We start from the raw sequence: 86,318 nt of genomic DNA, 5'->3' as shown, positions 1-86,318 counted from the left end.
GGTCCCGGGCCTTCTGCATGCCCGCCGTCAGGCGTGCAGCGCGGAGTTGAGCGTGACGCCCACGCCCTTGCGACGGCGCGCCTCGATCGAGCCCGTGAGCGAGTTGCGGAGGAAGAGCAGCCCGCTCGCCCCGTGCAGCTCTGCCGCCTTAACGACGCGGGGACGGCCGTCGGCCGTCGGCGCCTCGTCGACGAGGGCGACCTTCGTGCCCGCCGTGAGGTAGAGGCCGGCCTCCACGACGCAGTCGTCGCCGAGCGAGATGCCGATTCCCGCGTTGGCCCCGAGGAGCGTGCGCTCGCCGATCGAGACGCGGTGGGTGCCGCCGCCCGAGAGCGTACCCATGATCGACGAGCCTCCGCCGATGTCGCTTCCCTCGCCCACGACGACGCCCTGCGAGATGCGCCCCTCCACCATGGAGGCGCCGAGCGTCCCGGCGTTGAAGTTGACGAAGCCCTCGTGCATGACCGTGGTGCCGGGGGAGAGGTGGGCGCCCAGGCGCACGCGCGACGCGTCGGCGATGCGTACGCCGGCCGGCAGTACGTAGTCGGTGAGGCGGGGGAACTTGTCGAGACCCTGCACCTGGATGCCGGCGCGCTGCAGCACGGGCCGCAGCCGTGCGAGGTCGTCGGGGTGGACGGGCCCCGCGTTCGTCCAGGCGACGTTGGGCAGGTGGCCGAAGATCCCGTCCAGGTTGAGGCCGTTCGGCGCCACGAGCCGGTGCGAGAGCGCGTGGAGGCGCAGATACGCGTCGGAGGTGGTCGCGGGGGCGGCATCGAGGTCGATCTCGACGTGCACGGCCGAGACCACCACGGCGCGCCGCTCGTCCGGCCCCGCCTGCGCCCCGAGCTCCTCGAGGGCGGAGGCGACGGCCGCGTCGTCGCCTCGGCCCGTGCCGAGGTCGCGGTACCACGTGTCCAGCACGGTGCCGTCGGAGGCCGTCGTCGCGAGGCCGACGCCCCACACGGTTCGTTCATCGCTCATGCCCTCCAGGGTATCGGGACGGCCGGGGGCGCCCCGCCCGCCGTCGATAGACTCGAGGTCATGCCGACGCTCGACCTGTCCCTCTCCGCCGCCGACCTCACCCGGGCGATCTGCGACATCCCGAGCGTCTCCGACGACGAGACCGCGCTCGCCGACGCGATCGAGGGGGCCATCCGCCCCTTCCGGCACCTCGAGGTGCACCGCGACGGCGACACGATCGTCGCCCGCACGCGGCTGGGGCGCGCGCAGCGCGTCATCATCGCCGGCCACATCGACACCGTTCCCGTCAACGGGAACCTCCCCACGCGCGACGTCGAGGTCGACGGCGCCACCATGATCTGGGGGCGCGGGACGGTCGACATGAAGGCCGGCACGGCCGTGCAGCTGAAGCTCGCCGCCGAGCTCGTCGACCCCGCCTACGACATCACCTGGATCTGGTACGACCACGAGGAGGTGGCCGCCGAGCGCAGCGGCCTGACCCGCCTGGAGCGCTCGCTGCCCGAGGCGTTCGAGGGCGATTTCGCGATCCTCGGCGAGCCGTCGAACGGACAGGTCGAGGGCGGCTGCAACGGCACGCTCCGCGTCGTGGCGCGCACGCACGGCCGGCGCTCCCACTCGGCGCGCGCCTGGATGGGCGAGAACGCCATCCATGCCGCCGCGCCCATCCTGGAACGGCTCGCCGCGTACCGTCCGCAGGAGATCGTCGTGGACGGCCTCGCCTACCGGGAGGGACTCAACGCCGTGCGCGTCTCCGGCGGCGTCGCCGGCAACGTCATCCCCGACCTGTGCGAGGTCGAGGTGAACTTCCGCTTCGCCCCCAGCCGCACGGGCGAGCAGGCGGTCGCCCATGTGCGCGAGGTCCTGGACGGGTTCGAGGTCGAGGTCTCCGACCTCGCGGAGGGCGCGCGCCCCGGACTCGACTCGGCGATCGCACGGGGTTTCGTCGCGGCCGTGGGCGCCGAGCCGCGGCCGAAGTACGGGTGGACGGATGTCGCGCGCTTCTCCGCGCGCGGCGTGCCCGCCGTGAACTACGGTCCCGGGGACCCGAGCCTCGCCCACCACGACGAGGAGCGCGTCGCCGTCGCGCAGATCGAGGACGTCGAGCGGGGTCTGCGGGCATGGCTCACGGCCGCGTGAGCGCGGTCGCGACGCGCGTCGGCGCCCTGCCGACATGGGCGCGCGTCGCGCTCGTGTACGGCGCGGCGCGGATCGTGACGACGGGCCTCATGCTCCTCGCCGCCGCGATGTCGCCGGACGGCTCGCGGCACGGGCCCGACCCGTCGCTCATCGACTACGTGCTCGGCTGGGATGCGCAGTGGTACTGGACCGTCGCGGTCTCGGGCTATCCCGACGAGCTGCCGCTCACGGAGACGGGCGACGTCGCGCAGAACGCCTGGGCGTTCATGCCCGTGTACGCGCACCTCGCCCAGCTCGCGGGCAATGTGCTCGGGGCGGGGCAGTGGTGGGTCGGCGCCCTCGTCGTCACGCTCGTCGCGGGCTACCTCGCGTGCCTCGCGCTCCACGCGCTCCTGCGTGAGCGGCTCGACGACGGCCAGGCCCTGTGGGGGGTGGTCCTGCTCGCCGCCGGTCCTCTCGGCGCGCTCTTCCAGGTCGGGTACGCGGAGGCGCTCTTCCTCCTCCTGCTCCTCCTCTCCCTGCTGTGCGTCGTGCGGCGGCAGTACCGCCCGCTCTACCTCCTCGTCCCGCTCATGGGCTACACGCGCCCCGGAGTGCTGGCCTTCGCGCTCTTCCTGGGCCTCTACGGGCTGTGGCGTCTCGCCCCCGCACGCCGGCGGGCGTTCGGCGGGCCGACGGCGTGGGAGTGCGTGCACATCGTCGCCCTCGGCGCCCTCGCCACCGTCGTCGGCTTCTCCTGGCAGTACATCGCGGGCGCCGTCACGGGCGATCCCGGAGCCTACCTCGCCACCGAGCTCTCGTGGCGGCGGTCGTGGACGGGAGGGGGCGAGGCGGGATTCGTGCCGTTCGAGGGCTGGATCCAGGCCGCGGGCGTGTGGTCCGGGATCTGGGGCATCCCGTCGTGGCTCGGCTATGCCGCCCTCGCGCTGCTCGTCGCAGCGGCGTTCGCGGCCGTCCTGCTCCTCCCGCAGGCGCGCCGCGGCGGAGGCGAGCTGCAGCTGTGGTCGATCGCGTACCTCGTCTACCTCCTCGCGGTGTTCTTCCCGCAGTCGAGCGTCTTCCGCCTCCTCCTCCCTCTCGCGCCGCTCGCGTGCCTCGTGCTCGCCGTGCCGCGGAGCGCGCGCGTGCGCGTGACGACGCTGGCCCTGTGCCTCGTCGGGCAGTGGGGGTGGATCTACGGCATGTACGGCCTCGGGAACACGTTCTGGCTCATCCCCTGACGGGTCATGCGAGGACATGCGCCGCTCCCGTGCGCGGATCGACGGCGCGTGCCCGATAAACTGGGAGCCTGACCACAACGGAAAGGATGCCGCGATGGCAGCGATGAAGCCGAGAACCGGAGACGGACCCATGGAGGCCGTGAAGGAGGGGCGCCTCATCATCGTGCGCGTGCCGCTCGAGGGGGGCGGGCGCCTGGTCGTCTCCGTCAACGACGAAGAGGCCCGGGAGCTGTACGGCGTCCTGGGCGGCGTCGTGAACGCCTAGTACACGACGTCACCGGAGGGGCGGTCGGATCTGCGGATCCGGCCGCCCTCTTCTATGGCCGGGGGACGACGTTGAGCTGCAGCAGACCCTCGCCGACCGTCGAGAGCGCCGCGATCACGGCGGGGGACGACTGCGTCTCCTGCAGCAGGGACCGGTAGCCGCGCGTGATGTCGTCGCGCTGCACGGGGTCGGCGACGCGGCCTCCGTGCAGGACGCGCGGCACGAGCACGGTCCCTCCGGGACGGGCGAGCCGCAGCCCGTGCGCGACGTAGTCGATGACGCGTCCCGGGTCGGCGTCGATGAGCACGACGTCGTATGCCGCATCGTTCATGCGGGGGAGGACGTCGGCAGCGCGTCCCGTGATGAAGCGCGTGCGCGCAGCGGGAACGCGTGCGGCCTGGAAGGCCTCGCGAGCCGCCGACAGGTGCTCCGGCTCGCTGTCGATCGTCGTGAGCACGGCATCCGGAGCGCCGTGGAGGAGCCACAAGCCGGAGACGCCGGCGCCCGTGCCGATCTCGATGATCGTGCGCGCCGCCGCGGCGGCCGCGACGACCGCGCTCTGCGCGCCGACACCGGGGCTGACGGGTGCCGCACCCAGCTCGAGCGCATGCTGGCGGGCGCGGGCGATGTGATCGGGCTCGACGACCGTTTCGCGGGCGAAGCGCGCGACGGCGTCCAGTTCGCTCATGGGTTCCTCCTGACGATCCCTCCAGCCTACGGCCCCGGCGGGGGCGGGCCCGTGCGGCGCGGCCCGGTACGCTGAGATCATGTTCTTCGGCCTCACCATCGAGAAGGTGCTGCTGATCGCGTTCATCGCGGCGCTCATCATCGGGCCGGAGCGGCTGCCGCGCTATGCCGAGAACCTCGCCCATTTCACGCGTCGCGCGCGCGAGTGGGTGCAGGGCGCGCGCACGCGCGTCAAGGACGAGATGGGCGAGGACTTCGACGAGGTCGACTGGCGCAAGCTCGATCCGCGCCAGTACGACCCACGCCGGATCATCCGCGAGGCTCTCCTCGACGACGCCCCCGTCGCGGCGCCGACCGCCGTGAAGCCGGCCGTGCGCACGCCGCGGACGACGCCGCTCGCGCGGCGCACGTTCACGGCGGAGGAGCCGCCGCCCTTCGACTCCGAGGCGACCTGATCCGGATCAGACCGGAGCGACGGGCAGCTTCCTCCCCGCGAGGCGCCGCGGCTCCGCCGCGATCCGCGACGCGAGGGCCGAGATGGCCGCCGCAGCCGGATCCTCCGGGTGGGTCGAGACGACGGGCGCCCCGGCATCGCCGCCCGCGCGCAGGGCAGGGCTGAGCGGCACGGACGCGAGGAGGGGGGCGTCGAGCGCCGACGCGACCGCCTCGCCGCCGCCGGCCCCGAACAGGTCGAGCACGGTGCCGTCGGGCAGCGTCATGGCCGCCATGTTCTCCACGACGCCGATCACACGCTGACCGGTCTGGCGTGCGACGCGGCCGCTGCGGACGGCGACGTCGGAGGCGGCGGTCTGCGGGGTCGTGACGACGAGCACGTCGGCGTGCGGGAGAAGCTGCCCGACCGAGATCGCCACATCCCCCGTGCCGGGAGGCATGTCGAGGAGCAGGATGTCGAGATCGCCGAAGAACACGTCGGTGAGGAACTGCTGCACGGTGCGGTGGAGCATCGGCCCGCGCCAGGCGACCACCTCGTCGCCGCGCTGCAGGAACATCCCGATCGAGATCGCCTTCACGCCGTAGGCGACGGGCGGCAGGATGAGATCGCCCACCTGCGTGGGAGAGGGCGCTGCGCCGTCGACGACGAGCCCGAGCAGGGCGGGGATGGAGAAGCCGTGCACGTCGGCGTCGATCAGGCCGACCTTGAGCCCTCGCGCGGCGAGCGCGACGGCGAGGTTGGCCGTGAGCGTGGACTTGCCGACGCCGCCCTTGCCGCTCGTGACGGCGACGATGCGGGTCAGCGAGTCCTCGCCGAACGGCATCGCGCGCGCGGCGCCGCCCCGCAGGCGCTCGGTGAGCGCCTTCCGCTGAGCGGGCGTCATGACGCCGACCTCGACGGCGACGGGGGCGCCGCCCGCGGCCGACTCCGCTGCCGTGCGGACGTCGCGCTCGATGCGGTCGGCGGCGGGGCAGCCCACGATCGTGAGCGCGATCTCGACGACGACGCCGTCGCCGTCCGCACGGACGTCGCGCAGCATGTCGAGCTCGGAGAGCGGGCGGCGCAGCTCGGGGTCGGAGACGCGGCCCACGGCCTCGCGCACGGCGGCGAGGGCGGCCTCCGCCGTCACGCCTCCTCCTCCGCGCGCTTCTGGCGCTTCTGGCGGCGGCCGTCCGCGTCGATGGCGTCCAGACGGTCGAGCAGCGCCTGCAGCTGCTCGCGCGTGACGATGCGCTCCTCGACCTCGGTGAGGGCCATCCGCAGCGCGACGATCTCGCGCGCCAGGTACTCCGTGTCGGCCAGGTTCCGCTCCGCGCGCTGCCGGTCCTGCTCCATGCCCACGCGGTCGCGGTCGTCCTGGCGGTTCTGCGCGAGCAGGATGAGCGGCGCCGCGTACGACGCCTGCAGCGACAGCACGAGCGTGAGCGCCGTGAAGCCGAGCGCGGCGGAGTCGAAGCGCCATCCCTCGGGCATGAGGGAGTTCCAGGCCATCCAGAGCGCGCAGAACAGCGTGAGGCCGATGAGGAACCACGGCGTGCCCATGGCGCGCGCGATCCACTCCGTCGCCCGGCCGAAGCGGTCGCTGCCGCGCCCGTCGTAGGAGACGTCGATGCGCGGGCGCCGACCCCGCATCTCCGACGCGCGCGCCATCATCCGCGCACCGTCCGGATGGCGCCGGTCGAGGGCTGGCGCGGGATCTGGTCGTCGGCGTCCTGCGAACGCCAGTCCTCCGGCAGCAGGTAGTCGAGCACGTCGTCGACCGTCACGGCGCCGACGAGCCGGTGGGCGGCGTCCACGACGGGGAGCGAGACGAGGTCGTAGCTCGCGAGGCGGCGCGCCACCTCCGACGCCGAGCCCGTCACGACGACCGGCTCGATGGTCTCGTCGATGATGGCGCCGATCCGCTCGTGGGGCGGGTAGCGGAGCATGCGCTGGAAGTGCACGGCGCCGAGGAACCGGCCGGTCGGCGTCTCGTACGGCGGCAGCGTGACGTACACGCTCGCCGCGAGCGCGGGGTGCAGCTCGTGGCGGCGGATGAGGGCGAGCGCCTCGGCGATCGTGGCGTCCGCCGGCAGGATGATCGGCTCGGTCGTCATGAGGCCGCCCGCGGTGTCGCCGCCGTACCGCAGCAGCATGCGCACGTCCTCTGCCTCCTCGGGCTCCATGAGCTCGAGGAGCTCCTCGCTGCGCTGCGGTGCGAGCTCGGCGAGAAGGTCGGCGGCGTCGTCGGGGTCCATGGCGTCGAGCACGTCGGCGGCGCGCTCGTCGCCCAGCTTCTCGAGGATGTGCACCTGCTCGTCCTCCGGCATCTCCTCGAGGGCGTCGGCGAGGCGCTCGTCGGAGAGCTCCTCGGCGACCTCGATCATGCGCTCCTCCGGCAGGTCGAGCAGGGTGTTCGCGAGGTCGGCGGCGCGCAGCTCGGCGTAGCTGGCGGCGAGATGCTCTGCCGACTGCGCCTCGCCCGGCACGTGGTGCTCGCGCACCTCGCTCCACGTCGCGAAGGTCGTCGGGCCCTTCGCGAACGGCGAGCCGCTCGTCTTCGGCTTGCGCAGGAAGAGCTGCCCGACGGCCCATTCGCCGATGCGGTTCGGCTCGATCGCGACGTCCTCGATGATCGCCGAGCCGGTGCCGTCGCGGAAGTCGACGCGACGGCCGACGAGCTCGGCCATGACGCGCACCTCGTCGGCGCGCGGCTGGAACCGCCGGACGTTGATGAGGCCCGTCGTGATGACCTGCCCCTGCGAGATCGAGGTGACCCGCCCGATGGCGACGAACACGTGCCGCCGCCCGGGGATCTCGCAGACGATCCCGATGACGCGCGGGGCTCCCGTACTTCGGTACACGACGACGACGTCGCGGACCCTGCCGAGCCGGTCGCCCGTGGGGTCGAAGACGGGACGGCCGGCCAGGCGCGCCACGAAAACCCTCTGCGTGCTCACCCGTCCAGCGTAGTCCGCACGGCGCGGCGAAAGCGGGTGGGCTGGTTCGGAGGTCGCGCAGAGGTGCGTCGGAGGATGCAGCGGATGCGCCCATGGGACAATGGCGCGCATGAGCATGATGAGCGGATTCGGCAGGACCCCGGAGGTCGGCGAGACCGTCGCGAGCTTCCGCGACTACGACGACGCCCTCAAGGCGGTGTCGAAGCTCATCTCGTCGGAGATCCCCGCGCGCGAGATCGCCATCGTGGGGACGGCGCTGCGCTCCGTCGAACGTGTGACGGGGCGCCTCGGCTGGGCCCAGGCGGCCTGGTCGGGAGCGCTCAACGGCGTGCTGCTCGGACTGCTGCTCGGCGCGATGGTCGTCATCTGGTCGCCCGCGCTGCCGATGGGCGCCTTCGTCGGCCTCATCCTCCTCGGCGTCGCGATGGGGATGGTCTTCCGGCTCGCGAACTACATGATCGTGCGCCGGCGCCGCGACTTCGCGAGCGTCATGCAGGTGACGGCGGACCACTACGAGGTTGCGGTGCAGCGGGGGAGCGTCGGCAAGGCGCGCCAGGTGCTCGGCACCGCCCCCGTCGCGCCCGTCCGGGTCGACCCCGCCGACCTCACGGAGCCGCCGCGGTTCGGCGTGCGGGTGGATCCGCGGACGGGTGCTCCCGTCGTGGCCGAGGCGCCCGTCGCGCAGAAGGAGCCCGTCGCGCGGGAGGAGCCCGAGCAGCCGTCGACGGCGTCGGGGGAGGACGGTCCCTCGGAGGGCGATCGCGCGTGACGCGCGTCGTCGCCATCCCCGTCGACCTGCCGACGGGGCGCGTCGAGCTGCCCGCGGTGGTCGACGCCCCGGAGGGCGCGACGGCCGCACTCGTCATCGCGCACGGCGCGGGCGCGGGCAAGGACCATCCCTTCCTCGTCGGCTTCGCGGCCGCCGTGGCCGCTGCGGGGATGGCGACGGTCCGCTTCGACTTCCCGTACGTCGCGGCGGGGCGCCGGATGCCGGGCCCGGCCGCGCATGCCGTGGCGGCGTGGCGGGCCGTCGCCGCGTACGCGGCGAAGGAGCTGCCCGGTCCGGTGCACGCCGCCGGGAAGTCGTACGGGGGCCGGATGGCCTCCGTCGCGGCGTCCGAGCAGGCCGGCCTCGACGTGACGGCGCTCGTGTACCTCGGCTATCCGCTGCACGCGCCGGGCAAGCCGGAACGCCCCCGTGCGGAGCACCTGCCGGCGGTGCGGCAGCCCCAGCTCTTCGTCGAGGGGACGAACGACCCGTTCATCCAGCCGCTCGCGCAGTTCGAGCAGGCGGTGGCGAGCTGCCGCGACGCCGACGTCGAGTGGATCGAGGGCGGCACGCACGCCTTCGAGGTGAAGGGCCGCAGACGCGCCGCCGACGTGATCGGCGCGGAGCTCGCCGATCCCGTCGTGCGGTTCCTCCGCGCGCGCGGCTGAGTCAGCCCCGCAGCCGCGCGATCCACTCCTCGACCTCGTCGGCCGTCCGGGGGATGCCCGCGGAGAGGTTGACGGGGCCGTCGGCGGTCATGAGGATGTCGTCCTCGATGCGCACGCCGATGCCGCGGTACTCCTCCGGCACCGTGAGGTCGTCGATCTGGAAGTAGAGGCCGGGCTCGATCGTGAACACCATGCCGGGGGCGAGCTCGCCGTCGTAGTACATCTCGCGCCGGGCCTGCGCGCAGTCGTGCACGTCGATGCCGAGGTGGTGGCTGGTCCCGTGCACCATGTAACGGCGCTGCTGGCCGCCGCGGTCGGCGTCCAGGGCCTCCTCCGCCGTCACGGGGAGCAGACCCCATTCCGCCGTGCGGCGGGCGATGACGGCCATGGCGGCCTCGTGCACGGCGCGGAAGCGCACGCCGGGGCGCGCCGCCGCGAACGCGGCGTCCGCCGCCTCGCGCACGGTCTCGTAGACCCGGCGCTGGATGTCGGTGAAGGTGCCGCTCACGGGGAGCGTGCGGGTGATGTCGGCCGTGTAGAGGCTGTCGACCTCGGCGCCCGCGTCGATGAGGATGAGGTCGCCCGGGACGACGGCTCCGTCGTTGCGCGTCCAGTGCAGGTAGCACGCGTGCGGGCCGGATGCCGCGATCGTGTCGTAGCCCTCCCAGTTGCCGTCGCTGCGCGCGCGCTGGTGGAACACGCCCTCCACGACGCGCTCTCCGCGCGGGTGGGCGACGATGCGGTCGAGCGAGGAGACGACGTCGTCGAAGCCGTCGGCCGTCACGGCGACCGCGAGCCGCAGCTGCTCGATCTCGTACTCGTCCTTGAGGAGGCGGAGCTCGGAGACGAATCGCGTGAGGTCCTCGTCCTCCTCGAGCACGCGGTCGGCGTCGGAACGGGCGAAGTCGTCGACGTGCGCCGTCGCGAGATCGAGATCCGCAGCCACCTGCGCGAGGGACGGGCGAGGGCCCACCCAGAACTCGCCGATCGTCGCGTCGCGGTAGAACTCGGGCGTCTCGCGCGTGGCCCGGTCGCGCACGTACAGCGTCGCGACGTGCCCGTCGCCATCCGGATCGAGCACGAGCACCGAGTCGGCGACGGCGTCGACGCCCCAGCCCGTGAGATGCGCGAAAGCCGAGTGCGCGCGGAAGGGGAAGTCGGTGTCGTTGCTGCGCTGCCGGAAACCGCCGGCGGGGATGACGAGGCGATCCCCGGGGAAGGCGGCGGAGAGCGCTGCGCGGCGCCGGGCGGCGTACGCGGCCTGCGGTCGTGCGTCGGGGAGCGACTCCGGCCGCTCTGCCCAGCCGCGGGAGATGACGTCGAGGAAGCCCTGCGGGTAGGGCTGCCGACGGTTGGTGGTGGAGTCCTCCGCCTTGTGGGCGTCGGTGGCTTCGGTCTGGGTCTCGCCGCTCGTCATGCGTCCAGTCTCTCACCGGCCGCGCCCGCACCGGGGGCCGGTCGCGCCTACGCTGGGAGGATGAGCGCGCCCGCAGCCCCGACCCGTCCGTCCGTCGTCGCACGGGGCGTCGTCGCGTGGGCCGCCGTCGCCGATCTGCTCGTCGTCCTCGTCTTCGCGGCTCTGGGTCTCGCGAGCCACGACGGCGCGGTCGACGCCGCGGCGCTCGTGCGCGTCGCGTGGCCCTTCGCCGTGGCGCTCGCGGCCGGGTGGGCGCTGGCGCGCGCCTGGCGGCGTCCGCTCGCCCTCGTGCGGACGGGGCTCGTCCTGTGGGCGGCGACGGCGGTCGTCGGGCTCGGGCTGCGGGTCCTCACGGGCGGAGGGGCGGCGCCGGCGTTCGTCGTCGTGACGGCCGTCGTGCTCCTCGTCCTCCTCGTGGGATGGCGGCTGGCCGCGACGCTCGTGGTGCGGCGCCGTCAGCCGGCGGGCTCCAGCTGAACCACGAGCGGGCGGTGGTCGCTGCCCGCGTCGTCGAGGTTCGTCAGCACGAGCGACCCCGTCGCCGTCCACGATGCCGAGTGCATGACGTGGTCGATGGGGGTCGACAGGAGCGCTGGGATGTCGGTGGGCCACGTCCCGACGGCGCCGTTGCCCGTCGATGCCGCCGCGTCGACGCAGGCGCCCAGATCGCCGCCGTCGACGCCGAGACCGGCCATGTTGTCGAGCGTGGCGTTGAAGTCGCCGGCGAGGATGACGTCGCCTCCCGCGCACTGGTCGGCGATCCACTGCAGGTCGTCGGCCCACTGGTCCATGTACTCCGGCTGCGGCGAGACCGCGTGCACGGCGACGACCGTGGGTCCGACGCCGTCGACGGGCATGGCGACGACGCTCGGCACCACTTCGGTGTTGCTCGTGAGGTCGGTGGAGGCCTCGATGACCGAGTAGTCGCCGAGGTCGGGCGAGATGAGCACGGTCGTCACCCACGCCTGCGGGCCGTCGGCGATGTCGGGGCGCAGTGCCACGTGGTGGACCCACATGGGGCTCCCCATGTCGCGCATGGCGACGGCCACCTGCTCGCCCACCTCCTCCGAGGTCTCAGGGAGCGCGACGATGTCGACGTCCATCGCGACGGCGGTCTCCGCGATCTCGGCGGCGCCCATCGCGTTGCCGGCCGTGTTCCAGGTCATGACCCGCACGCTCGTGTCCGTCGCGTCGGGCAGCGACTCCGTGCCGTACCCCCGCACGCCCAGCACCACGCCGCCGGCGATCGCGCCGATCGCCGAGACGAGCGCCATGGAGAGGGCGAAGCCGCGCAGCGGCCGCGCGATGGCGAGCAGGAGGAACGCGATCGTGACGAGCGCGAACGCGACGACGAGCACACCGCGCAGCGCGGCGAGCTGGGCGATCGGGAAGACGCGCTCGACGTGGAAGAAGGCGGGCCAGGTGAGGACGGCCGTCGCGATCGCGAACAGCACGGTCACGAGGATCCCGACCAGACGCAGCACGTCTGCGAGCCTAGGCAGGCCCGCTGGGAAACCGTCGCGAGCACGCGGCGCAGGCGCCGGGAGACCGGCGCGAGCACGCCTACGATGAGGGGATGGACCAGGGCAGGATGCGCGACGTCGACGAGCCGGCCGACCTGCACCTCCACTCCACCCGCTCCGACGGCACGGAGCCGCCGGCCGAGGTGATCGCGTCCGCGCACGCGCACGGCGTGCGCACCGCCGCGCTCACCGACCACGACACGACGGCGGGGTGGGCGGAGGCGGCGGAGGCGGCGGCATCGCTCGGGATGTCGTTCCTGCCGGGCGCCGAGCTCTCCACGCGGCTGGGATGGCGGAGCGTGCACCTGCTCGCGTATCTCTTCGATCCCGACGACGCCGCGTTGCGCACGCAGATGGACGAGGTGCGCGGCGACCGCGTCGGGCGGGCGGAGCGCATCGTGGAGAATCTGTCGCGCGACTACGACCTCCGCTGGGCGGACGTCGTCGCGCAGACGCGCGAGGGGGCGACGGTGGGCCGCCCGCACATCGCGGACGCCCTCGTCGCCCGCGGGATCGTCGCCGATCGCGGCGAGGCGTTCGCCGGCATCCTCCATCCGCGCGAGGGCTACTACGTGCCGCATGAGGCGCCGGATGTGTTCGCGGCGATCTCGGTGGTCCGTGCCGCCGGCGGCGTGCCGGTCATGGCGCATCCGGCGACCGTGTCGCGAGCGGGGATGATCCCGGTGTCGACCCTGCACGACCTGGTCGACGCGGGCCTCGCCGGGTTCGAGGTCGATCACCGCGAGAACACGGCGGACGGACGGGCGGCGCTGCTGCGCCTCGTGGCGGAGCGCGATCTCATCGCGACGGGGTCGAGCGACTACCACGGCCTCGGCAAGCCCAACCTGCCGGGGGAGAACACGACGCCGGCCGCGATGGTCCGGAGGATCATCGCGGCCGGCAGCGGATCGCGCCCCGTGATCGCCTGAGCGGCGGCGGGACGCGACGGGGTCAGGCGCCCTGCTGCGCCTGCCCCGACGCGCGGCGGCGCCGACGCCGGCGGCGGGCGGGAGCCGGCTTGCCGTCGTGGTGCTCGCGGCCCTCGCCGTCGTGCGTGCCGGCGCCGGCCTCCGCCTCGACCGCGGCGTCGGGTGCCGCCTCGGGACGACGGCGCACGCGGCGCGGCTGCGACGGCCGGCTCGTCCCGTCCGATGTGGCGATCGCGCCCGTCACGGGGGCCTTCACGATGCGGCCCTTCGTCCCGGCGGGGATGTCGAGATCGGTGTACAGGTGGGGGCTCGACGAGTAGGTCTCGGTCGGCTCGGGCTGGCCGAAGTCGAGCGCGCGGTTGATGAGCGCCCACTTGTGAAGGTCGTCCCAGTCGACGAAGGTGACGGCGATGCCGTTGCGGCCCGCGCGCCCCGTGCGGCCCGCACGGTGCAGGTACGTCTTCTCGTCGTCGGGGATGGTGTGGTTGATGACGTGCGTGACGTCGTCGACGTCGATGCCCCTCGCCGCGACGTCGGTCGCGATGAGCACGTCCTTCTTGCCGGCCTTGAAGGACGCCATGGAGCGCTCGCGCTGCTCCTGGCCCATGTCGCCGTGCACGGCGGCGGCGTTGAAGCCGCGGTCGTTGAGCTCGTCGACGAGCTTCTGGGCGGCGCGCTTGGTGCGCGTGAAGATGACCGTCTTGCCGCGGCCCTCGGCCTGCAGGATGCGCGCGACGATCTCGATCTTGTCGAGGGCGTGGGCGCGGTAGACGATGTGGCGGATGTTCGCCTGCGTGAGCCCCTCGTCGGGGTCGGTCGCGCGGATGTGGATCGGGTTCGACATGAACCGGCGTGCGAGCGCGATGATGGGGCCCGGCATGGTCGCGCTGAAGAGCTGCGTGTGCCGGCGCGGGGCGACCTTCTGGAAGATCTTCTCGATGTCGGCGAGGAAGCCGAGGTCGAGCATCTTGTCGGCCTCGTCGAGGACGACCTCGGTCGCGTTCGAGAGATCGAGCAGACGCTGGCCGGCGAGGTCGATGAGGCGTCCCGGGGTGCCGACGACGATCTGCGCACCCGCCTTGAGCTGCTCGATCTGACCCTCGTAGGCCTTGCCGCCGTAGATCGCGACGACGCTCGTGGAGCGGTTGGAGGTGAGCAGGTCGATGTCCTCGTACACCTGCACGGCGAGCTCGCGCGTGGGGACGACGATGAGGGCCTTGACGCCCGGCTCGGGGTCGAGGCCCAGACGCTGGATCACGGGGATGCCGAAGCCGAAGGTCTTGCCGGTGCCGGTCTTGGCCTGGCCGATCACGTCCTGGCCCGGCAGCGACAGCGGGATCGTCTGCTCCTGGATGGGGAAGGCGTCGACGATGCCCCGCGAGGCGAGAGCGTCGACGATGTCCTGATCGATGCCGAGTTCGGCGAATGACGTCATGGAGTTGTGTGCCTGTCTCGACGGGCCGGTCCCGGGTCGGGGAGGGGCCTGCCGCTGGATGCGTCCACGCCCTCTCAGTCACAGGCGCGGTGCCCCGATCCGTCGCCGGGGCCGCCCCCAGCCTAGCCGAGGGGTGCTGCGCAGCGCGGCGGCGCCACGGCCGGGCGCCGCGAGGTCGTAGGCTCTCCCCGTGGTGAACTGGCAGTTCTGGAAGCGCCGGACGCCGGCGCGCATCCTCCGTCTGCGTCCGCGCGGCGAGCTCTCCGACGCCGTCCGCGTCGAGTTCCCCGAGCTCGCCCCCGATGTGCGGACGTATCTCGGCCAGGCCGCGTACCTGCAGCTGGGGTACTTCGAGACCCTCACGCGGCTCATCCGCGCGACCCCCGACCTCGCGGAGAAGGAGGCGCTCTCGCTCGCGGCGGGCGCGGCGCTCCGCAAGCACCTCGCGCTCCTCGCCGAGATCCGCGAGGAGGACGCGGATCCCGCCGAGCTGATGGAGCCCTTCCGTGAGCCCCTCGACGCCTTCCGCCGCGCCACCGTGGGGGCGCGCCCGCGCGAGACGATGCTGACCGTGCACATCACGGCCGGCCTCCTGGACGACTTCTACCTCGCGCTCGCCTCGGGGTACGGCGAGCGCGGTCGCCGGGTGGCGCGCATCCTGCGGGCCGACAACGACCGCCGTCAGCTCGCAGAGCTCCTCACCGAGACCATCCGGGGGGACGAGGAGTGGCGGGCGCTGCTGTCGCTGTGGGCGCGCCGCCTGGTCGGCGACACGCTCCTCGTGGCCCGAGGGGCGCTCCTGCTCGACGGGGACGGACGCGGCGAGGCCGCGCGCGCGGTCGAACCGGTCTTCACGGCGCTCATGGCCGCGCATGCGCGGCGGATGGACGCGCTCGGCCTGGCGTCCTGAGTCAGCGCACGCCGGCGGCCCGTGCGGCCGCGGCGTCGCGAGCCCCGCGGATCCGCGTGAGCACGAGCGACGAGCCGACGGCGGCCGCCGCCGCCGCGGCGAGCACGATCGCCCACTGCCAGAAGCTCGCCTCGCCCAGCCCCGCCCACGTCAGCGCCGTGTAGAGGGCGGCGGCGACGGCGGCCGCCACGGCGGGGACGAGCGCGACGCCCCTCAGCTCGCGCCGCGGCGTCGCGAAGTGGACGGCGATGCCGACGACCGCCGCCGCGATGAGCGCGAGCAGGATGTACATGCTCAGGCCACGAAGCCGACGCGGCGCGTCTCCTCGGTGCCGATCTCGACGAACGCGAGGTTGGCGGAGGGGACGAAGTAGGAGTTGCCCTTCACGTCCGTGAAGGAGAGGTGCGTCCTGCCCTCGTCGAGGGCGGCGGCGACGGCCGTCTTGACGGCGTCGGCGCTCTCCGCCGTCTCGAAGGTCAGCTCGCGGCCGGAGTTCGTGATGCCGATGCGGATCTCCACGGTGACTGCCTTTCGTCTGCGGTGTCGTTGCACCCTGAACACTACGGCACCGGTCGCAGCAGGGAGCGCGCGAACGCTCAGGGCGAACGCGCGCCCGCACGGCGCGGCGATGTCGGAGGCGCTCGATACCGTGGACGCATGCCGAGCTGGGAATGGGATGCCGCGCAGCGCGCCGTCCTCGATCTGCCGATCGACGCGTCCGCCGCGGTCGTGGGAGGGCCGGGCTCCGGCAAGACCGCCGTGCTCGTCGCGCGGGCGGCGGCGATGGCGGCCGACGGCGTCGCCGCAGACGAGTTCCTCGTGCTCACGCCGACCCGCGCGTCGGCGAGTCTCCTGCGCGACGTGCTCGGGGTCGCCGTGCCGGTGGCGAGTCCCGGGCCGCTGGCGCGGTCGGCGGGCTCGTTCGCCTTCCAGATCGTGCGAGCCGACGCCGTGCGACGGGGTCTCGAGACGCCGCGCCTGCTCACGGGCGCCGATCAGGACCGCATCGTCGCCGACCTGCTCGCGGGCGACGCGGAGGACGAGGCGGAAGGCGCCGTGAGATGGCCGGCGCATCTGGGGGCGCCCGTGCGCGCGACCAAGGGCTTCCGATCCGAGCTGCGTCAGCTGCTCGCCCAGGTCGCCGAGCTCGGGGTCTCTCCCGACGAGCTCGCCGCCCTCGGCTCCGAGACGTGGACGGCCGTCGCCGGCTTCCTCCGCGACTACGAGACGGTCCGCGACGGCATGCGCTCCCCGCACCGCGACGTGTCGGAGCTCTTCGCCCAGGCCGCCGCCATCGTCCGCGGCGGCGGCGCGGTGCCGGGCCTCGAACGGCTGCGCGCCGTGCTCGTCGACGACGCGCAGGAGCTCACCCGGGGCGGAGTCGGCCTCGTCGAGGCCCTCGTCGGCCGCGGTGTCGCCGTCGTCGCGTTCGGCGACCCCGACATCGGATCCGGCGCCTTCCGCGGCGTGGCACCCGAGCTGTTCGCGCGGCTGGCCGAAGCGCTGGGCGCGCGGCTCGTGCTGCGCGAGCCGCACCGCTCGGCGCCCGGCATCGCGCGGCTCGTCCGCACCGCGACGCAGTCGATCGGCGCGGCCGGCGTCGTCGCGCACCGGCAGCCGCCGGGGCCGCCCGTCGACGGCGACCGATCCGTCGCGGCGGTGCTGTGCGGCTCTCCGTACGAGGAGGTCGATCGCATCGCGCGGGCCCTGCGCGGCTGGCACCTCGACGAGGACATGGCGTGGAGCGGGATGGCCGTCATCGCGCACGACACCCGCCAGGTCGCGATGCTCGAAGCGGAGCTCGCGGCGCGCGAGGTGCCCACGAGGGCGGCCGGCGTGCAGCGTCCGCTGGGCAGCGAGTCGGCCGTCCGCGACATCGTCGAGGTGGTGCGTCTCGGGCTCCTGCCCGCCGCCGAGCGCGCGGACGACGCGCTGCTCGATGCGCTCCGCTCGCCCTTCGGCGGCCTCGACGGCGTGGGACTGCGCCGACTGAGGGCGCACCTGCGGCACGCCGAGCTCGCCGCCGGCGGCACGCGCCCCGCTCGCGAGCTCCTCCGAGACGCCCTCGCTCACCCCGTCGCGCTCGACCTCGTCGACACGGGGGAGGCGCGCACGGCCGCGCGCTTCGCGCGGACGCTCGCGGTGCTGCACGACGACGGCGCCCGCGGGGCGACCATCCACGAGCTGCTCTGGACCGCGTGGGAGCGCGCGAGGACGAGCGAGGGCAGGCGCCTCGAACGGGTCTGGCACGAGCTGTCGCTCGCCCAGGGGCCGCTCGCCGCGGAGGCGGGGCGCGCGCTCGACGGCCTCGTGGCGCTGTTCGCCTCCGCCAAGCGGTCGGTGGAGCGGAACCCGCACGAGGGGCCGCTTCCGTTCATCCGCGAGATCCTCGACAGCGACGTCCCCGAGGACACGCTGTCGTCGCCGGATCGCGACGACGCGGTCGCCCTCCTCACCCCCGCGAACGCGCTCGGGGTCGAGTACGACGCCGTCGTCATCGCCGGAGTGCAGGACGGCGTCTGGCCGAACCTGCGGCTGCGCGGCGGCCTGCTCGAGAGCTGGCGCTTCGCGGACGCCGTCGACGCCCGCCGCGCCGGCCGCGCCGACGTCGCGGCCGACGTCGTCGACCGGCGCAGGGCCGCCCTCCACGACGAGCTGCGCCTGTTCGCGCGGGCGGCCTCGCGCGCCCGGCGCCGGCTGTTCGTGACGGCGGTCGACGACGACGACACGGGGCCGAGCCCGCTCTTCGCCCTCCTGCCCGCCCCCGACCCGCTCGACGAGGCCGCTCATCCGCTCACGCTGCGCGGACTCGTCGCCCACCATCGGCGGACGCTCACGTCGGGGCACGATGCGTCCGCGCGGGCGGAGGCCGCGGGGCAGCTGCGGGCCCTCGCCGCCGCGGGGGTCGTCGGCGCCGACCCGCACGACTGGTACGGCGTCGCGGAGCCGTCCACCGCGGCTCCGCTGCGGGATCTCGACGTCGAGCCTGCGCGCGTCTCGCCGTCGCGGCTGGAGGCCTTCGAGGAGTGCGGCCTCGGATGGGCCATCTCGTCGCTCGGCGGCGACACCGCGACGGCGCCGTCCGCCGGCATCGGGACCATCCTGCATGCCGCCATGGAGCGGCACCCCGACGGCGATCTCGCGGGCCTGCGAGCGGTCGTCGACGAGCGATGGGGCGAGTTGGACTTCGAGACGCCGTGGATCGCGCGGAAGGAGCGCCGGCGAGCGGACCAGTACGTCGAGCGGCTGCACGCCTACCTCCGCGAGGTCGCCCGCGACGGCGGGAGGACCCTCGCCTCCGAGGCGGAGTTCCGGTTCGGGGTCGACACGCGCGGAGCCGGCGACGGGGAGCCCGCGGTCGTCGTCGGCGATGCCGTCGCGGCGGCGGGGCTCGCCGTGGTGCGCGGCAGCATCGACCGCGTCGAGGCGTATCCGCCCGGCGGCGGCGAGCACGCGCCCGCGCGCGGCCCGAAGTGGACGCCCATGCCCGACGGCGAGCGCGTCGTCGTCGTCGATCTCAAGAGCGGCAAGAGCGAGAGCCGGACGAGCGAGGCCGCCGTCGCCGAGCATGCGCAGCTCGCGGCGTACCAGATCGCCGTCCAGGAGGGGCTCGTCCCCGGCGCCGATCCCGCCGCGCTCGCCGGAGCGCGCCTCGCGATCGTGTCGCAGACCCTCGCCAAGAGCGAGTACCGCGTCGCGCACCAGCACGCGCTCGGCCCCGAATCGCGTGCCGCGTTCCTCGAGCGCGTCGTCGCCGCCGCCCGTGGGATGTCCGCGGCGAGCTTCACGGCGCAGGTGGAGGACCACTGCGCCGATGCGCAGCGTGTCCAGATCTGCCGCATCCACACGATCGAGGCGGTGAGCGCATGACGGGCGCCGCGACGTCCAGCGGCTCCGCGGGACTCGGGATCGCCGCGACCGATCTCGCCGCGGCGCTCGGCCAGCCCGCCCCCACGACCGCGCAGCAGCGCGTCATCGAGGCCCCGCTCGCGCCCGCGCTCGTCGTGGCGGGTGCGGGGAGCGGCAAGACGGAGACGATGGCCGGCCGCGTCGTCTGGCTCGTCGCCAACGGCCTCGTCCGCCGCGACGAGGTGCTCGGCCTCACCTTCACGCGCAAGGCGGCGGGCGAGCTCGCCGAGCGCATCGCGGCGCGGCTCGACCTCGTCGACGAGTTCGGTCGGCGCGGGCTCCTCCCGCACCTTCCGCGGATCGTCGCGGAGGGCGATCTCGCGCGCATCGACGCGGCGCAGCCGGGGGTGCAGCGCGATGCCGTGCGCACGCAGGTGCTCGACGCGCTCGCGCGCTCGTACGGCACCGACTGGTCGCCGTCCGCCCCCCGGGCGTTCGGCGACCTGCTCGTGCGGCCGCGCGTCGCGACGTACAACGCGTTCGCCGACGGCATCGTCCGCGAGCATGCCGCGCGGATCGGCCGCGACCCCGATGCGGCCATGCTGAGCGCATCGGCGTCGTGGCTCATCGCCCGCGCCGTCGTGCTGAGGGCCGACCTCCCCGGCATCGAGGATGTCGACCGGGCGCTCTCCACCCTCATCGACGCCGTCCAGGGGCTCGCGGGCGACATGCTCGACCACCGCGCCGACCCCGACGAGGTCGACGCCGTGGCGCGACGGGTGGCGGCGTCCTTCGCGCCCTACGCCGAGCGCAGGAACGTCGAGAAGGCCCTCGCGAACCTCACGAGCCTCCCCGTCCTCACGCAGCTCGTACGGGCCTACCAGGACGAGAAGGCACGGCGCGGCGTGCTCGACTTCGCCGACCAGGTCGCCGGCGCGTCCGACATCATCCGCGCCGCGCCCGCCGTGCGCGAGGAGCTCCGCGCGCAGCACCGCGTCGTCCTGCTCGACGAGTACCAGGACACATCGGTCATCCAGACGCGCTTCCTCGCCGAGCTGTTCGCCGACAGCGCGGTCATGGCCGTCGGCGATCCCCACCAGTCCATCTACGGATGGCGCGGTGCGAGCGCCGACAACCTGTACGCGTTCGCGGGCGCCTTCGCTCCGACGGGCGAGGCGGAGACCTTCAGCCTCATGACGAGCTGGCGGAACGACCGGCGCATCCTCGACGCCGCGAACACGGTGCTCCGTCCGCTGCAGCGGGCCGGGGCGTTCGCGGTGCCGGCGCTCGAGCCCCGACCGGGCGCAGGCGAGGGTCGTGTGTCCGTGCGCTTCGCGGACACCGTCGACGACGAGGCGCTCGCCGTGGCCGACTGGTTCGCCGAGGCCCGCGAGGCGCATGCGGACGCGGGGTCGACGAAGCCGCACACGGGCGCCGTGCTGTTCCGCTCGAAGCGCCACATGCAGACGTTCGCAGCCGCGCTCGGAGCCAGGGGCATCCCGCACCGCATCCTCGGTCTGGGCGGCCTGCTGTCGACGCCCGAGGTCGCCGACGTCGTCTCCGCGCTGCGGGTCGTGCACGACCCCGCGTCCGGGTCGGCGCTCATCCGGCTGCTCGTCGGGCCGCGCTTCGCGGTGGGCGTGCGCGACATGGCGGCGCTGTACGACCTCGCGGCCACGCTCGCCGTGCGCGACGCGGCGCTCGAGCCGCTGCCCGACGACGTCCGCGAGCGGGTCAGAGCCTCGTCCGGGGCCGACGAGGCCGTCTCGATCGTGGATGCGGTCGAGTTCGTGCGGACGGCGCCCGACGGCTACCGGCTGCTCGAGGCCATCACGCCCGACGGACGCCGGCGTCTGCGTGAGGCGGGGGAGATGCTCGAGCGGCTGCGTCGCGCCGCCGGGCAGCCCATCCCCGACCTCATCCGCCTGATCGAGCTCGAGCTGCGCATCGACATCGAGCTGGCCGCGAACGAGTCGCGCGGGCCCGCCCGCGTCGCGGGGCTGCAGCTGCGCGCGTTCGTCGACGAGGTGAGGGCCTTCCTCTCCGCCGACGAGCGCGGCACGATCGGGAGCCTGCTCGCCTGGCTCGAACGCGCCGAACGCGCCGACGAGCTCATGCCGCGTCCCGAGCCGCCGGAGCCGGGGGTCGTCCAGCTCCTCACGATCCACGGATCCAAGGGACTGGAGTGGGATGCGGTCGCGGTCGTCCGGCTCGTCGACGGCGAGCTCCCCGGCACGCCCAAGGACACGTCGGGATGGTTCGGGTTCGGCGCGCTGCCGTTCGAGCTGCGGGGCGACGCCGCCGCCCTCCCGCGCTTCTCGTGGGATCCGGACGCCGAGATGCGACTGGCGGGCGACGACCCGGCGAAGCGGCGCAAGGCCGCGCTCGACGCGCTCGCGAGCGGGGTCACGAAGGCGCGCCCCGAGGGCGGGGCGCTCCACCGCTTCCAGGACGCGTACCGCTCGTATCAGCAGGCGGAGGAGCGGCGGCTCGCCTACGTCGCGATCACGCGCGCCCGGTCGGACCTCCTGCTCACCGGCGCCCACTGGGCGGGGCAGAAGACCCCGCGCACGCCGAGCCCGTACCTCGTCGAGACGATGGCGGCGCTCGGTCTGCCTCCGATCCCCGGGACCGACCCCGAGAACAACCCCTACGACGGAGCCGCGCATACGCGGCAGTGGCCCCTCGACCCGCTCGGCGCCCGCCGTGCGCGCGTCGCGGAGGCGGCCGACCTCGTGCGCGCGGCGCCGGAGGCCGCGCCCTCGCCGCAGCTCGCGCGCCTGCTCGCGGAGCGGGCGGAGCGCGAGCGGGGGAGGACGTTCGCCGTCCCCACGCGCATCCCGGCCTCGCGCTTCAAGGACTACGTCGGGGACTTCGGCGGCACGGTCGCCGCGATCGCACGGCCGCTTCCCGAACGGCCCTACCGGCAGACCCGCATCGGCACGCTGTTCCATCAGTGGGTGGAGCAGCGATCGGGCGCCGCCGGCGCCGGGGCGTCGATCGACGATGCGCTGTGGGAGAGCGACGAGGAGGGGTGGGAGGACGCCGCCGGTCCGACGACCGAGGTGTCGGCGGACGACGAGGCGGCGCTCGACACGCTCCGCGCCGTGTTCCTGCGCAGCGAGTGGGCAGGACTCGAGCCCCTCGAGGTGGAGTCCGAGATCGACTTCCCGCTCCCCGCCGTCGACGGCGCCCCGCGGCACATCGTCATCTGCAAGCTCGACGCCGTCTACGCCAGGGGCGACCGGATCGAGATCGTGGACTGGAAGACGGGGCGCGCGCCGCGCACCCCCGAGGAGCGGGAGGAGCGGATGCTCCAGCTCGCGCTCTACCGCCTCGCGTACTCGCGGCGTCACGACGTGCCGCTCGACCGCATCGACGTCGCGCTGTACTACGTGCCCGATGACCTCGTGCTGAGGGACGAGCGGCCCCTCACCGCGGAGGAGGTGGCGCGCCGCTGGCACGCCGCCCAGGGATCGCCCCGCCGCTGACGACGGGCTCGTCGCCGGGGCGGCCGGTCGGCGCGCGCTCCGCGGCGGGCGGTGGCGCTACCCCTGGTGGCGTCGCCGCTCGGTCTCGCGCTCGAGCGCGATGAGCTCGTCCATGTCGAGCGGCACGGTTGCGTTCGCGGCGTCGTCGGCCGGCTGCGCGGACGGCAGACGGATCTCGGGGACCGTCTCGGTGGGAACGGCGCCCGTCCGCACGTCGTCGGGGTGCGCCTCCGGCTCCGGCGCGTCCCAGCCGACCTCGGCGTCGAGCGAGAGGAGGGACGGATCGTACGCGTCGGTCTGCATCGACGTGTCGGCCGACGGCGGCGCGGCGGCGGTATCGGGCACGCGGTCGATCGCGGCGAGGGCGTCGTCGACGTCGGACGAGCCGGCGGCGATGCCTGCCAGCAGGCGATCGTCGCGCACCCCGTCGGAGAGCGACTCGAGCAGCGCCGCGGCGTCGTCCACCACATCGGGCCGGTGCGTCTCGAGGCCGTGCACGAGCCAGTGCGCGAACTCCAGCTCGGCGTGCAGGCGTGCGCGCACGCGCAGCGCGGCATCGGGGGCACGGTGCGCCGCGACGGCATAGGTCTCGAGGATGGTGTCGGCCGAGCGCGGTGCGGACGCCGTCCACCGCAGATCGAGCGCCGGGTCGTCGATCGACAGGCCGTGCCAGTCGAGCACGCCGGCGACCTTCGCCACGCCGGCCAGGTCGTCGGCGACGGCGTAGGCCGTGGAGGCCGCCCCGCCGAGGCTCACGGCCGACTCGAAGGCCCACAGCCGATCGTCCTCGAGCGCCTCGCGCCAGCGCACCATGAGCCTGACCGGGACGCGTCCGCTCGCGCCGGCGGCGTCGAGCACCCTCTCGACCTCCGCCCTGGCCTGCTCGGGGGAGCGGACCGGCAGACCCGCCGACCGCACGACGGAGCCCGGGAGCGAGTGGACGGCCGCGATGGCGGCGCCCATCGAGGTCGCGGCTCCCCGGCCGGCGGGGATGTCGGCGGGCTCCACCTGCGCGCCGCGCACGTACGACGTCACGACCGCCGTGGTGCCGTCGAACGGCACGGTGCCGTGGAAGGCGGGCGCGTCGAACGGGAGGATCCGCCGGACGCCGGACGTCAGCGCGCGCAGCGCCACGACGTCGGCGGAGAGCTCCCGCTCGGCCGCCTCGTCGACGGGGACCCGCACGACGAGCTCGCGGCCGTCGGCGAGCGTCGCGATCGCGGCGCTGTTGCGGCCGGCTCCGCCCGACGTCAATGCGCGGACGCCCGTGACCTCCGCACCGGGCACGGCGGCCGTCGCGGCCGCGGCTAGAGTGAGGAGGGAGCGTGGCATGGAGACCAGATTAGGTCGACGTCGCGCCCGTCCCCCCGCGCCACGCCCGTGAGAGAGGTACCGGATGGCCGCGCATGCCGCCCCGCTGACGATCGACAGGAGCGCGGGGGAGCGCATCGCGCCCGGCCTGCTCGACGCTCTGCTGCGTGATCCCGCGACCCGCGCCCTGGTCGTCCGCGGCGATGCGGCGCCCGTCGCCGAAGGCGGTCTGCTGCTCGTGCCGACGCGGGCGGTCGCGGAGGGCGCCCGCTGGGCGTTCCTCGGCCGCGACCGCACGGGCGCCGCCGTCGTGGTGGCCGCGTTCGCCGCCGACGGGGAGCCGTTCGCCGCGCCGGGGCCCGATTCCGCCCCCGAGTGGGCCGCACTGCGCCAGGTCGGCGCGCATCTCGCCGACGGCGAGCTCGAGGCGCTCGTCGCGGCGATCGCCATCGGCCGCTGGCTCGTCGACGCGCCGTTCTGCCCGGCGTGCGGAGGGGCGACGACGAGCATGCAGGCGGGATGGTCGCGCGTGTGCGACGTGTGCGGTCGCGAGCACTTCCCGCGGACGGATCCCGCCGTCATCGTCGCCGTCGCGAGCGAGGACGGATCCCGCCTCCTCCTCGGCGCGAACGCCGCGTGGCAGGGCCGCATGTACTCGTGCTTCGCGGGCTTCGTCGAGGCGGGCGAGTCGCTCGAGACGGCCGTCCACCGTGAGATCGCCGAGGAGGCGGGGGTGCGCGTCGCGGACATCCGCTACGTCGGCTCGCAGCCCTGGCCCTACCCCCGTTCGCTCATGCTCGGGTTCCACGCCGCGACCGTCGCGGACGAGGAGGCGCGCGCCGACGGCGAGGAGATCCTCGCCGTGCGCTGGTTCTCGCGGGACGAGATCGGAGAGGGACTCGCGGGCCGTGGCGAGGTGTCGCTCCCGGGGCCCGCGTCGATCGCGCACCGGCTCATCCGCTCCTGGTACGAGGGAGCGTGAGCCCGCTCGACGCCCTCGACGAGCAGCAGCGGCGCGCGGCCTCTCTGCTGCGCGGCCCCGTCGCGGTGCTCGCGGGGGCGGGGGCGGGGAAGACGCGCGTCATCACCCACCGCATCGCGCACGGTGTGGACACGGGCGCGTACACGCCGAACCGGGTGATGGCGGTGACGTTCACGGCCAAGGCCGCCGGCGAGCTGCGAGGGCGCCTGCGCGCCCTCGGCGTGGAGGGCGTGCAGGCCAAGACGTTCCACGCCGCGGCGCTCGCGCAGATCAACTTCTTCTGGCCCACCGTGACGGGCGATGTCGCGCCCACGATCGTCGACAACAAGGTCCGCCTCCTCGCGCACGCCGCCGACGGGCTGCGCCTCCGGCCCGACACGGCGACGCTGCGCGACGTGGCGGCGCAGATCGAGTGGCGCAAGGTCACGATGCGGTCGATCGCGCAGTACGCGACCCTCCAGCGCTCGGTCGGCGCCCTCACGCCGTCGGCTCTCGTGGACCTCATGCGCGCGTACGAGCGCGTCAAGGACGAACGCCGGCAGCTCGACTTCGAGGACGTCCTGCTCGCCTGCGCGGGGATGCTCGAGGCCGAGCCGCAGGTCACGCGGGCCGTGCGTGAGCAGTACCGGCACTTCACGGTCGACGAGTACCAGGACGTGTCGCCCCTGCAGAGCCGGCTGCTGGACCTGTGGCTCGGCGACCGGCGCGACCTGTGCGTCGTCGGCGACGCCAGCCAGACGATCTACTCCTTCACGGGGGCGGAATCGAGGTTCCTGCTCGACTTCGAGCGCCGCTACCCGGATGCGACGGTCGTGCGGCTGGAGCGCAACTACCGGTCGGCGCCCGCCGTCATCGCCGTCGCCAACGCGCTCATGCGGGGGCGGCCCGGTGCGCTCCGGCTCGAGCCCGCCCCGGATGCCGCGGCGGGCGACGTGCCGGTCGTGACCGGCTACCACGACGAGCACTTCGAGGCGGAGGGCGTCGCGGACGCCATCGTCGCCCAGCTGGAGACGGCGGCGCCGTCGGACATCGCCGTACTGTACCGCGCGCATGCGCAGTCCGCGGAGATCCAGGACGCGCTCGCCCGGCGGGGCGTACCCACCACGGTGCTCGGCGGGCGGCGGTTCTTCGACATGCCGGAGGTCAGACAGGCCGTCATGGCGCTGCGCGGCGCGGCGATCTCCCCGGGTGACGGCGGCTTCGCCGACACCGTCCGCGACGTGCTGCGCAGCCTCGGCCACAGCGACGAGGCCCCGGCGGCGGGCGGGGCGCTGCGAGACGCGTGGGAGGCGCGCGCGGCCATCCTGCGCCTCGCCGAGGAGGCCGCCCCTGGCACGACGCTGCGCGCCTTCACGGAACAGCTCATGGCGCGCGCGAAGGACCAGCACGAGCCGACGCTGCGCACGGTGACGCTGTCGACCCTGCACGCGGCGAAGGGCCTGGAGTGGCCGCACGTCCATCTCCTCGGGCTCGCCGAGGGGCTGCTGCCGATCTCGTACGCCACCTCCCTCGAGGGCGTGGACGAGGAGCGGCGCCTCGCCTACGTCGGGATCACGCGCGCGCGCCGATCGCTCTCGCTGTCGTGGCCGCGCGCATCGGCGTCGGGTCGACTGCAGCGGGAGCCGTCGCGCTTCCTCGCGGAGATCGGCACAGACACTCTGCGTGCGGGCGCCGGCTCCGCCACTCGCGGCTCCCGTCGAGCCTGACGACGGCGGAGCGCGTCGTGCCGGCATCGGCTCGCAGCAGCTCGGAGACGATCCAGGCGGCGCTCACCGTGAGCGCGTCCGGCACGGGAGCGGGCGGTCGCGCGAGCAGCTGCACCGCGAGCGAGGGCCACGCCGGGTCGCGGTCGCGCTCGTGCGCCGCGAGGCACGACAGGCACGGGCCTGCGCCCGGGCGCACGACGGGGCCGATCTCCGCGCGCTCGGCCGCGAACACGACGGGCGCGTGGACGGCGTCGGCTCGCATGAGCGGCGCCCATGCGGAGGGTGCGACGGCGTGATGGGCGATCAGGACGACGGGGACGCGGCTCCCGGCGATGTGCGGCGGCACCCACTCGGCTGCCCAACCGCAGCCGGCGAGCGCCGTGCACAGCGCCGTCACCGTCTCCGCGGCGACCGTGTCCGACGTCACGATGTGGACGGCGGCGGGGTCGGCGCGGCGGAGCACCGCGGGCGCGAGGGCGGCCAGGAACGACTCGATCTCCGCCGGCTCGGCGCCCACGGCGAAGCCGAGCGAGACGGGGTCGTCCTCCACGCCGTCGATGAGCCGGGCGATGAGGCGCTGCTGCCAGGGAGCCGGCTCGACGACCCGGATGTCGGAGTCGACCCCGAGCTGCAGCGTCGCCTCGTCGCGCCACAGGGGCGGCCGCGCGGGGTCGAGGAGGAGGAACGCCATAGCGCGATTGTGCTCCGCTTCCGCGGGCCGCGCGGCGGCTGTCCACAGGGGCGGCGACGGCGTCCGGCGGAGCCGCCCCTGTGGACAGGAGGTTCACACCGGGTGGTCGCCCTCCGGGCGCTCGTCGTCGTCCGAAGGCGGCTCGTCCGAGCGGCCCGCCTCCTCCGCGAGGAGCCGGGCGAGCGCGTCGTCCACCTCGTCGGCGGCCGGCTCCTCCCCGCGCGCCGTCGCCTCGAGTCGCGCGACGAGGGCGGCGGGGTCGTCGATGTCGGAGGCGTCGGGGATGAGGTCGGGGTAGTCCCACAGGCCGTCGCGCGCGGCGATGCCGACGGCGTCGGTGACGGAGCGCCACATCGCGGCGGCCTCGCGCAGGCGCCGCGGACGCAGGCGCAGGCCGACGAGCGCTCCGAGTGCGTCCTCCGCCGGTCCGCCCTCCGCCCGCCGCCGGCGGATGGCCTCGGCGATCCGGTCGAGATGGGGCACGCGCGACGTCGCGTCGGCCGTGACGACGTCGATCCAGCCCTCGACGAGCGCGAGCAGGTTCTCCAGGCGCTCGAGGGCCACGCGCTGCGCCTCGCTCTGTGCGGGCAGCAGGGCGCCGCTCTCGAGCGCGCGGCGCAGCTCCTCGGGGTCGGAGGGGTCGAGCCGCGACGCCATGTCCTCGAGCGCCTCGACGTCGACGTGGATGCCGCGCGCGTAGTCGGCGATCTGCGACATGATGTGCAGCCGCAGCCACTTCGCGTGACGGAAGAGGCGCGCCGAGGCGAGCTCCCTGGCGGCGATGTAGAGCGCGAGCTGGTCGTCGGGGATCTCGAGCCCCGCGCCGAGCTCGGCGAAGTTCTGCGGCAGGATGACCGCGGCTCCGGCGGCGAGCACGGGGACTCCGGCGTCCGCGCCGCTGACGACCTCGAGCGACAGCTTGCCGACGACCTGGCCGAGCTGGGTGGCGAACAGCGTGCCGCCCACGCCGCGCATGAGGCGGCCCGCGTTCTGCACGAGCTCCTGCATCTCCTCGGGCACCTGCGTGCGCAGCGCCTCGGTGAGGGCGTCAGCGATGCTCGTCGCGACCGGCTCCGCGATCTCCTGCCAGACCGGCAGCGTCTCCTCGACCCACTGCCCGCGCGTGACCACGCGGGGGACCTCCGCGGTCGCCGAGAGCGTCGTCGCCTCGCCGAGCCACAGGCCCGCGAGCGCGAAAGCCTGGTCGAGGTCGGTCTTCTGGCCGTCGGTCACGATGCGGCCGTCCTGGTTGGCGATGTGCAGGGCCTGCCGCCGGGTCGCATCCCACGAGATCGCGCCGTCCTGCGCTCCCGCGAACATCCCCTGGAACTGCTGCATCAGCTGGCCGAGCGCGGCCGGATCGACCGGCATCCCCGCCATCCGGGCGAGATGCTCGGGATCGAGGGATCCGCCGCTCATGAGCCGGCGCATGAGCTCCTGGAACTCCTCCTCCGGAGTCCTGTCGTCGTCTGCCACGTCAGCCGCCTTTCAGCCGGTCTCGCTCTGTCCGATCTAGGCTAATCGCGCCCGTCGCCGCACCTCCCGCGGCGGGGCGGATGCGCTTACGCCACCCGCGAACGACAGCCGAAGGACGCCCGTGACCCTCATCGACGATCAGTCCCGGCCGGCGCGCACGCGCGGGGCGTCCGCTTCGCGTCGCACCGTCGCGGGGATCTGGGCGCTCACGGCCGCGCTCCTCGCGCTCGTCGTCATCACCTTCCTCCCGACGTCCTTCGTCATCCAGCAGCCGGGTCCCGTGTACGACACCATCGGCGGCGTCGTCGACTCAGACGGGCAGGAGGTGCCGCTCATCGAGGTCGCGGACGCCGAGACCTACGAGACGTCGGGGTCGCTCGATCTCACGACCGTGCAGGTCGTCGGCAACCGCGAGCGCACGCCGTCGTGGTTCGAGCTCGCGCTCGCGTGGCTCGACCCCGCCCGCGCCGTCGTGCCTCTCGACTCCGTCTTCCCGGAAGGGCAGACGACCGAGCAGCGCGAGGAGCAGAACGCCGTGGCGATGGTCGACTCTCAGGCCGAGGCGACCGCGGCGGCGCTCACGCAGCTGGGCTACGACGTGGGTGCGCACCTGCGCGTGGTGGGACCGACGAGCGACGAGTCGCCCGCGGCCGGCGTGCTCGCGGAGGACGACGTCGTCGTCGCGGCCGACGGCGAGCCGGTGTCGGACGTCGAGGGACTGAAGGAGATCATCGCGGCGGGCGAGGGCGACGCCGTCGTCCTCACGATCCAGCGCGACGGGGCGGAGCAGGACGTCGAGATCGTCCCCGACGAGGTGGAGGCCGACGGGGAGACCTCCTGGGCGATCGGGGTCTATCTCACGACCGCGTTCGACTTCCCGATCGACGTCACCATCCAGCTGGAGGACGTCGGGGGGCCGAGCGCCGGCACGATGTTCGCCCTCGGCATCATCGACACCCTCACGCCGGGCTCGCTCACGGGCGGCGAGGAGATCGCCGGCACGGGCACGATCGACGCCGCGGGCACGGTCGGGGCCATCGGCGGCATCCGCCAAAAGCTGTACGGGGCATCCGGCGCCGGCGCCGACTGGTTCCTCGCACCGGCCGAGAACTGCGACGAGGTCGTCGGGCACATCCCGCAGGGCCTGCAGGTGTTCTCCATCTCCACCCTCGACGACGCCCTCGCCGCCGTGGAGGCGATCGCGTCGGGCGAGACCGACGCGCTGCCCACCTGCACGACTGGCTGAGCGTTGCCTCTGTCCGGGCGATGCCCGGGCGGTGCATGCCTAGGATGGCATGGTGACCTCGACCTCGGCGCCGACTCCGGCCACGACTCCGTCCCCCTTCCGAAGAATCGTGACGATCTCGCTGGCGGTCATCGCCGCGCTCGTCGTCGCCTTCTTCGCCTTCGCCTCGCTGTACACGGACTTCCTCTGGTACCAGCAGCTGGAGTTCGAGTCGGTGCTGCTCACGCAGTGGACGGCGCGCGTCATCATGTTCGCGATCGGCTTCGCCGGGATGGCCGTGCCGGTGTGGCTGGCGATCTTCCTCGCCTACCGCCTGCGTCCGGTCTACGCGCGTCTCAGCTCGCAGCTCGACCGCTATCAGGAGGTCGTCGAGCCCCTCCGTCGCCTCGCGATGTGGGGCATCCCCGTGTTCTTCGGCTTCTTCGCGGGCTTCGCGGCGTCGTCGCAGTGGGAGACCGCATGGCTGTGGGCGAACGGCACCGCCACGGGCGACGCCGACCCGCAGTTCGGCCTCGACACCGGCTTCTACATGTTCGCCATGCCGTTCTACGCGGCCGTCGTCGGCTTCGTTCTCGCGGTCGTGCTCATCTGCCTCCTCGTGACGGCGCTCGTGTCGTATCTGTACGGCTCGGTGCGTATCGGGCAGGGCGAGCTGCGCATCTCGAAGCCGGCCCGCATCCAGCTGGCGATCACGGCGGGTCTCTACCTGCTCGCGCAGGCCGCGAGCATCTGGCTCGACCGCTTCTACACCATGGTCGACCAGGGCGACCGCATCACGGGGCCCGGCTATGCGGGCGTGAACGCCGTCATCCCCGGGCAGACCATCCTCGCGATCGTCGCGGCGCTCGTCGCCCTGCTGTTCTTCGTCACGGCGATCATCGGGCGCTGGCGGTACCCGCTCATCGCGACCGCGCTCCTCGTGGTGACCTCGCTCGTCGTGGGCGTCGGATACCCGTGGGCCGTCACGACCTTCCAGGTGCGCCCCAACGAGCAGGCGTATGAGCTCGACTACTTCCAGAAGAACGTCGACGCGACGCGCGCCGCGTACGGGCTCGACGGCATCGAGACGGTGCCGTTCGCGGCCGAGACCGACGCCGAGGCCGGCCAGCTGCGTGACGACGCCGACACGACGGCCTCGATCCGCCTCATGGATCCGGGGGTGATCAGCCCCACGGTGCAGCAGCTGCAGCAGTTCCGCGCGTACTACGGGTTCCAGGACACGCTCGACGTCGACCGCTACGAGGTCGACGGCGAGACGCAGGACACGGTCGTCGCCGTGCGTGAGCTCGACCTCGGCCAGCTCGACGCCGACGCGCAGACGTGGAACAACACGACGCTCGTCTACACCCATGGCTACGGGATGGTGGCGGCGAAGGGCAACGAGCGCACGAACGAGGGCGAGCCCGTCTTCATCGAGAGCAACATCCCCTCCAGCGGCATCCTGTCCGACCTCGAGTACGAGCCTCGCGTCTACTTCGGCGAGAGCAACCCGGCGTACTCGATCGTGGGCGCCCCGGAGGGCACGGAGCCGGTCGAGCTCGACTACCCCGCCGGCGAGGAGGGCGCCTCGCAGACGAACACGACGTTCGAGGGCGACGGCGGACCGAGCGTCGGCAGCTTCTTCCACCGCATCCTGTACGCGCTCAAGTTCCAGTCCGAGCAGATCCTCTTCTCGGACTACGTGAACGAGGACTCGCAGATCCTGTACGACCGCGACCCGCTCACGCGCGTGCAGAAGGCAGCGCCCTACCTGACGCTCGACAGCGACCCGTACCCGTCGGTCGTCGACGGCCGCATCGTCTGGATCGTCGACGGCTACACGACGAGCGCGACGTACCCGTACTCCTCGCAGGTGAGCCTGTCGCAGGCGATCAGCGACTCGACGAACCCGACGCCCAACCTCCTCATCGACGAGATCAACTACATCCGCAACTCGGTGAAGGCGACGGTCGACGCGTACGACGGCTCCGTCACGCTGTACGCGTGGGACGAGGAGGACCCGGTCCTCCAGACGTGGCAGAACATCTACCCGTCCACGCTGAAGTCGATCGACGAGATGTCGGGCGAGCTCATGAGCCACGTCCGCTACCCGACCGACCTGTTCAAGGTGCAGCGGGCCATGCTCGGCACGTACCACGTCGACAACGCGCGGGCGTTCTACCAGCGCGACAACGCGTGGACGACGCCGAACGACCCGACGAACGACCAGGCGCTCCAGCCGCCGTACTACCTCTCGATGCGCATGCCCGACGAGGAGGAGCCGACGTTCTCGATGTTCACGACGTTCATCCCCGACGGCGGGTCGCGCAATGTGCTCATGGGGTACCTCGCCGTCGACTCCGATGCCGGTTCGGAGGCGGGCGCGGTGAGCGACGAGTACGGCAAGCTGACCATGCTCGAGATCTCCGCCGACACCACGGTCCCCGGACCCGGTCAGGTGCAGAACTCGTTCGACTCGGACTCGGCGATCGCGAACGAGATGAACATCCTCACGATCGGCTCGTCCGACGTGCAGCTGGGCAACCTGCTGACGCTCCCCGTCGGCGGCGGCCTGCTGTACGTGCAGCCGGTCTACGTGCAGTCGACGAGCGGCACGTCCTACCCGCTGCTGCGCAAGGTGCTCGTGGCCTTCGGCGACCAGCTCGCGTTCGAGGACACTCTCGCGGAGTCGCTCGATGCGCTGTTCGGCGGCGAGTCCGGCGCGGAGACGGGCGACTCCGACGTCACGCCCGTCGACCCCGACACCGAGCAGCCGATCGACGAGGGATCGACGGAGGAGCCGTCGACCGATCCGACGCCGCAGCCCTCGGCGCCGTCGACCGACACGTACGAGGCGGCTCTCGCGGACGCGCAGACGGCGCTGAACGAGAAGCAGGCGGCGCTCGAGGCCGGCGACATGGTGGCCTACGCCGAGGCCGACGCCGAGCTCACCGACGCGCTCGAGCGTCTGCTCGCGTTCGAGGACGCCACGGGGGAGTGACCCCGCCCGACGGCGCCCCGCAGGCTCGGCCTGCGGGGCGCCGTCGCATCCGGCGCCACTTCATCTCCCTCTGTCCTCGTCTCTCCGACGGTCGCGGATGAGGCGAGGACCTGCCGCGCCCGAGGACATCGACAGCGTTGCCGTCGGCAGCGCCGGCGCAGCCATGGAATCGCCCGTCTCGCTCGACACTCTGACCGTCGTGAGGCGCCGGCGCCGGAGCGCGCCACCGCGCTTCCCCAACGGTCACCGTACTTCGTAGATACGGCGCGGTGGATCGGGTTTCGCAAGGCCACCTCGACTATCGCGATGTCGGCGAAGATCGCCGCAGCGAGGTCTCGATCCCAGACGTACAAGATCCTCGCAAGTCCGGGGCGCTGTGAGGCGGCGTTCGAGTAGGTCCTTCGGCGATCCTGCGAACCAGCATGGTCGAGAGCGGCCGCTTGCTCGTGACTGGCTCGCAGTCGACCTTCACTCGTGGGGTAGTCTCCGGATCTGGCCTCTCCCGACTTGAGCGGTGAAGCCTCCGGGCTTCCCTTTTGCCTTAGCGTCATTGGTATGAGCGTTCGGTTCGACTCCGAGGCAGACGCGGCGTACATCCCGGTGGGACCAGGTCCCGGCTCCGGCGAGGCCGTGCGGCAGATCGCAGGCATCGCCGGCCCGCACGGCGGCGAGATCATCCTCGACTTCGACGCAGGAGGTCATCTGCTGGGCATCGAGATCCTCGGCGCTGCTGTACTGATTCGTCCGGACGTGCTCGAGGGAGCGGAGGTTGGTGAGCGGCTGCGACCCGTGAAGGGTCCGGAGCCGCGATGAGGTTGTGGTTCTCGCGCTTGGGGGAAGCGCGGTTCGCCGACCTCGATGCGGCGGCCAACCGTCGTGCGCGAGATGCCGAGCTCGTCGGCCACCTGCTGCGGCGTCATCGTGGGAGTCTCGACCCGAATGGAGACCGGGGCGAGCCTCGACAGCACCAGCGTCGATCAAGAGACTCGCCGTGTTGATGTTCCACGCAGGCAGGGGCTGCGGCGGAGAGCGGGGCGCTGGCGCTCACGCTGCTCCTAGCCGGCGGCGCGCCGCCCGTCGAACCGCTCGCCGATGAGCCAAGGGAGAGTGAGAACGGAGGTCGCTCTCGCTTAGGCAATGGGAAAGGCCCGGATCCGAGGATCCGGGCCTTCTTCTTGTTGCGGGGACAGGATTTGAACCTGCGACCTCTGGGTTATGAGCCCAGCGAGCTACCGAACTGCTCCACCCCGCGGCACAAGGGACAACACTAGCACGGGAACCGGCGTGTGTCGAATCGGCGGGGGAACGCAGAAGGCCCGGATCCGAGGATCCGGGCCTTCTCCTTGTTGCGGGGACAGGATTTGAACCTGCGACCTCTGGGTTATGAGCCCAGCGAGCTACCGAACTGCTCCACCCCGCGCCACTCCTCCAGCTTAACCCGGGATGGCCGCCGCGTCGAATCGAGGCGTCCGGATGGTGAACCCGGGCGTGGCGCGGGAGGATGGCCGCATGAGTGCGGCGGAGGGACTGCGGCCCGGCGAATCCGAGGCGGAGCGGTATGACAGGAACTGGACCGACGTGCTGCAGGAGCTGCGCGTGCTGCAGACGGGCACGCAGATCCTCACGGGCTTCCTCCTCGCCCTGGCCTTCCAGCCGGCGTTCGCCGACCTCGACGACGCGCAGCGCGTGCTCTACCTCGTGCTCGTCGTCCTGTCGGCTGTGAGCGCCGTCATCGCGCTCGCACCCGTCGCCCTGCATCGCGTGCTCTTCCGCGAAGGACGCAAGGGCCTCATCGTGCGGGTCGGGCACATCGCGCTCGTGACGGCGATGGCGGTCGTCTCGGCGCTCCTCGTGGGCGTCCTCGCGTTCGTCTTCGACGTCGTCGTGGGGGAGCAGGCGGCGTGGACGGCGGGCGGTGCGCTCGGCGTCCTCGTGGTCGTGCTGTGGGTCGCCGTGCCGCTCGCGCTGCGCGCGCGCCGCTAGGCTGGCGGCATGCCGCAGGTCGGAGTCGCCGTCGCCCAGTTCTCACCCGGAGCGGACGCTCACGCCAACCGGGAGGCCGTGGCGGACCTCGTGCGCACGGCGGTGGAGCGCCGCGCCGACGTCGTGGTGCTCCCGGAGTACTCCTCGTACTTCGTCGACCCCTTCGACGCGACGCTCGCCGTGCACGCCGAGGATCTCGACGGTCCGTTCTCGTCGCACCTGCGCGCGGTCGCGGAGGAGACCGGCGCGATCGTCGTCGCGGGGCTGCTGGAGCGCACCGACGGCCGCCGGGTGCGCAACGCCGTCATCGCCGTCGACGCGTCGGGCGTCCGGGCGGTCTACCGGAAGGCGCACCTGTACGACGCCTTCGGCCAGCGGGAGTCCGACTGGGTGGAGGCCGGCGACCTGTCCGCTCCCGAGACGTTCGACGTCGAGGGGCTGCGGTTCGGGCTCATGACCTGCTACGACCTGCGCTTCCCCGAGTCGGCCCGCGTGCTCGCCGATGCCGGCGTGCACGTCGCGCTCGTCCCCGCCCAGTGGGTGCGCGGGTCGCTCAAGGAGCATCACTGGCGCACGCTCGCGACGGCGCGCGCCATCGAGAACACGATGTACCTCGCGGCCGCCGACCATACGCCCCCGCTCGCGGTGGGCAACTCGCTCGTCGTCGACCCGCAGGGGACGGCGATCGCGAGCGTCGGCACGGCGACCGACGTCGCGGTCGCGTTCGCCGATGCGGCCGTCGTCGAGAACGTGCGCCGGGTGAACCCCGCCCTCGCGCTGCGCCGGTACCGGGTCGCACCGCGCTGAGCGCTCACAGCGCCGCGAGCCGCAGGGCCGCCTCCTCGAGGACATCCATCCGCTTGCAGGCCGCGAAGCGGACGAGCGTCGCGTAGGGCGTCCGACGCTCAGGCGCGGCGAACGCCGTGAGGGGGATGGCCACCACCCCTGCGCGGTCCGCGAGCGCGAGGCAGAAGGCCCGCGCGTCGACCGCGCCGAGCGGCGCCGCGTCGGCGACCGTGAAGTACGACCCTCTGGGCGTCGAGACGCCGAACCCGGCGGCGCGCAGTCCCGCGCCGAGCACGTCGCGTTTGGCGCGCATGTCGTCGGCGATGCCCGTGAAGAAGGACTCCGGCAGCCGCAGGCCCGTCGCGATGGCGGGCTGGAACGGCGCGCCCCCGACGTACGTCAGGAACTGCTTGACGGCGAGCACCGCCGTGACGAGGTCGGCGGGGCCCGACAGCCATCCGATCTTCCACCCGGTGGTGCGGAACGTCTTGCCGCCGGACGAGATCGACAGTGTGCGCTCGGCCGCACCGGGCAGCGTCGCGATCGGCGTGTGCGGGGCGTCGAAGACGAGGTGCTCGTAGACCTCGTCGGTGACGATGAACGCGTCGTGGCGGTGGGCGAGCCGCACGATCTCCTCGCGCACGGCGGCGGAGAAGACGGCGCCCGTCGGGTTGTGCGGGTCGTTCACGAGGATGATCCGCGTGCGGTCCGTCACGGCGTGCGCGAGCTCGTCGAGGTCGGGCTGGAAGTCCGGCCACCGCAGCGGCACCGTCCGCAGCCTCGCCCCGGCGAGAGCCACGCACGCGGCGTACGCGTCGTAGTGCGGTTCGAAGACGACGACCTCGTCGTCCGGCCCATCGCACAGCGCGAGCAGCGTGGCCGCGATCGCCTCCGTCGCGCCCGCCGTCACGAGGATCTCGCTGCCGGGGTCGAGGCGGATGCCGTAGTGCCGCGCCTGATGCTCGGCGACGGCCTCGAGGAGGTCGGGGAGGCCGCGCCCCGGCGGGTACTGGTTCGCCCCCGCGGCGATCGCGGCACGGGCGGCCTCGAGCACCTCGGCCGGCCCGTCCTCGTCGGGGAAGCCCTGACCGAGGTTGATCGCGCCCGTCGAGGCCGCGAGAGCCGACATCTCTGCGAAGATCGTGGGGGCGACGGCCCCGTCGGCTCCCAGGAGCCCCGCCCCTCCAGCTGTCCGCCTCCAGGCGCCCGGGATGTCTCGCACCCGGTCAGGGTACCGGTCCGGGAAGTCACGGAGCGGCCATACCCGCGACATAGGAAGCGCACAGGCTGCGGGAACACTCTGAGGGGGACGTGGAAGAAGGAGCACCCATGGACGACCAGCGTTCCGGCGAAACCCCGGACCAGACCCCTCAGGACCCCGCGGCCCGCGCGCAGGCCGCGCCCGCCGCGTACCCGTACCCGAACCCGACGAGCATCCCGCCGCGGCCCGCGCCGCCGACGGGCTACGGCGCCGCGCCGCAGCAGCCCGCTTCGTCCCTGCCGGGCGCGGCCTTCGGGCCGGCGGCCGACACCCAGCCGACGGCGCCGCTCCCTCGCGACGGCGAGACGCAGCCCTACGGCCAGCACTACGCGTGGGCGCCCGCCCCCGTGAAGGAGCGGAAGAAGGGCTCCGGTCGCGTGGCGGCGGCCATCCTTGCCGCGGCCCTCGTCGGCGGAGCCGCCGGATTCGGCGGCTCGTGGGCGGGCAACGCGCTGTGGGGCGGCTCCACCACCGTCGCGTCCTCCTCGGGCGGCTCTCCCTCCAGCATCACCGTGAACAACCCCGGGTCGGTCAACGAGGCCACGGCCGTCGCGACCGAGGTGCTGCCCAGCGTGGTCACCATCGAGGTCTCGGGCGCGTCGGCATCGGGCAGCGGCTCGGGCGTCGTGCTGAGCGACGACGGCTACGTCGTGACGAACACGCACGTCGTGACCCTCGGTGGCGCCGAGAGCGACGCCGCCATCCGCGTGACGACGAGCGACGGCCGCATCTACGACGCGACCGTCGTCGGTACCGACCCGACGTACGACCTCGCCGTCATCAAGCTGGACGGCGCGAGCGACCTGACGCCGATCGAGTTCGCCGACTCGTCGGAGCTGAACGTCGGCGCCACGACCGTCGCGGTCGGCGCCCCGCTGGGGCTCGCCAACACCGTCACGACGGGCATCGTCAGCGCCCTCAACCGCAGCATCGAGATCGCCTCGTCCGCGGCGCCGGAAGGCGACAGCACGGAGGGCGACGACGGCCAGGGCGACGAGTCCAGCCCGTGGTACTTCGACATCCCCGGCCAGGAGGAGCAGCAGACGGCCACGGAGTCGATCGCGATCTCCGTCATCCAGACCGACGCGGCCATCAACCCCGGGAACTCCGGCGGCGCGCTCGTCGACAGCGAGGGCAGGCTCATCGGCGTCAACGTCGCCATCGCGACCGCGACCTCGAGCTCCGAGGAGTCCGGATCGATCGGCGTCGGCTTCGCCATCCCGTCGAACGTGGTCCAGCGCGTCACGGACGAGATCATCGAGACCGGCGCCGCGACGCACGGCCTGCTGGGCGCGAGCGTGCAGCCATCGAGCCAGGTCGAGGGCGCGACGATCACGGGCGCCTACATCGCCGACGTCGTGTCGGGCGGCGCGGCGGAGGCCGCCGGACTCGAGGCGGGCGACATCGTCACCGCGTTCAACGGGGCGTCCGTCAACGACGCGATCGACCTCACCGCCCAGGTGCGCGCCGCCGCTGCGGGCAGCGAGGCCACCGTGACCTTCGTCCGCGACGGCGAGGAGCGCACCGCGACGGTGACGCTCGGCACGCTCGAGTGACCGTCGTCCCGTCCGGACGGGGCGGGACGACGAGGAGGACGCCGCCGCACGAGTACGCTCGTGGGGTGGCGTCCTTCTCGTTCGGTGCGGGCAACGCGGCCAAGATCGCCCGCATCCCGCTGTACGCCCTCGGCCGCCTCGGCACCCTCGTCATCCCGCGCGGCTCGACGTGGGCCTTCGGCTGCGGGGCGGGCGTCGGGGACGGCCCGCTCGCGGTGCAGAGGATCGCGGCCTCCGACGGGCGGCGGACGGTCTGGGTCGCCGCGACCGCGGACGAGGCCCGCGATGCGCGTGCCGCCGGCCTCCGCGTCGTGCGCCGGTCGTCATGGCGCGGGTACTGGGAGACGGCGCGCGCTGGCGTGCTCGTCGTCGGCTTCGGCACGGGCGACGTCAACCCCTACGCCGTCTCGGGCGGCCTCCTCGTGCAGCTGTGGCACGGTATCCCGCTGAAGCGGATCGGGCTCGATTCCGCGGAGACCCTCCGCACGGGCGCGCTGCCCGACGTCCCGCTCGTCCGCGGCGCCATCCGCCTGCTCTACCGCGCGGCGCAGCGACGCATCGCGCTCCTCCCCGCGGCCTCCCACCTGGTGCGCGGGCGGCTCGAATCGGCGTTCGGGCTGCCGGACGACCGCATCGTGGTGACGGGCGAGCCTCGCGTGGACGTGCTGAGCGCGGGCGACCCCGGCGACCGGAGGCGCGAGGCGCGCGTGCTCCTCGCCCGCGTCGCCGGAGGGTTCCGCTCGACGACGCGCCTTGTCCTCTACGCCCCCACCTGGCGCGACGGCGCGCCCGATCCGGCTGTGCCGTCGACGGGGGAGTGGCGGGCGATCGTCGACATGCTCGACCGCCGCGACGCCCTCCTGCTGGTCCGCTCGCACCGCCTCGGCGCCGGCTCGTACGCCCCTCCGTTCCCCACCGACCGCGTGCGCGATCTCGGCGCCGATCGGCTGCGGGACGTCACGGCTGCGCTCCCCGGCGTCGACGCGCTCGTCACCGACTACTCGTCGCTCCTGTACGACGCGGGTCTCGTGCCGCTCCCCGTGATCGCGCTCGCGCCCGACCTGGAGGAGTACCGTGCGCGTCGCGGCTTCTACGGGCGGTACGAGGACGCCGCCGGCGACGATGCGGCGCGCACGTGGGCGGACGCGCTCGCGCGGCTGGACGCGGTCCTCGGCGACCCGGCGCTGCTCGCGGAGGGCGCTGAGCGGTCTGCGAGACTGAGCGCACGCGTGCACGCCTTCCGCGATGGAGGGAACGCCCGCCGCGTCTACGCGGCCATCCAGGCGCGCGCCGCGCGCAGGAGAGGAAGACCATGACGACTGCCCGGTTCGAGCCGGACGGCCCGCTCCTCGTCGTGGAGGGCGAAGGCGAGCGCCCCGCGTCCGCCGTCCTGGAAGGGGCCCGCGTGCGGGTGTCGGCGCGGATGACCGGACGCGGCCGCACCTGGAAGGCGCGGTTCCCCCTCACCGCGGCGCGATGGGGCGGCGAGGAGCTGCCGCTCCCGTCCGGCGAGTACCGCGTCTCGATCGACGGCGTCGACGTGCCGACGACCCTCCCGGTGCGGCTGCTGCCGGGCCTGCGTGCGGGGCTCGAGGGCGGACGGCTGCGGGTCGGACCGCCTGTCGACCCGGTCTACGACGAGCCGGAGGCGCAGGGCGCGCTCGAGCGACGGTACATCTCGCACACGGCGCCGCTCGAGGACGCCGTCTTCTTCGAGAGTTTCTACGGGCGCAACGCGAGCTGCAATCCGCTCGCGATCGACCGCGAGCTGGCCCGCCGCGCGCCGCAGGTGGTGCGCTACTGGAGCGTCGTCGACCTCTCCGTGGCCGTGCCGGACGGTGCCATCGCGGTCGTCGAGGGGAGCCCGGAGTGGTGGCGCGCCCGCAGCGTCTCGCGCCTGCTCGTCGTGAACGACTGGCTGCGCAGGACCTTCGCGCGCCGTCCGGGCCAGCGCGTCCTCCAGACCTGGCACGGCACGCCGCTCAAGCGGCTCGCGCTGCATCGCCGCGGCTTCGCGCCGCGTCGCTGGGGCGCGATCGTCAAGGAGTCGCGCCGCTGGGATGTGCTCCTCGCCCAGAACCCGTATGCGGCGGGCATCCTCTCGCGGGCGTACGCGTTCCTCCGGCGCCCCGTCTGGGTGGAGGGGTATCCCCGCAACGACGCGCTCGTGACGGGCGACGCGGCCGCCGTCCGCCGGCGGCTGGGCATCCGCGAGGGGGAGCGCGTCGTCCTGTACGCGCCGACGTGGCGCGACGACCGCGAGCGGATCGTCGACTACCTCGACCCCGCCCGCCTCGCTGTCGACGTCGACGCCGTCGTGCTCGTCCGCGGGCACTCCCGCACCCTCATCCCCGGACACGATCTCGAGGGTCCGCGCGTCATCGACGTCACGGCGTACCCCGACACGGCGGAGCTGCTGCTCGCCGCCGACGAGCTCGTGACCGACTACTCGTCGATCATGTTCGACTTCAGCGTCACGGGGAAGCCGATGTACTTCCTCGCCCCGGATCTCGAGCACTACCGGGGCGAGCTGCGAGGCTTCTACTTCGACCTCGAGCGCCGGGCGCCGGGCCCCGTCGTCCGGAACGTCGAGGAGCTCATTGCCGCGCTCGCAGCGGACCCCGCGGCCTACGCCGGCAGGTACGAGGCGTGGCGGCGCCGATTCAACGCACGGGAGGACGGCCGCGCGGCCGAGCGCGTCGTCTCCCGCCTCCTGGACCAGGGGATGATCCCCGGCGCCTGACGGCGGGCGTCAGGGAAGCGGGGTGTTGCGACCGGACAGGCGCGACGTGTCGACCGTGTCGTCGGCGCCGCGCATCGCGCCGACGACGAACCCCGCCCCCCACGAGAGGTGCATGGTCGGGAGCACGGCGGCGAGCCACACGCGCTCCCTCGCCCCGAACGGTCGAGGGCCGCGCGCCGTGAGGGCGACGCCCGCGACGAGCAGGGCGTAGGCCGCGACCGGCAGGTAGACGAGGGACGCGAGGGCCGCCGCCGCTCCCGCGAGCACGCCCGTCGCCTGCAGCACGCCGACGACGGCGGCGAGCGCCAGGACGACGAGGAGGACGGGCGGGGCGAAGTACTTGAGGGAGTTGCGCCGTCCGAAGCGGCGGAAGAGTTCCCCGCGCCAGCGGCCGGTCGCGCGGAACTGGCGCGCGAGGCGTGCCCAGCTCTCCCGCGGCCAGTAGGTGACCGAGAGGGCGGGGTCGAACCACACGCGGTAGCCCGCCGAGCGGATGCGGAGGTTGAGCTCCCAGTCCTCCCCGCGGCGCACGGTCTCGTCGAAGAGCCCGATGTCGTCGAGGACGGCGCGGCGCATCACGCCGAGGTACGCCGACTCCGCCTCCGCCTCGCGCGACCCGCCGTGATACGCGCCGCCGCCGAGGCCGATGGGGGAGTTGTACGCCCATGCGGCGGCTCGCTGGAAGGGCGTACGGCCGTCCGCCCGCATGATGCCGCCGACGTTGCCGGCGCGCGTGCGCTCGAGTGTCGCGAGCGCACGCGCGGCGTACCCGGGTGACAGCTCGGAGTGAGCGTCGACGCGGATGACCGTCGGATGCCGGCTGGCGCGGATGGCCGCGTTGAGTCCCACCGGGATGTCGGCGGCCGGGTTGTCGACGAGGACGATGCGCGGGTCGTCGACCGCGAGGGCGCGCGCGAGCTCGGTCGTGCCGTCGGTCGACGGCCCCAGGGCGAGGACGAGCTCGACGGGCCCGTCGACCTCCTGTGCGAGCGTGCTCTCGACGGCGCGCCGCAGGTAGTCGATCTCGTTGAGCACCGGCATGACGAAGGAGACGCCCGGCGCCGCGGGCGGCGCATCCCTCCGGGGCGCGCGCGGGCCCGCGGGAGGATCGTTACGCATTCGACGATCATCCCATGCCGGGGCCGCCGCGGCCCGCGGGTAGCCTGGAGGCGTGGGTGCGGTGCGTGAAGCGAGGAAGTCGTTCGGTCTCCTGCGGAAGGCGCTCGCATCCCGCATGCTGCAGAAGCGCACCGCGCGGGCGTTCGCGTCCCGTCCGCTGACGCCGCACCGCTTCCGGATCGCGGTGTACTTCGCCGACGGCGACGTCAACATGTACCAGATGCGGCAGTGGTACCGGCCGCTGCAGGAGCTCTCGGAGACGTGGCCCGTCGTCGTCATGGCGCGCAACGCCCTCGGGGCCCGTGCGCTCCTGGATGACGGCGCCCTCCCCGTGACCTTCGTGCCGAGCGTGCTGAGCGTAGAGCGCTTCCTCGAGTCGCAGGACATCCGCGTCGTGCTCTACGTCAACCAGAACACGCGCAACTTCCAGATGTTCCGGTACGGCCGTCGCTGGCACGTGTTCATCAACCACGGCGAGTCCGACAAGATGTACATGACGACGAACCAGTACAAGGCGTACGACTACGCGCTCGTAGCCGGTCAGGCCGCCCGCGACCGCCTGACGCGGGTGCTGTGGGACTACGACGTCGACCGGCGCACGATCGAGATCGGGCGCCCCCAGGCCGACCACTACTCCGGCGCGCTGCCCTACACGCCCGACGAGCGCACGGTCGTGCTGTACGCGCCGACGTGGGAGGGCGACCGTCCCGCCGCGCACTACGGCTCCGTCCTCTCGCACGGCGTCGAGCTCGTGGCGGCGCTCCTCGCGACGGGACGCCACCGAGTCGTCTACCGCCCGCATCCGCGCAGCGGCGTCGTCGACGCGGCGTTCGGCGAAGCCAACCAGCGCATCATCCAGGCCATCCGCGCGGCCAACGAGCAGGACCCGTCGGCGCAGCACGTCTACGACGACCGGCCGGAGCTCGGATGGCAGCTCGCCGCCGCCGACGTCGCGATCGTCGACATCTCCGCGATGGTCTACGACCGGCTCGCCGCGGGGAAGCCGCTGCTCATCACGCGCCCCGCCGACCATGCGGCCGAGATCGACGAGGGCGGGTACCTGTCGGCGTGCGAGTGGCTCGAGCCGGAGGCCGCCCGGCGCATCGTCGACGAGGTCGACCGCGTGCGCGCAGACCCCGAGGCGACGAAGCGCCTGGCGCACTGGGTGGGCCACTACTTCGGCGACACGGCACCGGGGGCCGCGACGGCCAAGTTCCATGCGGCCGTGCAGCTGCTCATGGACCGCTGGGACGATTGGGACGCGCGTTCGGCGTCCTGACCGTCAGCGGATGGGCCAGCTGCCGTCGAGCGCCTCGCTCGCGTCGATGCGGCCGATGCGCACGAAGTACTCCGTGAGGCTCGCCGCCTGCTCGCGCGCCCATCCGACCTGACGCGCGTGGAGCTCGCCGACGTCGTCGGGCATGAGGTCGGCGTACCGCTCCGCGATGGCGAGCGCCAGACGGCCCGCCGCCACGGCGTCGGCCGATGCGTCGTGGGCGCCTTCGAGCGCCACGCCGTAGTGCGCGGCGACGATCTCGAGCGTGCGCTTCCCCTTCCGGTAGCGATCCCACGTCTTGTCGACGACGAGCGGGTCGATGACCGGGGCGGGCGATGCGATGGCCTCGACACCGTGCCGCACGGCCTCGTGCTTGAGCATCGAGAAGTCGAACGGCGCGTTGTAGGCGACGACGGGCGCGCCCTCCGCGAAGATCTCGCGCAGCGCCGTGACGACCTCGGCGACGACCTCTGCCGCCGGTCGGCCCTCGGCCCTGGCGCGCGCCGTCGTGATGCCGTGCACGGCCGTCGCTCCTTCCGGGATGTCGATGCCGGGGTCGGCCATCCAGTGGCGTTCGCGGACGACGGAGCCGTCGGCGGCGAGAAGGCCCACGTACGCCGTGACGATGCGGTCGGCCTCGACGTCCACTCCCGTCGTCTCGAGGTCGAACACCCCCAGTCGGGCGAGCCCGCCCGAGGGCGGCTCCTCGAAGACGAGATCGAGCGCGGCGGGAGCCGGGCGCGCGGCGCGCGTGGGCCGGGAGGACGCGGGGCGTCCGAACCAGGTGGGGCGCTCGCCCGCGTCATCGACGGAGAACAGGGGCGGCGGATCCGGCCATGATGTCGCCATACAGCGAATGTAGGGCGCGCTCCCGACAATCGCGCGGAGCCACCCCGGGCGCGTCCAGGACGCGCCCTTAGACTCGGTCGGTGCCCGTCGCCTCCCCGTATGCCGAGCAGCTCTCGCGCATCCCCGTCGTCCGCGCCGAGATCGACGTGCTCGGCACGCCGACGGCGTTCTGGACCTACGGCCCCCCTGACGCCGAGACGACGATCCTCGCGGTGCACGGCTTCCGCGGCGACCACCACGGGCTCGAGCCGGTCGTCGCGCATCTTCCCGGCATCCGCGTCGTCATGCCCGACCTGCCGGGGTTCGGCGAGACGCCGCCGCTTCCGGGACGGACCCTCGACCTCGACGCGTTCGCCGAGTGGCTGACGGCCTTCGCGGCAGAGGTCGCGCCCGGTGCCGTCGTGCTGGGCCACTCGTTCGGATCCATCGTGGCGGCCGCGGCCGTCGCCCGCGGTCTCCCGACGCCCCGCCTCGTGCTCGTGAACCCCATCGGCGCGCCGGCGCTGGAGGGGCCGCGCGGTCTGCTCACACGCCTCGCCGTGCTCTACTACGACGCCGGGGCCCGCCTTCCCGAGAAGCTCGGGACCGCGATCCTCCGCCATCCCGCCATCGTGCGGGTCATGAGCATCGCGATGGCGAAGACGCACGACCGTGCGCTGCGGCGCTGGATCCACGATCAGCACGACCGCTACTTCTCCGGCTTCGCCGACCGCGACGCGCTGCGCGACGCCTTCGTCACGAGCGTGTCGCACGACGTGCGCGCCTCCGCGCCGGCCGTCGCGCAGCCGACCCTCCTCATCGCGGCCGACCGTGACGACATCACGCCCATCGAGGCCGAGCGGACGCTCCGCGGCCTGTTCCCCGACGCCCGGCTGGTCGAGATCACCGGGGTCGGGCACCTCATCCACTACGAGAAGCCCGCCGAGGCGGCCGCGGCCATCCGCGACTTCCTCGCCGAGGGGTGATCAGCGCTCGCGGCGGGCGAGCTCCATGAGCCCCGTGACGCGGTAGGGGATGGCCTCGCTCATGACGAGCGAGGTCTCCGTGCGCTCGACGCCGTCGACCGACAGGATGCGCGCGTCGACGTCGAACAGGTGGCGGGCATCTCGGCACGCCACGAGGGCGAGGAGGTCGACCTGCCCGCTCACGCCGTAGACCTGGACGACCTCGGGGATGCGGCGCAGCTCGTCGGTGATGACGGGGAGCTGGGGCTGGCGGACGCCGATCGACAGGAACGCCTGCAGCGGGAAGCCGAGCACCTCGGTGGAGATCGCGCGCTCGAACGAGTGGAAGACGCCCGCGCGCTCGAGACGGGCCATGCGGGCCTGCACCGTGTTGCGCGAGAGGCGCAGCCGCTCTGCGAGGGCGACGACGGTCGCGCGCGGGTCCTCCGAGAGTGCGGCGAGCAGCTCGAGGTCGACGTGATCGAGGGTGGCCATAGAGTCAGACGCTAACACGCGCGGCGGCCAGCGATTGCGCATCCTGCTCAGTCGTTATCGGATCGATTGCGCGACGTGGCTCGCTGGCCGCGTCGGCGCGGAACCGACTGCGCGTCTCGATATCCTGGTCGGGTCATGAGCCCTTCCCGCCGCGCGCCCGCCGCACGTCCCCTGCTCGCCCTGGTCCTCGTCACGGTGCTCGGTCTGTCCGGCTGCGCGGCCGACCAGGCGCCGCCCGAGCCGACGGCGCCCGCCGCATCGGCCGACGCACCGGAGGAGCCGGCGCCCGACGCCGTGGAGGCGCTGCTCGCCTCCACAGAGGACCCCGCCGCGTGCGCCGTCTCGTTCGACGGCGCCGATGTCCCGCCCGTGCTGCAGTCGGACGGATCCCTCTTCGCGGAGCTGCCCCTTCCGCGCCGCGAGGGCGCCGTCTTCGCCGGCTGGTACGGCGACCCGGAGGCCGCAGCGCGCCGCGACTCCGCGGCCCGCGTCAACATCGCCGATGCGGTGGCATGCGGCGACGACGGCCGGCTCGTGCTCCACGGTGCGTGGGCGACTCCCGAGGAGGCGGCAGGGCTCGACGTGGGCGTGCCCATCCTCATGTACCACCAGTTCACCGATCGGCCGGAGGGCGTGGACGATCCGCTGCGGCTCAACTGGGCGTACGCGGGCGACTTCGAGGCGCACATGGCCTATCTCGCGGACGAGGGCTACTACCTGCCGAGCTGGCCCGAGCTGTCGGCCTTCATCGACAGAGAGCTCGTGCTCCCCGAGAAGTCGGCGATCGTGACGGACGACGACGCGCACTCCTCGTGGTTCGACCTCGCCGTCCCCGTTCTCGACGCGCATCACGTGCTCGCGACCTCGTTCGTCATCACGAAGTGGAGGTCGGAGGCGACGCCGTCGCCGTACGTGCTGCAGCGCTCGCACACGCACGACATGCACGATCCCGGTGCGGACGGACGCGGCCGGATGGTCAACTGGACGGCGGAGGAGATCGCGGCGGACCTGCGCACGTCGGCGGATGTGCTCGGGGCGAGCGAGGTGATCGCCTACCCGTTCGGGCACTACGACGAGCGGTCGAAGCAGGGCGTCGCGGACGCGGGCTTCGACATGGCGGTCACGATCGAGCCCGGCCTCGTGCGCCCCGGCGCCGACAAGCTCGCGCTGCCGCGCGTGCGGATCGACTACGGCATGGGTCTCGAGGCGTTCGTCGCGAGCCTCGGCTGAGGCGGCGGCTCGGATCACCGCCCCGCGTCCCGGGGGGGTCTAGGCGTCCGCCGGTGTGGCGGAGTACGACCGCAGCGACAGGACGCCGTCGTCGTCCAGCTCGAAGAGGTGGTGCGATCCGTTCTCGACGCGCTCACCGGGGAGGGGGAACGCGCCATCCGACGCGACGGCGATGAGCACGCGGATGAGGGCGCCGTGCGCGACGGCGATGAGCGGACCCGTCCGGCCGGCTTCGGCGTGCGCCGCCGCGGCGTGCCTGAGCGCGGCGATGGCGCGCGTCGCGACCGCCTCGTCGGGTTCGGCGTCGGGCCCCATGGCGCGGCGGCGTCGCTCCCAGAGGTCGTCGGCGGTCATCCCCTCCGCGGAGGCGTAGTCGCGCTCGACGAGCCCGTCGTAGAGGGCGGGAGGCTCGAGCCCGAGGGCGTCCGCGATGATGTCGGCGGTCTCGCGCGCCCGTGACAGAGGGCTCGCCGCGATGGCCTCGTAGCCGCCCTCGGAGAGCCCGACCGCGGCCTCGCGCGCCTGCGCGCGCCCGGTGTCGTTGAGGGGGATGTCGGTGCGGCCCTGTACGCGGCCGAGCAGGTTCCAGTCGGTCTGTCCGTGGCGGACGAGGGCGATGACGGTCACCCCACGAGCCTACGACGTCGCGTCTGCGCCCCGGCCGTGTGCGCGGCCCCCTTGCCGCGTCTCCGCATGCGGAGACGCGGCGTCAGCGGAGGGAGGGCAGCGCCGACGCGAAGGCGGTCAGCGCCTCGCTCGTGCCCGCGTCGACCTTGACGGTCGCACGGCGGTCGGCACGGGTCTCGCCGCGGTTGACGATGACGACGGGGAGGCGGCGCCGCCTCGCGCGCTCGACGAGGCGGATGCCAGAGTTCACCACGAGCGATGATCCCGCGACGAGGAGTGCGTCGCTCGTCGCGACGAGCTGCTCGGCCTCGCGGAACTTCTCGGCGGGGATGAACTCCCCGAAGAAGACCACGTCGGGTTTCAGCATGCCGCCGCACACCGTGCAGTCGGGCACGACGAAGCCGTCGGAGCTCGACGGCAGGACGTCGCCGTCGGGCCCCAGCTCGACGTTCTCGGGCACGGTGATCCAGGGGTTGTCGCGTTCGACGCGCTCGCCGACGTCGCGCCGGTCGAAGACCTGCCCGCACTGGGTGCAGAGGACGCGGCGCATGGTCCCGTGGAGCTCGACGACGCGATGCGATCCGGCCCGCAGGTGGAGGCCGTCGACGTTCTGCGTGACGACGCCCGAGGCGACGCCGCCGCGCTCGAGGGCGGCGAGGGCCGTGTGGCCGGCGTTGGGCTGCGCGGCGGCGAAGGCGCGCCATCCGAGGTGGGAGCCGACCCAGTACCGGCGGCGGGCCGCCTCGTCGGAGAGGAAGGTCTGCGCCGTCATCGGATTGCGCTTCGGTGCGCCCTCGCCGCGGTAGTCGGGGATGCCGGAGTCGGTCGAGACGCCCGCACCCGTGAGCACGGCGACGCGACGACCCGCGAGGGCGTCGATCGCGCGGCCGATCTGCGCCGCGGCCGGCGTGCCGACCCGGTCGGTGAGAACCATGGAGCCTCCTCGCTGCCGAGTCTACGGCGGGCGTTTGTCGGGGAGGTTACGGCGCGGGTGGGACGATGGGCGGATGCAGATCGAGCAGATCGAGGATGCCGGGGACGCGCGCCTGGCCGACTACCGCGACCTCACCGACGTGGCGCTGCGCCGTGCCACAGAGGAGGGCGCGGGGCTCTACATGGCGGAGTCGGCCAAGGTGCTCGCGCGTGCGCTCGCCGCGGGCCACAGGCCCCGGTCGGTGCTCACGGCGCGGAAATGGCTGGACGACGTCGAGCGTCTCGTCGGGGAGCGGGACGTGCCCGTGTACCTCGTGTCCGACGACGTCGCCGAGGCCGTGACCGGATTCGCCGTGCACAGGGGGATGCTCGCGGCCATGCACCGACCCGCGCTGCCCGACGTCGCCGACGTCCTCGCGGGGGCACGCACCGTGCTCGTGCTGGAGGACATCGTCGACCACACCAACGTGGAGTGCTCTAAAGAGTCCACGCCGAAGCCCCGGCGAAGAAGGATCGCGGTGCTCGAGAACTTGGTCGATCACGCCAACGTTGGCAGCGCTTTCCGCAACGCTGCGGCCCTCGGTGTGGACGGAGTGCTCATCACTCCAGTCTGCGCCGACCCACTCTATCGTCGGGCCATCAAGACGAGCATGGGCAACGTCTTCAACGTGCCATGGACACGAGGCCCGAAGATGCCGGAGATGCTTGAGACGCTCAAGGCCGACGGGTACACGACGGTGGCTTTCACCCTCTCGAACGACTCGATCACGCTCGACGAGTTGGTTGAGCGTGACCTCCCCGCGATCGCGATGATCTTCGGCACAGAGGGTGCTGGCGTGGAACCTCGGACGGCCAAGCAAGTCGATCTGCGGGTGAAGATCCCGATGGCAGATGGCGTCGACTCGCTGAACGTGGCAGCGGCGACGGCTGTGGTGTTCTATACGACGCGGTAGTCATGGTTGAAAGTGTCAGGAAAGCGAGAGGACCTAACGAATGCGAGGGGCAGACTTCTTCGGTCCGTGGGAGGGCAGTCCGGTCACGTCTTGGGAGACAGCCCTGAGTGAGATCGAGTCGGTCCTCAGGCGGACAGGGACGAGGCGCACCGTCGGTTGGCGCGGACAGGTCGATGCTCGGTGGAGCCTCCACAGCGGGCTGTACAGGAGATTGCTCGACGCGCGATCGGAGTCACAGCCGGCACCAGAGGAAGACGATCTCCTTCGGGCGGAGGAGAAGATCGCTCACTTCGTGCGGGGGAGCTGGCGTTTCGACCAAATGCCTTATCTGGAGTTGCTGGCGAACCTGCAACACTTCAGAGGTCCGACACGGATGCTTGATGTCTCGCTCAGTCCGCTGGTTGCTCTCTGGTTCGCCGTCGAGGAGCAGTATGGTGAGCTTGACGGTGCGGATGGGCGAGTCTTCGCGTTCGACGTCACGAATCGCCGCGTGCAATTGGACGAGAAATGGAGCACTTACGACATTCCTTGGCGTGAGTCAGGTACCAACACTCCGTGGTGTAGAGATCTGCCACTGCTGTGGAGGCCACCGTCCTATAACGAGCGCATCCCTGCTCAGCAGTCTGGCTTCTTGTTAGCCGGGGTGCCGAAGGTTTACGCCGGTGGGAACGCTCAGTATCGGAAGGCTCCCGGGACGTCGGGAGAGTTCTGGCGCATTGGCGAGGTACGGCGAGCCACCTCAGTCCCCACCAAGATGGTCGATCGCTCCGGAAAAGCTCTGCAGCAAAGTGCCGAGCCCACTCTGACGTTTCGAATCGCGGCAGAAGCGAAGGTGGAGATTCGTCGCCGCCTTGAACGGGACTACGGGTACAACCCCGCAACGATGTACCCCGATCTGTTCGGCATGGCCGCCGAAGTACGTCAAGCTGTCGACAGTGCCGCGCTCTTAGGATAGATCGATAGCCGGGGAATCGAGCTTGTGCTGGTGTTCGGGACCGAAGGACACGGGCTCGAGCCGTAGGTGGATAGGGTGCTCGATCGGCGAGTCACAATCCCGATGGCTGACGGCGTCGATTCGATGAACGTCGCGGCGAACTCGGCTGTGGCCTTCTACGCGACGCGGTCGACGAGCTGAGGCGGGGTAAGGACGGGTGGCACCGTGGATATGACACTTTTGACTCAGATCGTTATCGCCGTGGCGACGCTTTTCGCGTCGCTTGGCGGGTACTTGCTCGCTGGTCTGAACGAGCGACGGCGCGACGAGAGAACTCATCTCCGTGCGAGCGAGTCGCGGCGCTTCGAACGTGTTGCCGAGCTGGAAAACGAGAGTCACGCGTTCCAGCGGGATACGCTCTTGTCGCTGCAGGACGCATTGCAGAAGATGGCTCGCCTGACAGGCAAAGCGATGCACTTCGATCACATGCAGGCGCGTGAGGGAAAGTACACCCAACTTCCCGAAGGCCTCAGTGAAGAGATGCTCGCCGCCGAAGTCGAGGTAAGTCGGCTGACGGCCAGGGTCCGTGATCCTCAGGTGCGTGCCGCGGTCAAAGACCTCACCGAGCTCTCGGCTCACCTTTCAACGCTCCCTACCGATCTGCAGGGACTCACCGGCCACGATCTGGAGCGCCGCGGCAACGCGAAGCTGCGTGAGTTCGGGGACCGGTATAGCGCCGTGGCCGAGGTCGTCGGGGAAGCGGTACGCCGTGAGATCGACTGGCGACCCTCGTAGGTGACAAGAGGCGGGATGTTGAGTCGGCTGGTTCGAACAGCGGCTCGCGGGACTATTGGCGGTGGTCACCGAGGTCCAGGGCGCTGGGCGCGAGGTGCGCGGACACTGATCGAGCGGGAGAAATAGAGCGATGGACAGCCGACTACTCCCCGAGCCCGACAGCGAGCTCGGCTACTCCGAACAACAGCTCGCCGGCATCCTCGGCGACCGCATGGCTGACTTCCGCGAGCACATGCTCATGAAGACCTACGCGATCGGAGAGAGCGGGCCCGTCTACTATCCGAGCGATGTGCATCGCTACGTCGAGCACATGCTGCCACCTCGGTCGGCTCCGCTGTCTCGTGGGTAGGTCGCGGCTTTGCTCTCGGCCCTGATGAGTCTTCGTCCTGACCGGTCGGAGACCGACCGACGCACGGTTTCGTATGAACTCTCGCAATCAAGAGTACTTCTCGGCGACCAGCATGCGGACCCCGTCGATCCGCTCGGGATCCATACCATGAGATCGGGCCGAACGCTCTCAATTCACCGCGGTTTCCGTGAGGGCCGGCGGAGTACGGACTCCACATTCAACGCCGATCAGAAGGACCGAGGATGAGTTCGAGTTACACATGGTTGCCCGACCACCATCTCGGCGTGGCGGCGGAGCTCGCGCACGCCGACGAGCTCATCGGAGAAGTCGCAAGCCTCCTCTTCGACTATCAGACGCAGCCGGAAGGGATCATCCAGCTGCGAGAGGTGCCGATGATCACCCACAGTCAGACTGTCGTGGTGAGCATGTCGCCGATACCGCGCAAGGTCGTCCTCCTGGTCGCCGACGCTCTGCTCGTCCTGCGAAATGCGATCGAGCACACCCTGTTCGCCGAGGTTGAGTACCGCGATGGCACGCTCGACGAGAAGGCGGCTAAGGTCGTCGAGATGCCGGCGGCGCAGACCTACGATGCGTTTGACGCATGGGTGAAGGGTCGCGCGAAGAACGGGCCGCCGGCCCTGCAGCGGGGTAGTGAGTTGATGAAGCGCATCGAGGGGCTCCAACCGTTCCAGCGGACGGTGGGCTCGCATGATCACCCGATGGCGCTGTTAGCGCTGCACACGAACCACTCGAAACACCGAGCGCCGGCGGTCACGGCCGTCCGCCTCGCAGCGATTCATCGCGAGGACCGTACGCCGCCGTCGTTGGCAGATGTCGAGCGCCGTCCGGAGGTGCCGTTGGAGGTCGGGGAGGTGATCGCGGAGACCCCCAGAGGTCAGCACATTCCTGTCGCGCTCTTCCCGACCATCGGTATCAACCGGCCCGGTACTGAGCGCTGGCCGGTGCTGATGAAGGAGCTCGACGAAGTCGCCACGTGGGTACGGACTCAGGCAGTGCCGCGGCTGATCACCGGGATCGAACCGCCGGCACCGGCCTTGCCTGCTCGGTACGAGATCTCGGTCGGCCGTGACGACGAGCGCAGTGCGCTGTCTGCAGGGTCGACGGTGTCAGCCGCGCAGCTCCACAACGACCGTCTCGCGGCTGCGGCGGTGCGCCGGGACATGGTCGAGACCATCGGCAAGATGGACGATGCCCCGGGTACCGAGCAGATCGCGGCATGGCTGGAGAGCTTGTCGGACCAGGAGATGCTAGCCCGGATGCGACAGCTGAGACCCACAACCACCTACGAGCCGGAGATCGTGCTGAGCAACTTCGCCGTGCTCGAACAGATGCGCGACGATGCCCGTGTGTTCGAGCCTCCCGGTCGAGCAGGAGTAGATCCGCCAGCCTCAGGCGCGGTGCTCAGCCGCCAACGTCGTTTCCATCGATGAGCACAGCGAACTCGGAGTTGCTGAGCACCATCAGCCCGAACTCCTGAGCCTTGTCCCGAACAGCCTCGTCGGCGGTGACGACGACCCACTCGGGGCTTAGCAGTAGTTGGTTATCGTGCTCCTGCCCTTCGAGCGCGCACGCCACGACCAACGGGTCGGCGTTGCCTCTGTTGGCATATAGGTCGACGAGCCTGGTGTCTCCGGACGGGACGGTCGCCATGATCTGCGAGAGCCAATGGAGCACTCGCGGTGTGGTCGGATGCACGTTGTCACGCAGCGCCGCGATGTCAGGAAACCCGGATGCCTCGTGCATGACCTCTTCGGGGATCACCGCGTTCTCCAGGAAGAACTTGCCTGCTCGACGTTGCCTGCCGAGTTGGCTGAGAGCGTTGGTATCGATCACGAACCGCTGTCCGAAGCCGCTCATTGGACCGCTCTCCGGAGGTCTTCGATCCGCGATGGCTTGAGGTGGTTCAAGCAGATGGATCGGCAGAATTCGCCCGCGGAGATGTCCCCGTTGTCGAGCGCGTGCAGCATCCGAACGGTGAGCTCCCTGCCGTTGTACTTGCGCACGGCGTTCTCGGGGTGGATCGGGCTGCGCGGTCCACCTTTCGGACGGCTCCTGAACTCGCCGCGCAGCTGCTCCAGGTGGTTGCTGGCCGCTTCTGGGTCGATCATGCCCAGCCGCATCGCTCGCACCGTGACGGCACTCGCCGTCACCTTGAACTCGTCTGAGGCAGCCTTGATGGCATCGAGCGAGGTGAGTGCCAGCGCTCTCATCCGTTCGGCGGGCATGAGCATCGAGCCGGCAATGTCGTACTCGCGACCGGGGTCTGTCTCGGTGCTGCCTCCGTCCCACGTCATCGGGGCGAAGATGCGTCGCGCCACGAGCACCGTCATGAGCGCCAGGGTGAAGATGGTGCGGCCCACCGGCTCCTGGTCGTCCCCGTGGTCGCCGCCAGCGAGGAAGATGTAGGGGACCTTGTTGTCCCGGACTGTCATCCCGCTGAACTTCACATGTGCCAGGCGCTGTGGCATGTAGTTCTGGACGCTGCGCGAGACCAGCACCTGGTTGGCCTCGAGGCGCTCGATCATCAGGTCGAGAGCTTTCTCCTTCGACCTGCACGCACGCAGACGTTCGTGCGAGAGGTCGAGCGCCGACATGAGAGCGGCCGCATCGGTGTCGGCGGAAGCTGTGTCATCACGGAGCAGGCCGATGATCGTGTTCGGCTGCAGCGACGAGTCATGCTTGCGAAGGAGCTGCTGCTTGCGGATGAGATCCTTCACGATGAGCTCGACATCGCGGAGCTCCACCTTGGCGCGCGAACCGATGGAGAACGTATCCCTGCTGACGCCCGCGAGGAGCTTGGCCGTCTTCTTCTCCACCTGCTCCCGTACCAGCGCGATCGGCGCGAAGAACAGCGTGTAGGGGATGTCGCCCTTCCGGGCGAGGTCTACCAGGTCGGAGAACTTGATGCTCCCCGTCTGCAGCGCGCGTTCGTAGCCCTTGTATGTGCCCGCCACGGAGTTGTCGAGGAGCGTCGTGAACACCGCGTCATCGATGGGGATCGTCGAGTGGCTGAGGAGCACATTGATAGCGATGGCAGCTCACCTCCGCTGGGTCACGATGATGCCTCTGTGGGTTTCTCGGCTTTTAGCACATTGTGCACCGTCCCGATTGAAACGCCGAACGACTGAGCGATGGCACGTAGCGTCTGCCCCTGGTCGCGCTGGTTGAAGATCGCGGCTCGCATGGCACGATCTGCGACTCGCGGACGGCCTCCGACAGCTCCACCTTCGCGAGCTTCGTGCAGTCCGCGCTTGATCCTGTCGCTCAGAATCGAGCGTCTGATCTCGGTGATGTCGCGTACCAGTTCGCGAGTGTCCGTCAGCTCGTCGTAGTCACCCGCATCGGAGCCTTCGAGAACTCGGACCGCGACGCCGTGCTCGATCAGGTCGATCAGTACCTCCCAGCCATCGACCATGCTCTGCGCCAGATCTCTGATCCTCCTGACGATGAGTCGGTCGCCAGTCCTGTGAGGTTCCAGTGCGGCGAAAAGCTGCGGCCGGTTCTCGATCCGACGTCGGCGGGATGACTCCTCCTCGAAGACGCACGCGCAGATCGGATTCAGCACCTCGTGCTGCCGTTCCACGTCGCGAGCGTCTCCGGTGACTCGCACCAAGCCTATGAGAGCCATCGTGCGCGGCTCAGGATCTGCCCTGCGGGACCCGTCGCTGGCGGCGTCGACGAGATTTCGGCTCCCGAGGATCGCATACGTTTATTGAACACGATGCAGCGATCGCCATGCGTCGTCGCGTCGTGATTCGCCTCCTGACCAGGAGAAGGAGCCTTGCATGAGGTGCCGCCACGGCGTCTCGCGCGTTGCGTCCAGAGCAGCGGACGTCTCCAGAGCAGATCGCAACACCTCCCAACGTCGGGCCGCGTTCCGCGCGGCGGCGAGGCTGGGCGCCGATGCCGTGCTCGTGACGCCGCGCTGCGCAGATCCGCTCTACCGCCGCAGCGTGCGGGTGAGCATGGGCACGGTCTTCCAGGTGCCGTGGACGCGGCTGCCGGAGTGGGCGCCGAAGGACGGGGAGGGGGCATCCGCTCGGCTGAGGGACGCCGGTTTCCATTTGGCTGCCATGGCCCTCGCCGACGACGCCATGCCGCTGGACTCCTTCGCGGCCCGCCGCCCCGACCGTGTCGCGTTCGCGATGGGTTCCGAGGGCGACGGGCTCAGCCGTCGCGCGCTCGCCGCGGCCGACACGGTCGTGACGATCCCCATGGCGGGTGGCGTCGACTCGCTCAACGTGGCCTCGGCCGCCGCCGTCGCCCTGTGGGCGCTGCAGCATCCGCCGGCGGCCTGACGCCGGCTCAGGAGACGGGGCCGGGCTCCGGTCGCTTCGCCGTGACGAGGTCTCCGGACGACTGGTGGCGCAGCCGCCGCAGCACCCAGGGGACGAGATGCGTGCGCGCCCACACGAGGTCGTTCTGTCGCGCCGTGCGCCATGACACGAGGGGACGCGGGTCGGGCTGCAGGTGCTGGAGGTCGTTGCGGACGTTGAGAGCGCGCAGCACCATCCGGGCGACCTCGTGGTGCCCGAGCGGGTTCATGTGGAGCCGGTCCTCGGCGAAGAAGCGCGGGTCCTGGATCTCCTTGAGCGCCCACTGATCGGCGACGATGCAGTCGTGCCGCTCGGCGATCGCGCGGATGTTCTCGTTGTAGATGGCGATCTTGCCGCGGAACGGCCGGAAGACCGGCGTCCAGGCGACGTCGATGCCCGTGAACACGACGACGGCCGCGCCCTCCGCGCCGAGACGCGTGACGGCGTCCTCGAACTGCACGGCGATGGCGTCGGGGTCGGTGCCGGGCCGGATGACGTCGTTGCCGCCCGCGCAGAACGTCACGAGGTCGGGGCGGAGCGCAAGCGCCGGCTCGACCTGCTCGGCGACGATCTGCCCGATGAGACGGCCGCGCACGGCGAGGTTGGCGTACGCGAAGTCGTCGACCTGGGTCGCGAGCACCTCGGCGACCCGGTCCGACCATCCGCGGTGCCCGCCCGGGGCGTCGGGGTCGGGATCGCCGATCCCCTCGGTGAACGAGTCGCCGATCGCGACGTAGCGGCGCCACGGATGCGCCTCGTCGTTCCCCACGTACGGCGTCCGCGCGTCCCCTGCCATGTCGTCCCCTGCCATGTCGTCGAGACTATCCCCGGTCGTCGAGACCCCTCCTCCCTGCGGGGGTCTCGACGATGCAGGCTAGCCTCGGCGATTGCCCGGAGCCCGTGTCGGCGCCCTCGTCTAGGGTTGATCTCCGTGCTGAGTCCCTCCTATCCGCAGAGAGCCCCGTGGGGCACGGCGGGGAAGCTCCGCGCGTGGCAGCAGGAGGCGCTCGAGCTGTACTTCGAGCAGCCCGACCGCCGCGACTTCCTCGTCGCCGCGACGCCCGGCGCCGGCAAGACCACCTTCGCGCTCACCCTCGCGAACGAGCTCCGCCACCGCGGCGCCATCGACCGCATCGTCGTCGTGTGCCCGACCGAGCACCTCAAGACCCAGTGGGCCGACGCCGCGGCGCGCGTGAGCATCCGGCTCGACCCCGACTTCAAGAACAGCCACTGGATGCTCGCGCGGCACTACCACGGCGTCGTCGTCACCTACGCGCAGGTGTCGATGAAACCGGAGGTGCACCGCGAGCTCACGAAGGGCGCGCGGACCCTCGTCATCCTCGACGAGGTGCACCACGGCGGTGACGCGCTCAGCTGGGGCGACGGCATCCGCGAGGCGTACGGCCCTGCCGTGCGTCGGCTGTCGCTCAGCGGCACGCCGTTCCGCAGCGACGACTCGCCCATCCCGTTCGTCGAATACGCGCCCGACGCGCAGGGCCTGCGCACGTCGATCACCGACTACGACTACGGATACGGGCGCGCCCTCGCCGACGGCGTCGTGCGCCCCGTGCTCTTCCACGTCTACTCGGGTCACATGACGTGGCGCACGAAGGCGGGCGACGAGCTCGAGGCGCACCTCGGGCAGGACAACACGAAGGACATCACGTCGCAGGCGTGGCGCACGGCGCTCGACCCCAACGGCGACTGGATGCCCGCCGTGCTCCGTTCGGCCGACAAGCGCCTCACCGAGATCCGGCACCACGTTCCGGACGCCGGCGGCCTCGTCATCGCGACCGACCAGACGAACGCCCGCGCCTACGCGAAGATCCTCCACGAGATCACGGGGCAGCGGCCCACCGTCGTCCTCTCCGACGAGGCCGAGGCGTCCGCGCGCATCGAGCAGTTCTCCGGCAACACGACACGGTGGATGGTCGCGGTGCGGATGGTGTCGGAGGGCGTCGACGTCCCGCGGCTCGCGGTCGGGGTGTATGCCACGTCGTCCTCGACGCCGCTCTTCTTCGCACAGGCGATCGGCCGCTTCGTGCGCGCTCGCCGCAGGGGCGAGGCCGCGAGCGTGTTCCTCCCGAACATCCCCGTGCTCATGGCGCTGGCCACCGAGATGGAGCGCCAGCGCGACCATGTGCTCGACCGTCCCGAGAAGGACGAGGACGGGCTCGACGACAGCCTGCTCGAACAGGCGGAGCGCGGCGACAAGGCGTCGGACCAGCTGACCCAGGAGTTCGAGTTCCAGTCGCTCGGCTCGGTGGCGCACTTCGACAGCGTCGTGTTCGAGGGAAAGCAGTTCGGACAGCTCGCCGAGCCGGGCACCGACGAGGAGCTCGAGTTCATCGGCATCCCGGGGCTGCTCGAGCCCGAGCACGTCCACGAGCTGCTCATGCAGCGGCAGAGCCGCCAGTCGCGGCATCGCGAGGCGCGGGAGACGCGGGAGAAGGCGACGGGGGAGGAGCCGGCGCTGCCGGCGGCCCTCCATCGCACGCTGAAGGAGCAGCGCCAGCTGCTCAACAGCCTCGTCGGGGTGTACGCGCGGCAGTCGGGCGAGCCGCACGGCGCCGTGCACGCGTGGTTGCGGAAGACGTGCGGCGGGCCCGCCGTCGCGCAGGCGACGGTGGCCCAGCTGCAGAAGCGGATCGACACGCTCAGGCGCCGCGTGCACAGCTGAGCGGCGCGCCGAGGCTGCTCGTTCGGCGCGTCGAAATGCTGGCAATCCCGGCTCTCGGGGCGCCCGCGACCGCGCTCGTGGTTAGCGTGGCTGGCGTGAGAGATCGACCTTCCGAACACCGCCGCTGGGCGCAGTACCTCGTCGACGAACGCGCCGAGGCCGCCGTCTACCGGGGGCTCGCGACACGTCGCCAGGGAGAGGAGCGCGACATCCTGCTGCGGCTCGCCGAGGCCGAGGGCCGGCACGAAGCGCACTGGCTGGGCCTGCTGGGCGGCGAGCCGAAGCGACTGCCGTCGGCGAGCCCGCGCACCAGGCTGCTCGGATGGATGGCGTCGCGCTTCGGGTTCGTGTTCGTCCTCGCGCTCGCGCAGAACGCCGAGGCGCGCTCGCCGTACGACAGCGAGCCGGCGGCATCCGCATCGATGCGCGCCGACGAGAAGGTGCATCACGAGGTCGTGCGCGGACTGGCCGCGCAGGGGCGGCGCCGGCTGTCTGGCACGTTCCGTGCCGCGGTGTTCGGCGCCAACGACGGGCTCGTCAGCAACTTCGCACTCGTGCTCGGCATCGGGGCGGCGGGAGTCAGCCCACAGGTTGTGCTGCTGAGCGGTATCGCCGGCCTGCTCGCGGGAGCGCTGTCGATGGGCGCAGGGGAGTTCGTGTCGGTGCGCTCGCAGCGCGAGCTGCTCGACTCCACCGAACCGAGCGGCTTCGCCGACGACGGTCTGCCCGATCTCGATCTCGAGGCGAACGAGCTGGCGCTCGTCTACCGGGCGAGGGGGATGGCGGAGGACGAGGCGCTCGGTCGGGCACGCGGGGTCATCGAGGACGCACGGCGCGGGCGGATGCCGTCGCGCGCGCGACACGGCGACGCGCACGAGGTGGTCGGCGGCGCGTGGAGGGCCGCGCTGTCGAGCTTCGCGTTCTTCGCGTCGGGCGCGATCATCCCCGTCCTGCCGTGGCTTCTGGGGTTGAGCGGCCTCGCGGCCGTGCTCGTCGCGCTCGTTCTCGTCGGCATCGCGCTCATGCTCACGGGAGCCACCGTGGGGCTGCTGTCGGGGGCCTCGCCGCTCAAACGCGGGCTGCGGCAGGTGGCGATCGGGTTCGGCGCCGCCGCGGTGACCTACCTGCTCGGACTGCTGTTCGGGGTGTCGACCGCGTGACGCGCCCGGGGTGCGCTTCGGTTCGTCGCCATCCTCGACGAGTGGTAATGTTGTCTCTCGTTGCGGGAAACGGAACGGAAAGCTCCGGAGAACAGCAGCGACACCCATGCGCGGGTGGCGGAATAGGTAGACGCGCTAGCTTGAGGTGCTAGTGCCCGTATAGGGCGTGGGGGTTCAAGTCCCCCCTCGCGCACAGCGGAAGGCCCCGGTCGAGAGACCGGGGCCTTCGCCGTATCCGGAGGGGGATGGGCGGATGGACGATCGGCGGGATGCCCTGCTGCGGCGGGCGCGGGCGGCGTTCGACGTGCCGCCTGCGCGAACGCTCGCGGAGGTGGGTGCGGTCATCCGCGGGTGGGGCGGGGAGCCGTTCGATCCGAGTCCGTTCCTCGACAGTCTCGCCGACGAGTTCATCCGGCGGGAGCTCATCGCGGGGGCGTTCACGCTGTCGGGGCGGGAGGCCCTGCTCAGTCGCGCCAACGAGGAGGAGCGGGAGGCGTTCACCCTCGACGAGGAGGAGATCGCCGAGTTCGATCCGCTCGAGTACGGCGCGGAAGAGGAGCTCTGGACGACGTGGTCGTTCGAGATGAGCAACCTGGAGCGTGTGATCGTGCTGCTCGAGCGCGTCGATGCGGAGTCGGATGTGGTCGACGGGTTCCGCGTCTACGGGGCGGGCCAGTGGGTGAGGGAGTCGCTGTGGGCCGCGACCGGCGTCGTCCCGCGCGACCCGGGGATGCCGTCGCGGGAGTCGGCGCTGTTCGGGGAGGCGTTCCGGTTCGAGGGGCGAGGTCGCTTCATGGCCGCGCCGCTGGAGTAGGCGCGACTCACGCGCCGATCGTCAGGCTGAGGCGCGCGGGATGTATTCGATCTCACTGTGCAGGCGTCGGTGGTTGAGCCAGTCGACATTTCGGCGACGGCGATCTCGACGTCGCGGTTCAACGCTCACCCGGCCTTCGGCCGCATCATCTGGTCGGCGGCCTGAAGGCAGCCTTGCTTCGCGCAGTCGCGACGAGCGTGTCAGCTGACGCTCCACCCATGATCGCCTACGTAGATGGTCACACCGTTGATATGGGAGGCGCGAGAGCTGGCGAGGAAACGCACGATCGCCACGACGTCGGAGCTTTGCTGAACGCGAGGCCGCGCCGCCGGCCCAGCCGTCCACCGGTGGCGGGACGTCGCCGTCAAACCTTTGCAGCCCAGCAGAGTCAGCGACCTCCAGTGCGCGGGACGCGACGATGTTCGTAGCAACCGCGACGCTGTTGGCAGTGATGCCTTGCCCTCCGAGACGCACAGCGAGGCGTCGAATCAACCCCTGGAGACCGGCTTCCGCGGCATGGATGAGGCACTCATCCATTTCGCTGCGAGCTATGCCGGTCGAGTAGACGACGATGATGCGGCCGGAGCGCTGGCGGACCATAGCCTGGGACGCTGGCTCGACGACGTTGACTGCGACGATGCGGTCCCAGAGTGGGTACGTGCCCACATCGGCGTCGGCCAACTCGCTGAAGACGCCGGTGTTGATCACGAGAACGTCGATGGAGCCGTACGCGGTCGCGATTGTCTCTATCGCCGTCCTCGCCTCGTCGGGGTCAACGACGTCAACGCGGTGGAACGCGACGCACTCAGAAGGCGGCGGGAGGGTGTGCTGGTGCTGAACGGTCCGCCCGAGAAGGTGCACGTGGTCTCCGTGAGCGGCAAACGTCTCGGCGATGCGCGTGGCGATGTTGCTTCTCGCGCCGATGACGATGACATCGCGGTGCTCGGGGGCCATACGCTCCCTCCTGCTGCCGGGTGGCAATGGAGCTCTTTCCGGATACCGAGAGCGTTGCGGGTGGCGCCGTCAGAGTAGCGGCGAGCGGGAGCCGGCGGCGTGCTGGCGGAGGGCGAAGACAAGACCCCAGTCCTGGTCGTTGGCGTAGGGGTCGTAGCCGCGAGAGCGTACGCCGTTCACGCTGTGCGGGAAGACGTACGCGCACGATGCGCGGCCATCATCGAAGATCAGCGGCAGCACGCCCCGGAAGCTTCGGCTGGCTCGCTCGGCATAGCGCCCCTCGCCGGTGAGGTCGTGCAGCAGCGCGAAGGCGTTCCCCGTCAGCGCGTTCCAGTAGTGCGGGAAGGCGTCGCCGTACTGTGCGTTCTTGCCGAACCAGTAGCCGTCCCAGTGCCGCACGGCGACTTCGTTCAGGTGGTAGTCGGGCTGCATGCCCTGGAACTGCTCCAGCGCGCGGATGTGGCTCTCGGCGGCGTCACGGAGCGATACGTCGCCGGTGATGAGCGAGGTCTGCAGAAAGATCTCCACCGCGGGCGCGACGATGCTCTGTTCGTAGTTCACCTCGCTCGGCGGATAGTTCGTCCCGTTCGCCACAAGTTGTTCCGCATGCTCGCGGAAGAGTGAGCACATCGCCGCAAGCTCATCCGCGAGCCCGGCGTCGGTCAGGACCGCGCACATCTCGACGATCGGTATCTCGAGCGGATAGAAGTTGCGTCCGCCTTGTGCGTAGAAGGTCTGGAGGATTCGGACCGAGGTGCGCGCATCCTCCACGTCACCATCGAGTCGGTACAGCATGAGGAGGAAAGTGGCGTACCACGATGCGTTATAGAGGCGCCGGAAACTGCCGTCGCGGCCGAAGTCGTTGAACGACTCGCCTGTATGCGCGTCGATCAGCTCTCGCCGGAAGTAGTCGACGAACTCGTCGAGGCTGGTACGTACACGAAGCGGACGGCCGCACGGTGAGCACCGCATCCTGGTGAAGACCACGAGTTCGTCCACGCTTCCTGGGACAGGTACGTCCTGTTCCGTGGCGATGTCGAAGACATGCTCGCCGGTGACGTCGGCGTGGAATACAAAGTGCAGAGGAGCCGGATGGAGCACGAAGCAACCTCGATCGTTGCTGATGTTCCGGAGGTCCCGTTCGATACTGTACGAGCTCAGCGCCCCTGCGGTCACCACCAGCCCGAGGTGCGGAGCGTTGCCTCCCATGCGCAACGCGACGACATAGCTCGACGTCCCCCCGCAGAAGAGATGCACGTTGTAACGCGCGGTCGCCTGCTGCTCGGCGAGGTCGTAGCGGTCCTCGAGTGGGAGGGTGAGTCCGATGTCGCCATCGCGGCAGAAGTACGGTTTGGTGCCTGCGTTGCGCAGTGTGATTGAGGTCCGAATCTCGTCACCGTCTTCGCTCGCCCCGCGATCGGGGCTAGGGCGTGTCTGAGGAATAGGGCGTGCCCGTTAGTCTTCTGAAATGTCCGATCACGCGGTGCCGAATCTGCCGTCTCGCGACCTCGATGTCACGGGCGCGTTCTACGGGAAGTTCGGTTTCGAGCGGGAGTATCGCGATGCGGGTTGGCTGATTCTTCGCCGTGGCGAGCTTCGCTTGGAGTTCTTCCTGTTCCCTGGCCTTATACCCGAGGAGAGCTCCTTCATGTGCAGCGTCCGAGATGGGCTGTATCGGCAGATCAAACAGACAGGCGTCGTCGAGAAGACTGCCGGTCGTCCGCGGCTGCACCCTGTGGAATTGCAGTACTGGGGGCAACGCGCCGGGTTCCTCGTCGACCCTGACGGGACACAGCTGAACCTGATCGAGAACGCCGCTTAGCTCGGTGCCGCGAGCAGCCGTGTCCAGGCGATGACGGCGTTGAGAATCACGGCGGCGCGGAAAATGACGGCGTGCTTGTCGTATCGGATCGCGAGGCCGCGCCATTGCTTGATGTGGCAGTAGCGGCGTTCGATGGCGTCCCGGTTCCGGTAGTCGGCGGCGTCGAGGGCCACGGGCCGCCCGCCACGACCCGCGAACTGAGAAGGACGTGGTGGGCCACCACGACGAGAGCTGTTCGCCAAGACTCATCTCGTCGGCGAGCGGTTCGTCCCGAGCGCTCTGCCCGCAGGCCCTCGGCGATGTCCGGCGTCGTCGAAAGTCTCCGCGCGCATGTGTGTGCAGTCAACCGGTGCCATGCGGCCGCCATGTTGTCGGTCCGGAGAACGTCACCCCGCGGACGATGGGGACCCATCTTGCCGACACGCCCGGACGTCGAAGAGACCCGGATGTCAGTTTCGCGGTCCTCGAGACACATACCTAGTGAGAGCATGGCGACGCATGTCCGGTGTCGGACCAGCTCGTCTTCCTGGAAGGGGTCCAAGTGATCACGCCGAGTCCGTCTCGAGTCGAAGCGCTCGTCCAGTCAATCGATGCAAGACTCCGCGCCTGGGGCGAGGCTTCGCTGGTCGCGGCTGGCACGGTGCGTGACCGGTACGTGGTCATCGTGTATCGCGAACGACCCGGTTTCGGAGCGCGCGGTCGGGTCTTCGACATGGATGAGCTCGAACGCGAGTTCGTGCCGCACGCTCCTGACGACCTCGCTGCTGTCATCTGCGTCGATCTTGGAGAACCCTCCGGGCCAGGAATCGCCCAGGAGTGGGCGTGGGAACGGGACCTCGTGCCGACCGGCGAGGAGGTCGGCTGGCATCCGCCGCTTCCGCTCTCATCGAACGATGTCCCGACGAGAATGGACCTGAACGGAGAGAAAGTACTACTCACTCGACGTGTCGATTGAGATCGGCGACGCACCGTCCAACGTGGACTGTGTCGGGCGCGGGCGGCGTTCGACGTGCCGCTTGCGCGAACGCTTACGGAGGTGGGTGCGGTCATCCGCGGGTGGGGCGCGGAGCCGTTCGATCCGAGCCCGTTTCCGGCAGCCTCGCCGACGAGTTCATCCGGCCGGGGCTCATCGCCGGGCGTTCACGCTGGCCAGACGCGCGATCCTGCTAGTTTCAGAAAATGGTGAAGTTAGATCGGCGCCTGGACCGGTCGAACGCGGCGATCGCGTTCTCGGACTCGCGTGGCGATGGTGTTCCGGTGGTGCTGACGCACGGGGCGGGCGTCGACCATTCGATGTTCGACGTGCAGGCAGCGGATCTCGTCCTCGACGGCTTTCGAGTTGTCGTGTGGGATCTCCGTGGGCACGGACAATCGACGCTCGCCGACGGGGTCCGGTTCGTCGCGCGGGACGCGCTGGAGGATCTCGATGCCCTGCTCGGGGAGTGCGAGATCGAGAGAGCGGTGCTGGTGGGGCACTCGCTGGGTGGAAATCTCGTCCAAGCCTTCGCGCGAGCGCATGCGGACCGCGTACGCGGCATGATCATCCTCGACTCCACCTGGAACAGCGGGCCGCTGTCGAGCCTCGAGAGAATGGCACTCCGTATCGCCGCGCCAGTCCTCTCACTCGTTCCGGCGCGACGGCTGCCTGCCCTGATGGCTCAGGCCTCGGCGGTGAAGCCGGAGACGGTTGCCCGGGCGGAGGCGCTGTTCGCACGAATGCCGAAGTCGGGATTCCTGGACGTGTGGAAGGCGACGGCCTCGTTCGTCGAGCCTGACCCGCGCCATCGCACCGAGGTGCCGTTCGCCCTCATACGTGGCGCTGATGACCGTACGGGCAACATTGCCACCTCGATGCCCCGCTGGGCCGCGCTCGAGAACGTCGCCGAGCGCGTCGTTCCCGACGCCGGGCACATCGTCACGTGGGACGCACCAGCGCAGACCACGCATGCTCTCCGCGAGATCCTCGAGAACTGGAGAAGCGCGGATGAGAGAGGAGGGAAACGATCGTGACGTCGAACGAGCAGCAGCAGTTCATCAACGCAATGGGCGATACTCTCGCGACCTGGCACCTTTCTCGGTCCACCGGGCGCGTGTACGGCTACCTCCTCCTGCGGGGGACGGCATCGAGTTCAGAGGAGCTACGCGAAGACCTCGCCCTGAGCTCGGGTGCTGTCAGCACCGCTGTCCGGGACCTGGTGTCCTGGGGGCTGGCGAGGACCCTTCCGCAGCCGGGGAGCAGGCGTCTGCTCGTCGAGGCTGCCGGCGGGTTCGAGCAGCTTCTCGCGGCGAGCCACGAGCGCACCCGTGTGTTCATCCGAACGCTCGAAGCCGCCGAGCGTCTGACGGACAGCTCGAGCGCCGCCACGCGCCTCCGTGACGTGACGGACCTTTTCACCTCCTACGTGGACGCCGCCGAACACGCACTTCGCACGCGGTCGCGATCGTGACTCGCCGCAAAGCCCGCTCCGGCGGATCTGACGACGCGCGCTCCGAGCTGCGATCTGGCCGTCGATTCGTCACGGATGGTCGCGAGCCCATCTCGCTGAGGAGGATCTCGCGATGGGCCTGCCATACGGAAGAATCGGGAGCATGGATGCCCGGCCTGTCGCCTCGAGCGATCTCGCGTTCGACCATCTCCGGAGGAGCATCGAGGAGTTCGCGGCGGGCGGGTACCCCGTCGACCGGGTGATCCCTGCGCTGTGCGAGTGCGGGAATCGGACGTTCCTGCTCGTTCTCGACGACGAAGTCGGTGCCGCGGCCAGAGTATGCACCCAGTGCGAGGCCGAGGTGGGGATCGCTGACTCCGATGAGCACTTCGATGACGTGGAGACGGTTGAGCAAGCGCGATGCTCCTGTGGGAACGACGTCTTCACCGTCGCGACGGGGTTCGCGCTCGACTCCGGCGGGCACGTTCGCTGGGTTTCCGTGGGGCTGCGGTGCACGCGCGATGGGATCGCGGGGGTCTACGTCGACTGGAAGGTCGACTACGCGCCCACAGACCACCTCCTGGCCAATACGTAGACGCGCAGGCACGCTCTTTCCTCAGCCATCGGCGATCTCCCTGGTTGCTCCTCGGTGACAACTCGGAGCGAGGTGCGACGATACGTGCAGAAACATGCGTTCACGAAGGAAGCTCCGCATCGGCACGGACGCTGATGACCGGCATGAGCAGATTCGTGCATCAGCAGGAGATCGGCGACCCCATCGTGCTGGATGTCGTCCGACGCGAAGAACCGCACCCCGGTGCCGGCCAGGTCCGCGTGCGCGTACGCGCAGCAGGCTTGAATCCGGTGGATTGGAAGCTGGCGGTCTATCCGGAGCTGGCGTCGCGTTTCGGCGTGACAGCACCGACGGGGTTCGGCAACGACTTTGCGGGGGTGATCGACGAGGTGGGGGAAGGCGTCGGCGGCTTCGCGGTGGGCGACCGCGTCTACGGCGGGGCGCGCGGGCGCGCGCTGGCAGAGCACATCATCGTCACGGTCGGGGAGGCGATCCTCGAGCACACCCCTGCCGAAGTCGATGACGACGTGGCTGCGACATTGCCGATCGCGGGCCGGACGGCATCGGCGGCGGTCGCTGCGGCAGGCGTCGGTGAGGGCGATACCGTTCTCGTGGGAGGTGCCGCGGGCGGTGTGGGCGTGATCGTCGTGCAACTCGCGATCGCGGCGGGCGCGACGGTGATCGCGACGGCATCACCCGCCAATCACGCGTTCCTCGCGGGTCTCGGTGCGACGCCCGTCGCCTACGGTGAGGGACTGATCGCGCGGGTGCGCGACGTCGCACCCGACGGGGTGGACAGCGCGATCGACCTTCACGGCATCGAGGCCGCCGAGGCGGCGTTGGCGCTCGGTGTCGCACCCGCTCGCATCGCCACGATCGCCGCAGGGCCGACACCACCCGGCGGCGCCAGCGCGGTCGGGGGCGCCGACGCCGATCCGGAGGCGCTGCGCCGCATCGCGATCGGGGTCGCGGCAGGCGAGCTCGTGGTCCCCATCCAACGGCGGTACCCGCTGGAACAGATCGACGAGGCCGTCGCCGCACTGCGTGAAGGGCACGTCCGCGGCAAGCTCGTCGTCACGATCTGACCCGCGCTCGTCCACGTCAACGGCTGGCGAGGTCAGCCCGCGTATCGGCGGATGACGCCCCGGCGCGCGCCGCCGGTGCGGGATGCATAGCGTGATCGGGTGACACGTCCTCTCCGCTCTCTCGGCTTCCTGACCATCGGTCTCTTCGATCGCGATTCGCCCGGCACCGGTCATGAGGCCACACTCGCGATCATCGAACGCGCCGAGGCGCTCGGCTTCGACAGCGCCTGGCTGCGTAACCGCCACCTTCAATACGGCATCTCGTCCCCGGTGGCGGTCCTCGCGGCGGCCTCGCAGCGCACTCGTCGCATCCGCCTCGGCACCGCGGTCATCCCCCTCGGATACGAGAACCCGTTCCGGCTCGCCGAGGACCTCGCCACCGTCGACGTCCTGACTGGTGGGCGGATCGAGCCGGGCTTCTCGGTCGGCGCGCCGCGCAGGCTGGACGAGATCGCGGAGGCCCTGTATCCCGACACCGCCCCGTACGAGGACTTCGGGTACGCGCGGCTGGCGAGGCTGCGGCGGCTGCTTGCGGGCGATCGGGTCAGCTCCTTTTCCGGCGCAGAGGGTATCGAGGAGTTCTCCGAGCGGATCGAACCGCATTCCCCCGGGCTCGCCGAACGCCTCTGGTATGGCGCAGCCAGCCCCGAGTCCACGGTCTGGGCGGCGGAGAACGGGTTCCACCTGTTGACCAGCAGCGTCATCCAGTCGGTCCACACGCACGACTTCGACACCGAGCAGCACGCGCAGATCCAGCTCTATCGCGAACATCACCCGGCAGGGCAGAGCGCGCGGGTGTCGCAAGGTCTCGTCGTGATCCCCACGGATTCGGCCACCGCCGAGCAGAGAGAACGTTACGTCGCCTACGCCCAGTCGCGCGCCGGTCGCGTGGGTGTTCCGCACGGGCCGCGCGGCTTCCTCTTCGCCGCCGACATCGTCGGCACGTCGGAGCAGATCGCGGAGGCGCTCGCCGCCAACCGCGCGTTCGGCGAGGTCGACGAGGTCGCCTTCGCGCTGCCCTTCGCTCTCGAGCCCGACGACTACGTGCAGATTCTCGAGGACATCGCCGGACGGCTCGCGCCGCTCCTGGGCTGGACCGGCGGAGCCCTCGCGATCCGATGATCCGGTGCCGTTGTCCATCCCGTGGGCGTGCGCCCCCGCCGTCGCCAGCCTCGTTCAGACGGGCGGCACGTCCAGGACGGCCTTGCCGGAGAGTCGTCGCTCACGGAGCAGGCCGATCGCGTGCGCGGCGTCCGTCCAGGGACCGCGCCAGGTGATCCCCGGCCGGAGTGCACCGTCATGCAGGCGGCGGCCGAGCCACGCCATGCTGCGGGGGAGATCCGCGGTCGCTTCCGGCATGAAGAACGTCCGGATGGCGCGGTCGTCCTGGCCCGGGCGCGTCAGGAAGGCGTTCGCGGGGAACGCCTCCGTCTGCTCTGTGACATGTCCCACCGACACCAGGGTGCCGTTCCGGCCCAGCTGCCCGAACGCGCTCACCAGCGTCGAGCCGCCGACGGTGTCGATGACCCCGTCGAGCGGGCCGCCGACAGCGGCAGGCGTCTCGACGACCGCTCCCGCTCCGAGGTCGTGGAGCATCGCCGCGTTCCGTGCCGGGCTCCCCGTCATCGCGATGACATCCGCCCCTCCGAGCCTCGCCAGCTGCACCGCATAGCGCCCCACGCCCCCGCTCGCGCCGGTGACGAGCACGCGCCGCCCGAGCAGCGGGCCGAGGCGTTCGAGCGCCGACAGCGCGCTGACGCCCGCGACCGGGATCGTCGCCGCGCTGCCGAAGTCCAGCCCCTGGGGCAGCACGGCGAGCGAACACGTGTCGACCGACCGGAGCTGCGCCCAGGCCGCCGTCATGCCGAAGGTGACCACCGGCGTCCCGGCCTGCGGGCCGCTTCCATCAGCCGCCGCCTCCACGACGACGCCTGCGGCCTCCCAGCCGGGTACCGACCCGTCGGCGGCGAGGTCGACGTTGTCGACGACGTCACCGAAGTTCACGGAGACGGCGCGGACGGCGACGACCGCCTGGTTCGGCTCCGCATCGGGGGCGGCGCGCTCACCGAGGCGGACTCCCGCCGGGACGGAATGGTCGACGATCAGAGCCTGCATCTGCTCCTCCTTCCCGATGGTGAACGGGCACCGGCGTGGCGCTCATTCCCGGTCGCTAGGGAGTCGCGCGACTCTCCGGCGTCTCCAGCGAGCTCAGGACCGTCATCGCCGTCGTCTCGATCGTCGCGATCTCCTCCAGCAGGCGACCGGCCCGCTCGAGGTCGGCCGGCTGCCCCGTCACTCCCGCCTTCTCGATGAGTTCAGCGACCTGCGTCCAGCGAAGCGCGGACTCCGCGAAGAGGTCTCGTCCTCTCGCGACGAGCTCCGCGTCCGCCTCGCGGTCGAGCAGGCCGCGGCACTCGGTGAGGAAATCACGGTAGATATTGCGGAACAGTGCGCCGCCGGTGCCCGCGCGTTCCATCATCATGGCGATGGCTGGGAGGTCGCGACGGGGGTCCGCGAGTCGACCGAACCACGCCGGGATCCTCTTGGCGGCGGTGCGGATCCCCCGGCCGCCGAGGTTGGCGATGGGCGGCGCGAGGAACTCCCGTGCGCACGCGATGATCGCGAGGACGATCGCAGGAGCGAGGTGCTCGTGGCCGCCCTGCGACGGCGCCGCGAGCTGCACGGTGAAGGACCGGTGGCGAGCGGACATCGGGCCCCGTGCGGCTCGCGCCCGGGCGAGGCTCTCCAGACTGGTGGACACGGCTCCGCCCTGCTGCGCGGTGTCGACCAGATAGGCGCGCTCGGCGTCGTAGCCGTACATCGCGACGATGTGACCGGCGAAGTGAACGCGAGAGCCGAAGTACTCCAGATCGTGGCTGTCGAGCTGAAGCCCGACGGGCGTCCCGGCGTCGATCGATGCGCGGACCGAGTCCCACGCCTTGCGTGCCGAGGTGGTCTCCTGCACCCGCAGCTCGACTCCCCGTCGCCGGGCGAGGTTCTGCGTGAGCACGAAGGGCTTCACCCTGCCGCCGAGGAACGGCAGCTCCTGCCGCGCGGAGTCCCAGTAGACGAACGACAGTCCGCTGCCCAGCCCGAAGAGCATCGCTTCGGAGAGGTCGAGCCCCGCGTGCCGCAGGAGAACGCCGAGGGCCGTCGTCTCGCAGTGCGCACCGCCCGCTGTGGAGATCCCGTCGATGATGCTCCCGCCGATGGGCGCCGCTCGCTCGGCCCCGTCGCTCATCGTGCTTCCCTGACTCGTGCGGCGACCCAAGATCTCTCTGCCTCCAGCAGGCTGAGCGAGTACGAGAAGACCTCGCGTGCGGGCCGGGGCAGGGGAGCCTGCGACCGCTCCGCGTCTCGCACCGAGCCGATCCGGGCCTCGAGCTCGGTCAGCCTGCGGCGCAGGGCTTCGTCGTAGGCCGCTTCGGAGAGCAGCGGCAGGTTCGCGATCCCCACGAGCACGGGATGCGGGACAGCGCGGAGCTCGGCGATGGACGCGAACGCCTCGTCCGCTGCCATCCGCCGCCCCGCCGCGGTGGCCTGGAGCACGCGTCTCGACCGCGCGCCGGAGATGCTTCCGCCTGCTTCGATGAGACCTCGCTTCTCCAGCTTGGCGAGCACGTAGTAGATCGACGAGAAGGCGATGTCCGTCCACTGGCGGATGCCGCGTTGCGTGATCACCTGCTCCAGGTCGTAGCCATGCCGCGGCTCCTCGACGACGAGGCCCAGAACGGTCAACTCAGCGGTTGTCAGCTCCACGATTCTATTCTAGCACTAGAATAGGCCTGGCGCTCGGGGTGCCGCGAGGATCATGATCCGGGGCCTCTGCCGCGTTCACCGTCGTGACGCGTCGGTGCCCGGAGTGGTGCCGCGTCGTGCGCCGAGGCTCGCGATGGCTGCGGGCAGGAAGCCGAACAGCAGGGGCGGGGAGCCGTTCGGGCGTCGCGGGCGGCCTCAGCTTCGTCGGACGACACGGCGCGCGATGCGCACGTGCCGACCCAGCTGCCCGAGTGCGTCGGCCAGCGCGTCGCCGGCATCCTCGAGATCCGCGTCGGTCATGGCCCCCAGCGCGTCCAGGATGAAGAGCGCGTCGGTGGTCTCGTCCCGGAGGGCCGTCCGGCGGCCCTGTCGCCAGTTCCATCGGCGGCACGTGACGCCGTCGTCATCGCGCCAGACGACCTCGCCGGGCTCGGGATGCTCGATGACGGGCTCGCCTCCTGCGACCGTGTCGAACGGCTCGTCTCCTGTCGCGCGCACGAGTCGCGCCGCGCCGCGGTAGGCGGTGCGGTCTTCGCCGCCGATCGGCACCTGGTGCAGCACCGAGATCGCGTTGTATGCGTCGGTGAGTGCGTTGACGCGCGGCAGAGCGTCGACGGCGCGGCGGGTGAGCGCCTCCGCGCTGTTGCGGGTGCGCTGCGGCTTCGCGCCGAATGCGCGGTACGCGTCGCGCCACGCGGCGATATGCGGGTGCTCCTCGAGTGGGCGCTCCGCGACCAGCTCGCGTGCTCGCTGCTCCGCCGCCGTCACGAGGTCGTTGACGGCTTCGCTCGTGGTCGACGGCTCCAGTCCGTCGACGACGAGCAGCAGCGCGCGGTAGTCCGGTCGGAGTGCGTGCACCTCCTCGTCGATCGCGCACCGCGCGAGGAACGCCTCCTGCTCGTTCAGCTCATCCATCCTGTCGTCCTTCCTTGTTCGCGCCGCCGGCGGCGGGCTCGAGCACCGCGAGGCAGAAGCGCGCTCGCGAATCGCTGTCGTTGCGATACGCGTGCGGGCGACCGCCGTCGAAGCGCAGTGCGTCGCCGGCCGAGAGCGCATGCGTCTCCTCGCCGACCTCGATCACGACCTCGCCGTCGACGACCAGCAGCAGCTCGCGCGCGCCTGCAGTGTGGGGCACGCTCGCGTGCCGCTCACCCGGAGCCAGCGTCCACTCCCACAGCTCGAACACCTCGGGCACCTCCTCGCCGGTCACGAGCACGCCGCGCCCGCCGCCGGCGCCCGACCACAGCACGGCTCCCTCGCCGGCGCGCGTCACCCGCGATCCGGTGTCGGCGGGCGGCTCGACGAGAGACGGCAGGCCGATTCCGAGCGCCTCGGCGAGGCGCAGAAGCGTGGCGATGCTCGGATTGGCCTCGCCGCTCTCGACGTTCACGACCATCCTCCGGCTGACGCCCGACCGCTCGGCGAGCCGATCGAGGGTCCATTCGCGCGCTCGCCGAGCCGCTCGGACGCGTTCGCCGATCAGGCGGCCGATGGAGTCTCGCGGGATGCCCATACGGTGCACGATACTGCACTCAGTTCGACTCTGCCCGCGCCGCTCCGGTGCAACTCGCGCACGCCGGTGCCGTTCGCGCACGCCGGAGCATGTGGCACACGCACCTCCGTGCAGCGCACGCATCTCCGTGCAGCGCACGCACCTCCGTGCAGTACACGCACCGCCGTGCAGCGCTCGCACCGCTGTGCACGGCGGGCACCTCCCTGCCCGACGCACGGGGCGCGCGACGCGTGCCGACTGGATGGTGCCGGGTGACGCGCGCGACGTCCAACGAGGGAGGTGCGGCGCCTTCCGGGTAACGTGAAGCGCATGCCCGAGAACGAGATCCCCGAAGTCGCGCGCCTGGCCGCCGATCTCATCCGGTTCGACACGACGAACTACGGCGGCGGCAACGCCAAGGGTGAGCGGGAGGCCGCGGAGTACGTCGGCGCCTACCTCGAGGGCCTCGGCCTCGAGACGCAGTACTACGAGCCCATCTCTCGGCGCACGAACGTGACCGCTCGCGTCGCCGGCCGCAACCGCGACAAGCCCGCCCTCGTGCTGCACGGCCACCTCGACGTCGTGCCCGCCGTCGCCGACGACTGGTCGGTCGACCCGTTCGCGGGCGAGATCCGCGACGGGCTGCTGTGGGGCCGCGGCGCCGTCGACATGAAGAACATGGACGCGATGATCCTCACCTCGGTGGCCGAGCTGCTGCGTGCGGGGGAGCAGCCCGAGCGCGACATCGTGCTCGCCTTCTTCGCCGACGAGGAGAACGGCGGCGTGGAGGGCTCGCAGCTCGTCGTGCGCGACCGCCCGGAGTGGTTCGCCGGCGCCACCGAGGCCATCAGCGAGGTCGGCGGGTACTCCATCCCCGTCGGCGACAAGAGCGCGTACCTCCTCCAGGTCGGCGAGAAGGCTCTGATGTGGGTCACGCTCGTCGCCCGCGGGCGCGCCGGCCACGGCAGCCGCGTGCATGCCGACAATGCGGTCACGCGCCTCGCCGAGGCCATCGCGACCCTCGGCCGTGTGGACTGGCCCGTCGAGATGACCGGCACGACCCAGCGCCTCCTCGACGGGATGGCGACGCTCGCGGGCGAGACGTCCTCCGACCCCGACGTCATCGCAGGCCACGCCGGCCCCGCAGAGGCGTTCATCCGCTCGACCTTCCGCACGGTCACGAACCCCACGGGGCTCACGGCCGGCTACAAGCACAACGTCATCCCCGACGCCGCCTCCGCGACCGTCGACATCCGCGTGCTGCCCGGCACGGAGGACGCCGTGCTCGCCCGCGTACAGGAGATCATCGGCGACGACATCGAGATCCGGATGTTCCTGCGCGACATCGGACTGGAGATCCCGTTCGAGGGCGCTCTCGTGGAGGCGATGGTCGGCGCGCTGGGCCGGCACGACCCCGGCGTCCCCGTGCTGCCCTACCTGCTCGGCGCGGGCACCGACAACAAGGCGCTGTCGACCATCGGCATCGCGGGCTACGGCTTCGCGCCGCTCCGGCTCCCGCGCGACCTCGACTTCACCGGGATGTTCCACGGCGTCGACGAGCGCGTCCCCGTCTCGGCCCTCGAGTTCGGGCAGCGCGTGCTGACCGACCTCATCCGCAGCTACTGACCTGACTTCCTCCGACAGAGAGATCGCATGTCGTTCATCGAAGCCATCATCCTCGGGCTCGTCCAGGGCCTCACCGAGTTCCTCCCCATCTCGTCGTCCGCGCACATCCGCATCGTGGGCGAGTTCCTGCCCTCGGCCGAGGATCCGGGCGCGACGTTCACCGCCATCACGCAGATCGGCACCGAGCTCGCCGTACTCGTCTACTTCTGGTCGAAGATCGTGCGCGTCGTGAAGCAGTGGGCCCTCTCACTCGCCGGCCGCGTGCCCCGCAGCGACCCCGATGCGCGGATGGGATGGCTCGTCATCCTCGGCAGCGTCCCGATCGGCGTCCTCGGGTTCGCCTTCCAGGACGTCATCCGCGACGTCTTCCGCAACCTGTGGCTCGTCGCCGTCGTGCTCATCGTCTTCGGCATCATCCTCGGCGTCGCAGACCACTACGGCCGGCGCACGCGCGAGATGGAGGACATCACCTACCCCCACGGGCTCGGCATGGGCGTCGCGCAGGCGCTCGCGCTCATCCCCGGCGTGTCGCGGTCGGGCGCCACCACGACAGCGGCGCGCGCGCTGGGCTACAGCCGGACGGCCGCGGCCGAGTTCGCCTTCCTCCTCGCCGTTCCCGCCGTCTTCGGCAGCGGGCTCTACGAGCTGCTGCACGCGATCCGAGAGCCCGAGCCGAACCCGGCCTACGGGCTCGGGGAGACGGCCGTCGCCACGGTCGTCGCGTTCATCGTCGGATGGGTCGTCATCGCGTACCTCATGAGGTACCTCAAGACGGGCAGCTTCCTGCCGTTCGTGATCTACCGGGTCGCGCTCGGCGCCGTCCTCATGGTGCTGCTCGCGACGGGCGTGCTGCAGGCGTACTGAGCCGCGCGGCGGCCGCTACCTGCGGTCGCCGCGTCCGTCGCGGCCGTCGCGCGGGTCGTCGCGGTGCAGATACCGCTCGAAGGCCTGCGCGATGGCGTCGCCCGATGCGTCGGGGGAGTCCACCGTGTCGCGCGTCTGCTCGAGCTGGCGGATGTAGTCGCTCATGTCCTCGTCGTCGGCGGCTGCCGCGTCGATCGTCGCCTCCCACGTCGCCGCGTCGGTCGCGAGCGTGCCCTTCGGCACGACGGCCCCGGTCAGCTCCTCGAGCTTCTCGAGGAGGGCGAGCGTGGCCTTCGGCGACGGCGTGTGCCCGGCCACGTAGTGCGGCACGCTCGCCCACAGCGACAGCGTCGGGATGCCCGCCCGCTCGGCCGCATCGCCCAGCACGCTGAGGATGCCGACGGGCCCCTCGTACGTCGACCGCTCGAGCCCCAGCTGCTCGCGCACGGCGGCGTTCTCGCTGCTCGCGAACACCGAGATGGGGCGCGTGTGCGGCACATCCGACATCATCGATCCGAGCGTGACGAGCCCCGTGATGTCCTCCGCGAGTGCGCGATCGACGAACTCGCCCGCGAAGGAGCGCCACGCGCGTGCGGGCTCGTTGCCCGTGATCGTCCAGAACCAGACGTCGCCGATCCCGGCCGACGGGCGGTGCAGCGTCGCATCCGGCCAGCGCAGCGTGCGCCCGCCCTCACCGTCGGCCTCGATGTGCGGGCGCGTGTACTGGTAGTCGAAGTAGAGCTCGGGGTCGACGGCGAACGCGGGGGAGAGGTCCCCCTCCTCGCGCAGCATCCGCACGGCGCCCGTCGCCGCCTCTCCTGCGTCGTTCCATCCGTCGAAGGCCGCCACGACGATCCTGCGTCCGAGTGTCTGCACCGGTGTCCCTCCTCCCGCCGAGCGGGTGTCCGTCCAGGTTAGTCCCGGATGCCGCGCCGGTAGGCTGATCCGGTGACAGCCGAACAGCCTCTCGCCGTGCTCTGGGACATGGACGGCACCCTCATCGACTCGGAGCCGTACTGGATGGCGGCGGAGACCCCCCTCGTGGAGAGCTTCGGCGGCACGTGGGACCACGAGCAGGCGCTGCAGCTCGTCGGCCTGGGCCTGCCCGACGCCGCGCGCGTGCTGCAGGGTGCGGGCGTCGACATGGAGGTGGACGCCATCGTCGCGCACCTCACGGACGCCGTGCTGCGGCAGATGGGCGAGCTCGGTGTGCCGTTCCGACCCGGAGCGCAGGAGCTGCTGCGCAGCCTCCGCGCGGCGGGCGTCCGCACGGCGCTCGTTACGATGTCGCTCCACCGGATGGCCGCGTCGATCGTGGAGCTCCTCGACTTCGACGCGTTCGACCTCGTGCTCGGCGGCGACGACGTGCCGCGCCCGAAGCCGCACCCCGATCCGTACCTCCGCGCCGCCGAGCTGCTCGGGGTCGACATCGCGCACACCGTCGCGATCGAGGACTCGCCGAACGGGCTGCGGTCGGCCGTGGCCTCGGGCGCCGTCTCGCTCGGCGTGCCGCACTTCGTCGGGCTCGACGGAGTGGGCGCCGACACGCTGTGGCCCACCCTCGAGGGGCGCACCGCCGACGACATCGCCGCGCTGTACCGCGCTCACCGCCCCTGATCCGCCCTCTCCTCATCCCCATCCCCTCCGGAGGAACCATGTCCGCGCCCCGCGGCCCCTTCCGCTTCGGCGACCGCGTGCAGCTCACCGGCCCGAAGGGCAAGCTGCACACCATCACGCTGCGCGAGCGCGGCGAGCTGCACACGCACCACGGCGTGCTGCGGCACGAGCAGCTCGTCGGCCAGCCGGACGGCTCCGTCGTCGCGAACAGCTCGGGCAGCGAGTACCTCGCGCTGCGGCCCCTGCTGCGCGACTTCGTCATGTCGATGCCCCGTGGCGCGGCGATCGTCTACCCGAAGGACGCCGCCGCCATCGTCGCGCAGGCCGACATCTTCCCCGGCGCCGTCGTCGTCGAAGCGGGCGTGGGATCGGGCGCGCTGTCGCTGTCGCTCCTGCGCGCCGTCGGCGACGAGGGGCGTCTGGTCTCGTTCGAGCGGCGGATGGAGTTCGCCGAGGTCGCTCTCGCGAACGTCGAGACCTTCTTCGGCGGGCTGCCGCCGCAGTGGTCCGTCGTCGAGGGCGATCTCGCTGAGGCGCTGCCTCGCACGGTCGAGCCGGGCAGCGTCGACCGGGTCGTCCTCGATATGCTCGCGCCGTGGGAGGTGCTCGAGCCCGTCGCCGACGCCCTCGCGCCCGGCGGCGTCGTCATCTGTTACGTCGCGACCGCCACGCAGCTCTCCCGCGTGGCGGAGTTCCTCCGCGGGCTGGGCTGCTTCACCGAGCCCGAGGCGAGCGAGACGATGGTGCGCGGATGGCACGTCGACGGCCTCGCCGTCCGCCCCGATCACCGCATGGTCGCGCACACCGGCTTCCTCATCACGGCTCGGCGCCTCGCCCCGGGCGTCGTGCCGCCCGAGGTGAAGCGCCGCGCGTCGAAGAAGAGCTACACCGACGACGACCTCGAGGTGTGGACCCCCGGCGCGGTGGGCGACCGCGACATCACCGACAAGAACCTGCGCAAGCGCGTGCGCGACGCGCAGCGCGCCGCCGCCGGCGCGCGCCTCGCCGCCTCGGCGGACGACGCGGTGTCGGAGGAGGGGCCGGCGGATGCCTAGACTGATGCCCGTGCGCAAGACCCCGGCCATCCTCTCCGTCCTCGCCCTGTCGACGCTCGCGCTCGCGGGCTGCACCGTGGGAGGTGCGGATGCCGCGTCCTGCGACCGCGCGGCGGGCGCGGACGCGTCGCTCGCCGACTTCGTCGAGGTGACGGGCGAACTCGACGCCGTGCCCTCCGTGGACATGTACACGCCGCTGGAGGTCCCGTCCGACGCTTACGTCGACGTGCAGGAGGGCGACGGCGAGGTCATCACGTCGCTCGACCAGGCCGGCGTGCTCGACATGACGCTGTTCGACGGCGAGACCGGCGAGCAGCTCATCGGCACGGCGTACAGCGGCGACACGACGGGAGCTGCGGCCCTCTCGCAGTGGCTCCAGCAGTTCCCGGGCCTCGAGAGCGCGCTCCAGTGCGCGAGCGAGGGCTCGCGGATCGTCGCCGCGCTCGGCGCCGACGGCGTGACGGAGGAGGCGCGCACCGGCTACGGGTTCTCGGAAGACGGCACGATCGTCGCGGTCGTCGACGTGCGGAAGGTCTACCCCGAGGCGGCTTCCGGCACGCTGCAGTACAACGACGGCTTCGGCCTCCCGAGCGTCGTCCGCGACGTCGACGGCCGCCCCGGCATCGTCGTCCCCGACACGGCGGCCCCCGACGACCTCGTCGTCCAGACCCTCATCGAGGGCGACGGCGAGGAGCTCACGATCGACGACACGCCCATGGTGCAGTACACGGGCGTGCTGTGGGACGAGAAGACCGTGTTCGACTCGTCGTGGGAGAACGGATCGCCCGTCGCCCTCACGCTCGACGGCGGCGTCATCGAGGGCTTCTCGCAGGGGCTCGTCGGCCAGAAGGTCGGCTCTCAGGTCATGATCGTGATCCCCTCCGACCTCGGCTACGGCGACGAGGGCCAGGGGGCCATTCCCGGCGGCGCGACCCTCGTGTTCGTCGTCGACATCCTCGGCATCGAGGACGGGCCTGCTCAGTAGCGCATGCGTCCGCGCGGTCCGCGGGGATCCTAGGATGGCTGTCGTGGCCGAGAGGATCCCTGCGGAAGAGCGACTGATGAACCTCGTCGTCGCGCTCGTCGCGACCGAGATCGGGCTGACGAAGCAGCAGATCCTCGAGTCGGTGTCCGGCTACCGCCAGCGGGCGGGAGCGCGATCCGACGCCCTCGACAAGATGTTCGAGCGCGACAAGGAGGAGCTGCGCAGCATCGGGATGCCGCTCGAGACCATCCCCTCCAGCACCGACCCGAACGATCTGCGAGATGCGCGCTACCGCATCCCGAAGTCGGAATACCACCTGCCGGAGGACATCTCCTTCACGCCGGCCGAGCTCGCGGTTCTGGGCCTCGCCGGACGCGTGTGGAGCTCGGGGTCGCTCTCGTCGGACGCGCGGTCGGGCTTGCGCAAGATCCGCTCGCTCGGCATCGACGTGGACGAGCCGATCCTCGGCTTCGCGCCCCGGCTCGACCCGCGCGACGCCGCGTTCGGTCCGTTGCAGGCGGCGATCGAGAGCTCGCACACCGTGACGTTCCCGTACCTCAAGCCGGGGGAGGACGCCGAGACGCGGCGGACGGTCCAGCCGCTCGCGCTCGTCGAGTACGAGGGGCGCTGGCACGTCTACGGGCTCGACGTCGACGCCGCAGCCGACAGGACGTTCCTCCTCAGCCGCATCGTCGGCGACGTCGTCCCGACGGGGGCGGCGTTCCCCGCCTCTTCGCGCGCGGGAGCGGGCGAACGCGCGCTCGCGGGGCTCGAGGAGGTCGCACGGCGCCAGCGCGCGCTCGTGGAGGTCACCCCCGGCTCCGAAGGGGCCCTGCGCCTCCTGCGGCGCGCCGAGTCGGCTCCCCAGGGCTACCTCGTGCCCTATGTCGACCGGCACATCTTCGCCGACGAGTTGGCCTCCTACGGGCCCGAGGTGCGCGTCGTGGCCCCCGACGACCTGCGCGAGGCCGTCGTGGAGCGGCTCAGCGCAGCCGCCGCCGCGCACACGGAGGAGGCGGCGCGATGAGCTTCCTCGCGAGCGACCAGGTCCGCATCCTCCTGACCCTCGTGCCGTATCTGTTCGAGCGTGGCGAGGTGCCCGTCGAGGAGGCGGCGGCCGAGTTCGACATCACCCCCGCGCAGATGCGGCGCCTCGTCCAGCGGCTGCCGCTCATCGGCCTGCCCGGCGAGGACGGGTACTTCCAGATGCCGAACGAGATGTTCGACATCGACTGGGATCTGCTCGACGAGCACGACGCCATCCGCATCAGCGAGAAGGTCGCACTGGAGCGGGCGCCGCGCCTGACGGCACGCGAGGCCGCGGCGCTCCTCGCGGGCCTTCAGCTCGCCCGCGCCATCCCGGGTGTCGCGGAGTCGGAGGTGTACGCGGGCCTCGTCGAGAAGCTCGCCCGCGGCGCGTCTGCGGCGCCGGCCGATGTCGTCGTGGCGTCGGGTCCCGTCGACGAGGTGCGCACGCTCGTCTCTCGTGCGATCGGGGAGGGCGTCGCGCTGTCGTTCACGTACCGCGCACCCGACGCCGAGCCGACGACGCGCACGGTCGATCCCGTCAGCGTGCTCATCACGGACGGCCAGTGGTACCTGCAGGGATGGTGCCACCTGCGCCGCGCGATGCGCACCTTCCACCTCGACCGGGTCGGCGACGTGCGCCTCACGGGCATCCCGATCGCGCACGGCCCCGGCGCGGACGAGCCTCAGCCCTTCGGGGAGGCCGAGGGCGACCATGTGGTCGCCGTGCGCTACCGGCAGGAGCACGCGCCCCTGCTCGGCGACTACCTCCGCACCGCGGAGATCGAGCGAGCCGACGGGGTCGAGACCGCGCGGATCCGTCTCGCCGACCCGCTGTCCCTGCGACGCCTCGCCACGAGGCTCGGCGGCCGACTCGAGATCGTCGGCCCCGCATCGGCGCGGCAGGCCGCGCGGCGCTGGGCGGACGACGCGCTGGCGCTCTACCCGGGAGAGGCCCTCGGCAGCGGATCCGTGCGTTGCGACCCGCGGCGCACGGGATCCTCCGGCTAGACTCGCATCGACCCCCTCACGACCGACGGAGAACCTCATGCTCGGCAACCTCAACGGCTGGCACCTGCTCATCCTGCTCGCCGTCATCCTGCTCCTCTTCGGCGCGGCCCGCCTTCCCGCCCTCGCGAAGAGCGTCGGCCAGTCGGCTCGCGTCTTCAAGGGCGAGATGAAGCAGATGAAGGAGGAGAGCGGCGACGACGAGGCGAAGAAGCCCGCGGCCGACGGCTCCTACACGCTCAACGGCGAAGCGGTCGAGAAGCCCAAGGCAGACGGCTCCTCCGGCTCCTCCGGCTCCTCCTCCCCGAGCTAGGGATGGCGCAGGCCGACACGGACGTGTCCGTGCCGGACGACATGCCCTACCGCGATCGCCGCATGACGCTGGCGGCTCATCTCGTCGAGCTGCGCAAGCGCCTCATGATCGCGGCCGCGGCGCTCGTCGTCGGCATGGTGATCGCGTTCCTCATCACCGATCCCGTCATCGCGGTGCTCACGCACCCGATCGAGCTCATCGCCGAGCGACGGGGAGACGACTTCGCGCAGCTGAACTTCGACTCGGTCACGGCGGGCTTCGACATGCGCATGCGCATCGCGTTCGCGATCGGCCTGCTGCTGTCCGCACCCGTCTGGCTCTGGCAGGTGTGGGCGTTCATCATGCCGGGCCTCACGCGCAAGGAGGTGCGGTACACCGTCGGGTTCCTCGGCGCGGCCATCCCGCTCTTCTTCGCCGGCTGCTACGTGGGGCTGCTGATCCTCCCGCACGTGATCGAGCTGATGGCGTCGTTCGTGCCGGATGCCGGGGCGCAGTTCTACAAGTACGACTACTACTACGACTTCGTCCTGAAGTTCCTGCTCGTGCTCGGCGTCGCGTTCGTGAGCCCCGTGTTCCTCATCGCGCTCAACCTCGCGGGCATCCTGACGGGCAAGGCCATCATGAAGGGATGGCGCGTCGCCGTCGTCGTCGCGACGGCCTTCGCCGCCATATCGACGCCCGCTGCCGACATCACGTCGATGCTGCTGCTCGCGGGGATCCTCATCGTGCTGTACGTGCTCTCCGGGCTCCTCGCACTGCTGTTCGACCGGCGCAAGCGCAAGAAGAACCCCGAGCTGTTCGCCGACGCCTGAGCCGCGAGCGCGACGAGGCGCGATAGGGTCTCCTGCATGAGCGGCCCGAGCCCTTCCGACAGCTACGCGGCCGCCCGGGAGCGGCGACGCCATCCGATCAGCGCCGACTTCGCCGACGCGCAGCGGTTCGATCTCGACCCCTTCCAGATCGCCGGCTGCCAGGCGCTGGAGGACGGGCGGAGCGTGCTCGTCGCCGCGCCGACCGGCGCGGGCAAGACGATCGTCGGCGAGTTCGCCGTGCACCTCGCGATGCGCACGCCGGGCGAGAAGGCGTTCTACACCACCCCGATGAAGGCGCTGTCTAACCAGAAGTTCCGCGAGCTGCAGGCGGTCTACGGCGACGACGAGGTGGGTCTCCTCACCGGCGACACGAACATCAACGGGGATGCGCGCGTGGTCGTCATGACCACCGAGGTGCTCCGAAACATGATCTACGCCGGCTCGTCGGCGCTGCAGGGCCTCCGCTACGTCGTCATGGACGAGGTGCACTACCTCGCCGACCGCTTCCGCGGCGCGGTGTGGGAGGAGGTCATCATCCACCTGCCGCCGAGCGTGCGGCTCGTCTCGCTCAGCGCGACGGTGTCGAACGCGGAGGAGTTCGGCGACTGGCTCGACGCGGTGCGCGGCGACACCGAGGTCATCGTGTCGGAGACGCGGCCCGTGCCGCTCGAGCAGCACGTGCTCGTGCGCGGCGACCTGCTGCCGCTCTTCGACGAGCGCGCGGGCGCCGCGGCCGCGCAGGTCAACGAGGAGCTGCTGCGCGTGAGGTCGTCGTTCGCGCAGACGCATCGGGCCAACGAGGCCGTCATCTCCGGTCGGCGCAGCGGCCGGAGGGGATCGTACAAGCGACCCGGTCCCGTCCGGCGCATGGAGCGCATGGAGCGGCCGGCCGTGATCGAGCTCCTCGGACGGCAGAACCTGCTGCCGGCGATCTTCTTCATCTTCAGCCGCGTGGGGTGCGATCAGGCCGTGCAGCAGGTGCGCCGGTCGGGTGCACGGCTCACGACGGCCGAGGAGCGCGCGGAGATCCGTGCCGTGGTCGACCGGCGGATGGCGTCGCTGCCCGACGAGGACCTCGGCGTGCTCGGCTTCTGGGAATGGAAGGACGACCTCGAGCGGGGCGTCGCCGCACATCATGCCGGCCTGCTCCCCGCCTTCAAAGAGGTCGTGGAAGAGCTCTTCCAGCGCAAGCTCATCAAGGCCGTGTTCGCGACGGAGACGCTCGCCCTCGGCATCAACATGCCTGCCCGGACGGTCGTGCTGGAGAAGCTCGAGAAGTTCAACGGCGAGGCGCGCGTGCCGATCACGTCGGGGGAGTACACGCAGCTCACGGGTCGCGCAGGGCGCCGCGGGATCGACGTCGAAGGGCACGCTGTCGTGCAGTGGACCGACGGGCTCGACCCGCAGGGGGTGGCCTCGCTCGCCTCCCGCCGCACGTATCCGCTCAACTCGAGCTTCCGGCCGACGTACAACATGGCCGTCAACCTGATCGATCAGTTCGGCACGGCACGCGCCCGCGAGCTGCTCGAATCGTCGTTCGCGCAGTTCCAGGCCGACAGGGCCGTCGTGGGGCTCGCTCGGCAGGTGAAGGACGCCGAGGAGTCGCTCGCCGGCTACGCGAAGGCGATGGCGTGCGACCGCGGCGACTTCGCGGAGTACGCCGGCATCCGCCGGGAGCTGAGCGACCTCGAGAAGCTGAACCGCCGCGACGTCAACGCCTCCCGCGCGAGGAGGCAGCAGCGCCAGGACCAGATGGCGGCGCTGCGACGGCGCATGCAGCGCCATCCCTGCCACGGCTGCCCCGATCGCGAGCACCATGCGCGGTGGGGCGAGCGGTACTGGAAGCTCCGCAAGGAGATCGGCACGCTGCGCCGGCAGATCGAGAGCCGCACGGGCAGCGTCGCGCGCCAGTTCGACCGCATCATCGACGTGCTCGACGAGCTCGACTACCTCGAACGCGGCGACGGCGGCGTCTCGCTGACAGCGGCAGGCCGGCGGATGCGCCGCATCTACGGCGATCGCGACCTGCTCGTCGCGGAGTCGCTCCGCGAGGGGCTGTGGCAGAAGCTCGACGCGCCCGCGCTCGCGGCGCTCGCGTGCGCCCTCGTGTACGAGCCGCGGCGCGACGAGGCGGTCGATGCGCACGGGCTTCCGCGCGGAGCCTTCCGCGAGGCGCTTTCGGCGACCGAGATGCTGTGGAGTCGGCTCGACGATCTCGAGCGCGATCGGGGACTCGCGGGCACGAGCCCCGTGGCGGCGGGGCTCGCGCAGGCCATGCACATGTGGGCGCGCGGCCAGGGCCTCGACCGCGTGCTCTCCGCCGCGGACATGGCGGCCGGCGACTTCGTGCGCTGGGCGAAGCAGACGATCGACCTCCTCGACCAGCTGTCGATCGTCGCCGAGGGGCCGCTCGCGCGCACGGCGCGCACGGCGCTCGACGCCGTGCGCCGCGGCATCGTCGCCTACAGCTCGCTGTGAGGCGGCGCGCCCGTAGGCTGGCCGTCATGCCCGAACGCCCGCTGCTGCCGCTGTGGGCGGCCGTCATCGCCGCGGCGATCGGGGGGCTGGCGCTCGATGCGTCCTTCCCCTCGCTCGGCGTGTGGCCGCTCGCCTTCGTCGCGGTGGCGCTGTCGCTCGCGAGCCTGCGCGGTCGGCGCGCGTGGTCTGCCGTGCTCGTGGGCGCCGTGTTCGGCGCGTGCTTCTACCTCCCTCACATCTCGTGGGCGGCAGGCTTCCTGGGCGACGACCCGTTCGCCTGGGCGCCGTGGGTCGCGCTCGCGACCGTCGAGACGGTGTTCCTCGCCGCCGGCGCCGTCCCGATCGCGCTCGCCTACCGCTGGCTGCCCCGGCTGCGCGACACGGCGTGGATGCGCATGACCGCGCTGCCCGCCGTCGTCGCCGCCGTCTGGACGACGCGCGAGATCGTGCTCGGCTCGTGGCCGTACGGCGGTTTCGCGTGGGGGCGCATCGGCATGAGCCAGTCGGAGAGCCCGCTGGCGACGGTGACGTCGTGGATCGGCGTGAGCGGGCTCACGTTCCTCATGGTGCTCCTGTGCGCCCTCGTCCTCGAGGGCGGCGTGCTCGTCGCGGCGCGCACGACGGGCGCAGGCGGATGGCGCCTCGCCGTGCTCCCCGCGGTCGTCGCGATCGCGCTCCTCGCGACCCCGCAGTTCCCCACGACACCGGCCGGCACCCTGTCCGTCGGCGCCGTGCAGGGCGACGGTCCGGCCGCCTACATGGACGAGCGGGAGCCGTACGCCGTCCTGAACGCGCAGCTCGCGGCATCCGAGCCCCTGCGCGGCCTCGATCTCGACGTCGTCGTGTGGCCGGAGGGAGGGGTCGACAGCGATCCCCTGTACAACGGGGCCACGGCCGCAGCGCTCGACGCCGTCGTCGACGATCTCGGCGCGCCGCTCCTCATGAACGCGGCCTCGGCTCGCGGCGGCGATCCCACCGAGGCCGCCACGCCGATCTACAACACCTCGATGCTGTGGACCGGGAACGGCGCCGAGCAGCTGCACTCCAAGCGCCATCCCGTGCCGTTCGGAGAGTACGTGCCCGACCGGGCGTTCTTCGAGGCACTCGCGCCCGACCTCATCGGGCTCATCCAGCGCGAGTACACGCCGGGCGACGACAGCCCCGTCTTCGACATCGGCGGCACGGCGGCGGGACTCGCGATCTGCTTCGACGTCATCTCCGACGCGTTCATCGCCGAGGGCATTCACGACGGCGCGCAGGTCTTCCTGCTCCAGACGAACAACGCCGATTTCCGCGGCACCGACGAGAACCTGCAGCAGCTCGCCTTCGCCCGCATGCGCGCGATCGAGACGGGGCGGTCGGTCGTCAACCTCTCGACGACGGGGACGAGCCAGATCATCGCGCCAGACGGCCGCACGATCGACGCGCTGCCGATCGACGAGGCCGGGGTGATGGTCGCCGACGTCGAGCTGCGCGACGGCACCACCGCCGGCGTCGTGATCGGGCCGTGGGTGCAGGCGGCCATGCCGATC

General features: G+C 71.6%; 80 protein-coding genes, 3 tRNA genes and 3 pseudogenes (1 of these 86 running past the window's edge). 53 read left to right on the top strand and 33 right to left on the bottom strand.

What is annotated here, in order from left to right; genetic code table 11:
- Positions 1-27: 27 nt before the first annotated feature.
- Entirely contained in the window at positions 28-981 is a 954-nt protein-coding gene (gene dapD, locus ACWGPF_RS01980) for a 2,3,4,5-tetrahydropyridine-2,6-dicarboxylate N-succinyltransferase (protein WP_452331212.1), read from the bottom strand.
- Between the two features lie 60 nt (positions 982-1,041).
- Here dapD and dapE point away from each other — a divergent pair, with 60 nt between their 5' ends.
- From dapE to ACWGPF_RS01965, 3 genes are all read left to right on the top strand, one after another.
- Complete coding sequence (gene dapE / locus ACWGPF_RS01975; protein ID WP_452331211.1) at positions 1,042-2,118, top strand: succinyl-diaminopimelate desuccinylase; 1,077 nt, start codon at positions 1,042-1,044, stop codon at positions 2,116-2,118.
- Positions 2,100-3,338, top strand: coding sequence for a hypothetical protein (locus tag ACWGPF_RS01970; protein ID WP_452331210.1), 1,239 nt, complete (start codon positions 2,100-2,102; stop codon positions 3,336-3,338). Before dapE ends, ACWGPF_RS01970 begins: the two co-directional genes overlap by 19 nt.
- 94 nt (positions 3,339-3,432) lie before the next feature.
- Positions 3,433-3,603, top strand: a complete 171-nt coding sequence (locus ACWGPF_RS01965; protein WP_345436246.1) for a DUF3117 domain-containing protein — start codon at positions 3,433-3,435, stop codon at positions 3,601-3,603.
- Between the two features lie 52 nt (positions 3,604-3,655).
- Here the strand turns inward: ACWGPF_RS01965 and ACWGPF_RS01960 are convergent, their stop codons facing one another.
- Positions 3,656-4,291, bottom strand: coding sequence for an O-methyltransferase (locus ACWGPF_RS01960; RefSeq protein WP_452331209.1), 636 nt, complete (start codon positions 4,289-4,291; stop codon positions 3,656-3,658).
- A gap of 79 nt (positions 4,292-4,370) precedes the next feature.
- On the opposite strand from ACWGPF_RS01960, the gene ACWGPF_RS01955 reads away from it, so the two are divergent.
- Complete coding sequence (locus tag ACWGPF_RS01955) at positions 4,371-4,745, top strand: Sec-independent protein translocase TatB (RefSeq protein WP_452331208.1); 375 nt, start codon at positions 4,371-4,373, stop codon at positions 4,743-4,745.
- A gap of 6 nt (positions 4,746-4,751) precedes the next feature.
- On the opposite strand, the gene ACWGPF_RS01950 is transcribed toward ACWGPF_RS01955, so the two are convergent.
- The 3 genes from ACWGPF_RS01950 to ACWGPF_RS01940 are packed head-to-tail and all read right to left on the bottom strand — an operon-like array spanning position 4,752 to position 7,683.
- Positions 4,752-5,873: an Mrp/NBP35 family ATP-binding protein gene (locus ACWGPF_RS01950; RefSeq protein ID WP_452331207.1), complete on the bottom strand. Its 1,122-nt coding sequence runs from the start codon at positions 5,871-5,873 to the stop codon at positions 4,752-4,754.
- Positions 5,870-6,394 (bottom strand): DUF1003 domain-containing protein, encoded by a 525-nt coding sequence (locus ACWGPF_RS01945; protein WP_452331218.1) that lies wholly within the window; start codon positions 6,392-6,394, stop codon positions 5,870-5,872. Before ACWGPF_RS01945 ends, ACWGPF_RS01950 begins: the two co-directional genes overlap by 4 nt.
- Complete coding sequence (locus ACWGPF_RS01940) at positions 6,394-7,683, bottom strand: magnesium transporter MgtE N-terminal domain-containing protein (protein ID WP_345436242.1); 1,290 nt, start codon at positions 7,681-7,683, stop codon at positions 6,394-6,396. The genes ACWGPF_RS01945 and ACWGPF_RS01940 overlap by 1 nt, the downstream gene beginning before the upstream one ends.
- A 109-nt stretch (positions 7,684-7,792) precedes the next feature.
- Between ACWGPF_RS01940 and ACWGPF_RS01935 the strand changes: the two genes are divergently transcribed.
- On the top strand, positions 7,793-8,452 hold the full coding sequence (locus ACWGPF_RS01935; protein ID WP_452331206.1) for a general stress protein: 660 nt from the start codon (positions 7,793-7,795) through the stop codon (positions 8,450-8,452).
- Positions 8,449-9,120, top strand: a complete 672-nt coding sequence (locus ACWGPF_RS01930) for an alpha/beta hydrolase family protein (protein WP_452331205.1) — start codon at positions 8,449-8,451, stop codon at positions 9,118-9,120. Before ACWGPF_RS01935 ends, ACWGPF_RS01930 begins: the two co-directional genes overlap by 4 nt.
- A gap of 1 nt (position 9,121) precedes the next feature.
- Here the strand turns inward: ACWGPF_RS01930 and ACWGPF_RS01925 are convergent, their stop codons facing one another.
- On the bottom strand, positions 9,122-10,537 hold the full coding sequence (locus ACWGPF_RS01925) for an aminopeptidase P family protein (RefSeq protein WP_452331204.1): 1,416 nt from the start codon (positions 10,535-10,537) through the stop codon (positions 9,122-9,124).
- Positions 10,538-10,597: 60 nt separating this feature from the next.
- Here ACWGPF_RS01925 and ACWGPF_RS01920 point away from each other — a divergent pair, with 60 nt between their 5' ends.
- On the top strand, positions 10,598-11,014 hold the full coding sequence (locus ACWGPF_RS01920) for a DUF3054 domain-containing protein (protein WP_452331203.1): 417 nt from the start codon (positions 10,598-10,600) through the stop codon (positions 11,012-11,014).
- Here ACWGPF_RS01920 and ACWGPF_RS01915 read toward each other — a convergent pair.
- A complete protein-coding gene (locus ACWGPF_RS01915) occupies positions 10,993-12,021 on the bottom strand; it encodes an endonuclease/exonuclease/phosphatase family protein (protein WP_452331202.1) in 1,029 nt (342 codons plus the stop codon). The genes ACWGPF_RS01920 and ACWGPF_RS01915 overlap by 22 nt on opposite strands.
- 92 nt (positions 12,022-12,113) lie before the next feature.
- On the opposite strand from ACWGPF_RS01915, the gene ACWGPF_RS01910 reads away from it, so the two are divergent.
- Positions 12,114-12,989, top strand: coding sequence for a PHP domain-containing protein (locus tag ACWGPF_RS01910; protein ID WP_452331201.1), 876 nt, complete (start codon positions 12,114-12,116; stop codon positions 12,987-12,989).
- A 22-nt stretch (positions 12,990-13,011) separates the two neighbouring features.
- Here ACWGPF_RS01910 and ACWGPF_RS01905 read toward each other — a convergent pair whose 3' ends face one another.
- On the bottom strand, positions 13,012-14,424 hold the full coding sequence (locus tag ACWGPF_RS01905) for a DEAD/DEAH box helicase (protein ID WP_452331200.1): 1,413 nt from the start codon (positions 14,422-14,424) through the stop codon (positions 13,012-13,014).
- 190 nt (positions 14,425-14,614) lie between these two features.
- On the opposite strand from ACWGPF_RS01905, the gene ACWGPF_RS01900 reads away from it, so the two are divergent.
- Positions 14,615-15,334 carry a ferritin-like fold-containing protein gene (locus ACWGPF_RS01900; RefSeq protein ID WP_345436226.1) on the top strand — a complete coding sequence of 240 codons (720 nt, stop codon included), beginning with the start codon at positions 14,615-14,617 and terminating at the stop codon, positions 15,332-15,334.
- Between the two features lies 1 nt (position 15,335).
- On the opposite strand, the gene ACWGPF_RS01895 is transcribed toward ACWGPF_RS01900, so the two are convergent.
- Together ACWGPF_RS01895 and ACWGPF_RS01890 are read right to left on the bottom strand one after the other, a co-directional pair.
- Entirely contained in the window at positions 15,336-15,626 is a 291-nt protein-coding gene (locus ACWGPF_RS01895) for a hypothetical protein (RefSeq protein WP_452331199.1), read from the bottom strand.
- 2 nt (positions 15,627-15,628) lie between these two features.
- Positions 15,629-15,853, bottom strand: a complete 225-nt coding sequence (locus tag ACWGPF_RS01890; protein ID WP_345436221.1) for a DUF3107 domain-containing protein — start codon at positions 15,851-15,853, stop codon at positions 15,629-15,631.
- Positions 15,854-15,991: 138 nt separating this feature from the next.
- Here ACWGPF_RS01890 and ACWGPF_RS01885 point away from each other — a divergent pair, with 138 nt between their 5' ends.
- Both ACWGPF_RS01885 and ACWGPF_RS01880 read left to right on the top strand, forming a co-directional pair.
- Positions 15,992-19,204, top strand: coding sequence for a PD-(D/E)XK nuclease family protein (locus tag ACWGPF_RS01885; protein WP_452331198.1), 3,213 nt, complete (start codon positions 15,992-15,994; stop codon positions 19,202-19,204).
- The gene (locus ACWGPF_RS01880) at positions 19,201-22,674 is read left to right on the top strand and encodes a UvrD-helicase domain-containing protein (RefSeq protein ID WP_452331197.1); all 3,474 of its coding nucleotides are present in this window, start codon (positions 19,201-19,203) and stop codon (positions 22,672-22,674) included. Before ACWGPF_RS01885 ends, ACWGPF_RS01880 begins: the two co-directional genes overlap by 4 nt.
- Before the next feature lie 57 nt (positions 22,675-22,731).
- Here the strand turns inward: ACWGPF_RS01880 and ACWGPF_RS01875 are convergent, their stop codons facing one another.
- A complete protein-coding gene (locus ACWGPF_RS01875; RefSeq protein WP_452331196.1) occupies positions 22,732-24,006 on the bottom strand; it encodes a phosphotransferase in 1,275 nt (424 codons plus the stop codon).
- Positions 24,007-24,070: 64 nt separating this feature from the next.
- On the opposite strand from ACWGPF_RS01875, the gene nudC reads away from it, so the two are divergent.
- Both nudC and ACWGPF_RS01865 read left to right on the top strand, forming a co-directional pair.
- Entirely contained in the window at positions 24,071-24,967 is an 897-nt protein-coding gene (gene nudC / locus ACWGPF_RS01870; protein ID WP_452331195.1) for an NAD(+) diphosphatase, read from the top strand.
- On the top strand, positions 24,964-26,673 hold the full coding sequence (locus ACWGPF_RS01865) for an ATP-dependent helicase (RefSeq protein ID WP_452331194.1): 1,710 nt from the start codon (positions 24,964-24,966) through the stop codon (positions 26,671-26,673). The genes nudC and ACWGPF_RS01865 overlap by 4 nt, the downstream gene beginning before the upstream one ends.
- A 784-nt stretch (positions 26,674-27,457) precedes the next feature.
- Here the strand turns inward: ACWGPF_RS01865 and ACWGPF_RS01860 are convergent.
- Complete coding sequence (locus ACWGPF_RS01860; RefSeq protein WP_452331193.1) at positions 27,458-28,840, bottom strand: zinc-dependent metalloprotease; 1,383 nt, start codon at positions 28,838-28,840, stop codon at positions 27,458-27,460.
- A 121-nt stretch (positions 28,841-28,961) separates the two neighbouring features.
- On the opposite strand from ACWGPF_RS01860, the gene ACWGPF_RS01855 reads away from it, so the two are divergent.
- From ACWGPF_RS01855 to ACWGPF_RS01845, 3 genes are all read left to right on the top strand, one after another.
- Positions 28,962-30,086, top strand: coding sequence for a YlbL family protein (locus ACWGPF_RS01855; protein ID WP_452331192.1), 1,125 nt, complete (start codon positions 28,962-28,964; stop codon positions 30,084-30,086).
- Between the two features lie 49 nt (positions 30,087-30,135).
- A complete protein-coding gene (locus tag ACWGPF_RS01850) occupies positions 30,136-33,066 on the top strand; it encodes a UPF0182 family membrane protein (protein ID WP_452331191.1) in 2,931 nt (976 codons plus the stop codon).
- Positions 33,067-33,621: 555 nt separating this feature from the next.
- Positions 33,622-33,879, top strand: a complete 258-nt coding sequence (locus ACWGPF_RS01845) for a DUF2283 domain-containing protein (protein WP_452331190.1) — start codon at positions 33,622-33,624, stop codon at positions 33,877-33,879.
- Positions 33,880-34,244: 365 nt separating this feature from the next.
- On the opposite strand, the gene ACWGPF_RS01840 is transcribed toward ACWGPF_RS01845, so the two are convergent.
- Positions 34,245-34,318, bottom strand: a tRNA-Met gene (locus tag ACWGPF_RS01840).
- 94 nt (positions 34,319-34,412) lie between these two features.
- Positions 34,413-34,486: transfer RNA gene (locus ACWGPF_RS01835), tRNA-Met, on the bottom strand.
- 89 nt (positions 34,487-34,575) lie between these two features.
- Between ACWGPF_RS01835 and ACWGPF_RS01830 the strand changes: the two genes are divergently transcribed.
- On the top strand, positions 34,576-35,049 hold the full coding sequence (locus ACWGPF_RS01830) for a DUF6328 family protein (RefSeq protein WP_452331189.1): 474 nt from the start codon (positions 34,576-34,578) through the stop codon (positions 35,047-35,049).
- A 9-nt stretch (positions 35,050-35,058) separates the two neighbouring features.
- Entirely contained in the window at positions 35,059-35,856 is a 798-nt protein-coding gene (locus tag ACWGPF_RS01825; RefSeq protein WP_452331188.1) for a carbon-nitrogen hydrolase family protein, read from the top strand.
- Positions 35,857-35,860: 4 nt separating this feature from the next.
- Here the strand turns inward: ACWGPF_RS01825 and ACWGPF_RS01820 are convergent, their stop codons facing one another.
- Entirely contained in the window at positions 35,861-37,057 is a 1,197-nt protein-coding gene (locus tag ACWGPF_RS01820; RefSeq protein WP_452331187.1) for an aminotransferase class I/II-fold pyridoxal phosphate-dependent enzyme, read from the bottom strand.
- Positions 37,058-37,164: 107 nt separating this feature from the next.
- Here ACWGPF_RS01820 and ACWGPF_RS01815 point away from each other — a divergent pair, with 107 nt between their 5' ends.
- The 3 genes from ACWGPF_RS01815 (at position 37,165) to ACWGPF_RS01805 (ending at position 41,395) form a co-directional block, all read left to right on the top strand.
- A complete protein-coding gene (locus ACWGPF_RS01815; protein ID WP_452331186.1) occupies positions 37,165-38,652 on the top strand; it encodes a S1C family serine protease in 1,488 nt (495 codons plus the stop codon).
- A 65-nt stretch (positions 38,653-38,717) separates the two neighbouring features.
- Complete coding sequence (locus ACWGPF_RS01810) at positions 38,718-39,968, top strand: CDP-glycerol glycerophosphotransferase family protein (protein WP_452331185.1); 1,251 nt, start codon at positions 38,718-38,720, stop codon at positions 39,966-39,968.
- Entirely contained in the window at positions 39,965-41,395 is a 1,431-nt protein-coding gene (locus ACWGPF_RS01805; RefSeq protein ID WP_452331184.1) for a CDP-glycerol glycerophosphotransferase family protein, read from the top strand. The genes ACWGPF_RS01810 and ACWGPF_RS01805 overlap by 4 nt, the downstream gene beginning before the upstream one ends.
- 9 nt (positions 41,396-41,404) lie before the next feature.
- Here ACWGPF_RS01805 and ACWGPF_RS01800 read toward each other — a convergent pair whose 3' ends face one another.
- Positions 41,405-42,514: a glycosyltransferase family 2 protein gene (locus ACWGPF_RS01800; protein ID WP_452331183.1), complete on the bottom strand. Its 1,110-nt coding sequence runs from the start codon at positions 42,512-42,514 to the stop codon at positions 41,405-41,407.
- A gap of 52 nt (positions 42,515-42,566) precedes the next feature.
- Here ACWGPF_RS01800 and ACWGPF_RS01795 point away from each other — a divergent pair, with 52 nt between their 5' ends.
- Positions 42,567-43,793 carry a CDP-glycerol glycerophosphotransferase family protein gene (locus ACWGPF_RS01795; RefSeq protein ID WP_452331182.1) on the top strand — a complete coding sequence of 409 codons (1,227 nt, stop codon included), beginning with the start codon at positions 42,567-42,569 and terminating at the stop codon, positions 43,791-43,793.
- Between the two features lie 3 nt (positions 43,794-43,796).
- Here the strand turns inward: ACWGPF_RS01795 and ACWGPF_RS01790 are convergent, their stop codons facing one another.
- Positions 43,797-44,639, bottom strand: coding sequence for an exonuclease domain-containing protein (locus tag ACWGPF_RS01790; RefSeq protein WP_452331181.1), 843 nt, complete (start codon positions 44,637-44,639; stop codon positions 43,797-43,799).
- A gap of 80 nt (positions 44,640-44,719) precedes the next feature.
- Here ACWGPF_RS01790 and ACWGPF_RS01785 point away from each other — a divergent pair, with 80 nt between their 5' ends.
- Complete coding sequence (locus ACWGPF_RS01785; protein ID WP_452331180.1) at positions 44,720-45,604, top strand: alpha/beta fold hydrolase; 885 nt, start codon at positions 44,720-44,722, stop codon at positions 45,602-45,604.
- Here ACWGPF_RS01785 and ACWGPF_RS01780 read toward each other — a convergent pair whose 3' ends face one another.
- Complete coding sequence (locus tag ACWGPF_RS01780) at positions 45,605-46,078, bottom strand: Lrp/AsnC family transcriptional regulator (protein ID WP_345436180.1); 474 nt, start codon at positions 46,076-46,078, stop codon at positions 45,605-45,607.
- 135 nt (positions 46,079-46,213) lie between these two features.
- On the opposite strand from ACWGPF_RS01780, the gene ACWGPF_RS01775 reads away from it, so the two are divergent.
- Positions 46,214-47,308 carry a polysaccharide deacetylase family protein gene (locus ACWGPF_RS01775; protein ID WP_452331179.1) on the top strand — a complete coding sequence of 365 codons (1,095 nt, stop codon included), beginning with the start codon at positions 46,214-46,216 and terminating at the stop codon, positions 47,306-47,308.
- Positions 47,309-47,347: 39 nt separating this feature from the next.
- Here ACWGPF_RS01775 and ACWGPF_RS01770 read toward each other — a convergent pair whose 3' ends face one another.
- Entirely contained in the window at positions 47,348-47,935 is a 588-nt protein-coding gene (locus ACWGPF_RS01770) for a histidine phosphatase family protein (RefSeq protein ID WP_452331178.1), read from the bottom strand.
- Positions 47,936-48,017: 82 nt separating this feature from the next.
- Positions 48,018-48,869 carry a Sir2 family NAD-dependent protein deacetylase gene (locus ACWGPF_RS01765; RefSeq protein ID WP_452331177.1) on the bottom strand — a complete coding sequence of 284 codons (852 nt, stop codon included), beginning with the start codon at positions 48,867-48,869 and terminating at the stop codon, positions 48,018-48,020.
- A gap of 73 nt (positions 48,870-48,942) precedes the next feature.
- On the opposite strand from ACWGPF_RS01765, the gene ACWGPF_RS01760 reads away from it, so the two are divergent.
- The 6 genes and pseudogenes from ACWGPF_RS01760 to ACWGPF_RS01735 all read left to right on the top strand — a co-directional run bounded on the left by ACWGPF_RS01760 (position 48,943) and on the right by ACWGPF_RS01735 (position 53,350).
- Positions 48,943-49,821 (top strand): TrmH family RNA methyltransferase, encoded by an 879-nt coding sequence (locus ACWGPF_RS01760; protein WP_452331176.1) that lies wholly within the window; start codon positions 48,943-48,945, stop codon positions 49,819-49,821.
- Between the two features lie 40 nt (positions 49,822-49,861).
- Positions 49,862-50,776: an FRG domain-containing protein gene (locus ACWGPF_RS01755; protein WP_452331175.1), complete on the top strand. Its 915-nt coding sequence runs from the start codon at positions 49,862-49,864 to the stop codon at positions 50,774-50,776.
- A gap of 21 nt (positions 50,777-50,797) precedes the next feature.
- A pseudogene (locus ACWGPF_RS01750) lies at positions 50,798-50,956 on the top strand (TrmH family RNA methyltransferase); the annotation flags it as partial.
- A 24-nt stretch (positions 50,957-50,980) separates the two neighbouring features.
- The gene (locus tag ACWGPF_RS01745; protein ID WP_452331174.1) at positions 50,981-51,550 is read left to right on the top strand and encodes a hypothetical protein; all 570 of its coding nucleotides are present in this window, start codon (positions 50,981-50,983) and stop codon (positions 51,548-51,550) included.
- Between the two features lie 130 nt (positions 51,551-51,680).
- On the top strand, positions 51,681-51,899 hold the full coding sequence (locus ACWGPF_RS01740) for a hypothetical protein (protein WP_452331173.1): 219 nt from the start codon (positions 51,681-51,683) through the stop codon (positions 51,897-51,899).
- 242 nt (positions 51,900-52,141) lie between these two features.
- On the top strand, positions 52,142-53,350 hold the full coding sequence (locus ACWGPF_RS01735) for a hypothetical protein (protein ID WP_452331172.1): 1,209 nt from the start codon (positions 52,142-52,144) through the stop codon (positions 53,348-53,350).
- On the opposite strand, the gene ACWGPF_RS01730 is transcribed toward ACWGPF_RS01735, so the two are convergent.
- From ACWGPF_RS01730 to ACWGPF_RS01720, 3 genes are all read right to left on the bottom strand, one after another.
- The gene (locus tag ACWGPF_RS01730) at positions 53,322-53,777 is read right to left on the bottom strand and encodes a hypothetical protein (protein ID WP_452331171.1); all 456 of its coding nucleotides are present in this window, start codon (positions 53,775-53,777) and stop codon (positions 53,322-53,324) included. The two genes, ACWGPF_RS01735 and ACWGPF_RS01730, sit on opposite strands and share 29 nt — an antisense overlap.
- Positions 53,774-54,901 carry a hypothetical protein gene (locus ACWGPF_RS01725; protein ID WP_452331170.1) on the bottom strand — a complete coding sequence of 376 codons (1,128 nt, stop codon included), beginning with the start codon at positions 54,899-54,901 and terminating at the stop codon, positions 53,774-53,776. The genes ACWGPF_RS01730 and ACWGPF_RS01725 overlap by 4 nt, the downstream gene beginning before the upstream one ends.
- 71 nt (positions 54,902-54,972) lie before the next feature.
- Positions 54,973-55,548, bottom strand: a complete 576-nt coding sequence (locus ACWGPF_RS01720) for a recombinase family protein (protein WP_452331169.1) — start codon at positions 55,546-55,548, stop codon at positions 54,973-54,975.
- 241 nt (positions 55,549-55,789) lie between these two features.
- Between ACWGPF_RS01720 and ACWGPF_RS01715 the strand changes: the two are divergent.
- Positions 55,790-56,218: pseudogene (locus tag ACWGPF_RS01715) on the top strand (TrmH family RNA methyltransferase); the annotation flags it as partial.
- A 7-nt stretch (positions 56,219-56,225) separates the two neighbouring features.
- Here the strand turns inward: ACWGPF_RS01715 and ACWGPF_RS01710 are convergent.
- Positions 56,226-57,047: an SGNH/GDSL hydrolase family protein gene (locus ACWGPF_RS01710; protein WP_452331168.1), complete on the bottom strand. Its 822-nt coding sequence runs from the start codon at positions 57,045-57,047 to the stop codon at positions 56,226-56,228.
- A gap of 75 nt (positions 57,048-57,122) precedes the next feature.
- On the opposite strand from ACWGPF_RS01710, the gene ACWGPF_RS01705 reads away from it, so the two are divergent.
- The 4 genes from ACWGPF_RS01705 (at position 57,123) to ACWGPF_RS01690 (ending at position 60,890) form a co-directional block, all read left to right on the top strand.
- Complete coding sequence (locus tag ACWGPF_RS01705; RefSeq protein WP_452331217.1) at positions 57,123-58,916, top strand: DEAD/DEAH box helicase; 1,794 nt, start codon at positions 57,123-57,125, stop codon at positions 58,914-58,916.
- 95 nt (positions 58,917-59,011) lie between these two features.
- Positions 59,012-60,076, top strand: a complete 1,065-nt coding sequence (locus ACWGPF_RS01700; RefSeq protein WP_452331167.1) for a VIT1/CCC1 transporter family protein — start codon at positions 59,012-59,014, stop codon at positions 60,074-60,076.
- A 108-nt stretch (positions 60,077-60,184) separates the two neighbouring features.
- Positions 60,185-60,269: transfer RNA gene (locus tag ACWGPF_RS01695), tRNA-Leu, on the top strand.
- A 60-nt stretch (positions 60,270-60,329) separates the two neighbouring features.
- Entirely contained in the window at positions 60,330-60,890 is a 561-nt protein-coding gene (locus ACWGPF_RS01690; RefSeq protein WP_452331166.1) for a hypothetical protein, read from the top strand.
- Positions 60,891-60,911: 21 nt separating this feature from the next.
- Here the strand turns inward: ACWGPF_RS01690 and ACWGPF_RS01685 are convergent, their stop codons facing one another.
- Complete coding sequence (locus tag ACWGPF_RS01685; protein ID WP_452331165.1) at positions 60,912-61,844, bottom strand: SDR family NAD(P)-dependent oxidoreductase; 933 nt, start codon at positions 61,842-61,844, stop codon at positions 60,912-60,914.
- A 69-nt stretch (positions 61,845-61,913) separates the two neighbouring features.
- Positions 61,914-63,101, bottom strand: a complete 1,188-nt coding sequence (locus tag ACWGPF_RS01680) for a hypothetical protein (protein ID WP_452331164.1) — start codon at positions 63,099-63,101, stop codon at positions 61,914-61,916.
- A 211-nt stretch (positions 63,102-63,312) separates the two neighbouring features.
- Here ACWGPF_RS01680 and ACWGPF_RS01675 point away from each other — a divergent pair, with 211 nt between their 5' ends.
- Complete coding sequence (locus ACWGPF_RS01675; RefSeq protein ID WP_452331163.1) at positions 63,313-63,666, top strand: bleomycin resistance protein; 354 nt, start codon at positions 63,313-63,315, stop codon at positions 63,664-63,666.
- Here the strand turns inward: ACWGPF_RS01675 and ACWGPF_RS01670 are convergent.
- Positions 63,663-63,854 (bottom strand): annotated as a pseudogene (locus tag ACWGPF_RS01670) (IS5/IS1182 family transposase); the annotation flags it as partial. The gene ACWGPF_RS01675 and the pseudogene ACWGPF_RS01670 overlap by 4 nt on opposite strands.
- A gap of 317 nt (positions 63,855-64,171) precedes the next feature.
- Here ACWGPF_RS01670 and ACWGPF_RS01665 point away from each other — a divergent pair.
- From ACWGPF_RS01665 to ACWGPF_RS01640, 6 genes are all read left to right on the top strand, one after another.
- Positions 64,172-64,621 (top strand): hypothetical protein, encoded by a 450-nt coding sequence (locus tag ACWGPF_RS01665; protein ID WP_452331162.1) that lies wholly within the window; start codon positions 64,172-64,174, stop codon positions 64,619-64,621.
- A gap of 224 nt (positions 64,622-64,845) precedes the next feature.
- Positions 64,846-65,676, top strand: coding sequence for an alpha/beta fold hydrolase (locus tag ACWGPF_RS01660; protein WP_452331161.1), 831 nt, complete (start codon positions 64,846-64,848; stop codon positions 65,674-65,676).
- Positions 65,673-66,113 carry a GbsR/MarR family transcriptional regulator gene (locus ACWGPF_RS01655; RefSeq protein WP_452331160.1) on the top strand — a complete coding sequence of 147 codons (441 nt, stop codon included), beginning with the start codon at positions 65,673-65,675 and terminating at the stop codon, positions 66,111-66,113. Before ACWGPF_RS01660 ends, ACWGPF_RS01655 begins: the two co-directional genes overlap by 4 nt.
- A gap of 112 nt (positions 66,114-66,225) precedes the next feature.
- Positions 66,226-66,687 carry a hypothetical protein gene (locus ACWGPF_RS01650; RefSeq protein ID WP_452331159.1) on the top strand — a complete coding sequence of 154 codons (462 nt, stop codon included), beginning with the start codon at positions 66,226-66,228 and terminating at the stop codon, positions 66,685-66,687.
- Positions 66,688-66,821: 134 nt separating this feature from the next.
- Positions 66,822-67,751 (top strand): NADP-dependent oxidoreductase, encoded by a 930-nt coding sequence (locus tag ACWGPF_RS01645; protein ID WP_452331158.1) that lies wholly within the window; start codon positions 66,822-66,824, stop codon positions 67,749-67,751.
- 99 nt (positions 67,752-67,850) lie between these two features.
- On the top strand, positions 67,851-68,873 hold the full coding sequence (locus ACWGPF_RS01640) for an LLM class flavin-dependent oxidoreductase (RefSeq protein WP_452331157.1): 1,023 nt from the start codon (positions 67,851-67,853) through the stop codon (positions 68,871-68,873).
- Between the two features lie 54 nt (positions 68,874-68,927).
- Here the strand turns inward: ACWGPF_RS01640 and ACWGPF_RS01635 are convergent, their stop codons facing one another.
- The 5 genes from ACWGPF_RS01635 to ACWGPF_RS01615 all read right to left on the bottom strand — a co-directional run bounded on the left by ACWGPF_RS01635 (position 68,928) and on the right by ACWGPF_RS01615 (position 73,023).
- Entirely contained in the window at positions 68,928-69,866 is a 939-nt protein-coding gene (locus ACWGPF_RS01635; protein ID WP_452331156.1) for a zinc-binding dehydrogenase, read from the bottom strand.
- Positions 69,867-69,921: 55 nt separating this feature from the next.
- Positions 69,922-70,992 (bottom strand): BtrH N-terminal domain-containing protein, encoded by a 1,071-nt coding sequence (locus tag ACWGPF_RS01630; protein WP_452331155.1) that lies wholly within the window; start codon positions 70,990-70,992, stop codon positions 69,922-69,924.
- The gene (locus tag ACWGPF_RS01625) at positions 70,989-71,510 is read right to left on the bottom strand and encodes a PadR family transcriptional regulator (RefSeq protein ID WP_452331154.1); all 522 of its coding nucleotides are present in this window, start codon (positions 71,508-71,510) and stop codon (positions 70,989-70,991) included. The genes ACWGPF_RS01630 and ACWGPF_RS01625 overlap by 4 nt, the downstream gene beginning before the upstream one ends.
- A 195-nt stretch (positions 71,511-71,705) precedes the next feature.
- A complete protein-coding gene (locus tag ACWGPF_RS01620; protein WP_452331153.1) occupies positions 71,706-72,425 on the bottom strand; it encodes a B3/B4 domain-containing protein in 720 nt (239 codons plus the stop codon).
- Entirely contained in the window at positions 72,418-73,023 is a 606-nt protein-coding gene (locus ACWGPF_RS01615) for a helix-turn-helix domain-containing protein (RefSeq protein WP_452331152.1), read from the bottom strand. Before ACWGPF_RS01615 ends, ACWGPF_RS01620 begins: the two co-directional genes overlap by 8 nt.
- Before the next feature lie 309 nt (positions 73,024-73,332).
- Between ACWGPF_RS01615 and ACWGPF_RS01610 the strand changes: the two genes are divergently transcribed.
- On the top strand, positions 73,333-74,628 hold the full coding sequence (locus ACWGPF_RS01610) for a M20/M25/M40 family metallo-hydrolase (protein ID WP_452331151.1): 1,296 nt from the start codon (positions 73,333-73,335) through the stop codon (positions 74,626-74,628).
- Positions 74,629-74,655: 27 nt separating this feature from the next.
- Complete coding sequence (locus ACWGPF_RS01605; RefSeq protein ID WP_452331150.1) at positions 74,656-75,492, top strand: undecaprenyl-diphosphate phosphatase; 837 nt, start codon at positions 74,656-74,658, stop codon at positions 75,490-75,492.
- 15 nt (positions 75,493-75,507) lie between these two features.
- Here ACWGPF_RS01605 and ACWGPF_RS01600 read toward each other — a convergent pair whose 3' ends face one another.
- Positions 75,508-76,368 (bottom strand): PAC2 family protein, encoded by an 861-nt coding sequence (locus tag ACWGPF_RS01600; protein ID WP_452331149.1) that lies wholly within the window; start codon positions 76,366-76,368, stop codon positions 75,508-75,510.
- 72 nt (positions 76,369-76,440) lie between these two features.
- On the opposite strand from ACWGPF_RS01600, the gene ACWGPF_RS01595 reads away from it, so the two are divergent.
- The 9 genes in view from ACWGPF_RS01595 to lnt are tightly spaced (at most 38 nt apart) and all read left to right on the top strand, a layout consistent with a single transcriptional unit that may run on beyond the window.
- Positions 76,441-77,109 (top strand): HAD family hydrolase, encoded by a 669-nt coding sequence (locus ACWGPF_RS01595; protein WP_452331148.1) that lies wholly within the window; start codon positions 76,441-76,443, stop codon positions 77,107-77,109.
- Between the two features lie 38 nt (positions 77,110-77,147).
- Positions 77,148-78,164, top strand: a complete 1,017-nt coding sequence (locus ACWGPF_RS01590; protein ID WP_452331147.1) for a tRNA (adenine-N1)-methyltransferase — start codon at positions 77,148-77,150, stop codon at positions 78,162-78,164.
- A 10-nt stretch (positions 78,165-78,174) separates the two neighbouring features.
- Positions 78,175-79,149, top strand: a complete 975-nt coding sequence (locus ACWGPF_RS01585; protein ID WP_452331146.1) for an FKBP-type peptidyl-prolyl cis-trans isomerase — start codon at positions 78,175-78,177, stop codon at positions 79,147-79,149.
- 34 nt (positions 79,150-79,183) lie between these two features.
- The gene (locus tag ACWGPF_RS01580) at positions 79,184-80,176 is read left to right on the top strand and encodes a helix-turn-helix transcriptional regulator (protein ID WP_452331145.1); all 993 of its coding nucleotides are present in this window, start codon (positions 79,184-79,186) and stop codon (positions 80,174-80,176) included.
- Positions 80,173-81,186 (top strand): helix-turn-helix transcriptional regulator, encoded by a 1,014-nt coding sequence (locus ACWGPF_RS01575; protein WP_452331144.1) that lies wholly within the window; start codon positions 80,173-80,175, stop codon positions 81,184-81,186. The genes ACWGPF_RS01580 and ACWGPF_RS01575 overlap by 4 nt, the downstream gene beginning before the upstream one ends.
- 37 nt (positions 81,187-81,223) lie before the next feature.
- The gene (gene tatA, locus ACWGPF_RS01570; protein ID WP_452331143.1) at positions 81,224-81,496 is read left to right on the top strand and encodes a twin-arginine translocase TatA/TatE family subunit; all 273 of its coding nucleotides are present in this window, start codon (positions 81,224-81,226) and stop codon (positions 81,494-81,496) included.
- 2 nt (positions 81,497-81,498) lie between these two features.
- Entirely contained in the window at positions 81,499-82,308 is an 810-nt protein-coding gene (gene tatC / locus ACWGPF_RS01565; RefSeq protein WP_452331142.1) for a twin-arginine translocase subunit TatC, read from the top strand.
- A 36-nt stretch (positions 82,309-82,344) separates the two neighbouring features.
- Positions 82,345-84,786, top strand: a complete 2,442-nt coding sequence (locus tag ACWGPF_RS01560; RefSeq protein WP_452331141.1) for a DEAD/DEAH box helicase — start codon at positions 82,345-82,347, stop codon at positions 84,784-84,786.
- A gap of 26 nt (positions 84,787-84,812) precedes the next feature.
- On the top strand, positions 84,813-86,318 hold the 5' portion of the coding sequence (gene lnt / locus ACWGPF_RS01555) for an apolipoprotein N-acyltransferase (protein ID WP_452331140.1). The gene runs 57 nt beyond the window's last position; 1,506 of the gene's 1,563 nt are visible here — the first part of the coding sequence; it begins with the start codon at positions 84,813-84,815; the stop codon falls past the right edge of the window.

The sequence above is a fragment of the Microbacterium sp. NPDC055683 genome (assembly GCF_053617895.1).
This window is presented reverse-complemented; position numbering and strand designations above follow the sequence as displayed.

Coding starts and splice junctions, on each gene's coding strand:
- ACWGPF_RS01815 (WP_452331186.1), top strand. CDS start 37,165: ATGGACGACCAGCGTTCCGGCGAAACCCCGGACCAGACCCCTCAGGAC.
- ACWGPF_RS01925 (WP_452331204.1), bottom strand. CDS start 10,537: ATGACGAGCGGCGAGACCCAGACCGAAGCCACCGACGCCCACAAGGCG.
- ACWGPF_RS01830 (WP_452331189.1), top strand. CDS start 34,576: ATGAGTGCGGCGGAGGGACTGCGGCCCGGCGAATCCGAGGCGGAGCGG.
- ACWGPF_RS01920 (WP_452331203.1), top strand. CDS start 10,598: ATGAGCGCGCCCGCAGCCCCGACCCGTCCGTCCGTCGTCGCACGGGGC.
- ACWGPF_RS01955 (WP_452331208.1), top strand. CDS start 4,371: ATGTTCTTCGGCCTCACCATCGAGAAGGTGCTGCTGATCGCGTTCATC.
- dapD (WP_452331212.1), bottom strand. CDS start 981: ATGAGCGATGAACGAACCGTGTGGGGCGTCGGCCTCGCGACGACGGCC.
- ACWGPF_RS01790 (WP_452331181.1), bottom strand. CDS start 44,639: ATGGCGACATCATGGCCGGATCCGCCGCCCCTGTTCTCCGTCGATGAC.
- tatC (WP_452331142.1), top strand. CDS start 81,499: ATGGCGCAGGCCGACACGGACGTGTCCGTGCCGGACGACATGCCCTAC.
- ACWGPF_RS01845 (WP_452331190.1), top strand. CDS start 33,622: ATGAGCGTTCGGTTCGACTCCGAGGCAGACGCGGCGTACATCCCGGTG.
- ACWGPF_RS01560 (WP_452331141.1), top strand. CDS start 82,345: ATGAGCGGCCCGAGCCCTTCCGACAGCTACGCGGCCGCCCGGGAGCGG.
- ACWGPF_RS01775 (WP_452331179.1), top strand. CDS start 46,214: ATGAGCCCTTCCCGCCGCGCGCCCGCCGCACGTCCCCTGCTCGCCCTG.
- ACWGPF_RS01825 (WP_452331188.1), top strand. CDS start 35,059: ATGCCGCAGGTCGGAGTCGCCGTCGCCCAGTTCTCACCCGGAGCGGAC.
- ACWGPF_RS01960 (WP_452331209.1), bottom strand. CDS start 4,291: ATGAGCGAACTGGACGCCGTCGCGCGCTTCGCCCGCGAAACGGTCGTC.
- ACWGPF_RS01760 (WP_452331176.1), top strand. CDS start 48,943: ATGCAGATCGAGCAGATCGAGGATGCCGGGGACGCGCGCCTGGCCGAC.
- ACWGPF_RS01620 (WP_452331153.1), bottom strand. CDS start 72,425: ATGGATGAGCTGAACGAGCAGGAGGCGTTCCTCGCGCGGTGCGCGATC.
- ACWGPF_RS01765 (WP_452331177.1), bottom strand. CDS start 48,869: ATGGTTCTCACCGACCGGGTCGGCACGCCGGCCGCGGCGCAGATCGGC.
- ACWGPF_RS01650 (WP_452331159.1), top strand. CDS start 66,226: ATGGGCCTGCCATACGGAAGAATCGGGAGCATGGATGCCCGGCCTGTC.
- ACWGPF_RS01945 (WP_452331218.1), bottom strand. CDS start 6,394: ATGGCGCGCGCGTCGGAGATGCGGGGTCGGCGCCCGCGCATCGACGTC.
- ACWGPF_RS01635 (WP_452331156.1), bottom strand. CDS start 69,866: ATGCAGGCTCTGATCGTCGACCATTCCGTCCCGGCGGGAGTCCGCCTC.
- ACWGPF_RS01780 (WP_345436180.1), bottom strand. CDS start 46,078: ATGGCCACCCTCGATCACGTCGACCTCGAGCTGCTCGCCGCACTCTCG.
- ACWGPF_RS01720 (WP_452331169.1), bottom strand. CDS start 55,548: ATGGCTCTCATAGGCTTGGTGCGAGTCACCGGAGACGCTCGCGACGTG.
- ACWGPF_RS01850 (WP_452331191.1), top strand. CDS start 30,136: ATGGTGACCTCGACCTCGGCGCCGACTCCGGCCACGACTCCGTCCCCC.
- ACWGPF_RS01575 (WP_452331144.1), top strand. CDS start 80,173: ATGAGCTTCCTCGCGAGCGACCAGGTCCGCATCCTCCTGACCCTCGTG.
- ACWGPF_RS01800 (WP_452331183.1), bottom strand. CDS start 42,514: ATGCGTAACGATCCTCCCGCGGGCCCGCGCGCGCCCCGGAGGGATGCG.
- ACWGPF_RS01970 (WP_452331210.1), top strand. CDS start 2,100: ATGGCTCACGGCCGCGTGAGCGCGGTCGCGACGCGCGTCGGCGCCCTG.
- ACWGPF_RS01730 (WP_452331171.1), bottom strand. CDS start 53,777: ATGAGCGGCTTCGGACAGCGGTTCGTGATCGATACCAACGCTCTCAGC.
- nudC (WP_452331195.1), top strand. CDS start 24,071: ATGGCCGCGCATGCCGCCCCGCTGACGATCGACAGGAGCGCGGGGGAG.
- ACWGPF_RS01735 (WP_452331172.1), top strand. CDS start 52,142: ATGAGTTCGAGTTACACATGGTTGCCCGACCACCATCTCGGCGTGGCG.
- ACWGPF_RS01805 (WP_452331184.1), top strand. CDS start 39,965: ATGACGACTGCCCGGTTCGAGCCGGACGGCCCGCTCCTCGTCGTGGAG.
- ACWGPF_RS01905 (WP_452331200.1), bottom strand. CDS start 14,424: ATGACGTCATTCGCCGAACTCGGCATCGATCAGGACATCGTCGACGCT.
- ACWGPF_RS01880 (WP_452331197.1), top strand. CDS start 19,201: ATGACGGGCGCCGCGACGTCCAGCGGCTCCGCGGGACTCGGGATCGCC.
- ACWGPF_RS01630 (WP_452331155.1), bottom strand. CDS start 70,992: ATGAGCGACGGGGCCGAGCGAGCGGCGCCCATCGGCGGGAGCATCATC.
- ACWGPF_RS01605 (WP_452331150.1), top strand. CDS start 74,656: ATGTCGTTCATCGAAGCCATCATCCTCGGGCTCGTCCAGGGCCTCACC.
- ACWGPF_RS01615 (WP_452331152.1), bottom strand. CDS start 73,023: ATGGGCATCCCGCGAGACTCCATCGGCCGCCTGATCGGCGAACGCGTC.
- ACWGPF_RS01675 (WP_452331163.1), top strand. CDS start 63,313: ATGTCCGATCACGCGGTGCCGAATCTGCCGTCTCGCGACCTCGATGTC.
- ACWGPF_RS01895 (WP_452331199.1), bottom strand. CDS start 15,626: ATGTACATCCTGCTCGCGCTCATCGCGGCGGCGGTCGTCGGCATCGCC.
- ACWGPF_RS01660 (WP_452331161.1), top strand. CDS start 64,846: ATGGTGAAGTTAGATCGGCGCCTGGACCGGTCGAACGCGGCGATCGCG.
- ACWGPF_RS01755 (WP_452331175.1), top strand. CDS start 49,862: ATGCGAGGGGCAGACTTCTTCGGTCCGTGGGAGGGCAGTCCGGTCACG.
- ACWGPF_RS01610 (WP_452331151.1), top strand. CDS start 73,333: ATGCCCGAGAACGAGATCCCCGAAGTCGCGCGCCTGGCCGCCGATCTC.
- dapE (WP_452331211.1), top strand. CDS start 1,042: ATGCCGACGCTCGACCTGTCCCTCTCCGCCGCCGACCTCACCCGGGCG.
- ACWGPF_RS01885 (WP_452331198.1), top strand. CDS start 15,992: ATGCCGAGCTGGGAATGGGATGCCGCGCAGCGCGCCGTCCTCGATCTG.
- ACWGPF_RS01685 (WP_452331165.1), bottom strand. CDS start 61,844: ATGGCCCCCGAGCACCGCGATGTCATCGTCATCGGCGCGAGAAGCAAC.
- ACWGPF_RS01875 (WP_452331196.1), bottom strand. CDS start 24,006: ATGCCACGCTCCCTCCTCACTCTAGCCGCGGCCGCGACGGCCGCCGTG.
- ACWGPF_RS01645 (WP_452331158.1), top strand. CDS start 66,822: ATGACCGGCATGAGCAGATTCGTGCATCAGCAGGAGATCGGCGACCCC.
- ACWGPF_RS01740 (WP_452331173.1), top strand. CDS start 51,681: ATGGACAGCCGACTACTCCCCGAGCCCGACAGCGAGCTCGGCTACTCC.
- ACWGPF_RS01710 (WP_452331168.1), bottom strand. CDS start 57,047: ATGGCAGGGGACGACATGGCAGGGGACGCGCGGACGCCGTACGTGGGG.
- ACWGPF_RS01965 (WP_345436246.1), top strand. CDS start 3,433: ATGGCAGCGATGAAGCCGAGAACCGGAGACGGACCCATGGAGGCCGTG.
- tatA (WP_452331143.1), top strand. CDS start 81,224: ATGCTCGGCAACCTCAACGGCTGGCACCTGCTCATCCTGCTCGCCGTC.
- ACWGPF_RS01590 (WP_452331147.1), top strand. CDS start 77,148: ATGTCCGCGCCCCGCGGCCCCTTCCGCTTCGGCGACCGCGTGCAGCTC.
- ACWGPF_RS01580 (WP_452331145.1), top strand. CDS start 79,184: ATGGCTGTCGTGGCCGAGAGGATCCCTGCGGAAGAGCGACTGATGAAC.
- ACWGPF_RS01910 (WP_452331201.1), top strand. CDS start 12,114: ATGGACCAGGGCAGGATGCGCGACGTCGACGAGCCGGCCGACCTGCAC.
- ACWGPF_RS01690 (WP_452331166.1), top strand. CDS start 60,330: ATGGACGATCGGCGGGATGCCCTGCTGCGGCGGGCGCGGGCGGCGTTC.
- ACWGPF_RS01935 (WP_452331206.1), top strand. CDS start 7,793: ATGAGCATGATGAGCGGATTCGGCAGGACCCCGGAGGTCGGCGAGACC.